This window comes from Sutcliffiella sp. NPDC057660, assembly GCF_042800035.1.
Lineage (GTDB): Bacteria > Bacillota > Bacilli > Bacillales > Bacillaceae_I > Sutcliffiella_A.
Map to the genome: position 1 here is coordinate 115344 of NZ_JBHVHV010000004.1, position 96914 is coordinate 212257.

92 protein-coding genes, 2 pseudogenes and 4 riboswitches (1 of these 98 only partly in view) are annotated in these 96914 nt (G+C 40.8%); of the genes and pseudogenes, 38 read left to right on the forward strand and 56 right to left on the reverse strand.

The window, feature by feature from the left end; genetic code table 11:
* From ACFVAD_RS05225 to ACFVAD_RS05240, 4 genes are all read right to left on the reverse strand, one after another.
* Nucleotides 1–747, reverse strand: the 5' portion of a protein-coding gene (locus ACFVAD_RS05225) for an efflux RND transporter permease subunit (protein WP_386636821.1). 2313 nt of this gene lie to the left of the window's left edge; only the first 747 of its 3060 coding nucleotides appear in the window; it begins with the start codon at nucleotides 745–747; its stop codon lies beyond the left edge, outside the window.
* A 213-nt stretch (nucleotides 748–960) separates the two neighbouring features.
* Nucleotides 961–2241 (reverse strand): MFS transporter, encoded by a 1281-nt coding sequence (locus ACFVAD_RS05230; RefSeq protein WP_386636823.1) that lies wholly within the window; start codon nucleotides 2239–2241, stop codon nucleotides 961–963.
* A 277-nt stretch (nucleotides 2242–2518) separates the two neighbouring features.
* A complete protein-coding gene (locus ACFVAD_RS05235) occupies nucleotides 2519–3499 on the reverse strand; it encodes a quinone oxidoreductase family protein (protein WP_386636825.1) in 981 nt (326 codons plus the stop codon).
* A 277-nt stretch (nucleotides 3500–3776) separates the two neighbouring features.
* Entirely contained in the window at nucleotides 3777–5822 is a 2046-nt protein-coding gene (locus tag ACFVAD_RS05240; RefSeq protein WP_386636827.1) for a transglycosylase domain-containing protein, read from the reverse strand.
* Nucleotides 5823–6095: 273 nt separating this feature from the next.
* A riboswitch (purine riboswitch) is annotated at nucleotides 6096–6197 on the forward strand.
* 127 nt (nucleotides 6198–6324) lie between these two features.
* Here ACFVAD_RS05240 and ade point away from each other — a divergent pair.
* From ade to ACFVAD_RS05255, 3 genes and pseudogenes are all read left to right on the forward strand, one after another.
* Nucleotides 6325–8048: pseudogene (gene ade / locus ACFVAD_RS05245) on the forward strand (adenine deaminase).
* Between the two features lie 107 nt (nucleotides 8049–8155).
* Nucleotides 8156–8668: a universal stress protein gene (locus ACFVAD_RS05250; protein WP_386636829.1), complete on the forward strand. Its 513-nt coding sequence runs from the start codon at nucleotides 8156–8158 to the stop codon at nucleotides 8666–8668.
* Nucleotides 8669–8797: 129 nt separating this feature from the next.
* The gene (locus ACFVAD_RS05255; protein WP_386636831.1) at nucleotides 8798–9247 is read left to right on the forward strand and encodes a hypothetical protein; all 450 of its coding nucleotides are present in this window, start codon (nucleotides 8798–8800) and stop codon (nucleotides 9245–9247) included.
* A 61-nt stretch (nucleotides 9248–9308) separates the two neighbouring features.
* On the opposite strand, the gene ACFVAD_RS05260 is transcribed toward ACFVAD_RS05255, so the two are convergent.
* The gene (locus ACFVAD_RS05260) at nucleotides 9309–9638 is read right to left on the reverse strand and encodes a hypothetical protein (protein ID WP_386636833.1); all 330 of its coding nucleotides are present in this window, start codon (nucleotides 9636–9638) and stop codon (nucleotides 9309–9311) included.
* 13 nt (nucleotides 9639–9651) lie between these two features.
* A complete protein-coding gene (locus tag ACFVAD_RS05265) occupies nucleotides 9652–9804 on the reverse strand; it encodes a hypothetical protein (protein WP_386636836.1) in 153 nt (50 codons plus the stop codon).
* Between the two features lie 151 nt (nucleotides 9805–9955).
* On the opposite strand from ACFVAD_RS05265, the gene ACFVAD_RS05270 reads away from it, so the two are divergent.
* Genes ACFVAD_RS05270 through ACFVAD_RS05280 form a run of 3 tightly spaced genes read left to right on the forward strand, consistent with a single transcriptional unit; the run spans nucleotide 9956 to nucleotide 11208 of the window.
* The gene (locus ACFVAD_RS05270) at nucleotides 9956–10549 is read left to right on the forward strand and encodes a TetR/AcrR family transcriptional regulator (protein ID WP_386636838.1); all 594 of its coding nucleotides are present in this window, start codon (nucleotides 9956–9958) and stop codon (nucleotides 10547–10549) included.
* Between the two features lies 1 nt (nucleotide 10550).
* Nucleotides 10551–10892: a DMT family transporter gene (locus ACFVAD_RS05275; protein ID WP_386636840.1), complete on the forward strand. Its 342-nt coding sequence runs from the start codon at nucleotides 10551–10553 to the stop codon at nucleotides 10890–10892.
* A 1-nt stretch (nucleotide 10893) separates the two neighbouring features.
* Nucleotides 10894–11208 carry a DMT family transporter gene (locus ACFVAD_RS05280; protein ID WP_386636842.1) on the forward strand — a complete coding sequence of 105 codons (315 nt, stop codon included), beginning with the start codon at nucleotides 10894–10896 and terminating at the stop codon, nucleotides 11206–11208.
* A gap of 367 nt (nucleotides 11209–11575) precedes the next feature.
* On the opposite strand, the gene ACFVAD_RS05285 is transcribed toward ACFVAD_RS05280, so the two are convergent.
* Entirely contained in the window at nucleotides 11576–12844 is a 1269-nt protein-coding gene (locus ACFVAD_RS05285) for a dicarboxylate/amino acid:cation symporter (protein ID WP_386636844.1), read from the reverse strand.
* A 311-nt stretch (nucleotides 12845–13155) separates the two neighbouring features.
* Here ACFVAD_RS05285 and ACFVAD_RS05290 point away from each other — a divergent pair, with 311 nt between their 5' ends.
* Nucleotides 13156–13386 carry a hypothetical protein gene (locus ACFVAD_RS05290; protein ID WP_386636846.1) on the forward strand — a complete coding sequence of 77 codons (231 nt, stop codon included), beginning with the start codon at nucleotides 13156–13158 and terminating at the stop codon, nucleotides 13384–13386.
* A 37-nt stretch (nucleotides 13387–13423) separates the two neighbouring features.
* On the opposite strand, the gene ACFVAD_RS05295 is transcribed toward ACFVAD_RS05290, so the two are convergent.
* Complete coding sequence (locus tag ACFVAD_RS05295; protein ID WP_386636848.1) at nucleotides 13424–14326, reverse strand: aldo/keto reductase; 903 nt, start codon at nucleotides 14324–14326, stop codon at nucleotides 13424–13426.
* 194 nt (nucleotides 14327–14520) lie between these two features.
* Here ACFVAD_RS05295 and ACFVAD_RS05300 point away from each other — a divergent pair, with 194 nt between their 5' ends.
* From ACFVAD_RS05300 to ACFVAD_RS05310, 3 genes are all read left to right on the forward strand, one after another.
* Nucleotides 14521–15360, forward strand: coding sequence for an STAS domain-containing protein (locus ACFVAD_RS05300; RefSeq protein WP_386636850.1), 840 nt, complete (start codon nucleotides 14521–14523; stop codon nucleotides 15358–15360).
* 121 nt (nucleotides 15361–15481) lie between these two features.
* A riboswitch (cobalamin riboswitch) is annotated at nucleotides 15482–15676 on the forward strand.
* A 355-nt stretch (nucleotides 15677–16031) separates the two neighbouring features.
* A complete protein-coding gene (locus ACFVAD_RS05305) occupies nucleotides 16032–18266 on the forward strand; it encodes a ribonucleoside-diphosphate reductase subunit alpha (RefSeq protein ID WP_386636852.1) in 2235 nt (744 codons plus the stop codon).
* Between the two features lie 19 nt (nucleotides 18267–18285).
* Entirely contained in the window at nucleotides 18286–19329 is a 1044-nt protein-coding gene (locus ACFVAD_RS05310) for a ribonucleotide-diphosphate reductase subunit beta (protein ID WP_386636854.1), read from the forward strand.
* 244 nt (nucleotides 19330–19573) lie between these two features.
* On the opposite strand, the gene ACFVAD_RS05315 is transcribed toward ACFVAD_RS05310, so the two are convergent.
* The 4 genes from ACFVAD_RS05315 to uptA form a co-directional block, all read right to left on the reverse strand.
* On the reverse strand, nucleotides 19574–19834 hold the full coding sequence (locus tag ACFVAD_RS05315) for a hypothetical protein (protein ID WP_386636857.1): 261 nt from the start codon (nucleotides 19832–19834) through the stop codon (nucleotides 19574–19576).
* A gap of 611 nt (nucleotides 19835–20445) precedes the next feature.
* Nucleotides 20446–22131, reverse strand: a complete 1686-nt coding sequence (locus tag ACFVAD_RS05320; protein WP_386636859.1) for a DUF2339 domain-containing protein — start codon at nucleotides 22129–22131, stop codon at nucleotides 20446–20448.
* A gap of 89 nt (nucleotides 22132–22220) precedes the next feature.
* Nucleotides 22221–23000, reverse strand: coding sequence for an undecaprenyl-diphosphate phosphatase (locus ACFVAD_RS05325; protein WP_386636861.1), 780 nt, complete (start codon nucleotides 22998–23000; stop codon nucleotides 22221–22223).
* 14 nt (nucleotides 23001–23014) lie between these two features.
* Nucleotides 23015–23599, reverse strand: coding sequence for an undecaprenyl phosphate transporter UptA (gene uptA, locus ACFVAD_RS05330; protein ID WP_386636863.1), 585 nt, complete (start codon nucleotides 23597–23599; stop codon nucleotides 23015–23017).
* Between the two features lie 177 nt (nucleotides 23600–23776).
* Between uptA and ACFVAD_RS05335 the strand changes: the two genes are divergently transcribed.
* The 4 genes from ACFVAD_RS05335 (at nucleotide 23777) to ACFVAD_RS05350 (ending at nucleotide 26025) form a co-directional block, all read left to right on the forward strand.
* A complete protein-coding gene (locus ACFVAD_RS05335; protein WP_386636865.1) occupies nucleotides 23777–24133 on the forward strand; it encodes a hypothetical protein in 357 nt (118 codons plus the stop codon).
* Between the two features lie 322 nt (nucleotides 24134–24455).
* Complete coding sequence (locus ACFVAD_RS05340; RefSeq protein ID WP_386636866.1) at nucleotides 24456–24878, forward strand: hypothetical protein; 423 nt, start codon at nucleotides 24456–24458, stop codon at nucleotides 24876–24878.
* 57 nt (nucleotides 24879–24935) lie between these two features.
* A complete protein-coding gene (locus tag ACFVAD_RS05345; RefSeq protein ID WP_386636869.1) occupies nucleotides 24936–25601 on the forward strand; it encodes a hypothetical protein in 666 nt (221 codons plus the stop codon).
* Between the two features lie 229 nt (nucleotides 25602–25830).
* Nucleotides 25831–26025, forward strand: a complete 195-nt coding sequence (locus tag ACFVAD_RS05350; RefSeq protein WP_386636871.1) for a hypothetical protein — start codon at nucleotides 25831–25833, stop codon at nucleotides 26023–26025.
* 58 nt (nucleotides 26026–26083) lie between these two features.
* Here ACFVAD_RS05350 and ACFVAD_RS05355 read toward each other — a convergent pair whose 3' ends face one another.
* Entirely contained in the window at nucleotides 26084–26485 is a 402-nt protein-coding gene (locus tag ACFVAD_RS05355; protein WP_386636873.1) for a DUF2500 domain-containing protein, read from the reverse strand.
* Between the two features lie 106 nt (nucleotides 26486–26591).
* On the reverse strand, nucleotides 26592–27572 hold the full coding sequence (locus ACFVAD_RS05360) for a hypothetical protein (RefSeq protein WP_386636875.1): 981 nt from the start codon (nucleotides 27570–27572) through the stop codon (nucleotides 26592–26594).
* Nucleotides 27573–27827: 255 nt separating this feature from the next.
* Here ACFVAD_RS05360 and ACFVAD_RS05365 point away from each other — a divergent pair, with 255 nt between their 5' ends.
* The 4 genes from ACFVAD_RS05365 (at nucleotide 27828) to ACFVAD_RS05380 (ending at nucleotide 31758) form a co-directional block, all read left to right on the forward strand.
* Nucleotides 27828–28448: a hypothetical protein gene (locus tag ACFVAD_RS05365; protein ID WP_386636878.1), complete on the forward strand. Its 621-nt coding sequence runs from the start codon at nucleotides 27828–27830 to the stop codon at nucleotides 28446–28448.
* A 160-nt stretch (nucleotides 28449–28608) separates the two neighbouring features.
* A riboswitch (purine riboswitch) is annotated at nucleotides 28609–28710 on the forward strand.
* A gap of 139 nt (nucleotides 28711–28849) precedes the next feature.
* Entirely contained in the window at nucleotides 28850–29440 is a 591-nt protein-coding gene (locus ACFVAD_RS05370) for a xanthine phosphoribosyltransferase (RefSeq protein ID WP_386636880.1), read from the forward strand.
* 27 nt (nucleotides 29441–29467) lie between these two features.
* Complete coding sequence (locus ACFVAD_RS05375; RefSeq protein ID WP_386636882.1) at nucleotides 29468–30997, forward strand: SulP family inorganic anion transporter; 1530 nt, start codon at nucleotides 29468–29470, stop codon at nucleotides 30995–30997.
* Nucleotides 30998–31134: 137 nt separating this feature from the next.
* A complete protein-coding gene (locus tag ACFVAD_RS05380; protein ID WP_386636884.1) occupies nucleotides 31135–31758 on the forward strand; it encodes a hypothetical protein in 624 nt (207 codons plus the stop codon).
* Nucleotides 31759–33159: 1401 nt separating this feature from the next.
* Here ACFVAD_RS05380 and ACFVAD_RS05385 read toward each other — a convergent pair.
* The 5 genes from ACFVAD_RS05385 to ACFVAD_RS05405 form a co-directional block, all read right to left on the reverse strand.
* On the reverse strand, nucleotides 33160–34680 hold the full coding sequence (locus ACFVAD_RS05385; RefSeq protein WP_386636886.1) for a potassium/proton antiporter: 1521 nt from the start codon (nucleotides 34678–34680) through the stop codon (nucleotides 33160–33162).
* 17 nt (nucleotides 34681–34697) lie between these two features.
* Nucleotides 34698–35255, reverse strand: coding sequence for a tyrosine-type recombinase/integrase (locus ACFVAD_RS05390; RefSeq protein WP_386636888.1), 558 nt, complete (start codon nucleotides 35253–35255; stop codon nucleotides 34698–34700).
* 177 nt (nucleotides 35256–35432) lie between these two features.
* Complete coding sequence (locus tag ACFVAD_RS05395) at nucleotides 35433–36248, reverse strand: undecaprenyl-diphosphate phosphatase (RefSeq protein WP_386636890.1); 816 nt, start codon at nucleotides 36246–36248, stop codon at nucleotides 35433–35435.
* 12 nt (nucleotides 36249–36260) lie between these two features.
* On the reverse strand, nucleotides 36261–37214 hold the full coding sequence (locus tag ACFVAD_RS05400) for a calcium/sodium antiporter (protein WP_386636892.1): 954 nt from the start codon (nucleotides 37212–37214) through the stop codon (nucleotides 36261–36263).
* Between the two features lie 24 nt (nucleotides 37215–37238).
* Nucleotides 37239–37970: a DUF3784 domain-containing protein gene (locus ACFVAD_RS05405; RefSeq protein WP_386636894.1), complete on the reverse strand. Its 732-nt coding sequence runs from the start codon at nucleotides 37968–37970 to the stop codon at nucleotides 37239–37241.
* Nucleotides 37971–38119: 149 nt separating this feature from the next.
* Here ACFVAD_RS05405 and ACFVAD_RS05410 point away from each other — a divergent pair, with 149 nt between their 5' ends.
* From ACFVAD_RS05410 to ACFVAD_RS05420, 3 genes are all read left to right on the forward strand, one after another.
* Nucleotides 38120–38614, forward strand: coding sequence for a hypothetical protein (locus ACFVAD_RS05410; RefSeq protein ID WP_386636896.1), 495 nt, complete (start codon nucleotides 38120–38122; stop codon nucleotides 38612–38614).
* A 559-nt stretch (nucleotides 38615–39173) separates the two neighbouring features.
* A riboswitch (cyclic di-AMP (ydaO/yuaA leader) is annotated at nucleotides 39174–39319 on the forward strand.
* Between the two features lie 80 nt (nucleotides 39320–39399).
* Complete coding sequence (locus tag ACFVAD_RS05415; protein WP_386636899.1) at nucleotides 39400–40056, forward strand: potassium channel family protein; 657 nt, start codon at nucleotides 39400–39402, stop codon at nucleotides 40054–40056.
* Nucleotides 40057–40059: 3 nt separating this feature from the next.
* On the forward strand, nucleotides 40060–41379 hold the full coding sequence (locus ACFVAD_RS05420) for a TrkH family potassium uptake protein (protein ID WP_386636901.1): 1320 nt from the start codon (nucleotides 40060–40062) through the stop codon (nucleotides 41377–41379).
* A 77-nt stretch (nucleotides 41380–41456) separates the two neighbouring features.
* Here ACFVAD_RS05420 and ACFVAD_RS05425 read toward each other — a convergent pair whose 3' ends face one another.
* Both ACFVAD_RS05425 and ACFVAD_RS05430 read right to left on the reverse strand, forming a co-directional pair.
* Nucleotides 41457–41936, reverse strand: coding sequence for a hypothetical protein (locus ACFVAD_RS05425; RefSeq protein ID WP_386636903.1), 480 nt, complete (start codon nucleotides 41934–41936; stop codon nucleotides 41457–41459).
* Between the two features lie 69 nt (nucleotides 41937–42005).
* Complete coding sequence (locus ACFVAD_RS05430; RefSeq protein WP_386637137.1) at nucleotides 42006–43118, reverse strand: FtsW/RodA/SpoVE family cell cycle protein; 1113 nt, start codon at nucleotides 43116–43118, stop codon at nucleotides 42006–42008.
* Between the two features lie 287 nt (nucleotides 43119–43405).
* Between ACFVAD_RS05430 and ACFVAD_RS05435 the strand changes: the two genes are divergently transcribed.
* On the forward strand, nucleotides 43406–44653 hold the full coding sequence (locus tag ACFVAD_RS05435) for a hemolysin family protein (RefSeq protein ID WP_386636905.1): 1248 nt from the start codon (nucleotides 43406–43408) through the stop codon (nucleotides 44651–44653).
* A 45-nt stretch (nucleotides 44654–44698) separates the two neighbouring features.
* On the opposite strand, the gene ACFVAD_RS05440 is transcribed toward ACFVAD_RS05435, so the two are convergent.
* From ACFVAD_RS05440 to ACFVAD_RS05460, 5 genes are all read right to left on the reverse strand, one after another.
* Nucleotides 44699–45334 (reverse strand): FMN-dependent NADH-azoreductase, encoded by a 636-nt coding sequence (locus ACFVAD_RS05440; RefSeq protein ID WP_386636907.1) that lies wholly within the window; start codon nucleotides 45332–45334, stop codon nucleotides 44699–44701.
* A gap of 186 nt (nucleotides 45335–45520) precedes the next feature.
* Nucleotides 45521–45670 (reverse strand): hypothetical protein, encoded by a 150-nt coding sequence (locus ACFVAD_RS05445; RefSeq protein WP_386636909.1) that lies wholly within the window; start codon nucleotides 45668–45670, stop codon nucleotides 45521–45523.
* 357 nt (nucleotides 45671–46027) lie between these two features.
* On the reverse strand, nucleotides 46028–47347 hold the full coding sequence (locus tag ACFVAD_RS05450) for a hemolysin family protein (RefSeq protein WP_386636911.1): 1320 nt from the start codon (nucleotides 47345–47347) through the stop codon (nucleotides 46028–46030).
* Between the two features lie 379 nt (nucleotides 47348–47726).
* Nucleotides 47727–49214: a potassium/proton antiporter gene (locus ACFVAD_RS05455; RefSeq protein WP_386636913.1), complete on the reverse strand. Its 1488-nt coding sequence runs from the start codon at nucleotides 49212–49214 to the stop codon at nucleotides 47727–47729.
* Nucleotides 49215–49588: 374 nt separating this feature from the next.
* Nucleotides 49589–49918 carry a hypothetical protein gene (locus ACFVAD_RS05460; RefSeq protein WP_386636915.1) on the reverse strand — a complete coding sequence of 110 codons (330 nt, stop codon included), beginning with the start codon at nucleotides 49916–49918 and terminating at the stop codon, nucleotides 49589–49591.
* A gap of 173 nt (nucleotides 49919–50091) precedes the next feature.
* On the opposite strand from ACFVAD_RS05460, the gene ACFVAD_RS05465 reads away from it, so the two are divergent.
* Nucleotides 50092–51354, forward strand: coding sequence for an MFS transporter (locus ACFVAD_RS05465; protein ID WP_386636917.1), 1263 nt, complete (start codon nucleotides 50092–50094; stop codon nucleotides 51352–51354).
* 53 nt (nucleotides 51355–51407) lie between these two features.
* Here ACFVAD_RS05465 and ACFVAD_RS05470 read toward each other — a convergent pair whose 3' ends face one another.
* The 4 genes from ACFVAD_RS05470 to ACFVAD_RS05485 form a co-directional block, all read right to left on the reverse strand.
* A complete protein-coding gene (locus ACFVAD_RS05470) occupies nucleotides 51408–52622 on the reverse strand; it encodes a DUF4825 domain-containing protein (RefSeq protein WP_386636919.1) in 1215 nt (404 codons plus the stop codon).
* Nucleotides 52615–53139 (reverse strand): RNA polymerase sigma factor, encoded by a 525-nt coding sequence (locus ACFVAD_RS05475; protein ID WP_386636921.1) that lies wholly within the window; start codon nucleotides 53137–53139, stop codon nucleotides 52615–52617. The genes ACFVAD_RS05470 and ACFVAD_RS05475 overlap by 8 nt, the downstream gene beginning before the upstream one ends.
* Nucleotides 53140–53267: 128 nt before the next feature.
* A complete protein-coding gene (locus ACFVAD_RS05480) occupies nucleotides 53268–53906 on the reverse strand; it encodes a protein kinase family protein (protein WP_386636923.1) in 639 nt (212 codons plus the stop codon).
* A gap of 44 nt (nucleotides 53907–53950) precedes the next feature.
* Entirely contained in the window at nucleotides 53951–54388 is a 438-nt protein-coding gene (locus tag ACFVAD_RS05485) for a DUF6376 family protein (RefSeq protein WP_386636925.1), read from the reverse strand.
* A 796-nt stretch (nucleotides 54389–55184) separates the two neighbouring features.
* Here ACFVAD_RS05485 and ACFVAD_RS05490 point away from each other — a divergent pair.
* Nucleotides 55185–55505: a PadR family transcriptional regulator gene (locus ACFVAD_RS05490; protein ID WP_386636927.1), complete on the forward strand. Its 321-nt coding sequence runs from the start codon at nucleotides 55185–55187 to the stop codon at nucleotides 55503–55505.
* Complete coding sequence (locus ACFVAD_RS05495) at nucleotides 55502–56677, forward strand: chromate transporter (RefSeq protein ID WP_386636929.1); 1176 nt, start codon at nucleotides 55502–55504, stop codon at nucleotides 56675–56677. The genes ACFVAD_RS05490 and ACFVAD_RS05495 overlap by 4 nt, the downstream gene beginning before the upstream one ends.
* A gap of 39 nt (nucleotides 56678–56716) precedes the next feature.
* Here ACFVAD_RS05495 and ACFVAD_RS05500 read toward each other — a convergent pair whose 3' ends face one another.
* Nucleotides 56717–57814: a threonine aldolase family protein gene (locus ACFVAD_RS05500; protein ID WP_386636931.1), complete on the reverse strand. Its 1098-nt coding sequence runs from the start codon at nucleotides 57812–57814 to the stop codon at nucleotides 56717–56719.
* Nucleotides 57815–57959: 145 nt separating this feature from the next.
* Nucleotides 57960–58400, reverse strand: coding sequence for a ferritin-like domain-containing protein (locus tag ACFVAD_RS05505; RefSeq protein WP_386637139.1), 441 nt, complete (start codon nucleotides 58398–58400; stop codon nucleotides 57960–57962).
* A 150-nt stretch (nucleotides 58401–58550) separates the two neighbouring features.
* Here ACFVAD_RS05505 and ACFVAD_RS05510 point away from each other — a divergent pair, with 150 nt between their 5' ends.
* A complete protein-coding gene (locus ACFVAD_RS05510) occupies nucleotides 58551–59186 on the forward strand; it encodes an adenine nucleotide alpha hydrolase family protein (RefSeq protein ID WP_386636933.1) in 636 nt (211 codons plus the stop codon).
* Between the two features lie 52 nt (nucleotides 59187–59238).
* Here the strand turns inward: ACFVAD_RS05510 and ACFVAD_RS05515 are convergent, their stop codons facing one another.
* The 3 genes from ACFVAD_RS05515 to ACFVAD_RS05525 are packed head-to-tail and all read right to left on the reverse strand — an operon-like array spanning nucleotide 59239 to nucleotide 62786.
* Nucleotides 59239–61107: a PTS fructose transporter subunit IIABC gene (locus ACFVAD_RS05515; RefSeq protein ID WP_386636935.1), complete on the reverse strand. Its 1869-nt coding sequence runs from the start codon at nucleotides 61105–61107 to the stop codon at nucleotides 59239–59241.
* A gap of 15 nt (nucleotides 61108–61122) precedes the next feature.
* Nucleotides 61123–62034, reverse strand: a complete 912-nt coding sequence (gene pfkB / locus ACFVAD_RS05520; RefSeq protein WP_386636937.1) for a 1-phosphofructokinase — start codon at nucleotides 62032–62034, stop codon at nucleotides 61123–61125.
* A complete protein-coding gene (locus ACFVAD_RS05525; protein ID WP_386636939.1) occupies nucleotides 62031–62786 on the reverse strand; it encodes a DeoR/GlpR family DNA-binding transcription regulator in 756 nt (251 codons plus the stop codon). Before ACFVAD_RS05525 ends, pfkB begins: the two co-directional genes overlap by 4 nt.
* 351 nt (nucleotides 62787–63137) lie before the next feature.
* Between ACFVAD_RS05525 and ACFVAD_RS05530 the strand changes: the two genes are divergently transcribed.
* Nucleotides 63138–63719 carry an MEDS domain-containing protein gene (locus ACFVAD_RS05530; RefSeq protein WP_386636941.1) on the forward strand — a complete coding sequence of 194 codons (582 nt, stop codon included), beginning with the start codon at nucleotides 63138–63140 and terminating at the stop codon, nucleotides 63717–63719.
* A gap of 216 nt (nucleotides 63720–63935) precedes the next feature.
* Entirely contained in the window at nucleotides 63936–64187 is a 252-nt protein-coding gene (locus ACFVAD_RS05535; protein ID WP_386637141.1) for a group-specific protein, read from the forward strand.
* Nucleotides 64188–64280: 93 nt separating this feature from the next.
* Here the strand turns inward: ACFVAD_RS05535 and ACFVAD_RS05540 are convergent.
* From ACFVAD_RS05540 to ACFVAD_RS05555, 4 genes and pseudogenes are all read right to left on the reverse strand, one after another.
* Nucleotides 64281–64916: pseudogene (locus ACFVAD_RS05540) on the reverse strand (SpoVR family protein); the annotation flags it as partial.
* Nucleotides 64917–64951: 35 nt separating this feature from the next.
* Nucleotides 64952–65884, reverse strand: coding sequence for a DUF6161 domain-containing protein (locus tag ACFVAD_RS05545; RefSeq protein ID WP_386636943.1), 933 nt, complete (start codon nucleotides 65882–65884; stop codon nucleotides 64952–64954).
* A 381-nt stretch (nucleotides 65885–66265) separates the two neighbouring features.
* The gene (locus ACFVAD_RS05550) at nucleotides 66266–67216 is read right to left on the reverse strand and encodes a metal ABC transporter solute-binding protein, Zn/Mn family (protein ID WP_386636945.1); all 951 of its coding nucleotides are present in this window, start codon (nucleotides 67214–67216) and stop codon (nucleotides 66266–66268) included.
* 83 nt (nucleotides 67217–67299) lie between these two features.
* A complete protein-coding gene (locus ACFVAD_RS05555; RefSeq protein ID WP_386636947.1) occupies nucleotides 67300–68034 on the reverse strand; it encodes an urease accessory protein UreH domain-containing protein in 735 nt (244 codons plus the stop codon).
* A gap of 684 nt (nucleotides 68035–68718) precedes the next feature.
* On the opposite strand from ACFVAD_RS05555, the gene ACFVAD_RS05560 reads away from it, so the two are divergent.
* Nucleotides 68719–69003, forward strand: coding sequence for a four-helix bundle copper-binding protein (locus tag ACFVAD_RS05560; RefSeq protein WP_386637143.1), 285 nt, complete (start codon nucleotides 68719–68721; stop codon nucleotides 69001–69003).
* A gap of 665 nt (nucleotides 69004–69668) precedes the next feature.
* Here ACFVAD_RS05560 and ACFVAD_RS05565 read toward each other — a convergent pair.
* Entirely contained in the window at nucleotides 69669–69920 is a 252-nt protein-coding gene (locus tag ACFVAD_RS05565; RefSeq protein WP_386636949.1) for an AbrB/MazE/SpoVT family DNA-binding domain-containing protein, read from the reverse strand.
* Nucleotides 69921–70368: 448 nt separating this feature from the next.
* Here ACFVAD_RS05565 and ACFVAD_RS05570 point away from each other — a divergent pair, with 448 nt between their 5' ends.
* From ACFVAD_RS05570 to ACFVAD_RS05595, 6 genes are all read left to right on the forward strand, one after another.
* Nucleotides 70369–70629 carry a hypothetical protein gene (locus ACFVAD_RS05570; RefSeq protein ID WP_386636951.1) on the forward strand — a complete coding sequence of 87 codons (261 nt, stop codon included), beginning with the start codon at nucleotides 70369–70371 and terminating at the stop codon, nucleotides 70627–70629.
* Nucleotides 70630–71068: 439 nt separating this feature from the next.
* Nucleotides 71069–72430: a sensor histidine kinase gene (locus tag ACFVAD_RS05575; protein ID WP_386636952.1), complete on the forward strand. Its 1362-nt coding sequence runs from the start codon at nucleotides 71069–71071 to the stop codon at nucleotides 72428–72430.
* On the forward strand, nucleotides 72427–73122 hold the full coding sequence (locus ACFVAD_RS05580; protein WP_386636954.1) for a response regulator transcription factor: 696 nt from the start codon (nucleotides 72427–72429) through the stop codon (nucleotides 73120–73122). The genes ACFVAD_RS05575 and ACFVAD_RS05580 overlap by 4 nt, the downstream gene beginning before the upstream one ends.
* A 19-nt stretch (nucleotides 73123–73141) precedes the next feature.
* Nucleotides 73142–74074: a F510_1955 family glycosylhydrolase gene (locus ACFVAD_RS05585; RefSeq protein WP_386636956.1), complete on the forward strand. Its 933-nt coding sequence runs from the start codon at nucleotides 73142–73144 to the stop codon at nucleotides 74072–74074.
* Nucleotides 74067–74717, forward strand: a complete 651-nt coding sequence (locus ACFVAD_RS05590; protein ID WP_386636958.1) for a hypothetical protein — start codon at nucleotides 74067–74069, stop codon at nucleotides 74715–74717. Before ACFVAD_RS05585 ends, ACFVAD_RS05590 begins: the two co-directional genes overlap by 8 nt.
* A 122-nt stretch (nucleotides 74718–74839) precedes the next feature.
* Nucleotides 74840–76411: a multicopper oxidase family protein gene (locus ACFVAD_RS05595; protein ID WP_386636960.1), complete on the forward strand. Its 1572-nt coding sequence runs from the start codon at nucleotides 74840–74842 to the stop codon at nucleotides 76409–76411.
* A 103-nt stretch (nucleotides 76412–76514) separates the two neighbouring features.
* Here ACFVAD_RS05595 and ACFVAD_RS05600 read toward each other — a convergent pair whose 3' ends face one another.
* Nucleotides 76515–77231 carry a YwmB family TATA-box binding protein gene (locus tag ACFVAD_RS05600; protein ID WP_386637145.1) on the reverse strand — a complete coding sequence of 239 codons (717 nt, stop codon included), beginning with the start codon at nucleotides 77229–77231 and terminating at the stop codon, nucleotides 76515–76517.
* 181 nt (nucleotides 77232–77412) lie between these two features.
* On the opposite strand from ACFVAD_RS05600, the gene lgt reads away from it, so the two are divergent.
* The gene (lgt, locus tag ACFVAD_RS05605) at nucleotides 77413–78231 is read left to right on the forward strand and encodes a prolipoprotein diacylglyceryl transferase (protein WP_386636962.1); all 819 of its coding nucleotides are present in this window, start codon (nucleotides 77413–77415) and stop codon (nucleotides 78229–78231) included.
* A 54-nt stretch (nucleotides 78232–78285) separates the two neighbouring features.
* Here lgt and ACFVAD_RS05610 read toward each other — a convergent pair whose 3' ends face one another.
* The 3 genes from ACFVAD_RS05610 to ACFVAD_RS05620 all read right to left on the reverse strand — a co-directional run bounded on the left by ACFVAD_RS05610 (nucleotide 78286) and on the right by ACFVAD_RS05620 (nucleotide 82646).
* The gene (locus ACFVAD_RS05610) at nucleotides 78286–78870 is read right to left on the reverse strand and encodes a YdhK family protein (protein ID WP_386636964.1); all 585 of its coding nucleotides are present in this window, start codon (nucleotides 78868–78870) and stop codon (nucleotides 78286–78288) included.
* Between the two features lie 152 nt (nucleotides 78871–79022).
* Nucleotides 79023–80330 (reverse strand): murein hydrolase activator EnvC family protein, encoded by a 1308-nt coding sequence (locus ACFVAD_RS05615; RefSeq protein ID WP_386636966.1) that lies wholly within the window; start codon nucleotides 80328–80330, stop codon nucleotides 79023–79025.
* A gap of 267 nt (nucleotides 80331–80597) precedes the next feature.
* A complete protein-coding gene (locus ACFVAD_RS05620) occupies nucleotides 80598–82646 on the reverse strand; it encodes a heavy metal translocating P-type ATPase (RefSeq protein WP_386636968.1) in 2049 nt (682 codons plus the stop codon).
* A gap of 201 nt (nucleotides 82647–82847) precedes the next feature.
* Here ACFVAD_RS05620 and ACFVAD_RS05625 point away from each other — a divergent pair, with 201 nt between their 5' ends.
* Nucleotides 82848–83336 (forward strand): SRPBCC family protein, encoded by a 489-nt coding sequence (locus tag ACFVAD_RS05625; RefSeq protein ID WP_386636970.1) that lies wholly within the window; start codon nucleotides 82848–82850, stop codon nucleotides 83334–83336.
* Nucleotides 83337–83509: 173 nt separating this feature from the next.
* Here the strand turns inward: ACFVAD_RS05625 and ACFVAD_RS05630 are convergent, their stop codons facing one another.
* The 12 genes from ACFVAD_RS05630 to ACFVAD_RS05685 all read right to left on the reverse strand — a co-directional run bounded on the left by ACFVAD_RS05630 (nucleotide 83510) and on the right by ACFVAD_RS05685 (nucleotide 95747).
* Complete coding sequence (locus tag ACFVAD_RS05630) at nucleotides 83510–84418, reverse strand: cupredoxin domain-containing protein (protein WP_386636972.1); 909 nt, start codon at nucleotides 84416–84418, stop codon at nucleotides 83510–83512.
* Nucleotides 84419–84651: 233 nt separating this feature from the next.
* Nucleotides 84652–84861, reverse strand: a complete 210-nt coding sequence (copZ, locus tag ACFVAD_RS05635; RefSeq protein ID WP_386636974.1) for a copper chaperone CopZ — start codon at nucleotides 84859–84861, stop codon at nucleotides 84652–84654.
* 13 nt (nucleotides 84862–84874) lie between these two features.
* Complete coding sequence (locus ACFVAD_RS05640; RefSeq protein WP_386636976.1) at nucleotides 84875–85213, reverse strand: metal-sensitive transcriptional regulator; 339 nt, start codon at nucleotides 85211–85213, stop codon at nucleotides 84875–84877.
* Between the two features lie 102 nt (nucleotides 85214–85315).
* Nucleotides 85316–85933 (reverse strand): nitrite/sulfite reductase domain-containing protein, encoded by a 618-nt coding sequence (locus tag ACFVAD_RS05645; RefSeq protein WP_386636978.1) that lies wholly within the window; start codon nucleotides 85931–85933, stop codon nucleotides 85316–85318.
* Nucleotides 85934–85953: 20 nt separating this feature from the next.
* Nucleotides 85954–86958, reverse strand: a complete 1005-nt coding sequence (locus ACFVAD_RS05650) for an oligopeptide/dipeptide ABC transporter ATP-binding protein (RefSeq protein WP_386636980.1) — start codon at nucleotides 86956–86958, stop codon at nucleotides 85954–85956.
* Entirely contained in the window at nucleotides 86951–87928 is a 978-nt protein-coding gene (locus tag ACFVAD_RS05655) for an ABC transporter ATP-binding protein (RefSeq protein WP_386636982.1), read from the reverse strand. The genes ACFVAD_RS05650 and ACFVAD_RS05655 overlap by 8 nt, the downstream gene beginning before the upstream one ends.
* Before the next feature lie 3 nt (nucleotides 87929–87931).
* Entirely contained in the window at nucleotides 87932–88789 is an 858-nt protein-coding gene (locus tag ACFVAD_RS05660) for an ABC transporter permease (protein ID WP_386636984.1), read from the reverse strand.
* Complete coding sequence (locus tag ACFVAD_RS05665) at nucleotides 88782–89759, reverse strand: ABC transporter permease (protein WP_224840851.1); 978 nt, start codon at nucleotides 89757–89759, stop codon at nucleotides 88782–88784. The genes ACFVAD_RS05660 and ACFVAD_RS05665 overlap by 8 nt, the downstream gene beginning before the upstream one ends.
* Before the next feature lie 72 nt (nucleotides 89760–89831).
* Nucleotides 89832–91613 carry an ABC transporter substrate-binding protein gene (locus tag ACFVAD_RS05670; protein WP_386636986.1) on the reverse strand — a complete coding sequence of 594 codons (1782 nt, stop codon included), beginning with the start codon at nucleotides 91611–91613 and terminating at the stop codon, nucleotides 89832–89834.
* Between the two features lie 15 nt (nucleotides 91614–91628).
* Nucleotides 91629–92378, reverse strand: coding sequence for a PIG-L deacetylase family protein (locus ACFVAD_RS05675; protein ID WP_386636988.1), 750 nt, complete (start codon nucleotides 92376–92378; stop codon nucleotides 91629–91631).
* A 223-nt stretch (nucleotides 92379–92601) separates the two neighbouring features.
* Nucleotides 92602–94002 (reverse strand): MATE family efflux transporter, encoded by a 1401-nt coding sequence (locus ACFVAD_RS05680; RefSeq protein ID WP_386636990.1) that lies wholly within the window; start codon nucleotides 94000–94002, stop codon nucleotides 92602–92604.
* Nucleotides 94003–94331: 329 nt separating this feature from the next.
* Nucleotides 94332–95747: a SpoVR family protein gene (locus ACFVAD_RS05685; protein ID WP_386636992.1), complete on the reverse strand. Its 1416-nt coding sequence runs from the start codon at nucleotides 95745–95747 to the stop codon at nucleotides 94332–94334.
* A gap of 160 nt (nucleotides 95748–95907) precedes the next feature.
* On the opposite strand from ACFVAD_RS05685, the gene ACFVAD_RS05690 reads away from it, so the two are divergent.
* Nucleotides 95908–96768: a sulfite exporter TauE/SafE family protein gene (locus ACFVAD_RS05690; RefSeq protein ID WP_386636994.1), complete on the forward strand. Its 861-nt coding sequence runs from the start codon at nucleotides 95908–95910 to the stop codon at nucleotides 96766–96768.
* Nucleotides 96769–96914: the final 146 nt, after the last annotated feature.

The following is a 96914-nucleotide window of genomic DNA, read 5'->3' on the forward strand; positions in this document are numbered from 1 at the left end:
CTCAACGTTTGGAGCAAGCATAATCGCTTCAATGTCACTCACATCATTGATTTCCCCAACCACTCTCACTGCGGTAGAGGAGCCATCCACATTCAACTGCCCGGATGGAACCGAGATGCTTTTGCCTTGAAGCGCCATCATTACCTGCATAGCAGTCAATTTCTTCTCCTCGAGGCTTGCCGGATCTACTTCAATCAAAAGCTCTGTGCTTGATTGACCGTACAGAGAGACAGTGGATACTCCTTCAACCTCTTCCATTTGCGGCAGGATTTTTTCTTTGATTACCTGTTCGTCTTCAAGTGTCATTCCCTCATTTGTTTGAACACCGATCTGTGCAATCGGAATCATCGAAGTGTTCAACAGGACAACAAAGGGCTTCATCGCCTCCTGTGGCAATGGCAGCTGATTGACGATCCTCTCCACCTCTTGATTTGACTCTTTCAGATCTGCTTCGTTATTAAAATATATATCTATTCTTGAAAGTCCTTCGCTAGTGGAAGAGACCATCTGCTCCACATTCGCAAGTTGTTTCAAACCGCTTTCAATCGGTTCTGTTATCGTATCTCCCGTCGTTTCCGCATCCATCCCCTGTGCAATCGTCGTCACGGTGATCACCGGATTATCGACGCTAGGCAAAAATTCGACTGGCAGCTTTGTAGTGGAATAGACCCCCATAACCGAAACCAAAAATACCATAATAATGATTGCCGCTCTGTTTTTCAATGAAAAGCCGATTAATTTTTTCATCTCACATATCCCCTAAGAATTTACTGGTTTTTTCTTTCTTTTCTAACTATATCGTGGCATTACGTTTACTAGTGTAAAAACTTTGTAAAATCATCCTTTCTCTTCCAACTGGATGTCCCATTGGATATTTTAACATCACATGAAAATTATGGAAATGTTTATTTTCAAAATAAAAGATGCTAACCGAAGTGGATAACACCTTCTTCAACTTCCTCAAACCGAGGCTGATTTTTCTAGAGCCTCTGGCGCCTCCTCTTCCTCTTCTGAATGTTTTGGAAGGGTGGCCATATAGAAAAATGAGACAAAAAGCAGACATCCACCTACCAACACATAGATCCCCTCTACACTGACAACCTTCTGGAAAGTCAACGCGATAATTCCAAGAGTGATGGACTGCGAAAGCATCATCACTGGCGTAATCCATCCCTGCACCCGCCCCATCATTTTCGGATCTACGATTCTTGGAAGCCAGCCCCCAATTCCGATGTTCACAAATGGCAGACTTAATCCAACAAGTGCACTGAATGCCAAGTAGTAGAATATCGACGTGCTATACCCCGAGGCAATAACAAAAGCTCCAGACACCCCTACGCCAATGATCACCATTTGATAGAGCTTCAGCTTTTTGGCAAGCATGGAAGCTATGATACTGCCCAAAAGCACCGAGATACCAAATACAACTCCTACAAGAACCATGATTTCCTCATAATTGTCTGGCGCCAGTTTATATTTCAAAATATAGGCCGGCATGACAGACATCCCGCCGTTCACAATCCCAAAAACAAAGAATCCAATGATCAAATAGACGAGCAGCGGACTTTTCAGGATGTAAAGGAGCCCCGCTTTAAAATCCTTGGCTACAAATTTGATGTTGATTTCCTTCCACTTGTGAGTTCCATTTGGCAGGCGAACTTCCTCGGAAAGCACGCACGCCCGGATTAATAGCGCGCTAACTATATACGTGGCGAAATCGACTATGATTGCGCCTTGTAGCCCGATGGACCAGTAGATGAAGATACCGAGAGCATTTCCGAAAAGCATGAACAAACTGCTGGTCATCTGGTTTAATCCTGCTGCCACCGTATATTCATCCTTGGAGAGAATTCCTTGTATCATGGCTCCTTGCGCCGGATAAAAGAATTTTGAAACCGCGCTGCGCAGAAACAATAGGGCAAAAATCAACGGCATAAAATCTATGTAGATGGCACCAAGCAATCCAAGTGACAGGAATGCACAGATCCAATCACTATTGGCAGCAATTTTCTGCCGGTCCATCCTGTCTGCCAGCACCCCTACCAGAAAAAATACTGCCAGGGTAGGCAAGGAGTACATAAGCTCCGTAATGGCCGCGTAAAACGGCTTTTCTGAAAATCTATCCAACAGGTAAAGCATAAAAGCGGCAATTCCAATTATATTCCCCATCTGCGAAGTAAATGCTGCCAAAAACAAAAGACTGTAATTGCGATTTTTAAAGATTTGCACCATGCTTTTCATCCATTTATCCCCCACCATCATCTTGTTATCTAGCATCATTTTACCTTGATTAGTAAACAAGGGTAACGGACTTACGGGTAATTTTCTATCGGTCTCAAGGAGGAGAGGCAGGTAGTGATGGAGGCTTACTCAAATGGTTCGTGTGGAGTGATAGTGTGTGTTTCCTTACGTCACCTTCAAGTATTTTGCCGGGTGGCGGTATGAAAGGATGTGTTTCAATCCATCGCCGTTACATCAATAAAAGCCCGGCAATTCAAAAGGATTACCAGGCGTCATCTTAAGGCTTCAACAATATTTTTCCGGTACTTTTTCTGTTCTCCAAAAGCTCGTGGGCTTTGGCTCCATCACCTAAGGAAAAAACAGTCGGCTCCGCAATTTCCAACTGGTTCTCTGCAATCCAGGAAAACAGCTGGTGCGAACGTGCTACCCTCTCTTCCCGGGAAGTCAGAACATTCCAAAGGTCGCCGCCTGTCAGGGTCTTCGAGGTGTCCATCAGCATCCTGGGATCGACAGGTACTGGATCGCCGCCTGCCATTCCATAGAACACAACCGTCCCGCCAATTTTTGTTGCCTCAAAGCTTGATGCCAAGGTCGAACCGATTGACTCGCACACTACCTCAACGCCTTGCTCCGAAGTTGCCTTTTTCACGTCAGCCACCCAATCGGAACCGTACAGAAACACCTCGTCCGCACCTGCACCTTTTGCGATAGCCGCCTTATCCTCAGAGGAAGTCAATCCGATTACCTTACCACCAAGCAGTTTAGCCATTTGGGTCAAAAGCTGACCGACTCCCCCGGCTGCTGCATGGACGAGAACTGTGTCCCCTTTTTTAACAGGATAACTGTCGTGCACAAGGTAATGTGCCGTGAGTCCTTGAAGCAAAACTGCCGCAGCCGTTTCACATGAAATCTTATCAGGAAGAGGAATTGCTTTCTCGTAAGGTACTGCAACATATTCCGCATTCGCATATGGTACATCAGCAAAGCCTATTTTGTCACCAACCTTAATGTCCGTAATAGCAGCTCCCACTTCTGAGACCACTCCCGCCCCTTCATATCCAAGAATATAAGGCGGCTCACCTGCAAGATGGTAATTGCCTTTTCTACGATAGATATCAGCAAAATTCAAACCAACCGCTTCCGTCTTAACCAAAATTTCATGATCACCTATTACAGGATCCGGAATTTCCGTGTAATACAGAACATCCGGACCGCCAAATTTATCAAATACAAGTGCTTTCATTCGAATTTCCTCCATTTCCTATTCAAAATTCCAGCCTGCTTCATCGTTCAATATACTATCATGATGACTTGGGATGCAAAAATCTTGATTTCAGCCGATATTTTCATATATCAGCCAGCCATTCCTTACCCAGTATCGGCCGAAAATATTTATTATCGACCGTTTGATCCATATATCGGCGGAAACATGAGGGATATCAGCCATTTCCCTTTTCAGCATAGTCTACGGTTCGCAAACTCAAAATACCAAGTCCTAAATCAAGGACTTGGCACTCATTCTCTATGATCAGTGGTTAATCATCATCATCGTCATCATCGTCTTCGTCTTTATCCTTTTTATCGCGATCTTTCTTGTCTTTCCCTTTATCTTTTTTCTTTTCCTCTTTTTTTCCTTCGCCCTGATTGTCATTATCAGAGGATCTTTGGGACTCTTCTTCCTTCTTTACAGGTGCTTTTGGCTTTCCAAAAGCAGGAAGGTTGAAGGACTCCACCGGTTCATCCTTCCATGCTTCACTCACTACCTGCTGGAAAATCTTCGCTGATGGACTGCCTGCCCCCGAAATGATCGGAAGGTATAGATCTTCTGTTGGCTTATCGAATCCGATCCAGAAAGCCCCGACCACCTGTGGCGTGAAGCCGGCAAACCACTGGTTGGAGGTGGCTTTATGGTTATCATCCCTTGTTTGAGTGGATCCAGTCTTTCCTGCCACTTCCCTGCCTTGAATGATGGCATTCTTCCCACTGCCTTCCTCCACAACATTCTGAAGGATATAGGTCATTTTTTCCGCTGCTTCCTTGGAAACGACCTGTTCTTTTTCACCTTCAAAGTTAGCAACCGCATCGCCGTCTCCCGTTTCAATTTTCAAAATGGCATGGGATTCGACAAGCTCGCCCTTGTTCGGGAAAATGGTGTAGGCCTCTGCCAGATGCTTAGGTGCGATTCCTTTATCAAATCCACCAAGAGCAAGGGCTGCTAGGTTATGATCATTTTCTGTAATCGGCAGATACAATTTCTTTGCCGCTTCAACACCCGTTTCAACTCCCATCTCATGTAAGAGGGAGACCGCTGGAACATTATATGAGTTCAGTACAGCATCATACATCGATACTTCCCCACGGTAATCAAGTGTATGATTCAGCGGCTTATACCCGTCTATATCAATCGGTGAATCATTTAACATATCGTACATATCATAGCCTTTTTCCAGGGCAGGTGTATAAACCAATAAAGGCTTCACCGTGGAACCAGGCTGCTTGGCGAGTCGTGAAGCCCGGTTGAAATCACGGAACTTGTAGTCCCTTCCTCCAATAAGCCCAAGAATTCCCCCTGTCTTGGGATCCATTAAAATACCGCTGCTCTGCGCGACTTCTCCGCTCGGAGCCGTCGGGAAGTTGGCCGGGTCGGCATAAACATTTTCCAAGGCTTCCTGAGCTTTAGGCTCAAGGGACGTGTAGATTTTGTACCCACCTGCCAATAGCTCACTTTCACTGATGCCGTACATTTTATTGGCTTCCTCGAGAATGTAATCCATATAGCTTGGATATTTCCCTTCATATGGATCGACATTTCTCGTTTCAAGCTTCAACTCTTCCGCTTTGGCGGCTTCGAGCTCTTCTAGTGTAATAAACTTCTGATCATACATCAGGTGCAGGACCAGATTTCTTCTTTCGATGGAACGCTCCGGATTATTCAACGGCGATAAGGCTGAAGGTGCTTTAATTAATCCGGCAATGGTGGCCGCTTCCGCCAGTGTCAATTCGCTAGGTTCCTTTGCAAAATAAACGGCAGCTGCATTCTTGATTCCCCATGCTCCCTCACCAAAATATATCTGATTTAAATAAAGGCTGATAATCTGATCCTTTGTGTAGGCCTTTTCCACCTTCTTGGCCAGGAAAAACTCATCAAATTTCCGTTTGAAAGTTTTTTCATGTGTCAAAAATACATTCTTCGCCAGCTGCTGTGTAATGGTACTTCCGCCCTGTACGACTCCCCCTGCCTTGACATTAGTGGAAAACGCACGGAGGGTACCAACGAAATCGAAACCGTCATGCTCATAAAAACGACGATCCTCCACCGCTACGACAGCGAGTTTCATCACATCAGGAATGTCCTCACTTGATACTCCCTCTATTTTGCTTGCAGTCAGTTTACTCGCAACTTCACCATGACGGTCATAGATTACAGTCGCCTGTGGCAAAGGTTCGGTCAAAGCACTGACATCCCTTGTATTAATATATAATTGCATCCCTAGCAATACGATTAGCACGAATAATCCAGCCATTAAAAACAAGGCTCGCAGGCTGACCTTTTTCTTATTTCTTTCTACTCTCTTCGCCATAAGAACCCCCTATTTCACTACAAAAATCTTTACAGTAATTCGGAACAGCCCCGATTTTTTTTAGGGTAAGCATACATAATTCCTGTCTTCATCCATTAGAATAAACTACTACGGAACCCTGTATATCCGCTTTCTGTTTCACTATGAACATTACTACTTACCCATTTTACAAGAAGATGAACCACAAAATTAGAATTCTAATAATTGCGCGAATTCCAATTTCCTTGACTCGCCTTCTTTTCACCCACTATAATGATGAACAATTACCTAGCTGAATAAGTATAAAGTGCTACTCGTATAATCTTGGAGATATGGTCCATAAGTTTCTACCAAACTGCCTTAAACAGTTTGACTACGGGATGGAGCAAATACTATATGTATGTTTTCGACTAATACTACTTTTTATGTAGAAAGAAAACAAATGATAGCCTCTTTGCCACTTCTCTAATGTCAAACTCCAGGATTTCCATGGAGTTTTTATTTTTTATTGGAGGAGAATAAAATGAATACAACCAACTTGACAAATCTAATCAAAGCTTCTGCCAAATCCGCTCCCGCTGACCTTGTCATCAAAAACGGGAAAATCGTTGACGTGTTCAATCTCGAAATCATTGAGGACGATCTAGCGATAAAAGACGGAATGATTATTGGAATAGGAGATTACGAAGCTATAGATTACATGGATGCCAAAGGTGCGTATATATGTCCCGGATTCATTGATGGTCATGTCCATATGGAATCCTCTATGGTCCACCCCTTTCATTTCACCAATACTTTAATCGAGCATGGGGTAACCACCATCATCACCGATCCGCATGAAATCGCCAATGTCAGCGGTGCCGCTGGTGTGCAGTTCATGATTGATGCAACCAAGGATTCGTTGGTGGATGTATATTTCATGCTGCCTTCCTGTGTCCCTGCTACACCATTTGAACAGAATGGTGCCACCCTGCATGCAAGGGATCTTCACCTTTTTACGAGAATGATAGAGTACTGGGACTGGCAGAAGTGATGGACTTTCCGGCAGTCAGGGACACCGATGAAAATATGATCGGAAAACTTACCCAAGCATGGAATGAAAGAAAGCAGATAGATGGGCATGGTGCAGGATTGACCGAAACAGGAATCAATATCTACCGCAGTACCCAGATAAAATCCGATCATGAATGCGTTACTGCAGCAGAGGCTTTGTCCCGAATCAGGAAGGGGATGTATGTCATGATTCGGGAAGGGTCGGTTGCCAAAGACTTGAAGGCACTGTTGCCTGCTGTTAATAACAGAAATGCAAGGCGCTTTTTGTTTTGCACGGACGATAAACACCTTGACGATCTTGTTCGGGAAGGAAGCATCGACCATAATATTCGGCTCGCGATTCAAGAGGGGATGGATCCGTTGCTTGCGATTCAGTTGGCCACATTGAATGCAGCTGAATGCTACTCCCTCCCCCAAAAAGGTGCGGTCGCGCCAGGATACCACGCGGACCTTGTTTTAGTAGGGGATCTGAAGAATCTTGAGATAGAAAAAGTCATGAAACGCGGAAAACTAGTAACAGACCAATCAAAGGGCTTAGCGAGGGCTCCTCTTTTCGCCCCTAAAGAACTCACAAATTCTGTTCGCATCAAAACGTGTTCAAAGGAAGACCTAAAGCTGACTTTGGATGGTTCAGTACCATGCAGCGTTATTGAAATCATCCCAAACAGCCTTGTCACCAACCACATAAAAGAAACGGTACAAACCAGGGCAGGGGAATTCGTTCCATGCACAGAGAATGATCAGTTGAAGCTTGCAGTAGTCGAAAGGCATAAAAGCACCGGGAAAATTGGAATTGGCATCGTGAAAGGGTTGCAGTTGAAAAGTGGAGCGATTGCATCAACCGTTGCGCATGACTCTCATAATATAGTAGCGGTTGGAACCAATGACGATGATCTCCTCGTTGCCATTCAAACACTTCAGGATATACAGGGAGGATTGGTCATTGTATCTCAGCAAAAAACAATCGCCACCCTGCCTTTGGAAATTGCCGGGTTGATGTCAAAGGAGCCTTTGGAGCAGGTATTAGATCATATACACACCCTTCATCACGCATTAACAGAAATAGGGATGGAGCTTGATTTCAATCCATTTGTCACGCTCTCATTTCTGAGCCTGCCTGTTATTCCTGCCCTAAAGCTTACACAATCAGGATTGTTTGATGTAACAGAGTTCAGGCATATTTCCATCCAGTAGTTTTTTACAAAAAAATCCTTCCCCTCCACTCTTTGTCTACGTTTAAAAGTCTAGGTACAGGGTACTTAAATTACAAACGACCAGATTAAAAAAAGGAGAGGAATAACATGCACTCGTTCAACAACATCCTCATTGCATATGATGGATCAGAAGGAAGCGTCAAAGCTCTCAAACTCGGCATCGACATGATGAGAAGACTTGATACAAATATTACGGTTTTGCAGGTACTCGAGGAAAAAATGACGGGAGCCTCCATTTCATCAAGGCAGCCTGAAGTCATGCCTGTCGGAGGATTTGGACTCCAAGGTATGAATATGTACGCCAACAATGTGAAAGAGCGTGTCCCGACCGACCGACCTCCACAGGCTACAAATTATGATCCGACAGAGGAAGCATCCATGGAAATTCGGGAACTATTGGCACAGGAACGCGTTGAAGCTCCGGTGGAAGTAATGTTCGGAGATCCTGCCAAAACCATCTGCAAGTTTGCTCAAACCCAAAATCATGACCTGATCATTATCGGCAGCCGAGGACTAGGTGGTTTAAAGAAACTTATTCTGGGCAGTGTCAGCGATAAGGTCACAAATTCCGCCACCTGTCCGGTACTTGTTGCAAAATGATAGACGGCTTAGTCAGGTCTTTCCTTCCTGGAAAGACCTGGCTTTTTTTGTGCTTTCAAACGCCCATCTTCACCAATCCATAGGCAAACGCATACCGTATATAGATGCTACACGAAAGGAGATATCCCTATGTATCCATATAGACAATTACCTGGATTGCCTCCAATATTCGGACCAGGATCCGGGCAAGGGCAAGGAGGTCCTCCACCATTCGGACCTCCGCCAGGTCAAGGGCCAGGAGGAGGATTGGGACCCCCAGGACAAGGACCGGGCGGATTCGGACCTCCTGGACAAGGAGGAGGGCAGGGTGGTCCTCCACCGGGACCTCCTCCATCATCCCCTCCACCTGAAGTGATGGGCTATGGTGCTGGTGGGCCAACTGCACTTGCAGTAGATCCGGGAGCGATGTGGGGATGCTTACGTCGTTATACTTGGGTAAGACTGAATAACGGGGAAGCTTTCTGGTTCTGGCCTACATTCATAGGCAGAAGATCTGTAGCCGGCTACCGTTGGTGGTTCTTCACTTGGGTATACTTCGGTATAGACACAAACAGAATCAGATCATTCCAGTGTTTTTAAGCAATTTATCTAATGGAAAACCAACAAAAACACGCCACGATTCATATGTGGCGTGTTTTTGTTATCCCTGAATTTTCTTGGCATGGATATTTACTTCCTCATCGTTTTGCTTCATCTTGTTGACCATATTGTGGAAGGCGCTCCACTTGGAAAGTTTATCAATGGCTTCTTCCTCTGATTTTACTCCTGTGACACGGAAAGAGTTGTCGTTCACAAAGACTTCATAGGCAGGCTGAAGTGCCTTCTGCTCTTTCCGCTTCTTTTCCCGCTCCATATGCCGACTGATCCGGCTCACGCTTTTTGCATCCTTTTTTAAGGAGGATCCGTCCTCGGCATATCTTGCCTTTTCCGATAAACTCTGATTCTTTGTCCGTAATGTGTTTTTACTCAAGGAAATACCCTCCTCATTGCTCTCGTGCAGTCGCTTTATGTGTATTACTTTGAGTTCTCTGATGTGCATGGACCAGACGCTGCGTATGCCCGATGGCACGATGCTCAGCATGGGACTTGAATAGAGCTTGTCTTTTTTCAAGCTTCTTCTTCAATCTTCTTTTCACATCAATTCCTCCCTCATCTCTTACTTTTACATACCCCATATCGTTTATATAAAACATAGAGATTGCTTTTTTGGAAAGTTCGTTGTAGTATATGTTTGTAACCTAACGAACGGTAGGTAGCCAAGAACAACAAGAAAGGTGCCGATAAATTTTGCCCCCTTCCACTTACGATAAAATAAAAAAAAGTGCACTCCAGCTTTTTGCCCAAAGAGGATACTATGGTACTTCTCTTAATGATGTCGCCAATTTGGTGGGAATTAAAAAGCCCTCCCTTTATGCGCATTTCAAGAACAAGGATGAACTATTTAAAACCGTCATTATTGAATTGGTGGATGTATTTACAAAAAAAATCACCATGACCTATCAAAATGCCAATCACCTGTCGACAAGAGAGCAATTGCTTGGAATGGTTACAAGCATGGTTGATTTTTGGAAGGACGAGGAGCTTGGGCTTCTTTACAAGCGCTCGATGCTTTTCCCGGAAGAACAATTTCAAGCGTTGACCTATGAAAAATTCAAACAGAGTGAAGCGCATACAACCGAGATCCTGAACAGGATATTCATCGAGGCCATCCGGACAGAACAAATAAATGAGCAGGAGATTCCACCATTGATTGATGCCTTTTATTGTTTAATAGATGGGCTTTTTGTCCAACGTTTTTTTTACCAGCCTGAAGAATATGAAGCAAAGGTTTCCCATGCTTTTGATCATTACTGGAAGGGAATACATCAAGGAGGAATTTAACATGCATTGGATCTTCATCTTTATAGCAGGACTACTTGAAATAGTTTGGGTGCTTGGACTGCGCTTTTCCAATGGCTTTACGGAGCTTGCGCCGAGCGTGGTTACGATTTTAACCCTTGCGGTCAGCTTTTACCTTTTCTCGAAATCTTTGAAGTTTTTGCCGATAGGAACAGCCTACGCCATTTTCACGGGCTTTGGAGCAGCAGGGACAGCAATTGTCGGTATACTTTTCTTTGAGGAATCTGCTGGTGCTTCTAAGCTTTTTTTCATAGGATTGATGCTTGCAGGAATTGTTGGATTGAAACTCACGACTCCTGCAGAAGTTCAAGGGGAGGAAGGATAATATGGCTTGGATCTATTTGACGATAGCAGGCTTTTGTGAAATTGGAGCTGTTCTTTCGCTTAAAAAGGCTGAAGGATTCAAGCGTCTCCTTCCTTCTTTCCTCTTTATTGTAATCGGAATGATGAGCTTTTACTTTCTTTCACTTTCATTGAAGGAAATACCGATGGGTACGGCCTATGCCATCTGGACAGGTATCGGTTCGGCGGGGAGTGTTCTTCTAGGCATGCTTCTATTCAAGGAATCAAAAAGCATCATCCGCATGCTCCTGCTTTCCATGATTATCATCGGGGTAGTGGGACTGAAAATAACCTCGTAGTGACAAGAGAAGCAACAGAAATTCGAAAAGGCTGGGACAAAAGTGTTTTAGTCTAATTAAAAGCCGAACTAATTTGAGTTTTCATTCAAATTAGTTCGGCTTTTTAAAAGTATTAAAATATTCGTTTAGGCTTTAGTTTACACTAGCGGTTGATTGGAGTGCAAGACGTAGACTCCTTGAAAATGCGAGCATTTTCTGCGTGCGATGCATGGCTTACGAAGCCTTCCTTGTCCTGCGGGAGCAGTGGCCAATGTGAACCCCGCAGGCGAAGCCCAGGAGGCTCACGGGTCACCCGCGGAAAGCGAAGTCTTGCACGGAAATCAATAGCGGTATTTAGAGCCGGCACATAAAGTCCCAGGCCCTTCAATTAATCCATTTCTTTTTCAGGTATTTGTATACTGCTGTCCTCTGATTTCGCAACCACGTAGGCCGCTACTGCATCACCTGTAATGTTGACAGCTGTTCTTGTCATATCTAGAAGGCGGTCGATTCCTAATATTAATGCGATACCCTCAACTGGAAGGTTTACAGATTGTAAAACCATCGCCAATAGGATAAATCCAACACCAGGTACACCGGCTGTCCCGATACTTGCTACAACCGCCAGGCCGACAACCGTAAGTAATTGCGTAAGTGACAGATCAATTCCATACACCTGTGCAATAAACACCGTTGCCACCCCTTGCATGATTGCCGTTCCGTCCATATTGATGGTCGCACCAAGCGGCTGAACAAAACTGCTTATACGCTTTGGCACACCAAGGTTTTCCTGGGCTACATCCATTGATACAGGAAGAGTGGCATTACTGCTTGAAGTACTGAATGCAACACTCATTGCGGGAACAAATCGTTTAAAGAATGTGATCGGGTTTACTTTACCCAGGAATAATGCTGCTCCACCATATGTTACAGTAAAGTGGATTAACAATGCCAGCACCACTACCATAAAATAGGCGCTCATCGCCTTGATAGCATCGATCCCAAGGCCGCCCACCGCAGAAGCGATCAGCCCGAATGCTCCATATGGCGCCGTTTTAATTACAACATGCACAAGGTACATGACGATATCATTGGCTTGTTCAAAGAAGGTTTTGACAACGGATGCCTTCTCTCCCAACGCATTTATGGCAAATCCAAGAAAGACCGCAAAAGCGATGATTTGAAGCATTTCCCCTTTTGCAAGAGCTTCTACCGGATTTTTAGGAATAATATTCAGCAGGGTCTCTTGGACAGGAGGCGCTTCTTCCGGAGCCTGATCTTCTGAAAGCTCATCAACAATCATATCTTCAAAGTTTCCTGCATTTCCAGGCTCGATGACAGAAGCCAATGTTAATCCGATAATTATGGCAATACAAGTCGTCACCAGGAAAAATAAAATTGTCTTAAGACCGATCGATCCCAATTTCTTTGTATCTCCCAATCCCACTACACCAAGTGTAATGGAGATAAGTACAATTGGAACAACCAGCATCGTAATTAAGTTAAGGAAAATGGTACCTAATGGCTGAAACAGGAATTTATCAAATGGTTCGTATAGGCTTGGCGCATAGAGATTAATAGCAAGACCAACTAGAATACCTACGATAAGTCCGATTAGTATTTTTTTCGTGAGTGATAATTTTTTCTTCTTTTTCACATGATGTTCCTCCCTTTTGCAATAGTGATATAATGTTTTTTTGAAGAAAATTACAGGAGATGTATGTAATTCACAAAAGGCGACTTTTTTCATTCTACGTCTAATATAATAATCTGTAAAGTGCGTTATGATAGATTAATTTATGCGCCATGTGTTATATTACAGAGATCAGGTACGAAAGTCGGGTTGTCATCTTTTCATATTTTTGATATAGTTAACAACGATTTTCTACTTTTATTTACCCATTAATTAAACTTTTATAGCATTCACAAATAGAAAAATTTTCATGCAGAAAGATGGAGGGGTTTTCGTTGAAATTACTTTGGAGAGTTATGGTGGCAATATTTGTTCTTATTGCAGCTAAAGTGGCCATCGATTCCTATCAGATTATCAAGGTAGCCGCCGCTGCAGATCACGTTCGGATCGACCCTGCCCTATACTTCAACCTGTCATACTTAATTTTCGGTTTTATCGGGCTGATGCTTTTCTCTGACATATTCAAGAAATTCATCAATAAAAGAAACAACCAGTTGAAGTTTTAAGCCACAAAAAGCAGGCATGATGCCTGCTTTTTTGATTTTAATCCACTTCACGTCCTCTGTACGCTTCATAGATTGCAAACCACTGCTGTCTGGACAGAGAAAGCCCCGTTGCCTCCACAGCCGCTCTTACACGTTCAATTTTCCCTGAGCCGACAATCGGAATGATTTTTGCGGGATGAGCTAACAGCCATGCATACAACACTTGATCGATCGAGGCAGCACCAATCTCCTCTTTTATCTGTTCAAGCACATTTCTTACCCTGACCACACCATCTTCCTGGCTTGTGAAAATCGAGCCTCCGCCAAGTGGCGACCAGGCCATTGGTGACACTCTCTCCTGCTGGCACAGCTCAATGGTTCCAGCTTCGAAATGCTCGAGATGTGTGGCAGAGATTTCGATTTGATTGGTCACTAACTTGAAATCCAAATAGGAGTTCAAAAGCTGATAAGCTCCAGGTTTGAAGTTCGATACTCCAAAGCTTTTCACTTTTCCTGACTCCTTAAGAGCAGTGAAGGCTTCTGCTACCTCCTCCGGGTTCATGAATGGATCCGGTCTATGGATGAGCAGTAAATCTAGATAATCCGTTTGGAGGTTCTTCAAAGATCTTTCAACCGACAGGGTAATATGCTCTTTGCTTGTATCATAATATTTGATTTTATGCTCCGGTCTATTGGATGAAATAAGCTTGATGCCGCACTTGGTTACCAGCTCCATTTCATCTCTCAGAGAGGGTTTGAGGGCCAAAGCTTCACCAAACTTTTCTTCCACCATATAATTCCCATAAATATCTGCATGATCGAACGTGGTCACGCCCGTTTCCAGACACTGTTCCATAAAAGAGAGTGTTTGCTCGTTCGAATAATTCCATTCCTGCAATCTCCACATCCCATGGACAATCCTGGAAATTGAAACTTCTTTAGACAAGTGTATCTTTTCCATTTTTAGCCACTCCTTTTTTTCTACAATTTGGATTATACTAGCTTGCCGGAGAATTTACCAATTTAATTGATACAAGGATTCCATTAATAAAACAAAACTTTTTTCCTATGTGATGCATGTAAAGATATACATCTGTTCTACTATTGATTAGAATAAAAGATAGATAAAAATTGACAAAAAGTGAGGATACTACCATGTCTACACAAGTACACTATAAGATCGGGAAGAAAATGCTAGATTCAGAGATTGAACTATCAGAAAGAATATTGAATGAAATAAGGCTTGCCTATCCTGAAATTTCGGAATACCGGGATCCACATCATCAGGCGGAAATAAAAGAAATCTTCCAGACTCTTATCAAATTTATTGGGAAGTACGTGCAGGACCCGGTGAATACATTATTGGATGAGGCAAAAGACTGGGGTGAATCCGTCGGGATCATGTCTGTTCAGGCTGGCGGCTCCTTGGAGAATGCATTATCCAATATGACGCTGTATAAGCGGGCACTATGGACCTTCATTCAGGAGGAAGGTGCCAAAGAAGGCATTCACCTCAATCAACTTACTGAAATTTTCATCCACATTGATGAGATTTTCAATATCATCGTCTATGGTTTCAGCCATGCATTCACTGTTGCAACCGAACAGAAGATACAGGATACCCGGACCAGTTTCATCAGACTTTCCATCCCGATCGTGCCACTTTTTGAAGGTCTTGCGGTTCTGCCTTTAGTTGGGGAAATAGATGAGCTAAGAGCAAGCATCTTGATTGAAGAGACTTTGCAGAAAAGCAAGAACTTGTCCATCAATAAGTTGATTATTGACTTTTCAGGCGTATATAATTTGGATCAGACGGTAGTGCACACATTAGATCTGCTTATCCGTTCCCTGAAATTAATCGGGATTACACCGATCATTACCGGGTTACGACCGGAACTCAGCCTGCAATTCATCTCCACTGGGGTGAGTTTGACAGATATCCAGATTACAGGTTCCATCGAACAGATTCTCCAGGATTTCCAATTGAACAAATAGGAGCCGCGGTTGTTGCAGCTCTTTTTTTATTTTTTGATTGTAATATACTTAAAGATGGATTATGATAGATTTATCAAAAAACACAAAATACAGTTATTTGAATATGCAAAACAACTACATATAGTATTAATGCGAAAAAGGTGTCTTTAACGAGACTTAATAGGGAATCCGGTGAAAATCCGGGACTGTCCCCGCAACTGTAAGTGCAGACGAATTGAATCACCACTGTATAAGTAGGCTTAACGGCTCTTATATGGGAAGGGTCAATGTAGGAAGAAGCACAAGTCAGGAGACCTGCCTTTTCGATCTAGTTTCTTATTCTTCGGGAGTTGAGATGATGAAACGGTGCTAGAAGCTTGCATGAATCAATACCCCTTCCCTATTGAGTTGGAGGTATTTTCCATGTCGTATTCTAATATCGTTTGATCCACTCAGGCCCTGGGTGGATTTTTTTTATTAGGCTCTTTTCGTAAAGTGTATTGCTTATGTCCGTAAAAAATCGGCATTTGGATTTTTTACAGCATATTTCCCTGTATTATTCAAAAGAAAATAATACTACATGGGAAAAGAGCACGAAAGCAAGTAATGTTACGTGTTTGCGTGGGATACGTCAAAAGCAACAATGCATGCGAAAACAGCCTTTTATTATTGCGAAACGGAGTGAACGGCTTATGATTACTTCAACTTTAAATAATACGAACAAGACATTGGACAGCAAGGATTGGATCCTTGGTATATTGGACGAGTTCCCCCACCTGGAAACAGAATCCTTCAATGAAAAAGCAGCTAAGCTGGTTGGAAACCAAAATACGGAAATCTATAAGCATCTAACCTTGGAGGCGATTGGCTACATTTCGGAGAGTGAGCCGGATTGGACCTTTGTCGCGGAACGGATCCTTTTGAAACAATTATACGAGGAAGCATGCAAGACACGAGGCACTGATACCCCCTATGATAATTTCCATTACCTGTTGCATTCCTTGGTGGAAGTGGGCATTTTTGATCGGGCACTTTTGGAATCATATAGCACAGAAGAAATAAAGGAATTGGAAAAGTCCATCGATCCCGAAAAGGACAAGCTTTTTACATACATCGGGCTCAAGACGCTTGCAGACCGTTATCTGTCCCGTGGCTACAACAAGGCTCTGTGGGAGCTTCCGCAGGAAAGATTCATGATTATTGCCATGACCTTGATGGCCAAGGAAGAAAACAATCGTCTTGCCCTGGTAAAAGAGGCATACTGGGCACTAAGCAACCTGTATATGACAGTCGCGACACCCACCTTCTCCAATGCCGGGAAAAGCTATGGCCAGCTATCGAGCTGTTTCATTGATACTGTGGATGATAGTTTACAAGGAATCTATGACAGTAACACAGATATTGCCAATCTATCAAAGTCAGGTGGCGGAATCGGCGTGTATTTAGGAAAAATCCGCAGTCGAGGAAGTGATATCCGAGGCTTTAAGGGTGTATCGAGTGGGGTCATTCCCTGGATGAAGCAGTTGAACAATACCGCTGTAAGTGTAGATCAACTTGGACAGCGCAAAGGGGCCATCTCTGTATATTTGGATGTCTGGCATAAGGATATATTCCCTTTTCTCGACAGCAAGCTAAATAATGGCGATGAGCGGGTGCGTACCCATGATCTATTCACAGGTGTATGCCTTCCCGATGTATTTATGGAACAAGTGGAAAGCCGTGGCGACTGGTACCTGTTCGACCCACATGAAGTAAGAAATGTGATGGGCTATTCGCTCGAGGATTATTTTGATGAACAAAAAGGCGAGGGCAGCTTCCGTGATAAGTATTGGGAGTGTGTGCACCATCCTTCCCTGCATCATGATAAGGTGCCTGCCATCGATGTCATGAAAAGCATCATGCGGGGCCAGCTTGAAACAGGAAGTCCGTTTATGTTCTATCGTGACGAGGTCAATCGTACGAACCCCAACCATCACCTTGGGATGATCTATTGCACCAACCTTTGTACAGAAATCACCCAGAACCAAAGTGCCACCACCACGAACCAGCAATTTGTAAAGGACGGGGCGATAGTGACGGTGAAGACACCAGGGGACTTTGTTGTATGCAACCTCTCCTCCATCAATCTTGCGCGGGCAATCCCTGCAAAAGTCCTAAAAAGATTAGTAGCAATTCAGGTCCGGATGCTCGACAATGTCATTGATCTTAACAACATTCCGGTCCTTCAAGCAAAGCTGACCAATGAGAAATACCGTGCGATCGGATTGGGAACATTCGGATGGCATCATCTTCTTGCCTTGGAGGGAATCAAATGGGAAAGTGAAGATGCGGTACAATTTGCAGACTCACTCTATAGAGAAATCGCCTTTTATACGATTGGGGCAAGTGCAGCCTTAGCAAAGGAAAAAGGGGCATACCCAGCATTTGAAGGCTCCGATTGGCATACGGGAGAGTATTTCAGTAAAAGAGGTTACCAAACAGATGACCTTTTTGATTGGGGAGCCTTACAGGATCAAATAGCCTTAGACGGCATCCGAAACGGCTATCTCATGGCAGTGGCCCCAAATGCGACCACCTCTATTATCGCAGGCAGCACAGCAAGCATCGATCCCATTTTCCTGAAAGTGTACTCCGAGGAAAAAAAGGATTACAAAATTCCGGTGACTGCCCCTGATTTGAATGCAAGCACCACTTGGTTCTATAAATCTGCCTACCATATCGACCAGCATTGGAGCATCGCCCAGAATGCGGCCAGACAGAAGCATATTGACCAGGCGATTTCCTTTAACCTGTATGTTACCAATGGGATCAAGGCAAAGGCGCTCCTAGATCTGCATCTGGAAGCATGGAAGCAGGGATTGAAGACTACCTACTATGTCAGGTCCACGTCAAAGGAAATAGAAGAATGCGATTCATGCGCAAGCTGATAACTGAGGAGGAAAAACGATGACCGCAACACTTACTTCACGATTACTGATGGACGCAACCGCTCCAAACCGATCGACGAAAATAATAAACGGCCAAAGCTCGAACGTGCTGAACTGGGACGATGTCGCCTTTTCCTGGGCCTATCCCAAATATAAAAAAATGCTCGCAAACTTCTGGTCGCCTTTTGAAATAAATATGTCCCAGGATATCAAACAGTTTCCCGAGCTTTCGCCTGATGAAAAGGATGCCTTCCTGAAAATCATCGGACTTCTTGCATTGTTGGATAGCATACAAACGGATTACGCAGGAAAAGTGGCGGACTATTTAACCGATTCCAGCTTGAATGCACTGATGATCATGCTCGCCCAGCAGGAGGTCATTCATAACCATTCCTATTCCTATGTATTGTCAAGTCTGGTTTCCCGGACAAAACAGGAAGAGGTTTTTGAATACTGGCGGTCTGAACCGACACTCCGAAAAAGAAACGACTTTATCACAAATGGTTATGCCGCATTTGCAGATAAGCCGGATGTGGAGAGCTTTCTTCATTCCATCGTCTACGATGTAATTTTGGAAGGACTGTTTTTCTATTCGGGATTCGCATTTTTCTATCATCTGGCAAGACAGCAGAAAATGGTCGCATCCAGCACCATGATCAATTACATCAACCGGGATGAGCAGATACATGTGGACCTATTCGTAAAAATCTTCAAAGAGGTGCTGGTGGAGTATCCGGAATATGATACAGATGAATTGGCAAGCATTGTCACCCAAACCTTTGTCGAGGCAGCAGAGCTTGAAATCGACTGGGCAAGGCATATCCTCGGAGATAAAATTGCAGGGATAGATATAGAGGAAGTTGAGGCCTATATTAGATTCTATGCCAATGTACGATGCAATCAGCTCGGCTACGCACGCCCCTTCGAAGGATACCGCTCCAACCCTTTGAAATGGATCAAGGCATACGAAGAGGTCGACCTTGGCAAATCAGACTTTTTCGAACAGAAATCCCGGCAGTACACAAAAGTGAATGTTGTGGACAATGGGTTTGATGAGCTTTGATTTTATAGATAAAAGCCGGTAGCTGAGTTATAACTCGCTACCGGCTTTTTCTCACCAAGGCTCTTTACTTAAAGTTTGTTGTATTACGCCCGTAAAAAATCGGCACTTGGATTTTTTACAGCATCTCTACGCTTAATATTCAAAGTAATAAAGTATGTACTACACAGAAAAGAGCACGAGGACTAGTAATATAACGTGTTAACTTTGAGTACGTAAAAAGAAACAATTTATGCGAAAGCAGCCTTCACCAAACCGGATAAAAGAAAATGGACACACTCAGATACACTACCCCCAGCACCACATAGCCGATATACTGCTGTTTGTGCGAGAGCCAGACTTCCAAGCCTCTCATGAGAAAAGCCAGGCTCACCAGACAGAACATCCATCCGAGATACAATGTGTTATCTGTGTAGACACCAATACCACCAATAATCAGTCCAGAAAAAAATAAAAGCAGCTGCAGCATAACAAATGGCTTATTTCGTGATTTTATATCCTTGAACATCGACCTTCCCCCTTGTTTTGGTGCGAAAAATAAAGAGTTTTATTTATGTATATATTTATTTTAACAGAATTTTTCGAGAAAAGTCGTTCTTGTGTGATAATCGGTCAGGTCTTATTGCTGGGGGTATGGTAGTGGGATGAAAACTCAGATTCGTGCCGTTTAACAGACTAATACAATCGGGTGACGGTACGAATCGCACCTTTTCGTACCGCCTGACAGACATATACCTGGGGGTGACGGCACGTATCACTCCTTTTCGTACCGCCTGACAGACAAATACCCTCGGGGGACGGTACGAATCACTCCCTTTCGTACCGCTTAACAGGCAAATACCCTCGGGGGACGGTACGAATCACTCCCTTTCGTACCGCTTAACAGGCAAATACCCTCGGGGGACGGTACGAATCACACACTTTCGTACCGCCTAACAGGCAAATACCCTCGGGGGACGGTACGAATCACACCTTTCGTACCGCCTAACAGACAAATACCTGCAGGTGACGGCACGTATCACTCCTTTTCGTACTGCCTAACAGGCAAATACCTTCGGGGGACGGCACATAAAAAAGCCCACACCTGGCACATCCTCTCCAGCTGCAGGCTCCCCCACTTCACTTCTTTTTATAGAACACCCTCGAAGCTATCAGCCCAATCAGCCCCAAAGCAATAAAAAGAATCGCTTTAAACTGAATTGAAATAAACGGCAGATCCAGCAGAATAAGCTTTACAAGCGTCAATACCAATAATCCTACACCAATGTATTTTGCAAGATTGAACCTCTTCCATATGCCCAATCCAATGAATACAACGGCTTGTGTCATCCAGGCAAAGCTAAGCCACAGTGTCTGGTTTTCATAGGCCAGATCACTTGTCACTGCCATCGTAAGCTGTGTTACAAACACCAACGTGAAGAAGGTGAATAGCAGACCTCCAATGGTCAACGTCCTTTTCCGCACATCCTGATTAAACTGCCAGACAATCCAGATCCCGAGCCCAAACGTCACCAATAGAATCAGCCACTGCACTGTCTCGAAGGATAAAGGTTCCATAATGGGATCTACTAAAACCATCATCGTCCCTATCAGGAAGATAAATAAGGACAGCACCTTACTCGCCAAGCTATTGTATCTGAAAGCTGCATAATACGCCCCGATACCCTGGAGCAGAAGCAAGGCCCCCAAATATTCATCTGAAAAGAAATGGAAGAAGAAGAAGAACATAAACAATAATCCGTTAATAGCAAGCTGATCGACTTTATGCTTCTGCTGCTTCCATAGGAAACTCAATACTGCATATGTTGAAATTCCAAAAAGCAGATAAAGGGTAATGGAAAGGTCCTGGAATATCCCATACACCCATGTGTACGTAATAAATACACTACTAAATACTGTGCCAGCCTGTACCTTCATGAAATGCTCCGTTGTCAGGAAGAAATAAAGGAGTACTGCATGCTGAATGATAATGGCTGTCGTCAGCAGATAACTTCCTTCCACTTCCGGTGAAAATGCATAATAAAAAAGCAAAGCTCCATTTAATAATAAAAAGGAAGCCACATACAAGTAAAGAAACCGAAGCCGAATAGCAAGAAACAGAAACACAAGGAACAGCACAGTTTCATATCCGACGAATATGTAGATGGACGGATTGGTGCTCTCAATCAAAAACGGTACAAGAAATCCTCCTACCACACTGATGATTGCGAGTGCTTGAGAGGAAAATCGCGTCGTCAACCAGACGCCGCCTATGATCCATATAACCTGAAGGATAAAAGCCGATATCGGTCCAATCATGCCGTATAGACTATGCATGGCAAAAGTGGCAAGGATGAGCACCGCTATGCCGCCACCAAGCAGGACCTGCCCCAATACTTCCCGCTTATGATTCATCTGCTTGTATCCGATAAAAAGCAAAACCGCTGATGTAAGATAGCCAAGACTAATCTTGACCCAATCATTTAACCAGCCATAATCAGATGCTGCTTTAAATCCCCATACCACACCGACTATAAATACGAAAATGAAAATACGGGGAAGCCAGGTTTGCAGAAGGATCTTTTCCCAGTCCCTCGGTTCTGTCTTAAAAGGATCGGGTATCGTCTTCCTATTGATAAACGATTCCTGCCTTCCGCTTTTATCTGATTGTGAAATTTGCGCGGCTGGCTTGATCGGCACTTTTCTGAAACCATCCTCCACTGGACGTTCCTCTATGTTCTTCACCTTCGCCTGCAAAAGTGATAGCTCTTGTTCCAAGACTTTCAGCTTTTCTTCCAGCGCGTCAATTTTGGACTCCTGATCCATATACTCACTCCAATATTAAGACATTGGCATTGCAATTGGTAATTACAACCATAACTCCATCTTACTATTAGAAATGCGCCTGTCAACAACTAGAACAATTTAAAATACTGCAGGGCAATGATTGCAATGCCCAATATCCATACGTATACTGCAAACATGCGCAAGGAGTGCTTTTTCAAATAATTGATCATCCATTTGACGGCAAAATAGCCGAAAAGGCAGGACGAAAGTATGCCGACCATCAATGCCAGAAGTGAAATATCCTCTTTACCTGTCTGGGCGACCTCCACAGTCTGAAGGAATACAGCTCCCGCGATGGCTGGAGTGGATAACAGAAAGGAAAAGTAAGCTGCTGTTTCGCGGCCAAGCTTCCGGAATAAGCCTGCCACAATCGTCAGACCGGATCGTGATATGGCTGGAAAAATCGCGGCAGCCTGAAAAGATCCGATGAACAGAGCATCCTTCCACGAAATATCCTCCATTTTCTTAGCGCCCTGTTTGATGCTGTCTGCAAACCATAAAAATGCTCCTGTGATCAGAAATTCCCATCCGATGGTAGCACCTGTTTTGGAAATCTCCTCAAAATAATCCTTAAAGGTCAAACCAATGACAACCGCCGGAATGGTACCGATAATCAAAAGAAAAGAAAGCTTATGAAAGGGGTTGCGAAAAATTTTTGCAAACTCTTCCCTGTAAAAGTACAACACGGCGACCAATGTTCCAAAGTGCAGCATGGTATCCAATAAGAGGCCAGCCTCCTGTAGCCCGAAAAGATTTCTGCCTAAATACAGATGTCCTGTACTTGAAATTGGCAGGAACTCTGTCAACCCTTGAATGATACCAAGTATGAATGCCTCTATTTTAGACAAAATAGCTCCCCCCTTTACCCTCTCTTACGATCAAATACAAAATAAGTGATGGCACCAAGAATGATTAGGATCATGATCGGAATGATCAAAGGCTGTGCGACCTGTTTGATTTCCCGCCAATTCTCCCCAAGCTGGAATCCCAGAAATAAAAACAGGATGGTCCAGGGTATCACCGCTGCTACCGTATAAAATAAAAAAGGGAGAAACCTCATTTTTGCAATACCGGCGGGGATGGAGATAGCGTGCCTAACTACAGGAATGAAACGGGCCGTAAAAATGACGATCGGGCCATATTCCTGAAACCATCTTTCCGACACATCCAGATGCTTCGGATGGATGAATACAAACTTTCCATACTTTTCGAGAAACGGCCTACCGCCAATGCTCCCAGCCCAGTATAAAAAGAGCTGGGCAAATGTCCCTCCGACTACACCAGCTACTGTAGCCGACAGAAATCCTACCTCACCTTTGGAAATCAAATACCCCCCATATCCAAGCACAATTTCACTGGGAATAATTTCGATCATCAATCCAAGTGCAATTCCAAGTACACCCAATCCAGTCAATAGCTCAAAAACCGATAGAAAGAAATGCTCCATTTATCACGCCTCTTTTTTGGGATGTTGTCCTTTATATGTATGAAAGCAAGTCCTTGATAATCACCATAAAAATGAAACAAGCTTCCGCGGGATCGAAATTTTTTTGGGAAATCAAAAAGGATTTTCCCTTTTTTTGTCGAATCGTATATATGATTGTCAAAATGAATGAGGTGACTGATGATGAAGAAGTTGTTTCTTCTCTCTGTATTCCTCCTTTTTCTTACAGCATGTGGCCAACCTCCCGAGATCAAGCAGCGGTATTCCTTTGTGGAAGTGGTAGAACAGCAAGAGGACGCTTCTCTGTCTGAAATAGAAGATATCGATCTGATATTAAGAAATGGTGAAGTGATTGTGGGGCTTGCGAAAGCTAATGAAAAGTACTCCCGTTACAACTTTGAGCAGACTCCTGCCTATGCCATTTTTGAATACACAGGTTATTTGACGGACGATATGATAATGTTCACTTATGATAAAGAAGAAGCGGTAGCACTTCTTGAAGAGCTGATACAAGAGGAAAAGGAAAAAGAGGAATAAAAGTGGTCGACCAAAGGGTTTGAAACTTCATCCCCTGACGGCTCGACCTTTTATTTTCCACAAAGTGTAAGCGTTTTCTTTTAGTCTGGTGCTGAGCTACTAAATGCACCCATACACTTTATCAAACATGAAGATATTGCTGTTATTTATAGGATGGGGGAATGAAGATGAGCTCTTTTTGCATTCAAACCTTTTGTGTAGGGTATGATCTTCTTGCAATCACATTGGTCTGCTTGATCATTTTATATGTAGGCTACCGCTTTTTGGGGCACGAAGACTGATAAATGGAATGGGACCGTGCATACTAAAGAAGAGGTGAATAATGATGAAAAAAATTTCGTTCCTTCTTTTTATCGTCCTTTTGATTCTCTGCCAATCGACCTTTGCTCAAACGGATATTCAAATAGAAGTATTTGACGTAGCACAAAGCAAGGTGGTAAAGTCCATACCACTTGATGAAGCTAAAAAAAATGAGGCTATCAGGCTAGTGAGAAGTGTCGAATCCTTATTTCCAAAGATAAATGCGACACCAAGATCAGGTATCATGGTCAAGGTTCCATTCGATTCCACCATTAATCTTAACAATATTCTGGTAAAGGATCCTGTGAAAGAAGTCATCTTCCTAATTCCAAACGGGGAACGGCCCTATATGCTTCTTTTTAATGAGCAGAAAAATAATCCGATGTTTTACTATTTTAAAGAGGATGCCACCCCTTTTTTGGAGCAATTAGGGCTGACTCTATAATGTAATACTGAAAAATGGTTACACTAACGTTATCTTTCTATTTTGGAGGAGCAATAAATGAAAAAATGTCACCTACTCCTTTTCGCTTTTTGTGTTAGTGTAACCTTACTTGCTGGATGCAGCACAAAGAATATAGATCCTTCCGCAGATAAAGGGCAAGCAGAAGAGGCACCCCTACTGCCGGTATCAGGGGACTATACTTTTTTGCGTTATGTGGAAGATAAAGAGCATACCGAATATCGTGTACTGTACAGCCAAGTACCGGACAGCAAAATTATACAGGTAAAAACGGTCCAAAAGCTTGATTCGACAGAAATTTCCGAAACCAATAATTTTTATGAAGAACTGAAGGACGGAATTTATGGGTATATGGTTCTTTCGGAGGATTTCCCTAAAGATTGGACTGCAAAGGATATAAAAAAGTTCCAGAAGACCAAAATCATCGCATATCCTCTTGAGGTTGGAAGCAAATGGACGGAAAATCTGGAAGACTTGGGCGTCTCCATCTCCTATCACATTCGCTCCATTGATTCTACCTTGGAAACACCGGCAAAAACCTTCAAACAAACCATTGTCATTGATTTTGAGGAAAAGGATAAAGAGGGAGAGCTCATACGAAAAGGGACATCAACTTTTGCACCACAGGTAGGTTGGATTCGCCATGAAACAGAGGCGGAGTATTTGAAAGACATACACGAGCTCGTGAAAATTAACGAACTTTAACCTATTCCTCCTATTCTCAGTTTTTTTCATATATATTAGAACTTTCAGGCTTTCCCTTTCGTTTTAAGGTTAGCCATTATTAATGTTAGTTTTTACAAAAATGTAATGAAGAGACATATCAATATCGTGTATAATAGATAACGTGCAATTATTATATTTTTATGCTATAAACCGTTACATACATTTTTCCAATTTTTTATATTTTATTCATGGACGGGGGGATGGACTGTTGAGGTTAAGTAAAATTATCTTTGTTATCAGCATCATGGCAAGCTTTTTAATGCTGGTTGCCTCGGTGATAGCATTTGTCATTCATGACATTGGTTACTTTTGGGTAATGTTTGCCTTGATGGTTATCAGTATTCTGCAAAACATATCCGTTTACAAACATATTTATACAAGTGAAGAGCCAGTAAAAAGCTAGACCGCACCTTTTAATATTTAAACGGGCGGTCTTGTTTATGTCGTCATTATCAAACAAATTACTCTCTTCTCTCAAAACCAAGAAATCTTGTACCCTGAAAAGTCAGTTTCCCTTTATCACCCTCAGCCAATAAGCCAAAGGCACCTTCCTTCATCATGAATTCCATCCTGTCTCCGCTCTCCACCTCAAAGGTGCAGAAATAATCAGTGGATGTGTGAGAATGATGATGATGATCATGGTTATGAGCCCCCCCATGCCTTCTTACCCTTGTCCGCTTGGCTACGAGAATAGCTGCTACACTCAGTTTTGGCTGCTGATTATTGTTGTTCCACTCTTTTATACCACGAAAAAATGAAAAAAGTATGATTCCGAGAACGATAATAAAAAAGATCGGGAAAAGCTGAAATAGAAAATCCCCTGCAAAAAAACCACCTGGCAGCCCCATATTGTCTGTCATCATATATACCCCTCCTTTTAAGTCTCTACAACGAATATACGTATTGTAGGCGGGGAAAGTTCCAAAAAAAAGAAGCTGGTTTTCCAGCTCTCCTACCAAAACATTTCCCTCATGATTTCAATTCCGTCCCCAGAAATTTTCCCTCTTTATCATAAAGATGAAATTTTCTTATCACTTTTCCTTCTTTGAGAATGTGTTCAGGGATTTCAACATGCAGGAGAAATTGCTGATTTTTCACATCGCTTGCTGCCTGGAAAATCATCTCATCCTCGAGCTCCACCTCCAACACCACTTTTTGCACTTCCCCCATATTAGGGATCAGCCCATGTATATAGTTATGCTCACCATCTGCACTTTTCACCTGTTTTTCTTCAAAGCAAAAAGTCTTCTCACCCTTCATTGAATACGTATCCTTCTTTTTTTCGGAGGTTATTCGATATCCTTCCTCAGAAAATTCAAAGCTTCCCAAAACAGTATTCAAACTATTATTTTCAAGAGAATGAAGCATATAGGTTTGATTCACTCTATCCATAAACAGTAGCTCCATCCCGCTATGTTCCGATGTGGCACCCAATGCCCCCTGCAGGGTTTTGTAAAAGTAAATGGGGGCAGCCCCGCTCTTTACCCAGGATTCCGCTTTTTCAATTTTTGTGAAGTAGGCTTGAGGAGGTACTGTAATTTCCTTTTCACCATCTTCACCCTTAATATCTGTATGAATCGTCTTAATAGTCAATTCCCGATTCTCTCCAACGAAAAGTGCATAGGTGCCTTTATTCGTTTCTACAAGTTCTGAATAAAATGCTTGATTATCCAAGACTCGTATCAGCTTTAATTGTCGGTTCATTCCTTTTTCAAAAATCATCGCACCGATATTATCTTTTTTATGTAAGTAGGTTGCAATGACGGTCGAGGATTCGCCGAGGACGTGCAACTCGAGTAATAATGGTTGATCCTCTTTATACCAGTCATTTAGATAGATTTGAATGTCTGCTTCGGAGTGCTGTATGGAGTAAATGTCATAATGATGAACGATACCCGCACAAAGTGCGATGATGGCAACAAAAAAAACGAGCATTGCTACTTTTTTCAAGCAACCTCCCCCTCTGCAAGATTCATGTTTTTAGAAAAAACTTACTTTTTTTAGTTCTATAGCCTCATCTTCTATCATAGAACAAGTTTTCTTTGGTAGCTATTGGGAAAGTTGCAACTCTATTTGGACTTTAATTCGTGATTCCCACTGACGATTTTCCTCAGATGAGAAAAGTACTATGAGAATAAGGGAATAATTGCATTTTTTAATATAATTTGGACATATTAAAAAAGATAATCATAAGGAGGGTATCATTTGAAGAAATTAGCATTCAGTTTGATTACATGCTGGCTTTTATCCACTGTCGTTGCATATTCTTTGGTCCATGCTGAGAATCACGCCAATCACCCAGCAGAACATCATAAACATAAAATGGAATGGGAAGCCGGAGAAAAAGAAAAGGTGGAAGAATTGCTCAAGCTTGGCTACTCCAAGCATGATATCTTTGTTGCCCTGAAGCTTTCAAAAGGGGCAAATGTCGAAGTCGAAGAGATTCTTGCATTCCATCAAAACAGCAAATCATGGCAAGAAACTGCCACTCATTTTGGCTTGGACCCCACTAAAGTAAAGCATCATCATGATTGGAAAAAACACCATCTCTATTTGGAGAAAAATAAGGACAAGGTGATGCCCTATTTGGCCACTTACCTCGGTAAAGAGGAAGCTGAGTTGAACGGTTACCTTGAAGATGGTGCAAAGCTTCATACTCTCGTAAAAGCTTCCATTGTCTCAAAGCTTGCAGGAGTGGAACTGAAAGAGGTTCTTATGAAAAAGCAAGATGGTCAATCCTTCCGCGACATTGCCAAGGAGTACAAGCTGGAAAAAACAGACTTGATGATGGAAATGAAAAAGCTTAAAGATGCGATTGATGCGTAAAAAACGCTCCCGGTGATGCTTTTTTCACTGGAGCGTTTTTTCACTTACTCCAGTTGCGCAGAAACCGAATTTTTTTACCTTTTTTTATAATTTTATTCGCTTTTTGCTTTTCAGGGGTTTCTTTTTATCAAGTTTTCCGATATAATCGCTACATAATCCAAACAAATTCATATTAAAAACTCGTATAATAGTGGGAATATGGCCTACAAGTCTCTACCAAGCTACCGTAAATGGCTTGACTACGGGTGATAACCCTGACATGGTACAAGTCAGCAACAGTCATTCCCTGCTGCGCTTGTATTGTTTATTTTCCATTAAACCCGAAAGTCTTGGTGGTCACTTGTAGTACAGTGCCTACCTACTTTCGGGTTTTTATTTATTCATTTTTAGGAGGCAACGAGATGGATGCATTGAAAAACGCCATTCAAGAAAAAGGCACTGTTCTTCCCGGTGGGGTGCTAAAGGTTAACACATTTCTAAACCATCAGATAGATACCGGATTAATGATCGAGATTGGAAAGGAATTTGCACATAGATTCAAAGATTGTGGCATTACCAAGGTCATTACGATCGAATCATCAGGAATCGCACCTAGCTTCTTCGCCGCTCATGAGCTTAATGCACCACTGGTTTTTGCCAGAAAAAAGAAATCTCTCACTCTTCAGGATAATCTCTATACAAGCAGCGTCTATTCCTTCACCAAACAGGAAACGAATGAAATTACCGTTGCCAAAGAATTTCTGCATGAAGATGACACCGTCCTGATCATTGATGATTTCCTGGCAAATGGGCAGGCAGCACTTGGCTTGGTTGATGTAGTGAAACAGGCTGGTGCAGCTGTAGCAGGTATTGGGATTGTCATAGAAAAATCCTTCCAGCCTGGCAGAGAAAAGCTGGAATCTGCAGGCTACCGTGTTGAATCGTTGGCAAGAATTAAAAGCTTGGACAATGAAACCGTTACGTTTCTTCAGAAGGACGCTGTCCACAGCTAATTAAATATCCATTTGGAGGTATTGTGAATGTCCACAAAAACGGTAAACTACCCTTGGTATAAAAAAGAAGATACAGATGCATTCTTTGCACTCTTTCAAAACAACTTGGCAAATTTCGTCATCATTGCTGTGACCATGCTAGGCATGGGCTTTCCTGCAAGCATTGTATTCGGAAAGGTCATTCCGGGCGCTGCAGTAGCCGTAATGGTCGGAAATCTCTATTATGCTTACATGGCAAACCGTCTTGCACAAAAAGAAGGCCGGACCGATGTGACCGCCCTCTCCTATGGGATAAGTACACCCGTCATGTTCGTCTTTTTATTCGGTGTTCTCGTACCAGCCAAAACACTTACAGGTGATCCTGAACTTGCATGGAAAATTGCAGTGGGAGCCGCTTTCCTGAGTGGACTTGTGGAGACCTTGGTAAGCTTTACAGGCAACTGGGTACGCAATCAGCTTCCAAGAGCAGCCATGCTCGGAGCACTTGCAGGGGTTGCACTGACATTTATCGCAGGGGAAATGCTGTTCAACACCTTTTCCATCCCTGTAGTGGGTCTGGTTGCTCTTGTCATTATCATCGTTGGGGTTGTCGGAAAGATGTCCATGCCGTTCAATATCCCATCCTCTTTATTTGCAGTAATCATCGGTACCATTCTTGCTTTCACTTTAGGCTATCAATCTCCCGGAAAAATTAATGAAGGTCTTGCTAATATCGGCTTTTATCCATTATTGCCAACACTTGCAGCATTTGATGGAATGACTTATTTATTCGGTACACTAATCGGACTTTTAGCCATCATTCTACCAATCACTTTATATAATGCGATTGAAACGATGAACAACGTCGATGCCATGGCAGCTGCAGGAGATTCCTATGATGTTCGTGAATGTCAGGCTGTGGATGGTGTCGGAACTATGCTTGGTGCAGTATTCGGTGGACTATTCCCTACAACTGTTTATATTGCAACTGTAGGTTCAAAATGGATGGGAGCAGGTCGAGGCTACAGCATCCTGAATGCCCTAGTCTTTGGCGTAGCAGCGGTAACAGGCGTCATCGCTGCTATGGCAGCCATCATTCCTTTGGCAGCCGTTGCTCCGATACTTGTTTTCGTCGGAATATCCATGGTGGCTACAGCCTTTCAATCCAATGAAAAGAAATACTTCCCTGCAGTGGCAATTGCCATGCTCCCTTACTTTGCCAACTATGTGATGACACGTTTCAATAATGCTGCTGGTGAAGTGGTGGCAGGCATTTCCGAAGGTATCGTTCCGCTCGGTCAAGGTGCGATGTTTACGGCTATTGTGTTAGGTTCCATCACGGTCTATGTAATTGATCAGCAGTTCAGGAAAGCTGCCGTCTTTTCACTTGTTGGAGCGCTTCTTTCTTTCGTAGGCTTCATGCATGCACCAAAGCTTGCTTTCAATGCCTCTCCTGAGTTTGCGATCGGCTATATGCTTGTCTCTGTGTTCCTGGTCTATTGTGCATATCAGCATGCTTCGAGTACAGTGAAGGCCGACAAAAAAATTATAGTAAAACAGCAGCATATCGCTTCTTAATCTAAATGGTAACTGACAGCTTCTCTCTTTTTGAGGAGCTGTTTTTTTGTGCGGATATTAGAGGGGGCATTGGTCGGGCACCCATTGGACATTTGTACATAGAATACCTAGTAGACCTACGCGAGAGGAGGAGAATTATGATAGCACATCGTTGGAATGGTCCATCATCCTTGGCTTTCCGTTCTAGAGGATTAGGATTTGGTGGCCTAGGCGGGTTCGGTGGACCAGGCGGATTCGGCGGACCAGGCGGATTCGGCGGTCCTGGCGGATTCGGCGGACCAGGCGGCTTTGGTGGTCCCGGAGGAATCGGCGGATTTGGATTTCCACTGCTTGGTGGATTAGTCGGAGGGCTTGTCGGCAGTGCACTTTTTAATCAATTTGGCGGGCCATTCGGTGGAGGATACGGAGGCTATCCCGTTGGATATGGTGGCTTCCCTGGTTATGGAGTTGGCCCTGGAATTGGCTTTGGTGGTCCCGGATTCGGCGGCGGTGGTCCCGGGTTCGGTGGCAGTGGCCCTGGATTCGGTGGCGGTGGTCCCGGATTCGGTGGCGGTGGCCCTGGATTCGGCGGCGGTGGCCCTGGGTTCGGTGGCCCCGGGTTCGGTGGCGGTGGCCCTGGATTCGGCGGCGGTGGCCCTGGGTTCGGTGGCCCCGGGTTCGGTGGCGGTGGCCCTGGGTTCAGTGGCGGTGGCCCTGGGTTCAGTGGCGGTTACGGACCAGGCTATGGGAACAGTTATGGAAATATAGAGAGTCCCAACTAACTCGTTGAATTTATAGTATGGTTTTGAGAGTCATAGAAGTTGCCCAAAATTCTCTCTTATTTTAAGACTAGGAAAATATAAACGAAAAGACCAGTGCAGTTGAACTGGTCTTTTTGCGTTGGATTAGTAATGTGACCACCATTCCACCTTCTTCCCGTTTTCGTGGTCTCAAAACCGCTTTTTGTGACCACCATTCCACCCTCTTCCCGTTTTCGTGGTCTCAAAGCCGCTTTTTGTGACCACCATTCCACCTTTTTCCCGTTTTCGTGGTCTCAAAACCGCTTTTTGTGACCACCATTCCACCTTCTCCCCGTTTTCATGGTCTCAAAACCGCTTTTTGTGACCACCATTCCACCTTCTTCCCGTTTTCGTGGTCTCAAAGCCGCTTTTTAAAACCACCATTCCACCCTCTTCCCGTTTTCGTGGTTTCAAAATCGCTTTTTGTGACCACCATTCCACCTTCTCCCCGTTTTCATGGTCTCAAAACCGCTTTTTGTGACCACCATTCCACCTTCTTCCCGTTTTCATGGTCTCAAAACCGCTTTTTGTGACCACCATTCCACCCTCTTCCCATTTTCATGGTCTCAAAACCGCTTTTTGTGACCACCATCCCACCCTCTCCCCGTTTTCGTGGTTTCAAAATCGCTTTTTAAAACCACCATTCCACCCTCTTCCCATTTTCATGGTCTCAAAACCGCTTTTTGTGACCACCATTCCACCTTCTTCCCGTTTTCGTGGTCTCAAAGCCGCTTTTTGTGACCACCATTCCACCCTCTTCCCGTTTTCGTGGTCTCAAAGCCGCCTTTTGTGACCACCATTCCACCTTCTTCCCATTTTCGTGGTCTCAAAGCCGCTTTTTGAGACCACCATTCCACCCTCTTCCCGTTTTCGTGGTCTCAAAGCCGCTTTTTGTGACCACCATTCCACCTTCTTCCCATTTTCGTGGTCTCAAAGCCGCTTTTTGAGACCACCATTCCACCTTCTCACCGTTTTCATGGTCTCAAAACCGCTTTTTAAAACCACCATCCCACCCTCTCCCCGTTTTCATGGTCTCAAAACCGCTTTTTGTGACCACCATCCCACCCTCTCCCCGTTTTCGTGGTTTCAAAATCGCTTTTTGAGACCACCATTCCACCCTTTTCCCGTTTTCATGGTCTCAAAGCCGCTTTTTAAAACCACCATTCCACCCTCTTCTCGTTTTCGTGGTTTCAAAACCGCTTTTTGTGACCACCATTCCACCTTCTTCCCGTTTTCGTGGTCTCAAAGCCACTTTTTGTAACCACCATCCCACCTTCTTCCCGTTTTCGTGGGCTCAAAACTGCTTTATGAGACATTGTTCCATCCAAAACCACTAAAAAACCAGGTCCTCCCCCTCACAGAGAAAACCTGGCTCTTCATGTTCTACATTTTCATTTTTAATTGCTCAGATCCATAATGATCTTCATCATCCGCTTTCTTTTCCTTCAAAAACTCTTCTAGCTTCTTTTTACTTTTTCTAGAAGTTAATATATAAAGAAAATCCTTTTCGCGAATGACGGTATCCCCCGATGGTGTCACAAGTATGCCCGACCGAATGATGGCATTGATCAGCGTGTTTTCAGGGAACTTGATATCCGCCAGAGACTGACCGATGATTTTGGCATTGTCCTCCACTTCCACTTCAATGATCTCCGCGTTAGCCTTTCCGATGGAAACGAGCTCCAGGGAATGAGGCGGCGAAACCTTCTTGGGACCCATCAGCTTCAGCTTGGCAGCAAGCATGGTGATGGTGGATCCCTGTACCAGGGTGGATGTCAATACAACGAAAAATACCACATTGAAAAATAGTTGGCTGTTCGGAATTCCTGCAAGCATCGGGAAAGTTGCAAGGACAATCGGTACCGCTCCCCGCAAACCTGCCCATGATAGGAATACCTTTTCCTTTGTATCAAAATCCATACCGATTGTGGATAGGAATACCGCGACGGGTCTTGCCACAAGAATGAGGACAAAGGAAATCAGCAGACCTTTTAGAATAATATCCAATTGAAACAGCTGTCCAGGGAAAACCAATAATCCTAGGATGATAAACATGAGTATTTGCATCATCCATGCAAATCCTTCGTTGAATCGGAAGATGGAATGGCGATACGTCAGTTCGCTGTTTCCGATGATAAGAGCGGCCACATAAACAGCAAGCAGGCCACTGGCCCCCATCAAGGCTGCGGCACTATAAGTGAGCAGCGCAAATGCCATCGCAAAGACCGGATAGAGTCCACTCGAATCAAGATTAATTTTGTTGATGGCATAGGAAGCAAACTTTCCTAGAAGTACTCCAAGAAGTAATCCGAATCCCATTTGCCAGAAAAAGTTGCCGATAAAACCGAGATAGCTCGGTTCGGGTGCAAGTATCAGTTCGATGAATGCCAATGTCAGGAAGACAGCCATCGGATCATTGGTACCTGACTCCGCCTCAAGGGTCGCTCCCATTCGCTCTTTGATATTCTGCCCCTTCAGCACTGCAAAAACGGCTGCTGCATCTGTAGAGCCAACGATGGCTCCGAACAAGAAGGCCTCAAGCATCGTCACGTCCAATATCAGCTTTGCAGCCAATGCAACAATAGTAGTTGTAAGGATTACACCAAAGGTTGCCAAAGATAAGGATGGGATGATGACAGGTTTCACTATCTTCCACTTGGTTTGCAAACCACCCTCGAACAGAATGATGACAAGGGCAAATACACCGATCAGCTGAGCGTATTTTGCATTATCAAAATAGATGAATCCAAGTCCGTCACTACCTGCAACCATCCCTACGATAATAAAGAGAACAAGCGCAGGAACACCCATTCTGGCAGAGAATTTTGTAGTCAGGACACCAACAATCAATAACATTGCAATCAATAAAATAAAATAGTCTACATTAAATGCTCCAGAAATCATCGTCTCCCCCCTTAAATCTATAAGTTCACATCAATCTTGACCAATGTGTTTTCAGCTTTTTTGATTCCCAGATATCGAAGTGTCTCAGAAGGTGTTGTATGGTGGAAATGCTTTTGAAGGATGGAAATTGCAACACCGCTATGATAAGCGTGATAGCCAAATGTTTTGCGGAGCGTATGCGTTCCCACCTTTCCAGGCACACCTACTTCCTTGGCGGCATGGTTAATGATCCGATACGCTTGCTGGCGAGTTATGGGTAATGCACATTTTTTTGATTTAAAAAGATAATCATGCGGCTCCATCTCCACTGTTTGAAGATAGGAGGTCAACGCCGCTCTTACCTGATTATTGATATAGATGGAAGGAGAATAATCATCATTGCCTGAGTAGAACTCCTTGATGCTTTCCTCTCCTTCCACTACATCCTGAACCTTAAGCTGAAGCAGCTCGCTTACACGAAGACCCATATTTATACCCATTACAAAAAATAGGTTATCCCTTAATGAGTGCTTATGAAGATACTCTTTCATCGCATGTATATAGTGTTTATCCTTTAGGGCCTCCACATACTCCATTCCAAAAATACACCTCCTAATGTTACTTAACTCTATTATAGCATATGTATATGTAACATTTTATTAATTTGCTCATTTCGAGATAAATAATTTTAGATAATTTAAACAACAACAGCCATCTGGGGAATACATAAAAAAGAAGCCCCCTAAAATGAAAGGCTTCTTCTATCCTACAATCTATAAAAATAGTATTACTAGAGTTCCGACGATAAAACAGTAGATGGAAAAGTAGACTAGATTCCCTTTTGCCATGATGTTCATGAACCATTTCAAAGAAAAATAGGAAGCAACAAGTGAACCCAGGAATGCCAATGTATATGGCAGGGCAAGTTCCCCTAGGTTCGGGGTTTTGATGAGATCGGAAACTGCTAAAATGATGCTTCCTACACTGACAGGAATGAATAGCAGGAACGAGAACTTTAATGCAGTCTCCTGCTTCATGCCAAGACCCATTGCTGCAACAATGGTCGCACCTGATCTGCTGATTCCCGGAATCAGGGCAACAGCCTGGGCCAAACCGATGATGATGGCATCTTTTAGGGATAGCTCCGCATCATTCTTTCTGCCTCGCAGATTTCGTATCAGGAACAAGGCAACCCCTGTTATTAGAAGGGTTACTCCAATTATCTTAATGTTATCATCGAGCCGTGCAGCAATCCAATCGCCAAACAGCACGCCAATGACACCTGCTGGAATGGTTGCAATAATAAGATATACCGAGAATCGGAAATCAGCCTTATCCGCTTCATCCCTTTTGACCAGATATCTTGTTGCACCAAAGAAAAGCTGCGAGATGGATTCGCGATAGATGATAAGGATTGCCAGCAAAGATGCAAAGTTCACGACTATTTCAAAGGTCAGCCCTTCCATTCTCATTCCTAACAGTTCCTGAAGAATCATGACATGGCCACTTGATGAAATGGGAATCGGTTCGGTGATCCCCTGGAAAATTCCTAATAGCAAATATTTAAACAACAACAAAATTTCTTCCATGAATAATAAACCTCAATTTCTTAAGATGATAAAAATTAAATATATCACATAAGCGATGGCAAGGATACTACCCTCTATTTTACCAATGCGGTATCTTGTACGAGAAAAAACAAGCAGCACAACAGTCAGGAATAGCATGATAAAGACATCCATAAAAATTTTACTATTGACCGGTAAAGGGGCGATGACAGATGATGCACCTAGTACAAATAGGATATTGAATATATTGCTTCCTACAATGTTTCCAAGGGCGATTTCGCTCTGTTTTTTTATTGCTGCCGTTATGGAAGTGACCAGCTCAGGAAGGGATGTCCCTACCGCTACAATTGTCAGACCAACAAGGGTTTCACTCATGCCGAGTGATACGGCAATTTCCGTACTGTTTCGGACGACCAGTTCCCCTCCGAAGATAATGGCGGCAAGGCCAAGTAAGGTTCTGACTGCATTCTTTCCCCAAGAACTTCTTTCTGTTGCCTCTTCGGTCTCCATTTGGTCCCGATTATTTCTGGCTACTTCGAAAATATAGTACATGAACACCGTGAATATCAATAGAAAAATGAATCCGTCACTTCTAGTAATCAGGTTCGTACTGAATCCCTGTAACGCAATGTCACTGATTACAACAAGCAACACCATACTTCCCAACAGGGTGAATGGAATTTCTTTACGGATAGTGGCACTCTCTACATTCAAGGGATTTATCAGTGCCGTAATACCTACAACAAGTGTGATGTTGAATATATTACTTCCAATAACATTTCCAAGTGACACTTCCGCACTGCCGTCAAGGGCTGCCAGAATACTGACCGTCGCCTCTGGGGAGCTTGTCCCGAAGGCAACGATGGTAAGTCCGATCAAGAGCGGAGAAACTCGCAGAAGGGATGCTATTTTGGACGCACCTTCCACGAAAAAATCCGCTCCTTTAATTAATAATGCAAAGCCTACTACCAGTAGCACATATGTCATAACATTCGATTCCTTTTCTTTGTATTATTTGGTCAGTTGCGACCTTTGTAAAAGTTGCTCAAACCATTCTTTTGTCTGGGACTCCGATTCAGCATTAATGAATATTTGTTCGTCTCCCACTTCCACATACAAATATGGTGCGTTTCCTTTATATATGAACAATAGGCTGCTGCCGTATCCCCTGACTATAAAATGCCCTTTTGACATCGTTGGCATTCCAAAACCGTTTTTCCGTACTTCCACCTTTGGCATTTCCTGTAGAAGCTCCACATTTTTTACATCCTCATAGCGCCATTCACCACCGTAGACACCAGTTACTTCAAAAGTATCATCCTTTTGCACCAACTGAAAATCCTGATAGCCTATAAAGGTCAGAACACTCACAAATCCGATTGTAACGATGAATATGGATGTACTGATGATATAGCTCTTCTTTCTCTTTGCTGCCACCTCATATTTTGAAAGGTAGATGAAACCCCCGAGTAGCATGAGAAGCATGAAAACAATCTGAACTTCCAAGGCGTAGGCAAAATCAGTGAATAGCAAAGGCAGCAGAATCAGCATACCCAGACCAGTAACCATCAGCATTTTACCTGCATTTTGAGGATAGCCATTTTGAATCAACAGCTTTTTCTCCGCTTCGGGCCGTGAATGAAAATTGGAGATAAGTCCATATGCCTTTTTGAAAAGAATAAGCCATCCCAATCCTAAAAATATGATAGCAACCGTAAATTGAATGAAAAATAACGTCCACATTCGCCCCACTCCCTCCATTATATCCGACCACACCTATCTACTCGTTTAAAGTTTATGCTTTTCACAATAATTTTTGCAAGTATCTAACATTACAGAGCGTCTATTACTACAAAAATCACAATACCCTAATAGTAAGAAAGGGGGACTGCATGATCAGCATGAGTATAGCAGCTTTATTCATTCCATTTTTGATACTTGTTTTATTAGGTATCTGCCTTTTCATGGCAGGAAGCTACGCAAGAAAAACTACTTCAGACAAAAATCGAGGTGCAGGTATGATTAGAGTGGTATATTACTATTTAATCCTTTTTATGACCTTAATGATGACCATAGGAGGTAGCGTCGCCGCCTTCATGGCGATCGCTGATATCGTTTCTCCACCAAGTTATTATCAAAGCTACACGGAATACAAGGAAATGAAAATTGCCAACAAGACCAAGTATGATGATAACGGAAAACCGATTTCCACCCCGGAAATAGACGAAGACGACCTGCTTAGAGAGTACGATATGGTGGTGAAACAGGATAAAGAACGCAACAAGGAAAGAGCCTGGAACACGCTGATTAAAAGCTTCGGCTGGATCGTCATTCCTCTTCCAATCTTCATCTTCTACCAACGGAAAATCCGCAGTTCCAAGGAGTAAGTCTCATTCTTAGCCTCCCACTACATCGTGGAGAGGCTTTTTTAATGTTTCGCTCTGATAAAACACCGCTGTTGATTTCCGCACTAGGCACAGCGACCCAAGGGGCGTTTGTGGAGCCTCCTCGGCCTTCGCCTGTGGGGTCTCCACTAAACGCAACACCCGCCGGAGTCTTCGCCTATTGCTCCAATCAACAGCTAGATTCTAAAAAACAAAATTTTCACCATTAGAAATAAAAAAATATAGTGAAGACGTTATGCGTCACCTACGCCCCTGTTGATTGTAGTGCAAGGTGTGAGACTCCTGCGGGAGACAGTGGTAGGCTTGAGACCCCGCAGGCAAAGCCGAGGAGGCTCAAGCACCGCCCCGCGATCGCTGCCACCTGGAACGGAGATCAACAGGGAGTTCAAACAGAACACTCAATTATTTTCAGGGTAGCCTTACATTCCCTATCCAAGAATATCACCAAATGCCTGATTCTTTCTTCATAAAAAATTTACATAAAAACGTATTGACGAACAGGAAAAAGGGGAGTAAATTATAATACATCATACAGAAACATATAAACCTATTGCTTAATCTTTTAAGAGCGGGGGAACCATATTGATAATGGACTTTTTCATTATCTTGGGGTGAATCGCAGATATGCGAAGAGGACTCTCATCCTCTAATCCGACAGCTAACCTCGTAAGCTTATTGAGAGAAGGGTCTAATTTATGAACGAGTCGGACCATTCTTTGTGTTGTCAAGGAATGGTCTTTTTATGTTCAAAGGGAGAAGGAACTAACATGAAAAAGCAGTTTGTCGTAATTGGATTAGGACGATTCGGAGGCAGCATCGTAGAAGAGTTTTCCACTCTGGGTGTTGAGGTGCTTGCTATCGACAAAGACGAAGAAAACATCAATAAGATCAGTCCTTATGCGACCCATGCTGTCCAAGCCAACGCAATAGATGAGGCCACACTCAATTCACTGGGCATCCGAAACTTTGATCACGCTATCGTATCCATGGGGGAAGATATCGAATCAAGCATTCTCTGCAGCCTCCTGTTAAAAGAGATGGGACTTAAAAAAGTGTGGGTAAAAGCAAACAATAAATATCACCAAAAGGTTCTTGAAAAAATTGGAGTCGACCGTATCATCCAGCCGGAGCGCGATATGGCAAAAAGAATTGCTCACCATGTCGTCTCCGATAAAATCATCGATTACATTGAGCTTTCGGATAACCATAGTATTGCAGAATTATATGCAACCCAAAAGGTGGCAAATAGGAATTTGATGGAGCTGGATATACGTGCAAAGTATGGCTGTACCTTGATTGGAATACAACGGGACGGTGACATCATTCTTTCTCCGGCGGCAGATGAAGTAATCCGCCAAGGAGATTTGATGATCATTCTAGGAAGAAATGAAGATATCCACCGTTTTGAGGAGACTGGAGTGTAAAGAATGCGTAACCTAAGTATTAAACTGAGTCCGCCTCAATTGCTCATTCTCGTTTTCACCGTTTTTGTTTTTATCGGATCCATGCTGCTTATGCTCCCGGTTTCCACTACCGAACGCATATCATTCATCGACGCCCTGTTTACTGCCATGTCAGCCATGACAGTCACAGGATTGGTCGTGGTGGATACCGCTTCCGTTTATACGGTATTCGGACAGGTCATTATCATGGCGTTAATTCAATTGGGCGGAATCGGAATCATGACATTTGCCGTCCTCATTTTCATGATGCTCGGCAAAAAAATCGGCTTTCAGGAAAGATTGCTTCTGCAGCAAGCCTTGAATCAGACTTCTGTTGGGGGGATTATCCTCCTTGTTCGCAGGATTGTCATCTTCTCCTTGCTGATTGAAGGTATAGCTGCACTCTTATTGTCCTATCGCTGGGTACCGGAATATGGGTGGGGACAAGGGATATATTTGAGTATATTCCACTCCATTTCCGCTTTTAACAATGCTGGATTTGCTTTATGGGCAGACGGCTTATCTCAATACGTTGGAGATCCTGTCATAAACATCGTCATATCCTTCCTATTTATCATTGGAGGGATTGGATTCACTGTTCTTACGGACCTATGGTATACAAAAGAATTCAGGAAGCTTTCCTTGCACACGAAGATTATGCTGTTCGGAACACTTGGCATCAACTTGTTGGCCATGCTGGTCATTTTCTCACTGGAATACTTCAACCCGGACACACTGGCTAATCTGACGTTTATGGAGAAACTCTGGGCCTCCTATTTCCAAGCAGTTACAACTAGAACAGCCGGATTCAATTCGATCGACATAGGGGCGATGGAGAGTTCATCCATCCTATTTATGATACTGTTGATGTTCATCGGGGCAGGAAGCACATCAACCGGTGGGGGGATAAAGCTCACAACCTTTCTCATTATCATTCTGGCGGTCATCACTTTTATAAAAGGCAAACAGGAAATTGTTCTTTTTAAAAGATCGATCCATCAAAAATATGTATTCAAGTCGCTTGGAATCACGATCATCAGTCTATTGTTCGTCTTTTTATCATTATTCATCTTAACAATTACTGAAAAAATGGACTTCCTTCAATTATTATTTGAAGTGGTTTCAGCTTTCGGAACGGTCGGACTTTCCATGGGAATTACAGCAGACCTTACATTAATTGGAAAAGCGGTCATCATCTTCATCATGCTGCTTGGGAAGCTTGGTCCACTGACACTTGCCTATTCCCTGGCGAAACCGACCCTTGCGAAGATTCGCTACCCTAACGAAGACCTGTTGACAGGATGAAACAAAAAAATGCTCCCTTTCCAGGAGCATTTTTTTGTTTCATGGATTAAGTATTTTCAATTCAAAAAAGCGATTCCTTAATAGAATCGCTTTCTGAATCCTTCCTCGATCAAATATTGCTTTGCTTCATTATAGGAAGGAAATGTACCGTCCAAGTTGGGACCTGCGTAGACGTTCCACATATCATCCTCTAGCACCAGCATGAGCGTCTGATCTTCATCATTCGCCCACTTCTCATCTTCAAAAGCCTCTGCTTCATCGGATACTTCAGAGGTGGATTCTGTACTTAAAACCTCAATCGCTTTTGAGATAATCTCTTTCAGCTCTTCTTCGGAAAATTCGCGGATATTGACCATACCCTTTTCATCTGTACGATACCCCTTTACCCCTTTGGCATAGACAAACCCATTTCCATTTGGATGCAGGTGAAACACTACATTTTTTTTGTCACTTAAGCTTTCCTCGAATTGAAAATTGACACGTTTTAAAGATACGTCCTTACGCTCGAGCTCCGGAAAGGATTCGATAATTGCAAGTTTTTGTTCAAAAGTTAACATAATGCCTCCAAGAAGATATATTTAAACATTGCACCATTATATCATTAGATCTTTGTTTCTCAAAAAAGATTATGCGAACACATACTTCCGGGTTCTCAATTGAACATTCAATACAATACCTATCGCAATCATATAGGTTAGGAGCGAACTTCCCCCATAGCTGAAGAATGGAAGCGGAATTCCTGTAATCGGCAAGAGACCAACTGTCATCCCGATATTTTGGAAAACCTGGAACGTAATCATTCCAATGATTCCTGTACATAGATAACTGCCAAAGGTATCATGGCATTGCAAGGCAATGAATGTAATCTTATACAATAGCAGAAAGAACAGCGATAATACGACCGTTGTCCCCATGAACCCGAACTGGTTGGCAATAGCAGCAAAGATAAAGTCGGTATGGGCTTCTGGAAGATAGACATTCATCGAGCCATATCCAGCACCCGTATATTCACCTGACCCGATTGCCAGCAGGGAACGAACCAGTTGGAAGCCCTGCTCATCCTGATATTCATAAGGGTTCAGCCAGCCATAGAAGCGGTCCAACTGATATTCAGGAATAAAATACGTATGAAAAAAATCAGGAAATTGGATGAAAATATAGATAAATATTGCGGCAAAACCCACACCGATAGATATAAGCCCAACAATAATGCTCCAGCGTATACCAGACACTAATACCAAAGCTGCAATAATGGAGAGGTACACCATGGTTGTCCCCATGTCAGGCTGCCTCATCAAAAGAAGGACGGGCACCAGGGAAGCAGCAGCCATCTTGAAGAGAAGATAGAAACTATCTCTCACTTCAGGATTCTCGTATTTGGTTCGGTGGTCTGCAATTATTTTACTCAACACGAGAATAAGCGCAATTTTCATTAATTCAGAGGGCTGTATATTACCAAGGCCCGGGATGCTGTACCAGCTTCTTGCACCCTTTATTTCAAGCGTACCAGGGAAGTTCAATTCCAATCCTATTAAAAAGAATATTCCGATTCCATAAGTGATCCATGCAAGATTTCTAAGGTAATCAAAGTGAATAAGCAGGGATAGGCCTATTCCGATTGCCCCTACCAAAAACCAGACGAGCTGCTTTTCCATGAAATTAATACCTTGCAGCACTTTAGGCAAGGTCGGTTCGATGCTATCAAGTGCAATCAAGCTGGCAAGCACCATCATGATCATCAAAAAAATAAGGGTGACATCTAATTGTTGTTTATCTTTATAATCCACATTCTTCTACTCCATTTTCAGCAAATAATTAGTATATTATCACTTCATCTATTATTATCTAATAATATAGTACATAACTACAGTCTGTATTGTTTTCTTATCGAATAAATCATATTCGAGTATAGGGGTATAGTCAATGATTTTACGACTATTTCAATTTTGTAGATTTAGCCAAAATAAAGTATTCTTTAAAAAGGAATGGGGAAATTACTACTAATATTTCTTAGGAGGCAACAAATTTGATTATTGCATTATTATTTTTTCTTTTTATGTCGTTTTTTCTCTCAGGAAGTGAAACAGCCTTGACCGCTGTAAATAAAATGAAAGTACATACACAAGCGGAGAACAATGATCCTCGTTCCAAAAAACTGTTGAAGTTGATTTCGAAGCCTGATGAATTCATTACAGCCATTCTCATCGGGAACAACATAGCCAATATCATGCTTCCAACACTCGTTACGTTGATTGCTATTCAATATGAATTCAATATAGGAGTTGCGACTGCCATATTGACCGTGGTCATCATTATTTTTGCAGAAGTGCTGCCAAAGTCCATAGCAGCAACCTTTGCCAATCGTGTAGCATATATAGTATCACCTGTGATTTCCGTATTGCTAATCATTCTGAGACCATTGATTTTTCTCCTCTCCCTTTTTACCAACTCTGTTATCAGGATGCTTTCAAGGGGGATGATCCAAGAGGCCACCCTTTCAAAAGAAGAGCTGAAGACCATGGTGGACATCGGATTAACGGAAGGTACCTTTTATCAGGAAGAATCCCAACTAATCAAAGGCGCTATCGATTTCCATACAAAAGATGTCCGGGATGCTCTGAAGACTCCACGAATCGAAATTCACGGTCTGCCCTGTGAGGTGACATTTGAAGAAGCCAGGAATTTTGTCATGGACTCAAGCTATACCAGATACCCCGTCTATAAGGAGAATATGGATAATATCGTAGGGGTCTTTCATGCAAAATTACTCCTTAACTGGTCCCTTGAACCTAACTTGACTATCAGGGATTTAATGGACAAAAGCCCCCTTTTCGTGGCTGAATCCACCAATATTGAAAAAGTGTTCAAGATGATGCTGAAGGAAAAGAAGCACTTGGCCATTGTCATTGATGAGTATGGCGGAACAACGGGTATCATTAGCCATGAGGATATCATTGAGGCAATGATTGGATTGGAGATTGAAGATGAAACGGATGAAGACAGCGATATTCTCATTGATGAATTGACCGAAAATCAGATCATCTGCCATGGGAAGATAGCAATCAGACGTTTTAACGAAGTTTTTAAAACCAAGGTACCTGAAGACGAGGATACGATTGCCGGATTTTTCTTTAAAGAAATTGGTCATATCCCTGAGGTTGGCGAAACAATGGAATACCACCATCTGCATTTCGAAGTGGTTGTCATGGAGGATAATGTGCTAAAGCAAGTGAAAGTCACGAAGAAAATCAAGAAGCCAACTGATTCCTATTAAAAGAAGAAAGGAGCCAACATATCAGTTGGCTCCTTTCTTTTAGGTTTAGAACGTATGAGCTAGATCCTTTGCACGTGCAATCGCATTTTCTTTGATTTCCTGTGCTTTATCAGGCATTGCGGCATGTCCTTCAACAAACAAACCTTCAAATGTTGGAACGCCGAAGAATTGCATGAGGACAGTCAAATAACGATGCCCCATTTCCACTCCTGCAGCAGGACCCTCGGAATAGATTCCGCCTCGCGCTTGAATGTGAAGAGCTTTTTTATCCGTTAGAAGACCAACCGGACCCTCCGCTGTATATTTGAATGTTTTTCCTGCCACCGCTACAGAATCAAGATACGCCTTCATAACCGGGGGAAAGGAGAAATTCCATAATGGTGTGACAAATACATACTTGTCGGCTGAAATAAATTGCTCGGACAATTCATTTAAACGGCTGACTTTTGCCTTTTCGTCCTGAGACAGCTCTTCAAATCCTTTTCCGGATTGGAGCTTTCCCCAACCACTGAACACGTCAACATCAATTTGAGGTATATTCTCTCGATATAGGTCAAGGTGAATTACTTCATCATTCTGGTTTGCTTGCTTGTACGTATCAATAAAAGCCTTTCCTACCGCCATACTGTAGGATTGTGTATCATCATGCGGATGTGCCGTGATGTATAAAACTTTTGCCATTTTAAATCTATCCCTTCCATGTAATAAATTTAGACAGTTTAGTTTGCCTTTAAATGCAAAATATAACCACTATCTTGAATAAATTTATTTTTAATTCGAGATAATAATATTAAATATATCTTCATTATGCAAGTAATATGATTCACCATAAAAAAAAGACTTGCCCAAAAGACAAATCCTTACCAATTATTCCTCATTATGTAGTACAAACGGATTAGCTGCAATATTCTTTCTCATTTCATCCGTTACGATCAACGTTTCATTTTCCAATAAAGGATTTTGATTCCCGTTAACCGCTTGAACGCTGCCATCAAAGTGATTAGGCTTATTTTCCATACTGTTCACCTCCATCATTGTAATGGATAGTATATACTTTATTGTAAAATAAATACCATCATTCCGAAAGGTGTTTTTGGTATTTTTTTCAGAAAACTTATGATTTTTTACCCATTTTTTGATATCATGCTCATTTGGGTCTTTTTCTTTGTGGATATCAACGAAAATTTCAATATATCCACGAATCCGTTGGCGATATCAACGAAAAAAAATATATCAATGAAAATGTCAGAATATCCACGAAAACATGGTGGATATCGATAAATCGCATATTCCGACATACTTCACAACTTTCCATAACGTACCTATTTACAAAAAAAGCCCCGTTTCCATGAAAACGGGGCTTTTTCCTTAACATCATCTATTTTCAGATAAAGCTCCTAGCTGCAAGGCTACCTGCTTTACCTGGTGATTTTCCATCTCAAGAATTGTCCAGGTGTTGTTATCATGCTCGAAGGTAACAACATTCTCCTCTTCGGCATTCTGCAATTGTACTTGAATCCAACCGCCGATTGTATCAATATCGTCGCTCTCTTCGAATATAATATCAAATTCATTTTCGATTTCCGAAAGCAACACACGTCCGTTGATATGATATAGACCTTCACCATGCTGGTCAATTTCAGGGACTTCATCTGCATCAAACTCATCGCGGATTTCCCCAACGATTTCTTCAAGAATATCTTCCATTGTAAGGATACCAGCTGTACCCCCATACTCATCAATAACAAGAGCGATATGAACCTGCTCTTCTTGCATCTTTAATAATGCATCCTGCAAAGAAGTGTACTCGTGAATAAGAGGAAGTTCATGAAGGAAATCTTTTAACTGGCCTTCACGACCTGCAGCAATGCTTGTAAGCATTTCTTTAACGTTCACAAATCCAATGATACTATCCTTATCGCCATCATCAGTAACAGGGTAGCGGGTATATTGGTGCTCATCAAGTATGGCGATAATCTCTTCACGGGTAAACGCTTGTGATAAAGTGATTATCTGAACACGAGGGACCATAATGTCCTTTGCAACTCTTTCATCAAATGTAAAAATATTTTCCATATAGGAAAGTTCTGTCTGATTAATCTCTCCGCTTTCAAAGCTTTGCGCCATAATAATTCTCAATTCTTCCTCTGAGTGAGCTTGTTCATGATTTGCAGGCTGTACACCAAAAATACGAAGAAGGATACGCGCTGAACCATTTAAAGTCCAAATAAATGGATACATCAGCTTACCAAACCAATATAGTGGTGAAGCGAATAGCAGTGTCATTTTCTCGGCATATTGGATAGCCAAAGTCTTAGGAGCAAGTTCCCCTACTACTACGTGTAAGAATGTTACAAGTGAGTAGGCTACCGCGTATGATATAACACTAATCATAGAAGGTGATACTCCCATACTTTCAAGGAAAGGATAAATAAGGGCTTCTACTGTCGGCTTACCTAACATACCTAGACCTAATGCTGTTACGGTAATACCCAGTTGACAGGCTGATAAATAGTAATCCAGGTCATGAATCAATTTTTTTGCCCTAACCGCTTTTTTGTTTCCTTCTGCTATCAATTGATCGATTCGAGACATACGTACTTTAACTACTGCAAACTCAGATCCTACGAAGAATGCTGTTAGTGCAATTAACAAAGCTACTAAAAGCAAGTTTATAATCGTTATACTGTCCAATTGGTTCCCTCTATTTTGAGGGATTCACCTCCGTGAAATTTTAATTTTTACTTTCCAATGAATAAATTACTTTTTACATTTTATATGGTGCTTCCCTCCTATATACATAAAAAAACCTTTACCAAGCTTAATAGTAAAGGTTTTCCATCTATATAACCTTTACCGAATAGGCAAAGGTCTCGCAAACAACAAGAATGTTGCCAGTTAGGCCGGTGATGATGGTACATCACGGATTGACGACATAACTGTTAGCTACTCCCCTTTGGAGTATTATAAACTCTATTGCAGAGTAATAGTTTCACTCTTAAACTATTAAGTTAATAATATTAAAATGCGAGGGAGATGTCAAATGACCACCTCCACACTCCTTTTTGACCTTTTAGGAAATCTCCAGCACACTCCCGTTATTCAGCATGTTTTTAAGCTCCCTTTTGCTCTGCTTCGCAACAAGAATATAAAGGATATCCCCTTCGATGATTACAGTGCTGCCCTGAGGCGTAACCAGATCACTGGAACGGATAATGGCATTGATCAGAACATCTTTAGGGAATTCAATTTCATTTAATGTCTTTCCGACAATGGGTGTCGCTTTGCTTACTTCATATTCGATGATTTCCGCATTGGCTTTTCCTATCGATACCAGTTCGAGCGTATGTGGAGCTTCTGACTTTTTCGGGCCTGTCAAGCCAAGTTTTTCCGCTAAAATGGAAATCGTGGAGCCTTGAATCAAGCAGGAGGTCAGCACGACGAAAAAGACTACATTAAAGAAGAGCTGGCTGTTCTCAAGTCCCGCAATCATTGGAAAGGTCGCTAACACGATTGGAACCGCTCCTCTTAATCCTGCCCAGGAAAGGAACACAGTCTCTTTTAGGGTGTATCCCATATTTATCGTGGATAGGAAAACAGCAAGGGGACGAGCCACCAAAATCAGGATGATTGAAAGCAATAACCCCTTCCAAATAATATCAAAAGTAAATAACTGCGTTGGGAATACAAGAAGTCCCAGTATCGTAAACATCATGATTTGAGCCATCCAGGCAAAGCCTTCATTGAATCTGAAAATGGACTGACGATACGTCAGATCTGAGTTCCCGACCAACAGTGCTGCAATATATACGGCAAGGAGTCCACTCGCGCCCACTAATGCTGTTGCACTATAGGTCAATAAAGCAAAGGCCAAGGCGAACACCGGATACAGGCCACTCGAATCCAGATTGATGCGGTTGATGGCGAAAACCGCTAATTTACCAAGCGCAAGTCCGATAACAAGGCCAATTCCCATTTGCCAAAAGAAGGTCCCGATTAAAGGAAGATAGGAAGCCTCATCGACAAGTATCAGCTCGATTACTGAAATGGTCAGGAACATGGCCATCGGATCATTGGAGCCGGATTCCGCTTCTAGTGTTGCACCAAGCCTTGCTTTGATATTCTGGCCCTTCAATACAGCAAATACTGCGGCAGCATCGGTAGAGCCTACAATCGCCCCGAATAGAAAACCTTCCAGCCATGAAACATCCAGAATCAGTTTAGCAGCAACTGCAACAGCTCCTGTCGTGAGAATAACACCTAATGTAGCAAGGGAAAGAGATGGCTTCGTTACCGCTTTTACCGTTGCCCACTTAGTCTGTAATCCCCCTTCAAACAAAATGATAATGAGTGCGAAAACACCAATAAGCTGTGCCATTTTGGCGTTATCAAAGGATATGATGCCAAGACCATCACTCCCGGTGATCATTCCTACAAGGATAAACAGAATAAGTGCAGGAACCCCCATTCGAGTAGAGAATTTAGTGGTGATTACCCCAACTATCAGGAGTATGGCACTCAGTAAAATGAAATAATCAATATTAAAAGATGAATTAAGCATGTTCTTACTCCTTTCAAAACTTCCGATCAATCTTACTTTTGGAAAGTTCTATTCCAGTGTATTATTTTGCGTTTTTTAACTGATTTTTATGAGGGAAACTTGTTTACGTGGCATTCATGCAAGCATCTCCTCCAATAATAACAACACCGAAAGGAGCACTTCCATTACTAATGATCGACCATGTAAACGTTCCTGTTGCAGAGAAATGGAAAGACAGAAAACCAAAAAAGAGCACCATACCCAACTGTAATGGAACTTTTATGTTTATGGTCATCACCTATTCTATTATCAAATAAGATAGCTATAAATTTGCTTTGAATGTAGTAAGGCATACGAAAGAAAGGTATATTTCAGAGGTTATACCTAAGGGGAGTTCATATGAGGTAATTTGATTGATACAAGGATGGAAGCAGATTGATACAGGCATCACGAAAAAATTCAGACCTTCTATATGCTTGAATGGCTAATGGTTGTTTTTGAAATGCTTGAAATGATGTCAGAGCATGCATATCCTCGAATTTGTCTTTGTTTGTCAGCTTTCCATGTACAGATGTTCTCGTCAGGTTTTTCGTGACTTGCACATCCTTGTCCATCTTATAGGAGGATAAGAATGGGCCCTTAGCAGAATCCATTTGTTCCTCCATCGGAGCCACTTGAAAACCAGCCAACAATAAAATCACTAGAAGCATATTCCATATTTTCACTATAATCACCCCTTCTTCACGGTTGCATACTCTTTTATTCTATTATACTCTCTCCATTAGTCAACATTTAATGGGAGGGACGTTTGAATATCGGAAAAGTAAAACAAAGAATAAGATTAATATTATTGTATAATACAATCAAATAGAATCGGATATCAGGAAGGAGAAGTTTGGTGAGGAAGGGCATTCATTACGGCTGGATTATCTTAGCCATTACCTTTATTACTTTATTATTAGTGCAAGGAATTCGCCTCTCTTTTGGGGCTTTTATCGAGCCTTGGGAAGAAAGCTTCCAAAGCAGCCGCACACAAATTACATTGGTTTCGTTAATCAGCTATCTTGTTTTTGCTGTTCTTCAGCCGTTTATCGGTAGACTTATAGATAAAATCGGCATGAAAAAGATTGTGATAATTAGCGTACTGACAGTAGGTGCAGCCTTGCTATTTACTACATTTGCAAGCAAGCCATGGCACCTGATAATACTTTATGGCATTGTGGCCTCCATAGGATTTGGCGGGACCTCCAATGTGATAGGTACCCTTGTAGTTGCGAAATGGTTTACGAAGAAAAAGGGACTCGCGATGGGAATCATGTCAGCAGGAACCGCAACAGGGCAGTTCAGTGTCGTCCCTTTCTCCATTTTCCTTATAGAAGCATACAGCTGGGAAACTGCTATCCTTATATTAGGTCTTACGGTACTGTTTCTCTTACTTCCACTACTTCTTTTTCTTTTCAGACCTACCCCTGAAGAAATGGGACAGCAACCCTATGGCGGGTACGAAAAAAAGGTGGAACCAATCGTCCTTGCCGGTGAATTGCAAATCAAGCGAAAATCATTCTTGTTGCAGCGGCCTTTTTTGTTCCTCTTTTTCTCGTTCTTTATCTGTGGAGTCACAACGAGTGGACTGATCGATACACATCTTGTTCCATTTGCCCAGTATTGCGGTTTTTCTGCTGCATTCGCAGGGACTGCCGTCAGCGTTCTTGCCCTTTTTAATTTTACAGGGACGATTGCTTCCGGTTACCTATCCGATAAATGGGATTCTCGATATATTCTGGGATTTTTATACGGCGCACGGGCTCTTACCATTGTAATCCTGCTCGTAATTGTCCACGAAACAAGCATTTTCGGCTATTTCATCACGCAGTCACACTTATTGATTTTCTTTTCCATTTCTTTTGGAGTGGTTGACTTTGCTACGGTAGCTCCTACCATGAAGCTTGCATCCGATTATGCAGAAAAAGGAATGATTGGCCTTATGATCGGCTTGCTCTTTTTTGGTCATCAGGTTGGAGCTGCACTTGGATCGTTCTTACCTGGAGTGTTTTTTGATTTGTATGGAGGCTATGACATTACATTCATTTTTTCCATTCTATTGTGTGTAATTGCATCAGTGATGTGTTTTATGTTGCCTAAAGTTAATCAGAGTGAATAGTAATGATAAATAAAAGAGGTTTGGACGATGCTCCAAACCTCTTTATACAAACATCAATTTATCTCTGGGGTCACTCTCTCCCCATTTTCATTCACCCCGTAAACCTCTTTAACCTGGTCATACAATCCAATTTCTGGATCATAGTGCTTCAGTTTATCCGCTTCAATAAGAAAGCTTTGATTGACTACTTCCACCATATCTTGTACTCCACTTCCGTAATCCAGCACCACCTGATGGACTTTTAATCTGTCAAATGGAATAGTGCCCCAGATAACTGGAATTCCGTCAATATCAGTTGCTTGTGCCCAGAGAGGGTACCCTCCACTCATGCTATCTATATGTTCTTCATTATACATAAAGGTTCCTTCACTTCCCTCAAATCTTGCTAGAATGTATTGAAAATCCTCTTCATACTTCCTCCAATAAACCATACTTGATAGAGACGGTGCTGTAAGCTTTACAAAAATTTCAGCATCGGAACCCGTTCTTCTATAGGTTGTTTCCACAGCTTCCTGAAGTAAATCATAAGTTGGCTCCCACGCTTCAATACTTTCATAGAACTTTACAATCTTGGATTCATCCTTCAACACTTTTTCCACCACTTCACTTTTCCAAACGGCCTCTTCTTCCTTAAAATTTGTAAGGTCCTGACCATAAAAATCTTCCATATGTTCACGTGTGATGGTAAAAGTCCCCTCTCCCCCCCTAACACCGTCAGGCTCATAGTGAATAGTAAGGATCCCCAGGTTATGAAAAAAGGTGAAATATGCTGTTGCATCGTAGAGTAGTGTTGTTGGCAGATTTTCCTCTGAAAAAGCCTTATGTTCTTCATCCAACGAATAAAAAATCCTGATCTCATAGGGCTCTTCCTTTGTCTGAAGCTCGAATGTCCTTTCTGCATCATTTCCTGGCAATAAATACGCCATACTAGTAACAGCACCATTGTCTCCTACATAGTTGGTCGTGGATGAGAATTCATCGTGCAAATTTATTTTACTTAGTTCGCTAATATAATTTTCATTTTGATGAGATGACCTTGGTGCTCCCCCTTCCTCGCCTGTAAAAATAATGAAGGACAAAATCATGACTGCAATCGCACATACCGAAACTGCAGTTATTCCTTTCAAATTCTTCAACCAGCTTCCTCTTTCATCACGGAAATCATGGCTCATCAGTTTGTCATGGATTTGTTCTTTTCTTTCTGTGGACAGTCGTGGTTTCGAGACTCCTCTGAGTTTTTGATCCAATTGATCTTCTCTTCTATTCAAGGTGATCTCCTCCTAGCTTCTGCTGCAAGGCTGCCTTGGCACGATGGTGTGTCGAACGCACCTTATTCTCACTCCAACCAAGCACCTCTGCTGTTTCCTGTATTGAAAACTCTTTTATACTCCTCATGATCAACACATCCTTATACGACTCCTTAAGAGATCGGATAGCAACGATTAAGTCCCTCTGCTCCTCCTTGTCAGTAAGGATTTCTTCTGGTGTCTGCTCTGTGTTGTAGGGCACCTGGTAGCCGTCGTCAAAGGATAGGAACCACTTCCATCTGTCCCTTGTCCGCTTCCTTACTTCATCAATCGCTACATTTCTTGCAATTGAAAAAAGCCAGGTCTTCGGGCTCGAATTCCCCTTAAAATGAGAGAGCCCCTTTAAAGCCCGAATAAATACTTCCTGTACAAAATCTTCTATGTCATGCTGTTTGGCATTTAATCGAAAATGTAAATATTGATAAATATCATCGTTATATTCATAAAACCATTTGGAAATGACTTGTTTGTCTGACATCCTCTTCCCCCGTATCTTGCAGTTTCTTACCATATAGACGAATCCATCTCCATTTTATCGCACTTAAGTCGAAAATTTTTATGATAAACAAAAAAGAAGCACCTCTCGTTTGGAGAAGTGCTTGATGTCTAATAGAATCTGGTCAATAGTTTCTTTTTGTATAAAGCTGCAATAAAGTACAGTATTCGAGCGGACCATTTTTTCGGGAAATACTTTTTAATATAGTACTTATAAAATACAGTTTTTATATCTTCCCATTGTGTACAGAACTTTTCCTGTCTGAATCGAGCCACATCTATCAGCTTCACCTCATCCGTCGGGGTGATGATGATATTGTGCAGATGGATATCCGAGGGGTTCAATCCCCTTTCCCTTGCCATCCCGAGAGCTTCATCTATCAGCTCCACATGGCGCTCATTCATTTTCTTGCCATGAACCAGACATTCAAAAAGTGTCAAACCCTCTATATGATCAATGACAAGATAGTTTTCTCCATAATCATAAAGAGCTGGATAAAAGGAAATTCCTTTTAGGCTTTGATAAATTTCCGCTTCCTTCGCTGCTATGCCTTCAAAAGGCGGATAGAAAACCTTAAGCACCCTGTTTGATTCTCTAATTTTAAAAACATATGCGCTTCTCCCGGAACCTATGGGAGTTAAATCCACTTTATTATAATCCACCAAGGATATTCCTTGATTACCTTGAACAAACACGACACTTTTTGTAAGTGCATCATATGATTGCAGGAGCTCGGTGTTATGTCTCATTCTAAACCTCTCACTCTCTTAAGAAGCTTTTTGGAGGATGAAGGTTAGTTCCCCAAGTCCTCCACCAAGTTCATCAGCTTTGTAATTTCATTGATTGTCGTGATCAACTCAGAGTTCTGCAGCTCCTCTAAAGCTAACTCCCCGTTTGCCATCGCATCGTTGATGATTTCTTCTAAAGCTTCATTCTTTTCTACTATTTGCTGGTGCAGATCTGCGGCAATAGCTGGTGGCTCTGTCTGGTTGAATTCGTCAATTTCTTCAAGCAATGCATTTAGCTCCGCTTCCAACTCTTGCTTAGTCTCAGGATTTGTAGCAGCTTCCTGGATCATCTGAGGTGCCTCCTGACCGAAGTCTTGCCACGTATTGATATGTTCCGTTGCTTTGTTCGCGTATTCCAGCGAATTATTGACCTCTTCCAAAAGAGAACAGCCACCGAGAAGTACCGATGAGATAATTGCAACAATCACTAATAATTTTTTCATGTCCATTCACTCCTATTATATTATTTCTTCATTCTTTTCTTTACTTCTTTCATGACAACAGGCAATACTTTCTGTTTGGCAATTTTGGCACCCTTTTTCAAGATCAGTGCTTTCACTAACTTTTTAATCATCGTTTTTCCCTCCCTTTGATCTTCTCCTCAATTGCCCCTTTGAATACCGCTGTTGATTTCCGCATTAGGCGCAGCGACCCAAGGGGCGGTGTTGGAGCCTCCTCGGGCTTTGCCCTGTGGGGTCTCCAGCCTACCGCTTCCTCCCGCAGGACAAGGAAGACTACGGCAGCGATACATCGCACGAAGAAAATGCTCGCATTTTCGAGGAGTCTTCGCCTATTGCTCCAATCAGCAGCTAAGCGGGGTTTTAAGATTTTTCACGAATCTTTATAAGAGTTTTTCTATAAAGAAAAGAGGCCTTCTACCATTTTTCTGGTAGAAGGCCTCTTGGAATAGAAAAGACCTTTGCCAGAATGCTAGTACTGACAAAGGTCTCGCAAACAACTTGACGTTGCCAACAAAGCCGAGGACCAAAAATCCCGTAATGACGACTTTATTGTATAGCTACTCCCCTTTGGGATGAATTCATTTGTTTATGTTAGTTTCATCATAGCTTAAATCGTTTGCCAGGTCAAATATTTGCCCACTTTTGATAAAATGTTAAGCTTTTGTAAATTTTATTATCAAAAGGTTGGGCAAGCAATAATCGTATGTTAATATCAAATTATCGATTTCCAATATCGAAGTTCGATATCGGAGTCCAACATGCTGTGGGAGGCGGAAACTTGGAAGAGAAAGTGCTGCGCAAGCTGTTCCTTGGTTTTATTCAGATTCACATACTTCATCATGCAAAAGAACATCCCATTTTCGGATTATGGATGCTCGAGGAACTAAGAGAACATGGCTATAACATCAGCGCCGGGACCCTATATCCCATTCTTCACACAATGGAGTCGGATGGGCTATTAGTAAAAGAGGATCAAAAGGTGGAAGGTAAAATCAGAAAGTACTATACCACCACCGAAAAAGGAAATCTCATTCTGCATGAAGCAAGAAACAAAGCATATGAGCTTTTCAAAGAAATCAAAGAAGGTGATGAAACATGAACAAATTAAAATCTCTACTCGAAATACTTATTGTATCCACAAGATTGGGGCTTACCTCGTTTGGCGGACCGGTTGCACATTTAGGATATTTTCATACTGAATACATCCGTCGTAGAAAATGGCTGGATGAGAAAAGCTATGCAGACCTGGTGGCGCTCTGTCAGTTTCTGCCCGGACCTGCAAGCAGCCAGGTCGGAATAGGGATTGGCATAATGAGGGCCGGGGTACTTGGAGGCATTGTTTCCTTTATCGGCTTCACCTTGCCTTCGGTATTGGCACTGATCATCTTTGCACTCGTACTGAATACCATGGATATTGGCAGTGCGGGCTGGATTCACGGTTTGAAGATCGTCGCAGTTGCAGTCGTTGCCCATGCGATCATGGGGATGGCGAAGAACCTGACTCCAGATCTCCAGCGACAAGCCATTGCGCTTTTTGCACTGGTTGGAACCCTATTATGGCAAACAGCCTATTCTCAAGTTGCTGTCATCCTCGTTTCTGCATTAATTGGATTTTTATTATTCAAACAGCACGCAGAGAGCGATAACGATCAAATCAAATTCCCGATTTCCAAAAGTTTCGCTGTTGTATGTTTAGCCTTATTTTTCGGTCTATTGGTGCTGCTTCCTATTTTAAGAGAAGCTACCTCCTTAAATTGGATCGCCATGTTTGACAGCTTTTACCGTTCCGGATCTCTTGTATTTGGTGGCGGCCATGTGGTCCTTCCATTATTGGAAAGAGAATTTGTTCCAACAGGGTGGATCAGCGAAGAGGCATTCCTTGCTGGTTACGGGGCTGCTCAGGCAGTACCAGGTCCCTTGTTTACATTTGCCGCATATATTGGAGCAGTTATCGATGGATGGAGAGGTGGACTTTTAGCAACATTTGCTATTTTTCTTCCGGCATTCCTGCTCATTTTAGGAACGCTTCCTTTCTGGGATTCTCTCCGGCGCAATGTGAAGGTTAAGGCAGCCTTGATGGGGGTAAATGCGGCTGTTGTCGGAATACTGATATCAGCATTTTACTTCCCTATCTGGACGAGCTCCATCCTTGCTCCCATTGATTTTGCATTTGCTGCCATTCTGTTTTTCATGCTTGTATATTGGAAGCTTCCACCATGGGTCATCGTGGTGACAGGTGCGATTGGCGGGACTTTGATGACACTTTTGTAATTTACTCAAAAAAGCTCAGAGCAAATTGCTTTGAGCTTTTTAATATCCTATTTTACGCAAACCCTCATCAAGCATTTGAAACGCTTTATGCAATTCCTCTTTGGGAACATCAGCATATCGATCCCCTAGGCTAACCTCATAGTGGCATGCTTCTTCACTTGTTTCCCTTACATAGCTGGTCAAACCGATCCCGGTCTCTTTATAAATGGATATTAAAATAGTTTCAAGCTTCTCTTTTGGAATATGGAAATGGACGTGGAACATATTAGAGACAGGTACAAGCGGCTTTGTCGTTATTCCTTTGCAACCGTTATAAAGCCCAGCCAGTTCTTGCGCTTCCTCATAATACTGCCCCATTTTACCAAGCCTTTTATTGAAATAGTAGTCAGCACTTATTATATAAGGGGAGAGGCTTATCAAATCCCCGCCATACCGTCTCTTCCATATTTTCGACTCTTCTATAAATGGTGTATCGCCTGCAAGAATCGCACCTGCAACTCCGCCTATTCCTTTGTAAAAAGAAACATACACGCTATCAAAAAGGCTGCAGAGCTCAGCTGCCGCTTTCTTATAAAAGGGGAGAATTTCAAAAATCCGAGCACCGTCCAAGTGCAATTTAATCCCTTTTTCACGGCAATATGCGGAGATTGATTCAAGTGTTTCATAATCCGGCAGCTGCCCGCCAATCTCACGCTGAGGCAGTTCGAGCAACAAACAAGCAACTTCCTCTTCCATATACATGACATCTTCTAGTTGAATCAACCTGCCCGCATCTGCCAAAAGAACAGTCTGTATCCTATGCAATTCCTTCAACCCATCTTCTTCATGGATTTCCAAATGACTTAGTGGATGATAGGCAACTTTGTTTATTCTCATTGTGTCACACCATATCCTTAATGCAATCTGCTGTGACATGGTTCCGCTCGGGAAGAACACTGCATTTTCTTTCCCTAAATACGTCGCCATCTTCTCTTGAAAATCTTCGATAATCTTCCCTTTTCCATACATATCACTTTCCTTCTGTCCATCGACATCGTCCAAGGCTTCTTTCAATACCTGAATGTCCCTTGGACCATGCCCTGCTACTTGATATTTGGTCTGTTTGAATGCATCTATTAAATTTCCATTTTTCTTCAATGTACTCTGCACCTCAATTGTATGCTTGATAAAATCAACTCTGTCCTATAATTCGTTTAAAATATAGATAATCCTTTTATTTATGCAAACTGTTTTAGATTTTCTTAGCACAAAAAAATAGGACAGCCCAGGGACTGTCCATCTTTCATCTGTTTTCCATCATATAATACAAAAACCAGACAGCATGATTCTGTTCATCCGCAGCTGCCCTTTTAAACACTCTTCTTATATAGGGGTTTTGTGTGGAATCTGCAATATCCAAATAGGAATCCACGGCTTTTTGTTCATCTTTGAATGCAGCTAGTATTCCCTCCTTGAAGTTATCCGGGCATTCCTCGCTGATTTGTGGAGTTGGCTGCTTGCCTGTCAAAGATTGATAGATTTGTGAGAACGTATTCAGATGCCTTATCTCATCTTTTCTGATTTCCAAAATCTGATCTCTGACCTCGGCTGAAGGCGCCAGCTTAGCAAGCTGTTCATAGCACTGGACAGCACTGTATTCCCCATTTATGGCTTTAGCAATGTTATTGATCAGGCTCTCATCCTGTGGGGCTCTTGTGTAATAAGGATAATAGTAGTTGTTCAACTCTTCCATTCCCTTCAAAATGTTATACTCTTCTCATTTTATGAAAGGGAAGCACAATCATTCCTTTTAAATTTTTGACTATTCAACATTTTCTACCATTTTTAGTATAATGGTAGAAATAAATATATTTATTCTTGGAGAGGTGAAAGGATGAAGGAGAACATTTTGGTTTGTGTGAGCAATCCTAATAACGTTGAAAAATTGGTTCAAAGAGGGAAGATCCTTGCTGATGCATTTGGTGGGGACTGCTACGTACTCTATGTATGCTCTGTTGAAAAAGATGAATTGGACCTGAATCATATTCGCACCAAACAACTTTTTCAGACCATCGCAGTAAAGTATCAAGCCACTATGCTTGTAGAATCTTCCAACGGAAAAAAGGTTTCTTCTATCGTCGCAGATGTATCCAATAGAAAGGGCATTACCCAGATTATTTTAGGGCAGCCTGTACAATCCAAATTCGAAATGATGATGAAGAACTCCCTTATTAATGAGATTTTCCAAATTGTCGAGGGCATCGACATTCATGTTGTGGAAGTCGGACGCGAAGCAGTGGTGCAAGGCGTGGACTATGATCGAGGCATAAAAGCGCAGCTTGTGAAAAAATCGAAGGATTACCAGCTTGTCTTTGACTCCAACCTTCCGGATGCACTCAATGGGGTCTTTTACAAAGAAGCATCCACTGACTTCCTGAACGGCTTCTTCGTCATCACAAAAAACGAAGAACATACTGTACTGAAAGTAAGGGATGGTACGGTGGAAAGCGACACCATCGCTGTTGATTAAGATTGGCCATTGAAAAAGACCGTCCCATATGTTCGGGACGGTCTTTCATTGATTAGACGGTTGCTTTCTTTTTCAATAAGCCAACCATCACAGCGGTTACAAATGCACCAATTAATATAGCCAAAATGTAAAGTAGAATACTCCCCGTAATGATCGGGATGACAAAAACTCCTCCATGAGGGGCAGGCAAACCTATACCGAATAGCATCGTCAATGCACCAGCAATCGCTGAACCAGCTACAACAGAAGGAATTACCCTCATCGGGTCAGCTGCAGCAAATGGGATTGCTCCTTCTGTAATGAAGGTCGCTCCCATTACATAGCACGTTTTCCCCGCTTCACGTTCCTGCTTGTTGAATTTATTTTTGAATAGGGTGGTCGAAATTGCCAATCCAAGTGGCGGTACCATTCCCGCTGCCATGATCGCAGCATGCGGCGCATAGTTACCTGCGTCAATCATCGCAATACCGAATGTGAATGCCGCTTTATTGATAGGACCACCCATATCAATGGCCATCATTGCTCCCAAAAGCAGGCCAAGGAAGATTAGATTTCCTGAGCCCAATCCGCCTAACCATGTTGTCAGACCTTCATTGAAAGCTTTTAACGGAGCAACAACCTGAAGCATGATCATTCCGGTAAAGAAAATCCCGAATAAAGGATACAACAGCACCGGTTTGATTCCTTCCAACGAAGAAGGAAGGACATTCAATGCTTTTTTCAAACCAATGATAATGTAACCTGCCAAGAACCCCGCGATGATACCACCGAGGAACCCTGCTCCACCGGTTGAAGCCATCAATCCCCCTACCATACCGGCAGCAAGACCAGGTCTGTCAGCAATACTCATCGCAATAAAACCTGCCAATACAGGAATCATCAAACCAAAGGCGTTCCCTCCGCCAATTGTGGACAGTGCTTCAGCAAACCAATGATAGCTCGGATCGTCCGGGTTAGCCGCTTCAATCCCGAACATGAAGGAGATGGCAATCAAAATACCTCCACCCACAACAAACGGAAGCATGTTGGAAACCCCGTTCATCAGATGCTTGTAGAAGCCGGAACGCCCCTTCTTCTCCTCGGAACCTGACTCCGCTTTTCCAGTTCCGGAATAAGTTGTTCCTTCCCCTCTGCTCGCTTTTGTGAGCAGCTCTTCCGGCTTGCGGATTGCCTGTGCAACAGGAACCTGGATGATTTTCTTTCCATGGAACCGCTCCATGTCGACATGCTTATCAGCTGCCACAATTATTCCCGCAGCAGATTCAATATCTTCCTTTGTCAATTCGTTTTTGACTCCGCTGGAACCGTTTGTTTCCACCTTCACGTTCAATCCGAGTTCTTTCGCCTTCTGTTTTAAGGCGTCAGCTGCCATATACGTGTGGGCAATTCCTGTTGGACACGCTGTAACAGCCAGTATCATCCCTTTAGTTTCGGCTATTTCCACCACTTCTTCCTCTTCGAACAATTCTTTTTCTTTATTATCTATTAAACTGATAACCTCTTCTTTCGATGCAGCACTCAAAAGCCCAGCACGAAAATCGGTATCCATCAGCATGGAAGAAAGACGTGATAGTGTTTCCAAATGGGCATTGTTTGCACCTTCACTTGCAGCTATCATAAAGAACAGATGACTTGGTTGGCCGTCCAGGGACTCATAGTCGATTCCTGCATCCGAAACACCAAATGCAATTGCGGGAGTTTTAACCGCTTTTGTTTTTGCATGGGGAATGGCAATGCCCTCCCCTATTCCTGTTGTACTTTGTGCTTCCCGTGCCAGGATCGCTTCTTCATATCCCTTTTTATCCGAAAGCTTGCCTGCCTGGTCTAGCGTATCCACCAACTCACGGATGACACTGTCCTTGGAGCTTCCCTTCAGTCGCAGGGAAATCGTTTCTTTTGTCAATAGATCAGTAATTTTCATTATGAACTCCCCTTTCTATAATTTATCTATCTCTACTTGCTTTAATAGTTTTTCCACTTCTTCCTTCTTACAAAGGTCATGGGAAAATGCCGTTGCGCTTCCTGAAGCAATTCCATATCTCAGTGCTTCCTCGATATTGGCATATTTTTCGTAGCCAGCAAGGAATCCTGCTACCAGGGAATCCCCTGCTCCAACCGAATTTTTCACGTTCCCTTTTGGAGCTTTAGCAATATAAACCCCTTCGCTGGAATAAAGAAGGGCGCCTTCTCCTGCCATCGAAACGATGATATTCTGCACACCTTGTTCATAAATTTTTCTTGCATATTCCACGACTTCTTCCTTCTTCTGAATAGTTACCCCAAAAAGGTCTCCCAATTCATGGTGATTCGGCTTTATAAGAAAAGGCCGTTCAACGAGCAGATCCTTCAGCAATGCACCACCAGTATCTATCACCACATTGGCTTCATGCTTTTTGCACTTTTCTACAATTGTTTGATAGATCGTAGGTGGCACCGTTCCAGGAACACTCCCGGCTATCACGACGAAATCTGTGGGTTGCAAGGCATCCAATTGGCTGATAAGACGGTCTGCTGCTACTTCATCAACAATAGGTCCTGTTCCATTGATTTCTGTTTCCGCCCCTGCCTTCAATTTCACATTGATACGCGAGGTTCCCTCCACCTCAATCAATTTTACCGCGACCTGCTCCTCTATTAATTTCTCTTTTATAAAAGTGCCGGTAAATCCTGCTGTAAATCCAAGTATTGTTGTATCAGCACCCATCCGCTTCAGCACCCTCGAGACATTAATCCCTTTTCCGCCGGGGTAATACATGGTGTGTTCGGCGCGATTGACTGATCCTTCCTTGAAATCCGCAACCTCCATCACGTAATCAATCGAAGGGTTTAAAGTTATGGTATAAATCATTTGTTGGTCACCACCATAATTGTCGTTTTTTCTTCATATGCAGGAATCAAGTCTGGATCCATGTGATTGGTGATAATAACCGCTTCTTTTAATGCCCCGACTTTTGAAAAGGTCACTTCATTGATTTTTGATTCATCTGCCAGTACATAAGCCGCCTGTGCCAACTTCATCGCAAGGCTCTTTACAGCCGCCTCTTCCGGATCTGGTGTTGTATAGCCGCTCTTTAGATGAACGCCATTTGCACCAATGAATGCTTTGTCAAAATTGTAGGCTTCCAAGCTTTCTGTCGCCTTTCTTCCAATGATGGCCCCCGTTTTATTTTTCATGAAACCACCAACAATGTATGTGGAAATACCTTTATCCATCAGTGATTGGATATGGGCAAAACCGTTGGTCACAACAATGATCCTTTTGCCCGCCAAGAACGGAATCATTTGGTAGGTGGTGGTACCTGCATCAAGAAAAATGCAATCTCCATCCTTTACAAGCCCTGCCGCAGCACCGGCAATGATCGTTTTGGCATCCAGGTTAATCGAGGATTTTTCCAGAATGCTTGGTTCCTCACCTTTTTGATGAAGCTTTGCTGCACCGCCATGCACGCGCTTTAATTTGTTTTCCTCTTCCAGCTGGCTAAGATCGCGACGGATGGTCGACTCCGAAGCCCCTGTTATATCAACTAATTCCTGTAATTTCACTATTTCATTCTGTAATACCAAATCTATAATTTTCTGCTGTCTCTCTGGAGTTAACATAAACATCACCTTTTTTATAGTACTTAAGTAAGTACCTTCATTTTAATGCAAGCCCTTTCAAAAATCAATCAAAAACATTCAATAACCTCCAAAAACAATCAAATCACTTAGGGACAGGTCCAGTGTCCCACATATATGAAAAGACTTTATATCCGCAGACTTTCCGCTCTTATGTCCACATCATCATCTAATACTTACATATCGAGAGGAAATAATATATTTCCCTCTTTCAAGTGTTATAATGAAAGTAATAAGAATATGAAACAATTAGGATGCCACTGTTAGAAACGGAAGTTTACATTTCCATTAATAATAAATTGAAAGATACATTTCTCTATGGAGGTGGGAGTCATGGCCCTATATACTACCACTGCCCTACAAAACCTATTGGAGGGGCATGTTTATTATCGCTTTCAGGATGAGGAAGTTTACCTGGATCATCTAATGGGCTTTATTCGTTCAGGCATGGAGAATAAACAGCAGATTCTTGTTATCGACAGCATGAAGAACATTCCAAAAATCAAAGCCAGACTAGAAAAACTCTGCACGCCAGAGGAAGTATCCATGGTCCATATCGTCAATAATTTCAACTATTACCTTTTAAACGGAGACTTTCATACAAAGACCATCCTTACACACTTTCAAATGGACCTGTCCATAATGAAAAATGCAAAGCAGCCCATTCGTACTTGGGCCCAGGTGGAATGGTGCTCTAACAATCCGGATGCGGAACTGGTTAGAAAATTCGAGTCGATTGCAGACGATTACGTTTTAAAGGAGCACTTGCTTTCGGTCTGCGCCTATTCGCTAAAAGCCTTAACCCCTGAATTGGATACGACTTTGGAAAAGGTACATAACTATGTAATGACAGATGATGAATTTGTTGTTTCCCCTTCTTATCGCAATTCTGATATCGATAAAAACAACATGTAATAAGAGCCGGAATAACAATCGGCTTTTTTTCATGGTGAAAAAACACGAACCAGAGTCAGCTTATTCTCCTCTTGGCTCCAAATGCGATAATGATAATCAGTGTCAATTATTATTTTTCCTTGCATATATTTTTAACTAGCTGACTTTGTTGGCAAGAATGTTGATGTGCAACATATACTTTTGTAAAAACAAGTAAAAAGGAGGAGTAACTTGTCTATGAATTCGAGTGGGATGCGTTTAAGGAAAGTACAGTATCTGGCCCAGGAGATTATGGATGAAGTGAACAGAACTCAAGAGGAGCGGAATGTGGAGCTTTTGAATCTTGTCATTGATAATCTATCCAGAGCTGTGGTCGATGTCACGGATCCTTCCGGCCACTATTCCCTTGAATATCTGGAAAACAAAGTGAGCAACGCGCATTCGCTGCTATTCAATAAGAAAATTGAAACCAGGATGTTGGCGAAGTAAGGAGCTATTAATTATCCCCTCCATCGCATGTGATGGAGGGGATAATTTTTTAAAAAATACAAAAAACCCGAGGACACCCCCGGGTTTTCACGTTCAAATATATTTCCGATGCACACTCTTCCCATCATAGGTAAACAATACATTCTTCGTCTCGATCACCGACTCCATATGCACCGGTCTGCCCCAGATCTGATGAATATATGGCAGCACCTTTTCCAGATATTTGAGATCCAATTCAATCCCCTCAAACCAGTGCTTGAGGTAAAGCTCCCCTGCACGGAGGTAATCGCCGTCATTGACGGTGATATACGGGAATCCCCCATTCACCCTCATGTTTACCAGCTGGTCACGCACCTGTTCCCAAGCCTTGTCAACAATCTTATAGTCCTTGCCCTGCTTCTGGAACAGGTACATATCCTCACGCATGACGAGGTCTTTGTTCAGGTAATTGCGCAGGAACGAAATGTCGGATTCCACTTCCCGCACTTCAAACATTCTTTCACGTCCGGAGCCAGGCTTGATGCCATCGCGCTTCATCTCTTCTGTAGGATTGTTGTAACGCTCTTCAATGTCTTCAAAGATTTTGATACCAAGATAATAAGGATTGATGCTTGTTCGGGATGGCTGCACGACGCCAGCATTCAGTTTGGCATATTCAAGGGCTTCCCCGCTTGTGAGTTCCATTTCACGGAGAATGCGTTGGTGCCAGTAGGAAGCCCAGCCTTCGTTCTTCTAAGGATTTTATTTCACCATAGAGGATATTCCTATTTTTGAATGTTCTTTATCAATTGAGACAATGTTCCATCTGGTATTGTTGGACCTGAATCTCCTTTTAATAGCCCAGTATCCGCTCTACTAAATAATGACTGCAATATTATGGTCCGATCAGCTTCACTTACACCTTTTTCTTGAATAAGTGAAAGATACACATAGGTTAATTGAAATCTTTCTTTAGCATCTCTCGCCAAATGATAAGCACTTGTAGCGAGCAAAACAAATAATCTGATCAAGTAAATGGCAATAGAAGAGATAATTGCAAAAATAATTGTTGCTTTTAATGAGTTGACTGTAAATGCTCCATTTGGAAAAAGTGCAATTGGATTAAAGTATAGTAAGCATATTAATATTGCTGAAAAAAGTATTGAAGTTCCAATCGCCCATTTTCTCCATTGATCCCCACGCTGCTGATAATGCTCATATAAGCTTTCCCAATAAGTAGCTGGACCTTCTAATCTTAGCTTTTCTTTGTATAAAGTCTCCATATCAGATAATACTTTGTTTTTTTCATTAATAACACTTATTAATTCGCTTTCTTTCTCTTCTACAAACTTTTCAGTTGTAGCTACTATTTCATTTTTCCACTGCAGTATTTCATTCTCAAAGGAAATAAACTTATCCTGGACTTCCTTTGATTTATTTTTAAAATCACCATAAAGTTCATCACGGTCTTTAGAGAATGTTTCTTTAAGTTGAAGTAAAGCCTGCTTTGGAGCATGAAGTTTTCTCTTTAATCCATTGTTTTGCTCATCCCATATAAAACAGTGGATTATCCCATTAAGATATTCTTTATTACTTATGTTATTACTGTACCCTTGTCCAATTAAAAAATAGTCAATAGCAGCATCAGCTTGAGTAGGATTAATATTGTAACGCTCTTTAATAAACTTAGCTATATAAGTTTCCGAATATATATTCACCCAATTTCTGTTCCTTACCATATTTATAGCATGATCAATTGATACCTTAGCTTGTTGAAACTTAAATGTGAGTTTTGAAGGTGGACAATTATAACTTGATAATTTGGTATATTTTTCTTAACAGAAAAAGTGATTGAAAAAGTTGAATAAACGTTGATATATCAAGGTTTTGATGCAAATGGGAATGAAACCCTCACAAGAAAAAATAAATTCCTTAGAACATTTAATTCATTTGCCTCCATAGCTAATTCCTCTTTTCATATAACAATCTTATAACTAAGACAAAAATAAGGAAGGAAGTCCCTTTCCTTATTTTTGCCTTAATAATCTTATACTATTTATTATTACAATCAATGCTGCGATAGAAAAAATTTGCTTGATTCAATTCAAACCTTCACTTAATGCGTCTAGGTTCCTTTTCATTATTGATAAATAATCTTCATTCGCATCACGATTCTGTTCAGAAAGCGACTCTAAATTATGCAAGAATAGTGGACTTGATCCAGTTTCAATTTGGACATTTTTTGCAACTTTACTATTCAAATTTTCCTCGAAAAATAAATGCGTAAGCCCTTCTTTTCCCATCAAGTTAATGATTCCAATCAACTGTTGTTGAGAAGGCTCATCACTAGGTGTTATTCCACTGATTCCAATTTGCTCTAGACCATATCTTTCCTCCCAATATCCATAAGCTGAATGGGATACAATAAATTTCTTTTTTTCGGCACTTTTTATCATTTCATTGAATTCTGCATCCAGCTTTTCTAAATCCCTTTTCAAAGAAATAAAGTTTGCCTCAAAAACCTCTTTTTCTTCTGGATATAACTCTACAAGTGATTTTTTGATATTGCCAGCTACTTTCATTGAACGTATTGGGTCTAGCCAAAAATGAGGGTCCAGTTCACGTTCTTCGTTTTTATGGTTATTTTCATCATCGCTATGTTGATCTCTTACGGAGCTTTCTAGTAGCGTAATATTTTCCGTTGCATTAACAATCATCACCTGTTCACCCTCTAGAGATTCAATAATTGACTGGGCAAAACCTTCTAAACCAGTACCTGAATAAATAAATGCTTCTCCTTTTGCCACTTTCACCATTTCACTAGGTGATAGATCAATGGAGTGTGCATCGGAGCCAGGAGGTACTATGTTCTCAATGGAAACCACACTGCCGCCAATTCTTTTTGTAAAATACTCTAATGGATAAATCGTTGTAAATATTGTAAGTTGTTTGTATTCCTTATCTTCATTTATTGATTGATCTGAAATACAGCCACTAATTAAAATGATAATGATAAGAAATATCATAAAAAATTTTATTCTCATATACATGACATTACTCCTCTGAATGATGTATTTCCAAAAGTAATCATTACGATTTATGAAATATTTCTACTGGACCATAAACTCAATCTTTAAATGGTCCAATAAGTTAAAGTATCCAATATCCCTAAAACAACTAAAAAGGCACCTGCAACTTTCTGGATAGTACTTCCCACTCGTTTTCCTTTCTTCATCACCATGCCACCAGCTTCGAAAAACCATATCAGAAACATAAATATGAATATTGGGACCGTAGTTCCTATCGCAAATACGGAAGGAAGAACCATGCCATATGATTCTGTTAATGCAACCGGCATAAGGCTTAAAAAGAATAGGACGAACATGGTCGGACAAAATCCTAAGGAAAAACTGAAGCCCAACAAGAAAGATCCCCATTTTCTTGACTTAATATTTTCACCAGCAATTTTAACTATAGGGAGGTACCAATTCATTTTTAAATTTCCTAATAAAAATAGCCCTACCACAATCAATAGCGGTCCAGTCAATTTCCGTATCCATGGAAAATAAAGGGTCAGTGAAGACTGAATTTCTCGACCAAATAACCAAATTAGAAGCCCAAGAGATGTAAAGGCAACAATTTTACCTAAAGTGAATAATATGACATCCCACCAAGCGACTTGTTTATCAAGCGACTTTTTTCCGAAAAGGGTTAGTGCTCCAATATTCCCAGTCAATTGGCAAGGAACCATCGATCCCACAATACCTAACAAAAAGGCATATAAAAGTGTAACCTCTTTAAATGAACTCGCAACATTTGAAAGTGGGACTGTTATGGAGTTTGTTATCCCATTCATCATTTCGTACATCAAACCACACACCATTTCATACTATTTTTTATCTTAATTGTAAGATAAAAATGTGCAGATTTCATGAAGGAAGTCACTTATTCATTTATTTGTAAAATTACTTTCCTACCATCACAGCTTCCCTATGACCTGGAACCGTTAAAATTCAAGATCTCCTGCTTCAAGAGGGGTGAAACGAATCTCATTTTGACTATTTGCAAGAGCGTGCAAATGCAAAGCTCCCGTTAAATAATGATGACTACTTTCCATTGTTTTTAACTGACAGCAATTATTGTGGAACTTAATAAGTCACCTTAGTACATCACGCCAAATGTCAATCCAACTATTAAACTTATGGTCATTGGATAAGTCATGGATAAAACCATTCCCATGGAAGGCAACTGTTTCTTCAGTATTCTTGACAGTACTAGAATTATCACTATCTCCATAATCAATGTTAATAGAATATACAAATAAAATACATGCATCGCTTCCCCCTCCCCTCTGACATACTTATGCAAATAATGGTGGGTCATGTATGCTGTAGTTTTACTATACTGTGCAGATTATAAGGATTTTTATTTTTAAGTATTAAGAAGTTAGCTGGCTGGGTACACCATTAATGTTTAATAAATCTTGAAAGGAGTTTTTCCATTGTTAATTAAAAATGAATATCAAGAATGTTTGGACGCCTGCTTGGCCTGTATGGAAGCCTGTAATTTTTGTTTTAATGCTTGTTTAAATGAGGATGACGTGAAGATGATGGCTACCTGTATCCGACTAGATCGCGTATGTGCAGATACTTGTAGTCTTGCAGCGAAAGCTATTCAATCAGACAGCCCATTCAAGGAAGAAATCTGCAGGTTATGTGCCGAAATATGTGCAGCCTGTGGAGAAGAATGTAGTAAGCACACCCACGAACATTGCCAAATGTGTGCGGATGCATGTTTTCGATGTGCAGAAGCTTGCAGAAGAATGATTACTGCATAATGTAAATTGCATTAGAAATAGCAGGCTAATTTGCTTAGAATTAGCCTGCTAATTTTTTTGTTAAAGCAATGTTTATCCCCATTTTTTTTTTTTTGGATTGTTGATTATGGGCTAATTATGGAATTTATAGATGAATTTCTCCGAACTGCACCTTAAAAAATTTTGGAATAGTCTTCAACACTTATTTCTTGTTCAACTAACAAGAGTTGAATAACATTTTTTTCTTAGTACAGAAAAAATCCATCCTCAACATAAATTAGAGGGTGGATTTATATTTTTAGTATTGTCTTGAATTGCTGATACAATTTCTTCAAAAGAATATAGATGATTAAGTAGATCAACGGTAAAATCTTGTTCTTGTTCAATTCCCATAGTCCAACGAAGATGATTAATCTTTAGAAAATAATCAATGATGCTAAGGCAGTGCTTTTTTTAGCATTATGAATAGATTGGTTCTTGACAATTAATTCAAAAAGTGCAACTGCTTTTTCGTAAATGGTTGGATAAGTCTTACTACCAAATACAGATTGTCTTGGTCGGTTAATAGTCGAATCAAGTAAGGTTGGGTCCTTTACTCCCAATGGCTCATCTGGAGAGTATAATCTAATTTGAACAGTATTAAAAGCGATAATTTTGGTTAGTAGTTAGATAGACAATCTCATCCATTATCTGTTCACTAAACCTTTAAATGCCTTGTCATGTTCTTTCAGTACATCATTTAAAATATCCATGAATTCTGCATCAACACCCTCAGGAAGGGCTAGCTGTTCCTTTTTTCTAATAATAACCTTACCGTCTTTAACCTCAACTTGGACATCATCTCCCTGAGATAAACCAACTTGTTTAAGTAATTCAATTGGAATAGTAATTCCTAATCTATTTCCTATCTTAGTAACTTTCCTTTCGAATTGTTCCATCTATATCACATCCTCGATATAATTGTTCTAACGATTATAACCCAAATGCTCTTTGTAAAAAAATGGTAACGGAAGATCAAAATAAAAAGTAAGCTTAACAGGTAGTCATCTATGAGTTATTCAAGAATCTGGAGAGCTTTAATGGAATAACCTTTTAACTCAGTTCATTAATGAACTGAGTTTTTCATGAAAAAAACACCTCTATAATCGGTGCTAATCGCATCATTATGGGGGAAACTTACGATTATAAAAATTGGTTATAATGAACGGGAAGCACTTTTTACGATAAAAGTTCTAATAAGCACAATTATGATGCTGCGAATATTTTCAATTAACAATAATTTAAAGATTGGAGTTGCTCTAAGCATTGTCTCTGAAGTCTCAGTAAACAATAAACTTGTTTTGTATAACCCATAAAAATACAAAATTTTAGAACTGAGGGATGGAAATGAAATGGCAAAACAGACCATCAATAAGCGAATATCATCCATATAAAGAAGAATATGAACAATTATTAGATTTAAACAGAGACGAATTATTATTTGAAATCAAAACTCATATAGATGACTATTTTGAAGCTAAGTCGAAGAAGGAGCAGGAAGGGAAATTAAATCTAAATGAATTTTTCAAGTTAAATTGGCATGAAAACTCAATTGAGACGTTCTACTGGAAGTTTATCAACAAAAATACTAAGATTAAAGATGAATAAAAAAACTTATTTTCAAAAAACTTCCAAAACCTTTGGTGTATTGGATATTTCTTATAGGATTTTTTTCACTATTCTTTATTCAGATAAAAATCTTATTCAATTAAATGGAGTGATAAAGGAATAACTTATTAACTCAGTTCATTGTGATGAACTGGGTTTTATTATGCAAAAAAATACGGCTATAAGCAGTGCTAATTAGTGTGTTAATTTTTATGTTATTCTTGGTGTAAATACCTTGTGATTTCAGATTTTCCTCCCAAAAAGGAACCCGTTAACGCTTATTGGCGTGTTTTAATTTTGTTTATTCCTACGACTCGCCCTATAATACATACATCCAATCTAGTGAGTAATGACAATTTTTTTGTTACTTTCAGTTAATCTGCAAACATTCTCGATATTTTCCGGATATTCTAAAACTATTACAAAGTAGGTGATGTACTTGAAGTTCTCAACCAAGCTAGGACTTTGGTTCTTCTTTTGTATTTTAATTATTGAAACTGGTTCCATGCTTTTCCTTCACCAAAATGTCGTTCAATCCCTCGTTGATAATGAATTGAAGTCATTATTGGCAAGAGGAGATAGCCATCGGGATGTTCTGGAAGAATCTTTTACCAACAATACACTTCAACATATCGTGTTAATGGAATCGAAAACCGATACGGAAGTGGTGATAACAGACCAAAGTGGAAATGTTATCGAATCTTCAATTGCCCTCACCGACGAAATCAAATCCATTATTTTGCCAATTACGAATGATGATTTGATTATTGAAGCAGACTGGGAGTCACAATCCTATTTAGCCACTGCTTCCCCATTCAGTTCAAACAGTGGGGAAAATGGAACCGTCTTTATGCTAAAAAGCACCCACCAAATGAAAGGCTTGATTACCAATTTAAACCACCATTTCGGGATTGCTGTTATCATTATTTTATTTTTCCTGGTGATTACAAACCTTATTTTAGTGAAGCTACTAACCAAACCGTTAGTATCCATGAAGGAAGCAACAAAGAGAATTAATGAAGGAGACTTCACTGTAACACTGCCTGTGAAATCCAGGGATGAGATTGGTGAATTAGCCAATTCCATCCAAACATTGGCAAGTAATCTAAACTACTTACAACAGGAGCGAAAGGAATTTCTGGCTAGTATTTCCCATGAACTACGCACTCCACTCACCTATATTAGAGGTTATGCTGATATTGGTCAAAAGCATAATTTAACGGATAGTCAAAGGAATGAATATCTGAAGATTATTCATGAAGAATCGATTCGAGTATCAACCCTACTTGAGGATTTATTCGAATTAGCCAATATGGATCAAAATTCTTTTTCGATTGCAAAGGAAGAAATCCAACTAGGGGATTTTTTACAGACTATTTTTGAGAAGACTTACCCCGTATTCTCCAATTCCGGCATTGATCTTAAGTTTAACTGCAAACAGAACTGCTGCGTGAATATAGATCCATTGCGATTTGAACAAGTAGTACAGAATATATTGGATAATGCTCTGAAGTATTCAGACAGAGGGACCACAACCATTGAATTAAGCAAAAAGGAAAATATCTGCATACTCTCCATTTCTGACGAAGGCAAGGGAATCCCCGATGATCAAATCCCATATATATTTGATCGCTTATTTCGAGTGGAAAAATCCCGCTCTCGGCTTACAGGTGGAGTTGGTCTAGGGTTATCCATCGTAAAAGAAATCGTAGATGCCCATGATGGGGAACTGAAGGTGAATAGTCAAATTGGTGTCGGTACAACTGTATCGATTCTATTAAAGGAGGCACAGAATAGATGAAACAAATCTTACTGATAGATGACGAACAAAGAATGCTAGATCTCTTATCTCTCTATTTAACCCCGCACGGATTTTCCTGTATCAAAAAGACCACTGCTTTGGAGGGAATTCGCTCTCTTGAAGATCATGAAGTTGATCTCATTATTCTTGACGTCATGATGCCAGTCATGGACGGTTGGGAGGCATTAGCTGCTATTAGGGAGTTCAGTAAAATTCCTATTATCATGCTGACAGCCCGAAACGATAACAGCGACATGATAAAAGGATTGAAAAATGGTGCGGACGATTACATTTCCAAGCCATTTAATGAAGAGGTGCTTGTAGCTCGGATTGAAGCTGTACTTCGCCGCTCAGCTAAAGAGGAGATAAAGGAAAAGCCATTACTATTTAAAGGTTTATCACTTGACTCTTTCTCTTACAAGCTATCATATAATGGTCATCCTATTGCGGTTACACCAAAAGAATTTTCCTTACTTGAATTATTTTTAAAGTATCCGGATAAGGTCTTCTCAAGGGATCATCTACTTTCTACAATTTGGGAATTGAAATCTGAGACCGAAAACCGTACCGTCGACTCTCACATTCGCAATCTTAGAGAAAAACTCCGACAGGCAGGTTTTAATGTGGACAAGCATCTAAAGACCATTTGGGGGATCGGGTATAGGTGGAATGATAAATTCGAAACAAAATAAATCCAATGGAGGTTCAGGAATGAAGAAGATGAAGCTTTTTATTCTGATGTCACTCATAAGCATTCTTATTGTTGGTTGCTCAAGTAAAGGGCAGAATAACAATGAAGAATACTTTATAGTAGCAAAGGAAGAAACCATAAATCATATCCACGGAATTGGTTACTTGGGTGATAAGAAAGAATTATTTATAGCAACCCATCATGGCCTTTTACGTTTCTCTGAAGGTAAATGGTACAAGACTAGTAGAAATAATCATGATTATATGGGATTCCAAGCGACAGATGAGCAATTTTTTTCAAGCGGTCATCCTGAGCTAGGTTCCGACCTAAAGAATCCCTTGGGTCTCATAAAAAGTAAAGATCAGGGTGATTCCATGGAAAAGATTGCTTTTTACGGGGAAATCGATTTCCACTATCTTGCAGCAGGATATAAAAGTCATACGTTATATGTGTTTAATGAGCAAGAAAACTCCCTGAAAATCGGTCTCCATTATTCGGTTGATGAAGGTCAAACATGGGAAACAGGTTCTATGAAAGGATTCTCTGCAAATTCGATTGGTAACATTAGTACACATCCTACTGTTTCAGAAAATGTTGCCATCTCCACCAATAAAGGATTATTTATTTCTTCTAACTTTGGAAATGAGTTCAAATTGCTAACTAGTTCAAGTCCTGTGACAACAGTAGAATATCAGGAGGAGAGTCTGATTTACTTTATCCTGGAAAATAACGAAACTAAATTAGTAAAGTATGATTTGACCAATGAAACAACAGACGCATTGTCCCTACCAGATGAGATCTCCAGCCAAAATCCCATCATGTTTATTTCCACCAATCCGGAGAATCGGAATGAAATAACAGCCGTGTCCTTGAGTAATGACATTTATCAATCGAATGATAATGGAGCAAGCTGGAAGCTAATAGCTCAAGAAGGAAACGTAACTGGTGAATAGGGGAAGGAAGCATATCATTGTCGGATTCTGTTCCTTTCTGATAAGTTATCTGTTCGTACAAAGCAGAAACGAATGGGCTCCTTTGCATGCATGGAACCGTGCTTTCGCCGACGTATCCTTATTTATGCTTGGACTAGTCATGATCATTGGGCCAATCGTACGTATACTTCCAAGCTTAAAGGCAATGGTTGCATGGAGAAGATCGTTAGGTGTTTGGTCTGGAATACTTGCCCTAATTCATACGATTATCATTCTAGATGAATGGGTGGAATGGGATTTCACCCGATTGTTTTACATTTTCACTCCATTTGGACAAGAATGGATATTGCATCCTGGTTTCGCACTCGCTAACGCAATCGGAATAATTGCGGTGCTGTACTACCTTCTATTAATGATTACATCAAACAATCTAAGCATCAAAGTATTAGGTAACTCTGCCTGGAATTATTTACAGAATAAAACGAGCACTCTTTATCTTTTAATTTTGCTGCATACTCTTTATTTTTTGTATTTTCACAAACCGGAGAATCCTAACTGGCTGAAAGGCCCTTTTATAGCCATTATTGTTTTGATTTACTTATTTCAAATAGCAGGATTTGTATGGACCGTTCGAAAGAGAAACAGAAAAGAGGTAAACAAGTAAAACTTGTTTACCTCTTTTAATGGGTTGTCACAAATTGTTACTTTTTCTTATAATGTAATTCCATAATTTCTGCAATCATTTTTGATAGGATTCTCTTTGAAACTACTTAAGGAGGAGTAAAAATGAAATTAAAGCTGATAGCTTTACTATCTTTTACGGTGATATTTTTAGCAGCATGTTCGGACATGAGTAATATGGATCATAGCAAAATGAATATGAGTAATTCATCCACTGAACAAGAGGAAGAAAAACTCTCAGAAACAAAAACCACTGTAACTCAAGTAATCTCTGAGAATGAAATAACACTGGTAGCAAAAGAGGCAGCTCATCAATTAAATAACAGTACAGTGGTAAACGCCTGGACCTTTAATGGTTCAGTTCCTGGTTCTCAAATACGTGTTCAGGAGGGCGAAGATATAACTATTCATCTAAAAAACGAACTTAAAGATCCTGTTTCCATTCATTGGCATGGCCTTCCTATCCCCAATGCAATGGATGGAATTCCAGGTGTGACCCAAAACGCTGTTCAGCCTGGCGAGACCTTTACCTATGAATTTACTGCCACAGTTACCGGGACATACATGTACCATACACATCAGGACGGTGTCAATCAGCTTGATAAAGGCCTATACGGTTCTTTCATTGTAGAACCTGCTAATAAGACATATGACAGGGATTATTCATTAATGTTGGACGAGTGGATGAGTGATCCTAAAGGCTCTTCCATGAGTAATATGGAAGACATGGACCACGGAAAAATGAATGATAAAGAAAAAGAAGATCAGGACAGTAAAAATTCAATGTCCATGGAGGACATGGGTCATAACATGGACGACTACGACATCTTCACCATTAACGGAAAAAGTGGAGATTTGATTGAGCCGTTACAAGTGAAAGAAGGGAAAAAAGTTCGAATACGGCTGGCTAACATAGGATTCATGTCACATAAGATACACCTTCATGGGCATAAATTCAAAGTAGTAGCAATTGATGGTCAGGAACTGAACGCTCCACAAGAACTAGAAAATCAATTATTGTCTATTGCACCTGGTGAGAGGTACGATATTGAATTCATTGCTGATAATCCAGGTGTTTGGTACCTTGAATGCCATGGGGAAATGACAGGAACAGAAGGAATGAAAACAAAAATACAATACGAAGGATATACGGAATCCAAAGATAAGCCTAATCCAAAAGAAAAACTACCTGAGTTTAACTTTAATGACTATGGTGAAGCAAAAAGTGGATTTTTTGAGGTGAACCAACAGTATGATCTGGAGTACACGATGAATTTAGATACCGAGATGGAAAAGAAGGAGATGGTGTATACCATCAACGGAAAAACTTTTCCTGAAACAGAGAATATCATAGTAAAAGAAGGAGACAATGTCAAAGTGAAATTGGTTAACAATTCATCCACTGATGACCATCCTATGCACCTTCATGGCCAATTTTTCCAAGTACTAAGCAAAAACGGAAAACCATTAGAAGGATCTCCTATTATAAAAGACACCATCAATGTAAAACCCGGTGAAGAATATGAAATTGCATTTAAAACAGATAATCCAGGAAACTGGCTCTTCCACTGCCATGATTTGCACCATGCCGCAGCTGGAATGGTGACCCAAGTAAAATATGAGGGGTTTAAACCTGATTTCAATCCAGATCCAGAAGCGAATAATAAACCAGAGTAGTATTACCACAAACTCATATGGATCCCAAAGCCTCTTTCACCAGTAAAGAGGCTTTTTTTAGCATGTCTGGCAGAAAACTAGATGCAATAATTAATATGTTCTCCTAGTATTCTTCTGTAATGATAGGAATTCCGATTGTAATTTGTAATTTTGAATTGGACGGTTCCCTCCGTAAAGCCATTTGAAGATTAAACCGCTTATTGTTGGTGGAAGGTAAACTGAAAGCCCAATCCTTGTTAAAGGCTGACACCGAAACAAGGTTTTTTTCTTCAAGACCTTCCACTTTATTAGCAGATAGGTTTTCCAACAGTAAATTTGCTTTTACATTTAAATCCGTGTTGATATCAACATCTAATAAACTTCCCTTCACTGTAAAGTATGTATTTTTCTTCAATTCAATATCATTAACGACTTTCCTATAATCCTTTTCTGACCATCCTCCTCTTGTATAACTGTAAGTCTGTACTACTTGAAATGAACGATCCTCCTTATAAGCCGTAACCGTAATTCTTTCCCTTTCGATGTCACTCTTCATATTAGTTCCAACAATTAAATAATGATGATCCTGTTCCATGTCGGTGGACCATTCGAATTTTGTGTAATCTTTCTTTAACTTCGCTTCCATTTCCTTGATTACATCCAAATTATTTACATTAAGTTCCTCACGCGAATAAATCGTCCACTCATGTATTATTACTTCCTGATTTTCAAGTATGTTAATAGTAGATATTAACTTATCCTTTTCATCCACTGATTCCCTATATTGACTATCCATTACCATGAAACCAGTTATTAAAATGAGGATAATGTATAAAAACATTTTCACGATTCCATTTCACCTCCCCAACATAATCCTGCTTTTAAAAAATTTGAAGCAGATATTTTTTGTCTCCTGTCAAGATAATATTCGTTGAATTTCTGTTGCAAATAATGCACAAATTCTGGACATGTTTTCGCTAAACTTAATATAGTAAATCTAGATAGAATAGGAGCTTCCAGATATGAATTCTTTACAGGCTATAGATAGAGTAGCATTCGAAATGGGGCCATTTACAATTTATTGGTACGGAATAATTATTGGGATTGGAGTATTTCTAGGCTGGTACCTTGCAACCCAAGAGGCAAAGAATTTAGGGTTGAGCAAGGATATATTTTCAGATCTATTAATTTGGGCCATTCCTATCGCAATTGCAAGTGCAAGATTGTATTATGTCGCATTCAATTTGAATTATTATTTTGATAATCCAGGAGACATCTTTGCGATATGGGAAGGTGGTATCGCCATACATGGTGCTCTGCTTGGCGGTGTCATAGTTGCTTTTTTATACACCCGAAAAAAGCGTGTTTCCTTTTGGCAGTTAGCAGATATAGCCGCCCCTAGCATCATTTTAGGTCAAGCAATTGGAAGGTGGGGGAACTTTATTAACAAGGAAGCACATGGTACTGAAGTTTCACGATCCTTTTTGGAGGGGTTATATCTCCCTGATTTCATCACTAATCAAATGTTTATTGCGGGATCCTACTACCATCCCACATTTTTGTATGAATCACTTTGGAATTTAGCTGGATTTGGTGTTTTGTTATTCTTGAGAAGACTCCCCATCAAAAGAGGTGAAATTTTTCTCTCTTACTTGATTTGGTACTCATTCGGAAGATTCTTTGTTGAGGGTTTAAGGACAGATAGCCTTATGATTGGAGAGGTAATAAGGACAGCCCAGATTTTTTCCTTATTCATCATTCTCCTAGCCATTTTTCTAATTTGGTTCAGAAGAAAAAGTGGCTATGCAAAAATTTTTTATCTTAATGAGTACAGGAAATAACTTTTTCCATAAAAAATAGCTTGTAGTATACCGCTACAAGCTATTTTTTATTGCTTATTCTTCTGATGATAACTCGCTTTCCGTTACCCACTTATGATTGGTTACTTCTTTTCCACTGTCTTTCAAAGTGAAGTCTACCATATAGACTGTGGTTTGTTCAGCTGAATCAATAACCGCAGTGGCACCCTCCATACCTTCCATATGTTCAGCTTCTACTTTTACCTCAGCACCTGCTTCATAGGGTTCTTCCTGTCTATCCGCTATTTCTTCGTGGATGATCCATTTATGATCTTCGACTCTCTCTCCACCATCGGTTGGATCATAGGATATGGTATATACCGTTGTATCATATGCTCCAACAATCGTAGCTTCTGCACCTTCCATACCCGGCATGTGAGCCTCTGTAATAATCGCTGTACTTCCAACTGGGAATGCAGGATTTTCTGCTTCCTCCAATCCTTCAGGGACCTCACCGGAGCCGGACATATCCATTTCGGAATGATCCATACCTGAGTGTTCACCTTCCGTGTTATTCTCATCATTCTTGTTTGAAGCTGTATTATTACCATTATTTGAGCAAGCTGCTAATACAAGCAAAGCAGCAAGTGCTCCAAACATTATTAGCTTTTTCCACTTCATGATTATATCCTCCTCATTATTTAATACAACTAATATACCCAATAAGTTTGCAGAAAATATGGAGTAATGCACATTCTTATCATTTTTTCTAACTAAAATAAGTTGAAGTTTCCATGTGGAGCCTTCAACTTATTCACCCATTCTATTGGAAGTTAGAAAGAAATGTATTTCCTTGGATTTACCGCATTAGATTTTGCATTATTCCAATTCCCTTCATGTAGTTCAAAATGGAGGTGGTCCCCAAATGAATAACCGGTGTTGCCCATTCCACCTAAGTATTGGCCTTTCTCTACATATTGACCTTGACTGACTGAAAGGCTATCCATATGGGCATAAACTGTTGTGAATGTTTGTCCGTTTATACTATGCGTGATTATGACCCAATTTCCATATGAACTGCTATAAGAAGCATTTGTGACATAACCATCCGCAGCAGCTACGATGGACGTTCCTCTTGCAGCAGCAATATCCATGCCATAATGGTAACGAGGTTTACCATTCAATACATCATATCCGAACTCAGTAGTAAATACTCCATATGCAGGAGCAGTCCAAGAACCTTCACTGACAGGAGTAGATGCCGATCCATTTGCATGCTGTGGTTTGGTAGATGCTGCTTTTTGCCTTTGTTCTTCTGCAGCTTTTCTTTCGATTTCTTTTTGTCTTGCTAATTCCACTAATCTCGCCTGCTCAGCTATAATACTATCTTCAATACCTTTCTCTAACTCGTACAATTCACTGCTCTTTTCCTCAAGCTCAACCTGCATTTGTTCCAGTTCCTTCTGTTGAGCGGTAAGACTGTTGATAAGTTCATTTTTTTGTTCCTTTTGGGAACCTAAACTTGCAATAAACTGATCTAATTCTTTCTTTTGAGTTTCTAAGTTTACTAGTTCTTCCCGAACTTCTTGTTCTTTCTGTTTTAATGAATCCTGTTCTTTCTTTTGTTCGTCAATTATATCGCGGTCTGCTTGTACGAGTGTACTTACAGCTGTAAATCGATTTATGAGGTCAGCAAAGTTTTCAGCATTCAAAATAACTTCTAGATAGTTATTAAATCCTCCGTTTGTTTGAAAGGCACGAGCCCGATCTTCTAACAACGCTGCCCTTTTTTCCAGCTTTTCTTTCAGTACCTCTATGTCTTTCGTCAACTTCGATATATTTTCATTCGTTTTTTTTATATTACCATTTACGAATTTTATCTCTTTATCCGTATTGGATATATCCTTGTCCAACTTTTTTATTTGGGCTGTCAGGTCATTTTGTTGAGCTATGATATTATCAATTTTTTCATTATTATTCTCGATACTTCTGTCAATTGACTGACGTTCTTGCTGAACATCCTGTTTTTTCTGCTTTAAACTATCAATCTCTTCAGCTGAAGTGGAGTGAGGAAAAAAAACATTACTTACTGATAAAAATGCAACTACAAAATATCCGAGAAACCTCTTATTTTTATTCATTTGAAAACTCCTGTTATGATTATTTCCTCTTCCTATGTATGTATAGCAATTTATTGAGGATACGATTCCATTCTGTGTCGAATAACAGAATTTGTTATCGAAACTCGTAGAATACTTTCTTATTTTATCATTGTCTTGAGCTTAGTGGATGACCGCTGGTTTACATATTCTTCTCATACTGGTTACATTTCCTTGCATTTTTTGTGCAGAAAAAAAGACGGTACCCTCGTTCAGGTTCCGTCATCTATTCTAGAATTATATCATGTCTTACTCAGCTTTCAATAATTTTGCATTAATGGCGACAATAATGGTACTTAAAGACATCAATACTGCCCCCACAGCGGGGCTCAGAACTATGCCAGCATTATAAAGGACACCTGCTGCCAATGGAATGGCAAGGATATTATAGCCAGCTGCCCACCATAAATTTTGAACCATTTTCCTGTAGGTCGCCTTGGATAAATGGATGACATTCACTACATCCTTAGGATTACTTTTCACCAAAACTACATCTGCAGTTTCAATTGCTACATCAGTACCAGTGCCAATAGCTATTCCTAAATCCGCATTTGCCAAGGCAGGAGCATCATTAACTCCATCTCCGGTCATAGCCACCCGCTTATTGGCCTGTTTGATTTCCGTTATCTTTTCCGATTTTTGATGGGGAAGAACTTCCGCATAAATTTTATCTATGCCTATTTGGTTACCTACATACTCAGCAACTTTTTGATTATCACCTGTTAGCATAATAGATTCTATACCCATCTCTTTCAACTCGCGGATAGCCTCTTTCGCTGTTTCCCTTACAATATCCGCCAAAGCAATCAAACCCGCCAGATCGTTTTCGATCAAAACAAAAACTACTGTCTTACCTTCTTCAGCCCATTTGTTATATTGATCCGCATTATAAGCTAAATTCTTTTCTTTCATGTAGCCAGGGCTTACCACCTTGATGGCTTTTCCATTCACAATACCCTGTAAACCTCTACCAGTTAAAGACTTAAAGTTTTCGACTGGATAATATTTTAAGTTCCTATTTCTCGCTTCTTGGACTATTCCCTTCGCAATAGGATGCTCCGACTTAGCTTCCACACTTGCGGCCAATCTCAAGAAATCCTCTTCTTCCATAGAGCTAACCAATTCTAAGTCGGTTACACCAAATTTCCCTTCTGTTAAGGTTCCAGTTTTATCAAATACAACCGAATTTACTTTTCTAGCTTCCTCAAAATTGGTTCTATTTCTTATTAACAACCCTTTTTTGGCAGAAATAGCTGTAGATACCGCTATTACTAAAGGAGCTGCTAATCCTAATGCATGTGGACAAGAGATAACCATAACAGTAACCATTCTCTCCATTGCAAATGACAATGGATATCCTGCTATCAACCAGCCAAAGAACGTAATGAAACCAGCAACCAAAGCAACATAGAATAGCCATTTTGCAGCCCTGTTAGAAAGGTCTTGTGTTTTGGATTTGGAGCTTTGGGCCTCTTTCACTAAATTGATAACTTGGGAAAGGTACGTTTCATCGCCAGTTTTTTGAACAGAGATAGTGATAGATCCTTCTCCATTGATGGACCCGCCGATTGCTTCTTCTCCACTTTTTTTGTTAACAGGTACAGATTCACCGGTTAGCATTGATTCATCAATGGTTGTTTCACCTTCGATAATGCTTCCATCAATCGGAACCTTCTCACCAGGTTTAACTAATACTTTATCTCCATGTTTCAGTTTATCAATAGATACCTCTTCAGTTGTCCCATCTCCCTTTACAAGATGGGCGTTAGATGGCATCAATTTTACTAACTCCTCCAGTGCCCTGGATGCTCCCATTACAGACCGCATTTCAATCCAATGTCCAAGAAGCATAATATCAATCAAAGTAGCAAGTTCCCAGAAAAAATTATTGCCTTCTAAACCGAAGACAGCAAATGAACTGTAAACGTATGCTACCACAATTGCCAGAGCAATCAGAGTCATCATTCCAGGATTTTTGTTCTTTAACTCGTTCTTGGAACCTGATAGGAATGGCCAACCTCCATAGAAAAAGATAAATGTGGAGAGCCCAAACAATATGAGCATATCATAGGGAAAACGCCAATCCACTTGTAAAAACATCTGAATCATTGGAGATAGAGCCAAAATTGGAATCGTAATGATAACCGAAATCCAGAACCTCTGTTTAAAATCCTCTACCATATGATCATGGTGATTATGGCTTGTGTGTTCATGCTGTGAGTGACCTTGACCAAATTCATGTTTATTTGCTTTTTTATTTTCGTGATGGTGGTGCATATGAGAGTGCTTATCAGACATCAAATAATTCTCCTTTCTTTGTAAACCATATACAGCATTTATACCCTTAGGTTTTGCAGAAATGGTGCAGTTTAGTAAATGAATGAAGAAAACTGATTAATAGTTTGAAATCCTTATGTTATATCAGAATATTCTTTACACTCATCTTTTACAAATGTTACTATATTTAATGAAATATATTCCATTAGGAGGTATAAGTCGATGCAAACAAGTATCCATACTATGTCAGTAAAAGAAGAAATAATCGTTAATGTTCCAAAAGAATTTGTATGGTATGCCTGGACCATCTCTGAACGTGTGGCGGAATGGTTTGCCCCGGAGGCAGTGATTGAAGCAAAGGAGGGAGGAGCTTACGAACTTTACTTTATTCCAGGAAACAAATCGGGTATGAACACAAAAGGTTGTAAACTCCTTAACCTTACACATGGAAAAGAACTGCAGTTTACATGGAAAGGTCCTGACCAATTTAAAGATATTATGAATGCAGATGATCAGTTAACAACAGTGAGAGTTAATTTAGAATCAATATCAGAAGATTCTACAAATGTAACTGTTCATCACACAGGATTTGGCAAAGATGAGGAATGGCAGGAAGCTCTGGAGTGGCACCTTAGAGCTTGGACAGGAGTATTAAGTAGCTTGAAGTCAGCACTTGAAAAAGGGGAAGGTAATTTGTGCTGTCAACCTTAACTCCCATTTGCAATGAAAATCTGATGAAATACTTCAGAAAAATAAGAGGGACAGTCCCCTGTCCCCCGTGGCTCAAATATATTTCCCAATGCAACTCTCCCCTTCATACGTAAAAAGTACATTCTTCGTCACGATTACTGATTCAATATGGGAGTTTTTAAGGAGACAGGCATTTATTTTTTCGTAACTATTACCTTCCCTTTCATGCCTGCTTCCTTATGACCAGGAATAGTACAATAAAATTCGTACTCCCCTTCTTCTAAGGGGGTAAAATTGACTTCATTTTTAGTCATTGCAAGAGCATGAAGATGTAATGATGCTTTGGATTCATTGTGATTATGAATACTGCTACTTGTCTTTCTTAATGGCATATCTTTTATCTCTAAATCATGTTCAATTTCATCCATATTATCTAATTGAAGGGTAACTTCTTCCCCTACTGTTACTGTAAAAGTAGATGGTTTATAGCGATTGTTTTCTGCTTTCACAAGAATATCTTTTGTTACAGCGGTTTCAGAAGTATGGTGTTGATGCTGTTGACTTGTTTGAGGGGCTCCGGTATTTTGACTCAAGTTGAAACCAAAAACCATATATGTACCGATCCCTGTCACTACAATTAGCGGCTTTATATACCACCACCTTCCTATTACGTCATTAGAACTATCTTCTTTGGAAAGCACCAAAAACAATATTAACGAGCAAATACTAAACGTTAATAAGAGAATCAACAAGAAAGATGCATCCTTAACCGTAACCATTTCTCCCAGCATTGCCCCCATCATTCCACCCATTAAACCTGACATTGCCCCTTCTATTGAGGACAGTAGACCCAAACGAATACCAACAAGTACTCCTGCAATCACTCCCGTCAGGATAGAAACTAGGGTTGATGCTAATAAGTCACCTTGATAAAGAATACCAAAAGCTATACCGACTATTAAGCTTATCGTCATTGCGTAAGTCATTGATAAAACCATACCTGCCATTGATGGTAGTTTATGTTTCAACTTGTTCGACAAGATAAGGATTACCCCTATTTCTACTATCAATGTAATAAATATATACCAATAAAATCCATTCATAGATTCCCCTCCTCTAATACATGTTTATGCTACGGATTGGGGGACATGCAATTGGAAATTAAACAATATTGTGCAGAAATTATGGAGTTTCCATAAAAGTATTTAAACAAATACCTAGGTTAATACACACATAACTCTTTGCTAATTTCAAACATTATTAAATATCATTATACCTGTAAGGGGTATTTAGATATCCAAAAAAAATCGTGCTCATAAGGGCACGATTTCTATTTTTATTCTTTTACTTCATAACCTTCATTATCAATTGTATCTTTAATAAAATTTAAAGATATTTCAGTTGATTGGTATTCTATATAAACTGTTCCAGAATCAAGTTCGACTTTTACATTTTTTACACCGTTTAATTCTCCCAAAGCCCCTTCAATTGCTTTGACACAATGGCCACATGACATCCCATATACCTGCAAATTTACTTTCTCCAAATGGAACATCTCCTTATTTTTTCAATAATCGTTGTATTGTAACCAATACTTCATCTAGCACTTCTGTATCACCTTGTTGAATTCTTTCAAGGACGCAGGACCTCATGTGACCTTCTAATAGAATTTTTGCTACACTGTTTAAAGCAGATTGTGTGGCAGAAATTTGAGTAATGACATCATCACAATAGCTGTCTCGCTCTATAAGTCCTTTAATCCCTCTTATTTGTCCTTCAATCCGGTTTAATCTAGTGACTAGATTATTTTTAACTTTATCTGAATGATGGCTCTTTCTATCACCATCCAATGCACAGCAAGAATCCAATTCAATCAAAGTATCTGGATTCAATGACATATTGTCACACCTCTCAACTTTATTCTCACCTTTTACATTAATTAAAAGGCTATTTACCATTTCAAAGTTACATGATTTTCTAATTTTTTTCAAATATTTAGACTATTTTATCACTGTCTTTATTTCTTCTAATCCAACCCGTTTGATAAACTTTGAAACAGTTTCACGCTTTTTCCCCAGTTCAATATATTTCATTAAGAATCTATCGATATATTGATATAATTCTTCTGGATCTAAGTTTTCAAAAAGTAACGTTCCGGCCTTAGCGTCATGACCTTTCGAACTACCACCTATATAAAGATTATATTTATCTCGAACTTTCATGATACCAATGTCATTGATCAATGGTTCACCACATCCTACTGGGCACCCTGTGTAGGCAATCTTAACAGTAAAAGGAACTTCTTTGCCTGCTGTTCGTTTATTTATTTCCTTTGCAACAGGCATTCCTTCTTCCATTTCCCCTTTACAAAAATTGCAGGTTCGGAGACTTTTCACTACGTTTCCAACCGGATAGCATTTTAAACCCACCGCTTCAAATTCCTTAATAGCTTCATCTATTTGTGATTCTGGTATCTCCAAATATAATTGTTGAAATGTCGTTAGTTCAAGTTCTAAATCACCTATTCGATTTGCGATAGTAATAAGTTGCTGGGAAGTTAACTTTGCCCCAAAGCCAATTCCTCCATTTACAGCAATCTTGATATTCTTCTCCTCCATACTAACCGTCCTCACTTCCCTTATGATGTTTTCTCAAGTAGTTCCTCGTGACAATGACAAGAGATTTCATGATCCTTTCCAAGGGATTCTAATTGAGGAACCATGGTATGACATTTGGTTTCTTGATGAGGACAGCGATGAACAAATGGACAACCTTTAAGTTCTTGAGTAGCATCCACTTCTCCATCTAGTATGATTTGATTTCTATGTTCAATAAAATAATTTAAATCTTTTACAACAGACACTAATGCCTTTGTGTAAGGATGAGTAGGGGATTGAATAATTTTTTTCGTTGGACCTATCTCCACTATTTTCCCCTGATACATTACAGCAATCCGGTCACACATATAACTCGCTGTGGTTAAATCATGGGTAATAAACATCATTGTTAACCCCATCTTTTTTCGTAAATCTAATAACAAGTTCAGAATTCCTGCTCTAACCGATACATCCAACATTGAAGTAGGCTCATCTGCAGCAATGAATATCGGATTAAGAATAACTGCTCTAGCAATCGCGATACGCTGTCTTTGACCTCCACTCAGCTGATGGGGGTATCGATACATAAAATCTTCTGCCGGTCTTAATTCAATGGATTCGATGGCTTCTTTTACTTTTGTTACTTTTTCTGAATGTGATATCTTCTTTTCATGTGCGTTTAATGGCTCCATTAGAATATCCAGGATTCTCATCCCAGGATTTAATGTATCGTATGGATCCTGAAAAATCATTTGCATTTTTTTTCTCACTTTGTTAGTCTGGGCATCATTGAGATTACAAAGATTATCTCCATCAAACATAATCTTTCCGGCACTTTCTTTCATTAGTCTCATAACCATTCTGGCGGTTGTTGTTTTACCGCACCCGCTTTCACCGATAATACCTAATATTTCTCCTCGTTTGATATCCAAATTAATGTCATTCACTGCATAAACTTCTTTTCTTACTCTCTTGAAAATCGGACCAGTTTTTTTAATAAACGTTTTCTCCAAGTTCCTTATGCTGAATAATACCGTATTATCCATGATGGTTTCCCTCCCCTTCCTCCAAAAAGCACGCAGTAAAATGGCCGGGTTTCACTTCTCTTAATACTGGATTTTCTATTTTACAGCGTTCCATAGCGAATGCACATCTTGTTTCGAATCTGCAACCCTTAGGCGGGTTTACTAGGTTTGGAACACTCCCAGGAATCGAGATTACTTCCCTGTCCGGATCAGCCAAGTCAGGAGTTGCTTTCAATAGGGCAGAGGAATACGGATGCCTTGCATCTTTCAAAATATCTTTTGTAGATGCCCATTCAACAATTCGTCCTGCATACATAATCACAATTCTATCGCAAATGGCTGTAACCATCGGTAAATCGTGAGAAATTAGTATGACGGAAAGGTTCAATTTCCTTTGTAAATCTTTTATTAATGCAATTACTTGTGCTTGTGTTAATACATCTAAACCCGTGGTTGATTCATCTGATATGACAAGCTTTGGGTTACAGGCAAGTGCCATTGCAATGGCAACCCTCTGTTTCATACCTCCACTAAATTCATGGGGATAACTTTTCCAGCGATCTCCCTTTATTCCCACTAACTCTAATAGCTTTTTTACCCTTAACTCTGCATCCTTTTTGCTTACTTTTTCATGAAGGAGAATGGCCTCCATTATTTGATCCCCTACAGTGTAAACAGGATTCAGTGCATTCATCGCACTTTGAGGAATAACAGATAATTCTTTCCATCTTAAATCAGAAAGCTGTGAGTCAGATAATTTCATGATATTCTTTCCATTCAAGTGCACATCCCCCGACACCACTTTACCAGGGTATTCAATCAATCGTAGGATAGATTGTGCAACAGTCGTTTTTCCACAACCTGATTCCCCGATAATCCCAAGCATTTCACCCTCTTTTACGGTGAAAGAAACGTTCTCAACCGCTTTTGCTATCCCTTTTTCGGTTTTGAAGTATGTTGAAAGGTTTTCAACGGAAAGTACTGTACCCATGTATTAACGCTCCTTTCTTAAACGGGGGTTAAGAATCTCTTCCAGCGAATATCCCGTAAATGCAAAACCTATTACAAGTGTAGTAATTAATAACCCCGGAGGTAAAATCCACCAGATCCAGGCATCAGTTAAAAATGCTCCTCTTGCCTGAGCATAATATAAAATAGTCCCCCAACTCTTTGTAAAAGGATCTCCCAGTCCCAGAAAACTCAATGAAGCTTCTATCAGAATAGAATGACTTGCTGCCAAGACGAATTGTGACAGGGCAATAGGTATAACACCAGGTAAAATGTGCTTAGTCAAGATGACACGAATACTGCTGCCAATTGATTTGGCTGCTTCTACATATCCTTTAGTTTTCAGTGATAATACTTGTGAGCGGATAACACGTGCGGGACTTGCCCAAGAAATCAAGCTGATTACAAGGATTATATTCCAAAAACTCGGTCCTATAAAAGCTGCTAATAGAATCATAAGCGGCAAGAAAGGAATAACCAATATTAAATCCACAAATCTCATAAGTAATGAATCTACTCTTCCACCATAATATCCTGCAATCACTCCTACCAAGCAACCGATAACAATAGAAATTAAAGCTGCAACAATACCAATTAGTAAGGAAACTCTTGTACCATAGATTAATTCACTAAAGATGTCTTGACCGATATCATTCGTTCCGAGCAGGAAACTTCCATTCGGTTTCATAAACGGCCCGCCTACTCTGACACTAGGATCATAGGGTGCAATTAGAGGGGCAAGTAAGGCAATAATAAGGAATACAAAAAGAATTCCGCCCCCTAACATTCCAAGATTATTTGATGTAAGTATCGTCCAATAATTTCTCATTTTTTGCTTATCCATTATTTTTCCCCACTTTCGGATCCAGTAGTGGATAAATCAGGTCAGCCAACATGTTCGCAATGACTACACTGAAGGTAATGATTAGGAAAGTAGCCTGTATAAGTGGATAATCCCTGCTCAGGACAGATTCAAACATCAATCTTCCTACTCCAGGATAGGCAAATACTGTTTCTATAACCGTTGCACCACCAAGCATAAAACCTAGACTAAGCATGAACACTGTTGCTACCGGTAGCAGAGCATTTCTCATCGCATGCTTATATTTTATGACTTTCTCTTTTACACCTTTTGCTTTTGCCATCATAATATAATCTTCTCCTAGAACATTTAACATGGAATATCGCATAATCATAAAAGTGCTAGTTACAGAGATTAATACCAAAGTAGTTAATGGTAGAGCTAAATGCTTCAAAATGTCTACAAATCTATCGATTCCAGTTAAATTGGACCATGCACTTTCAGCCCCAAACACTGGAAATAAACCAAGTTGAGCTGAAAATATGGATACAAGTATCATCCCGACCCAAAAAGATGGCATTGCACTTAAGAACATGAACACAGTTAAAAGATTGGCATCTGTCTTTGTACCACGCTTCCACGCGGATATGGCACCGAACATGACACCTATGATAGTGGAGATAACTAATCCCAATCCTGTTAATAGAAGCGTCCAAGGTAACCTTTCCATCAAGAGATCAGCAATAGGTCTTTTTTGCTGATAGGAAAACCCGAAGTTTCCTGTTGCAATATTTTTAATATATGTACCATATTGAACAAAAATCGAATCATTTAACCCATGCTCATCTAGAATTGCCTCTTTTTCACTACTCGACATAAAACCTACATCTTCCCCAGCTAGGAAAACTAAGGGATTACCCGGCATCAAACGGGGAAGAAGAAAATTGAGGGTGAGCATTAGAAAAATGACTATTGCATATTGCACAAATTTTCCCGCTATAAACTTTCCCATTCTTTACACCTCCGCTTTGAATTTTCTATCAAGAAGGTCTGATTTAAGAATTAAATCAGACCTTCTTGATACTTATATATCAAATTCATCTTTCGGCTTACTTTTTCCTTTTCTCTTAATGAAGTAGAAAGCAATAATCACCATGAGGATAATCCCTCCCAATATGAATAAGGTACTATTTGCCCCGCCTTCAGTGGAACCTTCACTTGTAGAGTCGGCAGTTGCAACATCTTCCTTATCAGTGGTCTGTATTTCTGATTTTTCACCAGATACAAAGGAAAGCTTGTTTATAATCCCTTTCCCGACTTGGAAAACGTACCCATCGTATACAGATGGATTATAAGCATTAACAATTTCCTGATAATATAGAGTGATGAATGGTGCATCATCCGCAACTAAAGACTGCATATCCTTAATTATCGTCATTCTCTCATCTTCATCGAATGTGGATGAAAGCTCCTCAGACAAGGTATCAAATTCTGCATTTTTATATGCACCAATATTCACAGATCCAATGGTAGGATCGGAATGAAATAACTCAACCATTCGATCGGGGAATAGCTGCATAGTATTTGACCAACCCCATACCCCCATATCAAAATCCCGACCTTTTGTAACATCAAAATCCGGCCACATAAGGGAATCTACCGTTGTAGCATCCATTGCTTTTACCGTATTCTTAATACCTATTCCATTTATCGCTTCAGAAACAAGCTCTGCTGTACGAATTCTGATCGGGTTGTTTGCATAAACAAGGGTTGTTAAATCAATCTTATCTCCATTTGGATTTTCTCTGAATCCATCCCCATCAATATCTTTAAAACCAGCATCTTCGAGAAGTTGTTTCGCTTTCTCAGGATTATGAGTTGCTACTAATTCAGTGTTATAAAATGGTGAGGATGGATGAATAAAACCTGGGCTCCCAACCTCTCCATACCCTAGCAATAATGTTTCTACAAGGTTGTTTTTATCCACCGCAAAATTAATTGCTTGCCTGAAAGCGGACTCTGTCATCGGATACTTTTCTGCATTAATCTGAAAAAGTGTAGTGCTGTATCCGGGACCTCTAGCTACTTTTAGAGAACTATTCGATTCGAATTGTTCAACTAGTTCAGGAGAAATACTTGAAGACAAAGCATCTATTTCACCAGCTTGAAGTGCATTTAGCATCGCAGTTGTATCTTCGATTATAGGAAAGATAATTTCTTCAATCGGAGGCTCTCCATGAAAATAATCTTTATGGGCTTTGACTTTATAATATTGTCCTGATTTATGCTCTTCCAAAATGTAAGGACCACTTCCGATTGCATTCGTTTCTTCATCCGGATTACTTACTTGGCTCCAAATGTGTTCAGGTAGAATAGGCAGATCTCCGAGCGGTTGGATCATGAAGTTGGGATCGGCTTCTGATAATGTGAGTGAGAAAGTTGTATCGTCTGATATATCAATAGAGGCAATGCTTTTAAGAGGGTTTGTGAATCGGGACTTAGGATATTGAATAAAATATTCCATGGTGAATTTCACATCTTCGGCAGTTAATGATTCTCCATCGTGCCAGGTAACATTGTCATGCAACTCAAATTCATAAGTTAAGCCATCTTCACTGACATTGTATTCTTTCACTAACCAAGGTTGAGGTTGGTTGTCTTCATCTAGAACAAATAAATTATCATAAAGTAGGTTTACCAAGTCCAGGCCTGGATAACCGGTTACATAAGTATAGGGATTCAGTCCATTTTCATCCTTAGTTATTCCAACTTTCAGCGTTTGAGTTTCTGCTTCTGCAACTGCCGGAGTAAAGATAGAGACTACAGCTAATAATGTCACTGCTAGAAAAATCAGAGGCTTCTTCATACTTTTTCCCCCTTATTATTTAATTAATTGTTGCAAATGATAGTTACCTTCTCTTCTATACGCTTCCGCTAAAGCGAAATGACCATGAGTAGCTAGTCCGTGATACACATGAACTGCTTTATCTAACGCCTTGTGGATGGCACGGCCCTTTTCGTAATGACTGCTGAGGTTTGAAAACCCAGGGGCTATAATCTCTGCAGCAGACGGATCTAGCATTTCTTCAAAGTGCATACCACTAAATTCCATCTGACTTTCTAACATACTCATCGCCTTTTCTTTTTTCTCCCAAACAGAAGAAATGTCTACGACAGTATTAGGATGGTGAGGGGTCATGTAGTAAATAGTCGGAATAGGATGTGGTTCCAAACCTGGCATATTTTCTAAACCAAAATCGCGACTTGATAGTGCTATGGATTCTAGTAACAAGGTCATTGCTGGACGACGATCAGGATCTAGGTCATGGAATGAGTGCTCAGGGTCTTGAGTAATAATGATATCCGGTTTAACTTCACGGATTACTTTTATGAGCTTCAACTTAGATTCCACACTCAAATCTACTGTTCCATATTGAAAATTCAAGAAAGAAATATTAACTCCTAACTCTTCAGCTGCCTGTCTGACTTGAGGCTGACTAGTTTCTCTACAAAGCATAATGGTAGCATATGACTCCCCACCACTAGCGACATTTTTTGCTAATGCACCTCCACATTCCACTACTTCCATTCCATAAACACCAAGAAATAATACCTTTTGACCATTTGACATTAAGCATTCCTCCCATTATCATTTTTTTAAAAATACAATACCCCGCTATAGTATATTGAGGTCTGTTTTTACTTATACTAAATCTTTTTTAATATTTTGTAAATACTGAATTATTAGAAATGTGTTGTTTTTTGTATAAACTTATAACTTTTTGAATTCATCCCTATCAAAAGGGAATTTTCATTGAATTATATACCAGGTCATAAAAAACAAAGAAGAACCTTCAGAGGGTTCTTCTTTGTTTCTGGATCAGATTATTTGATTCTGCTTCGATTTTTAATTTGTTTAGCCACTGGCCATTATTAAATCCCCGATATAAAAAATAAGCTCTAAACGCATTATCCAGGCCAATCGCCACCCAAATCCCAAGTATACCCAAACCGAAGTAAACTCCTAGCAAATAAACTCCTAATGTTCTAATCACCCATGTACCAATCAAGGTCAAATATAGGGGAGACTTTGCATTTTCAGCACCTTGATAGATCCCAGTCATAATGAGAACAATAGCTAATATAGGTTGAATAAATGCATCTACCTTTAAAGCTATTCCAATATTATTTATTGCCTCCGCCTCAGTAGTAAAAAAGGATCCAATCCACTCTCCTCCGAAAAACAGGAAGACTCCAAATATAGTCATGCATCCTAACCCCAGATACACACAATACCTTCCTGCCCTCTTGGCATATTCGTATTCTTGTGCTCCCAGATAGTCACTAACCAATGTAGTTGCAGCCGCTGCATAGCCGTAACCAATCATGTATGAAAATACCTCGATATTACCAGCAATTTGATGGGCCGCAAATAATTGTGTCCCCAAATACACAATTATTCCAAAGTAAAGTACCTGCCCAAGACGCATTGCTAGCCTTTCCCCCATTGCAGGAGTAGCTAATTGAAGCAACATTTTCTGTATAGAAAAATCCCATTTTAGTAATGTGTTGAAATGAATAAATTGCTTCCTTTTTAGCAGAATTACAAGTAAAACAACTCCTATTAACCTGGAAATGACGGTAGCCCAGGCAGCACCTTCTAGTCCAAATGCCGGAATAATAAAGAAACCAAATATCAAAATATAATCAAGTAAAATATTTAATAGGTTAATAATTATACTTACAATCATTGGATTTTTTGTATCTTTCAAACCTCTTAATATACTATTCATACTGAACATCAAAGACATTAAAAGAGAGGGTATTCCTACAATTCTAAAATAAATGACTCCCTTTTGTAGTACATCGCCTTGAAGTCCCATCATTTTTAATAAAGGTTCGGCAAATGCCATGGTTATAAAGCCGAAAATAATTCCTATAATTACTGCAAGAAGAATTGATTGACTGGCAATAACTTTAGATTTCTCCTTATTTCCAGCACCAATGTATTTGGCTACATAAACATTTACAGATACACCCAAAGACATAAATATTGCAATATATACTGCAAGTAGAGTATTAGCTATCCCCACAGCTGTGACTTCCTCTAAACCTATCTGTGCAACGAAATAGGTGTCAACAAATCCTAGAATAGTCTGAAAAAAGTTATCAATAACAGCTGGAATTGCTAATGATAAAATTGTTAAAATCATTTGTTTATTTGTTAACTTAGATTCACCATTAATATAAAACACTCCCACCTTTTTTATTTTTAATTACTGAAATTAATAAAACTGTTCATTGTTGATTATATTTATCTACTATTAGACAAAAGTCAATAATATTCTGATAATTATCTTTTTAATACGATGTTAGAAAAAAATGTTTAACAAACAGTTAAAATACCTATCTAAGGTTTTTTTACAGTTTTCAGATATTAATATTGAATGAAATCTCTTTCCTCGGATTTAATAGAAAACTGATTAAGACTGAAAATACTCTTATTTTATAGTTTTTCCTATTTTTTATCACTGAAAATTTACACAATAAAACAAAAAAAAAGGACAGTCCCCTGTCCCCTTGCTCAAATATATTTCCGATGCACACTCTTCCCATCATAAGTAAACAATACATTCTTTGTCTCAATTACCGACTCCATATGCACGGGCCTTCCCCAAATCTGATGGATATATGGCAGCACCTTTTCCAGATATTTGAGATCAAGTTCAATCCCCTCAAACCAGTGCTTCAAATATAGCTCGCCTGCACGCAGGTAATCGCCGTCATTGACGGTAATATACGGAAAGCCCCCATTCACCCTCATGTTCACCAGTTGGTCCCGCACCTGTTCCCATGCCTTGTCAACAATCTTATAGTCCTTGCCCTGCTTCTGGAAAAGATACATATCCTCCCGCATGACGAGGTCCTTGTTCAGGTAGTTGCGGAGGAACGAAATATCCGATTCCACTTCCCGCACTTCAAACATTCTTTCACGGCCGGATCCGGGCTTGATGCCGTCCCGCATCATCTCTTCTGTCGGATTGTTGTAGCGTTCTTCAATGTCTTCAAAGATTTTGATGCCGAGATAATAAGGATTGATGCTTGTGCGGGATGGCTGTACGACGCCTGCATTCAGTTTGGCATATTCAAGGGCTTCGCCGCTTGTGAGGTCCATTTCGCGGAGGATGCGTTGGTGCCAGTAGGAAGCCCAGCCTTCGTTCATGATTTTTGTTTCCATCTGCGGCCAGAAATAGAGCATCTCCTCGCGCATCATCGTCAGGATATCACGCTGCCAGTCCTCGAGCTCGCTGCTGTAATGCTCAATGAAAAGTAGGATATCCTTTTCAGGCTGCGGCGGGAATTTCTTTTTCCTCTTTTTCGGAACTTCTCTTGGCTTATTGCGCGAATCGAGGTTCCATAAGTCATCATAAGCACTCGTTTTTTTCTTCACTTCTTCCTCTTCTTCCATATCATCCATGCTCCAGGCGAGCTTGGAGCGTACCAACGATGGATCAATATGCTCCTGGATGGCAAGGACTGCGTTCAGGAAATTCTCCACCTCTTCTTTTCCATGATCATGTTCATATTGCTTGATCCTTTCGGCGGTTGCTGCCATGCTCTCCACCATGTCCCGATTCGTATTCTGAAAACGGCAATTATTTTTGAAAAAATCACAGTGGGCAAGCACATGCGCTACAATCAGCTTATTTTGAATAAGGGAATTTGTATCCAACAAAAAGGCGTAGCAAGGATTCGAGTTGATTACAAGCTCATAGATTTTACTGAGCCCCAGGTCATAGTGAAGCTTCATTTTGTGGAACTGTTTGCCGAAGCTCCAATGGGAAAAACGAGTTGGCATTCCATATGCCCCAAAAGTATAGATGATATCGGCTGGGCAAATCTCATAACGCATCGGGTAAAAGTCCAGGCCAAAGCCTTTTGCAATCTCGGTAATCTCATCGATGGCCCGAAATAACGCTTTTTCGTCATCTGCTTTCATGTTACAACCTCCCTTTTCCTCTTAACACAATGTATGAACAAGGTACTGATATGATGAAAAGGGATTGCTTTTTTATGAACTTCTTTTCTGATTCTGGGAAAGAATAGGGAGGTAACATGTTATACTTTTCTTATTGTGATTTTTTAGGGAGTGTTTTTTTTTGGAGTTTGCATTATTCATCCTTATGGGGTTTTCCATCAGTATGCTATCCGGTTTTTTCGGCATCGGGGGCGGCTTTGTTCTGACACCAGTACTCATGTTAATGGGGTTCAGTCCAATCGAGGCAATCTCGACAAGCCTTCTATATACCATTGGCACATCCATTTCGGGTGTCTACGCGCATTATAAAATGAAAAATATTTTGTGGAAGCAGGCCTTGATTATTGGGACAAGCGGGGTTGTGGCTACTCAGCTTGCCTATCCTTTTGTAGAGTGGCTGGATTCCACCGGACTTGACGAAATGGTGATTCCTACTATGTATTTGGTACTGCTCAGCTACTTCGCATTCACGATGTTAATACAATCAACTAAGGGAATCAATGGTCAGCACGGGTCTGCGTCCATTATCCACTTGATGATTATCGGATTGATCGGAGGGTTCCTCTCCACTGCACTAGGAGTAGGAGGCGGCTTCATCATTGTTCCGCTACTGATCAGTTTCCTGGGACTTCCTTCGAGGAATGCTGTCGCAACCAGCCTGACCAGTGTGATTTTAATTGTCTCTGCTGGATTTATTACCTATGCCATTAACATCCCGATCCATTATGATACCGGGTTCCTTCTTATTGCCGGAGCCATTTTCGGTTCCCAGTTGGGTGCAAAAGCTACATCATTTGTGAAAAACGCTACCATTCAGCGACTGCTCGGCATTCTTTACATTTGTACCATGGCGAGCCTGATCATTAACATGACAGAGTATACCGTACTTGGATTAGTGGTGCTGGCTTGCTATACGTTGACGATGAACATATTCATGTTTTTACGGCTATTTAAGCAGGATTTGGTGGAGTCGAATGGGTGAAAGAGGACCTCATTGGGGATATGAAGGGCTTTTCTGGCTGCTACCTTTGGTAAAAAGCCCTTCATTCCTCTTATGATGAGCTTTTCTATCCTCTTTCCTTGGCAAAAAGCCCTTCATTCCTCTTATGATGAGCTTTTCTATCCTCT

Coding starts and splice junctions, on each gene's coding strand:
- ACFVAD_RS05230 (WP_386636823.1), bottom strand. CDS start 2,241: ATGAAAAGCATGGTGCAAATCTTTAAAAATCGCAATTACAGTCTTTTG.
- ACFVAD_RS05235 (WP_386636825.1), bottom strand. CDS start 3,499: ATGGAGGAAATTCGAATGAAAGCACTTGTATTTGATAAATTTGGCGGT.
- ACFVAD_RS05240 (WP_386636827.1), bottom strand. CDS start 5,822: ATGGCGAAGAGAGTAGAAAGAAATAAGAAAAAGGTCAGCCTGCGAGCC.
- ACFVAD_RS05250 (WP_386636829.1), top strand. CDS start 8,156: ATGCACTCGTTCAACAACATCCTCATTGCATATGATGGATCAGAAGGA.
- ACFVAD_RS05255 (WP_386636831.1), top strand. CDS start 8,798: ATGTATCCATATAGACAATTACCTGGATTGCCTCCAATATTCGGACCA.
- ACFVAD_RS05275 (WP_386636840.1), top strand. CDS start 10,551: ATGCATTGGATCTTCATCTTTATAGCAGGACTACTTGAAATAGTTTGG.
- ACFVAD_RS05280 (WP_386636842.1), top strand. CDS start 10,894: ATGGCTTGGATCTATTTGACGATAGCAGGCTTTTGTGAAATTGGAGCT.
- ACFVAD_RS05295 (WP_386636848.1), bottom strand. CDS start 14,326: ATGGAAAAGATACACTTGTCTAAAGAAGTTTCAATTTCCAGGATTGTC.
- ACFVAD_RS05300 (WP_386636850.1), top strand. CDS start 14,521: ATGTCTACACAAGTACACTATAAGATCGGGAAGAAAATGCTAGATTCA.
- ACFVAD_RS05305 (WP_386636852.1), top strand. CDS start 16,032: ATGATTACTTCAACTTTAAATAATACGAACAAGACATTGGACAGCAAG.
- ACFVAD_RS05310 (WP_386636854.1), top strand. CDS start 18,286: ATGACCGCAACACTTACTTCACGATTACTGATGGACGCAACCGCTCCA.
- ACFVAD_RS05315 (WP_386636857.1), bottom strand. CDS start 19,834: ATGTTCAAGGATATAAAATCACGAAATAAGCCATTTGTTATGCTGCAG.
- ACFVAD_RS05320 (WP_386636859.1), bottom strand. CDS start 22,131: ATGGATCAGGAGTCCAAAATTGACGCGCTGGAAGAAAAGCTGAAAGTC.
- uptA (WP_386636863.1), bottom strand. CDS start 23,599: ATGGAGCATTTCTTTCTATCGGTTTTTGAGCTATTGACTGGATTGGGT.
- ACFVAD_RS05335 (WP_386636865.1), top strand. CDS start 23,777: ATGATGAAGAAGTTGTTTCTTCTCTCTGTATTCCTCCTTTTTCTTACA.
- ACFVAD_RS05340 (WP_386636866.1), top strand. CDS start 24,456: ATGATGAAAAAAATTTCGTTCCTTCTTTTTATCGTCCTTTTGATTCTC.
- ACFVAD_RS05345 (WP_386636869.1), top strand. CDS start 24,936: ATGAAAAAATGTCACCTACTCCTTTTCGCTTTTTGTGTTAGTGTAACC.
- ACFVAD_RS05355 (WP_386636873.1), bottom strand. CDS start 26,485: ATGATGACAGACAATATGGGGCTGCCAGGTGGTTTTTTTGCAGGGGAT.
- ACFVAD_RS05370 (WP_386636880.1), top strand. CDS start 28,850: ATGGATGCATTGAAAAACGCCATTCAAGAAAAAGGCACTGTTCTTCCC.
- ACFVAD_RS05375 (WP_386636882.1), top strand. CDS start 29,468: ATGTCCACAAAAACGGTAAACTACCCTTGGTATAAAAAAGAAGATACA.
- ACFVAD_RS05380 (WP_386636884.1), top strand. CDS start 31,135: ATGATAGCACATCGTTGGAATGGTCCATCATCCTTGGCTTTCCGTTCT.
- ACFVAD_RS05385 (WP_386636886.1), bottom strand. CDS start 34,680: ATGATTTCTGGAGCATTTAATGTAGACTATTTTATTTTATTGATTGCA.
- ACFVAD_RS05390 (WP_386636888.1), bottom strand. CDS start 35,255: ATGGAGTATGTGGAGGCCCTAAAGGATAAACACTATATACATGCGATG.
- ACFVAD_RS05395 (WP_386636890.1), bottom strand. CDS start 36,248: ATGGAAGAAATTTTGTTGTTGTTTAAATATTTGCTATTAGGAATTTTC.
- ACFVAD_RS05400 (WP_386636892.1), bottom strand. CDS start 37,214: ATGACATATGTGCTACTGGTAGTAGGCTTTGCATTATTAATTAAAGGA.
- ACFVAD_RS05405 (WP_386636894.1), bottom strand. CDS start 37,970: ATGTGGACGTTATTTTTCATTCAATTTACGGTTGCTATCATATTTTTA.
- ACFVAD_RS05410 (WP_386636896.1), top strand. CDS start 38,120: ATGATCAGCATGAGTATAGCAGCTTTATTCATTCCATTTTTGATACTT.
- ACFVAD_RS05415 (WP_386636899.1), top strand. CDS start 39,400: ATGAAAAAGCAGTTTGTCGTAATTGGATTAGGACGATTCGGAGGCAGC.
- ACFVAD_RS05420 (WP_386636901.1), top strand. CDS start 40,060: ATGCGTAACCTAAGTATTAAACTGAGTCCGCCTCAATTGCTCATTCTC.
- ACFVAD_RS05425 (WP_386636903.1), bottom strand. CDS start 41,936: ATGTTAACTTTTGAACAAAAACTTGCAATTATCGAATCCTTTCCGGAG.
- ACFVAD_RS05430 (WP_386637137.1), bottom strand. CDS start 43,118: ATGATCATGATGGTGCTTGCCAGCTTGATTGCACTTGATAGCATCGAA.
- ACFVAD_RS05440 (WP_386636907.1), bottom strand. CDS start 45,334: ATGGCAAAAGTTTTATACATCACGGCACATCCGCATGATGATACACAA.
- ACFVAD_RS05445 (WP_386636909.1), bottom strand. CDS start 45,670: ATGGAAAATAAGCCTAATCACTTTGATGGCAGCGTTCAAGCGGTTAAC.
- ACFVAD_RS05455 (WP_386636913.1), bottom strand. CDS start 49,214: ATGCTTAATTCATCTTTTAATATTGATTATTTCATTTTACTGAGTGCC.
- ACFVAD_RS05475 (WP_386636921.1), bottom strand. CDS start 53,139: ATGTCAGACAAACAAGTCATTTCCAAATGGTTTTATGAATATAACGAT.
- ACFVAD_RS05480 (WP_386636923.1), bottom strand. CDS start 53,906: ATGAGACATAACACCGAGCTCCTGCAATCATATGATGCACTTACAAAA.
- ACFVAD_RS05485 (WP_386636925.1), bottom strand. CDS start 54,388: ATGAAAAAATTATTAGTGATTGTTGCAATTATCTCATCGGTACTTCTC.
- ACFVAD_RS05495 (WP_386636929.1), top strand. CDS start 55,502: ATGAACAAATTAAAATCTCTACTCGAAATACTTATTGTATCCACAAGA.
- ACFVAD_RS05510 (WP_386636933.1), top strand. CDS start 58,551: ATGAAGGAGAACATTTTGGTTTGTGTGAGCAATCCTAATAACGTTGAA.
- ACFVAD_RS05515 (WP_386636935.1), bottom strand. CDS start 61,107: ATGAAAATTACTGATCTATTGACAAAAGAAACGATTTCCCTGCGACTG.
- pfkB (WP_386636937.1), bottom strand. CDS start 62,034: ATGATTTATACCATAACTTTAAACCCTTCGATTGATTACGTGATGGAG.
- ACFVAD_RS05525 (WP_386636939.1), bottom strand. CDS start 62,786: ATGTTAACTCCAGAGAGACAGCAGAAAATTATAGATTTGGTATTACAG.
- ACFVAD_RS05530 (WP_386636941.1), top strand. CDS start 63,138: ATGGCCCTATATACTACCACTGCCCTACAAAACCTATTGGAGGGGCAT.
- ACFVAD_RS05535 (WP_386637141.1), top strand. CDS start 63,936: ATGAATTCGAGTGGGATGCGTTTAAGGAAAGTACAGTATCTGGCCCAG.
- ACFVAD_RS05550 (WP_386636945.1), bottom strand. CDS start 67,216: ATGTATATGAGAATAAAATTTTTTATGATATTTCTTATCATTATCATT.
- ACFVAD_RS05555 (WP_386636947.1), bottom strand. CDS start 68,034: ATGTACGAAATGATGAATGGGATAACAAACTCCATAACAGTCCCACTT.
- ACFVAD_RS05560 (WP_386637143.1), top strand. CDS start 68,719: ATGGAAGCCTGTAATTTTTGTTTTAATGCTTGTTTAAATGAGGATGAC.
- ACFVAD_RS05565 (WP_386636949.1), bottom strand. CDS start 69,920: ATGGAACAATTCGAAAGGAAAGTTACTAAGATAGGAAATAGATTAGGA.
- ACFVAD_RS05570 (WP_386636951.1), top strand. CDS start 70,369: ATGAAATGGCAAAACAGACCATCAATAAGCGAATATCATCCATATAAA.
- ACFVAD_RS05580 (WP_386636954.1), top strand. CDS start 72,427: ATGAAACAAATCTTACTGATAGATGACGAACAAAGAATGCTAGATCTC.
- ACFVAD_RS05585 (WP_386636956.1), top strand. CDS start 73,142: ATGAAGAAGATGAAGCTTTTTATTCTGATGTCACTCATAAGCATTCTT.
- ACFVAD_RS05595 (WP_386636960.1), top strand. CDS start 74,840: ATGAAATTAAAGCTGATAGCTTTACTATCTTTTACGGTGATATTTTTA.
- ACFVAD_RS05600 (WP_386637145.1), bottom strand. CDS start 77,231: ATGTTTTTATACATTATCCTCATTTTAATAACTGGTTTCATGGTAATG.
- lgt (WP_386636962.1), top strand. CDS start 77,413: ATGAATTCTTTACAGGCTATAGATAGAGTAGCATTCGAAATGGGGCCA.
- ACFVAD_RS05610 (WP_386636964.1), bottom strand. CDS start 78,870: ATGAAGTGGAAAAAGCTAATAATGTTTGGAGCACTTGCTGCTTTGCTT.
- ACFVAD_RS05615 (WP_386636966.1), bottom strand. CDS start 80,330: ATGAATAAAAATAAGAGGTTTCTCGGATATTTTGTAGTTGCATTTTTA.
- ACFVAD_RS05620 (WP_386636968.1), bottom strand. CDS start 82,646: ATGTCTGATAAGCACTCTCATATGCACCACCATCACGAAAATAAAAAA.
- ACFVAD_RS05625 (WP_386636970.1), top strand. CDS start 82,848: ATGCAAACAAGTATCCATACTATGTCAGTAAAAGAAGAAATAATCGTT.
- ACFVAD_RS05630 (WP_386636972.1), bottom strand. CDS start 84,418: ATGAATGGATTTTATTGGTATATATTTATTACATTGATAGTAGAAATA.
- ACFVAD_RS05640 (WP_386636976.1), bottom strand. CDS start 85,213: ATGTCATTGAATCCAGATACTTTGATTGAATTGGATTCTTGCTGTGCA.
- ACFVAD_RS05645 (WP_386636978.1), bottom strand. CDS start 85,933: ATGGAGGAGAAGAATATCAAGATTGCTGTAAATGGAGGAATTGGCTTT.
- ACFVAD_RS05650 (WP_386636980.1), bottom strand. CDS start 86,958: ATGGATAATACGGTATTATTCAGCATAAGGAACTTGGAGAAAACGTTT.
- ACFVAD_RS05655 (WP_386636982.1), bottom strand. CDS start 87,928: ATGGGTACAGTACTTTCCGTTGAAAACCTTTCAACATACTTCAAAACC.
- ACFVAD_RS05660 (WP_386636984.1), bottom strand. CDS start 88,789: ATGGATAAGCAAAAAATGAGAAATTATTGGACGATACTTACATCAAAT.
- ACFVAD_RS05665 (WP_224840851.1), bottom strand. CDS start 89,759: ATGGGAAAGTTTATAGCGGGAAAATTTGTGCAATATGCAATAGTCATT.
- ACFVAD_RS05670 (WP_386636986.1), bottom strand. CDS start 91,613: ATGAAGAAGCCTCTGATTTTTCTAGCAGTGACATTATTAGCTGTAGTC.
- ACFVAD_RS05675 (WP_386636988.1), bottom strand. CDS start 92,378: ATGTCAAATGGTCAAAAGGTATTATTTCTTGGTGTTTATGGAATGGAA.
- ACFVAD_RS05685 (WP_386636992.1), bottom strand. CDS start 95,747: ATGAAAGCAGATGACGAAAAAGCGTTATTTCGGGCCATCGATGAGATT.